100 protein-coding genes and 1 pseudogene (1 of these 101 only partly in view) are annotated in these 114,145 nt (G+C 62.7%); 51 read left to right on the top strand and 50 right to left on the bottom strand.

Annotated elements, in window-relative coordinates; translation table 11 throughout:
- Positions 1 to 2 precede the first annotated feature (2 nt).
- Positions 3 to 2,276 carry a DNA methyltransferase gene (locus V3587_RS25980; RefSeq protein ID WP_317829922.1) on the bottom strand — a complete coding sequence of 758 codons (2,274 nt, stop codon included), beginning with the start codon at positions 2,274 to 2,276 and terminating at the stop codon, positions 3 to 5.
- 928 nt (positions 2,277 to 3,204) lie between these two features.
- Positions 3,205 to 4,149, bottom strand: a complete 945-nt coding sequence (locus tag V3587_RS25975) for a hypothetical protein (RefSeq protein ID WP_193594687.1) — start codon at positions 4,147 to 4,149, stop codon at positions 3,205 to 3,207.
- A 412-nt stretch (positions 4,150 to 4,561) separates the two neighbouring features.
- On the opposite strand from V3587_RS25975, the pseudogene V3587_RS30725 reads away from it, so the two are divergent.
- From V3587_RS30725 to V3587_RS30720, 3 genes and pseudogenes are all read left to right on the top strand, one after another.
- Positions 4,562 to 4,801, top strand: a pseudogene (locus V3587_RS30725) (DUF4429 domain-containing protein); the annotation flags it as partial.
- A gap of 1,489 nt (positions 4,802 to 6,290) precedes the next feature.
- Positions 6,291 to 6,677, top strand: a complete 387-nt coding sequence (locus V3587_RS25970) for a hypothetical protein (protein WP_064443455.1) — start codon at positions 6,291 to 6,293, stop codon at positions 6,675 to 6,677.
- Between the two features lie 1,198 nt (positions 6,678 to 7,875).
- A complete protein-coding gene (locus V3587_RS30720) occupies positions 7,876 to 8,142 on the top strand; it encodes a WhiB family transcriptional regulator (RefSeq protein WP_411742258.1) in 267 nt (88 codons plus the stop codon).
- Positions 8,143 to 8,243: 101 nt separating this feature from the next.
- Here the strand turns inward: V3587_RS30720 and V3587_RS25965 are convergent, their stop codons facing one another.
- Positions 8,244 to 8,663, bottom strand: coding sequence for a hypothetical protein (locus V3587_RS25965; RefSeq protein ID WP_283377712.1), 420 nt, complete (start codon positions 8,661 to 8,663; stop codon positions 8,244 to 8,246).
- Between the two features lie 456 nt (positions 8,664 to 9,119).
- On the opposite strand from V3587_RS25965, the gene V3587_RS25960 reads away from it, so the two are divergent.
- Positions 9,120 to 10,319 carry an IS110 family transposase gene (locus V3587_RS25960; RefSeq protein ID WP_152965794.1) on the top strand — a complete coding sequence of 400 codons (1,200 nt, stop codon included), beginning with the start codon at positions 9,120 to 9,122 and terminating at the stop codon, positions 10,317 to 10,319.
- Between the two features lie 36 nt (positions 10,320 to 10,355).
- On the opposite strand, the gene V3587_RS25955 is transcribed toward V3587_RS25960, so the two are convergent.
- Positions 10,356 to 10,808, bottom strand: a complete 453-nt coding sequence (locus V3587_RS25955; protein WP_050655164.1) for an HIT family protein — start codon at positions 10,806 to 10,808, stop codon at positions 10,356 to 10,358.
- 182 nt (positions 10,809 to 10,990) lie between these two features.
- Between V3587_RS25955 and V3587_RS25950 the strand changes: the two genes are divergently transcribed.
- Entirely contained in the window at positions 10,991 to 11,329 is a 339-nt protein-coding gene (locus V3587_RS25950) for a DUF4192 family protein (RefSeq protein ID WP_331703001.1), read from the top strand.
- Here V3587_RS25950 and V3587_RS25945 read toward each other — a convergent pair.
- Both V3587_RS25945 and V3587_RS25940 read right to left on the bottom strand, forming a co-directional pair.
- On the bottom strand, positions 11,250 to 11,525 hold the full coding sequence (locus V3587_RS25945; protein ID WP_283377363.1) for a hypothetical protein: 276 nt from the start codon (positions 11,523 to 11,525) through the stop codon (positions 11,250 to 11,252). The two genes, V3587_RS25950 and V3587_RS25945, sit on opposite strands and share 80 nt — an antisense overlap.
- 150 nt (positions 11,526 to 11,675) lie before the next feature.
- Positions 11,676 to 13,115: a phytoene desaturase family protein gene (locus V3587_RS25940; protein WP_283377362.1), complete on the bottom strand. Its 1,440-nt coding sequence runs from the start codon at positions 13,113 to 13,115 to the stop codon at positions 11,676 to 11,678.
- Between the two features lie 556 nt (positions 13,116 to 13,671).
- Between V3587_RS25940 and gltB the strand changes: the two genes are divergently transcribed.
- The 3 genes from gltB to V3587_RS25925 all read left to right on the top strand — a co-directional run bounded on the left by gltB (position 13,672) and on the right by V3587_RS25925 (position 20,795).
- Positions 13,672 to 18,270, top strand: coding sequence for a glutamate synthase large subunit (gltB, locus tag V3587_RS25935; RefSeq protein ID WP_042453347.1), 4,599 nt, complete (start codon positions 13,672 to 13,674; stop codon positions 18,268 to 18,270).
- Complete coding sequence (locus V3587_RS25930; RefSeq protein WP_003943594.1) at positions 18,263 to 19,714, top strand: glutamate synthase subunit beta; 1,452 nt, start codon at positions 18,263 to 18,265, stop codon at positions 19,712 to 19,714. Before gltB ends, V3587_RS25930 begins: the two co-directional genes overlap by 8 nt.
- Positions 19,715 to 19,898: 184 nt before the next feature.
- The gene (locus V3587_RS25925) at positions 19,899 to 20,795 is read left to right on the top strand and encodes a cutinase family protein (RefSeq protein WP_007735797.1); all 897 of its coding nucleotides are present in this window, start codon (positions 19,899 to 19,901) and stop codon (positions 20,793 to 20,795) included.
- Here the strand turns inward: V3587_RS25925 and V3587_RS25920 are convergent, their stop codons facing one another.
- A complete protein-coding gene (locus V3587_RS25920; protein WP_037130956.1) occupies positions 20,796 to 21,347 on the bottom strand; it encodes a DUF732 domain-containing protein in 552 nt (183 codons plus the stop codon). It lies immediately after the preceding gene.
- 212 nt (positions 21,348 to 21,559) lie between these two features.
- On the opposite strand from V3587_RS25920, the gene V3587_RS25915 reads away from it, so the two are divergent.
- A complete protein-coding gene (locus tag V3587_RS25915; RefSeq protein WP_063315315.1) occupies positions 21,560 to 22,432 on the top strand; it encodes a hypothetical protein in 873 nt (290 codons plus the stop codon).
- A gap of 149 nt (positions 22,433 to 22,581) precedes the next feature.
- Positions 22,582 to 23,307 carry a hypothetical protein gene (locus V3587_RS25910; RefSeq protein ID WP_283377361.1) on the top strand — a complete coding sequence of 242 codons (726 nt, stop codon included), beginning with the start codon at positions 22,582 to 22,584 and terminating at the stop codon, positions 23,305 to 23,307.
- A 1-nt stretch (position 23,308) separates the two neighbouring features.
- Here V3587_RS25910 and V3587_RS25905 read toward each other — a convergent pair whose 3' ends face one another.
- Entirely contained in the window at positions 23,309 to 24,211 is a 903-nt protein-coding gene (locus V3587_RS25905; RefSeq protein WP_003943614.1) for an SDR family NAD(P)-dependent oxidoreductase, read from the bottom strand.
- A 71-nt stretch (positions 24,212 to 24,282) separates the two neighbouring features.
- Between V3587_RS25905 and V3587_RS25900 the strand changes: the two genes are divergently transcribed.
- Positions 24,283 to 24,573: a putative quinol monooxygenase gene (locus V3587_RS25900; RefSeq protein ID WP_003943546.1), complete on the top strand. Its 291-nt coding sequence runs from the start codon at positions 24,283 to 24,285 to the stop codon at positions 24,571 to 24,573.
- A gap of 173 nt (positions 24,574 to 24,746) precedes the next feature.
- On the top strand, positions 24,747 to 26,366 hold the full coding sequence (locus V3587_RS25895) for an ABC transporter substrate-binding protein (protein WP_230359332.1): 1,620 nt from the start codon (positions 24,747 to 24,749) through the stop codon (positions 26,364 to 26,366).
- A gap of 73 nt (positions 26,367 to 26,439) precedes the next feature.
- Here V3587_RS25895 and V3587_RS25890 read toward each other — a convergent pair whose 3' ends face one another.
- Positions 26,440 to 28,752, bottom strand: coding sequence for a transketolase-like TK C-terminal-containing protein (locus V3587_RS25890; protein WP_283377360.1), 2,313 nt, complete (start codon positions 28,750 to 28,752; stop codon positions 26,440 to 26,442).
- A 292-nt stretch (positions 28,753 to 29,044) separates the two neighbouring features.
- Positions 29,045 to 29,365 carry a UBP-type zinc finger domain-containing protein gene (locus V3587_RS25885; protein ID WP_003943615.1) on the bottom strand — a complete coding sequence of 107 codons (321 nt, stop codon included), beginning with the start codon at positions 29,363 to 29,365 and terminating at the stop codon, positions 29,045 to 29,047.
- A 26-nt stretch (positions 29,366 to 29,391) separates the two neighbouring features.
- On the opposite strand from V3587_RS25885, the gene V3587_RS25880 reads away from it, so the two are divergent.
- From V3587_RS25880 to V3587_RS25855, 6 genes are all read left to right on the top strand, one after another.
- Positions 29,392 to 30,987, top strand: coding sequence for a Na+/H+ antiporter (locus V3587_RS25880; RefSeq protein WP_030536674.1), 1,596 nt, complete (start codon positions 29,392 to 29,394; stop codon positions 30,985 to 30,987).
- 182 nt (positions 30,988 to 31,169) lie between these two features.
- Complete coding sequence (locus tag V3587_RS25875; protein WP_003943605.1) at positions 31,170 to 32,789, top strand: ABC transporter substrate-binding protein; 1,620 nt, start codon at positions 31,170 to 31,172, stop codon at positions 32,787 to 32,789.
- Between the two features lie 127 nt (positions 32,790 to 32,916).
- Positions 32,917 to 33,873: an ABC transporter permease gene (locus tag V3587_RS25870; protein WP_003943571.1), complete on the top strand. Its 957-nt coding sequence runs from the start codon at positions 32,917 to 32,919 to the stop codon at positions 33,871 to 33,873.
- A complete protein-coding gene (locus V3587_RS25865; protein WP_283377365.1) occupies positions 33,866 to 34,960 on the top strand; it encodes an ABC transporter permease in 1,095 nt (364 codons plus the stop codon). Before V3587_RS25870 ends, V3587_RS25865 begins: the two co-directional genes overlap by 8 nt.
- The gene (locus V3587_RS25860; RefSeq protein ID WP_283377359.1) at positions 34,957 to 36,054 is read left to right on the top strand and encodes an ABC transporter ATP-binding protein; all 1,098 of its coding nucleotides are present in this window, start codon (positions 34,957 to 34,959) and stop codon (positions 36,052 to 36,054) included. Before V3587_RS25865 ends, V3587_RS25860 begins: the two co-directional genes overlap by 4 nt.
- Positions 36,054 to 37,043, top strand: a complete 990-nt coding sequence (locus tag V3587_RS25855) for an ABC transporter ATP-binding protein (protein WP_283377358.1) — start codon at positions 36,054 to 36,056, stop codon at positions 37,041 to 37,043. The genes V3587_RS25860 and V3587_RS25855 overlap by 1 nt, the downstream gene beginning before the upstream one ends.
- On the opposite strand, the gene V3587_RS25850 is transcribed toward V3587_RS25855, so the two are convergent.
- The 4 genes from V3587_RS25850 to lysX form a co-directional block, all read right to left on the bottom strand.
- On the bottom strand, positions 37,044 to 37,643 hold the full coding sequence (locus V3587_RS25850) for a histidine phosphatase family protein (RefSeq protein WP_283377357.1): 600 nt from the start codon (positions 37,641 to 37,643) through the stop codon (positions 37,044 to 37,046). It abuts the gene before it with no gap.
- 5 nt (positions 37,644 to 37,648) lie between these two features.
- Positions 37,649 to 39,058: a GGDEF domain-containing protein gene (locus V3587_RS25845; protein ID WP_283377356.1), complete on the bottom strand. Its 1,410-nt coding sequence runs from the start codon at positions 39,056 to 39,058 to the stop codon at positions 37,649 to 37,651.
- Between the two features lie 78 nt (positions 39,059 to 39,136).
- Complete coding sequence (locus V3587_RS25840) at positions 39,137 to 40,027, bottom strand: alpha/beta fold hydrolase (protein ID WP_151097454.1); 891 nt, start codon at positions 40,025 to 40,027, stop codon at positions 39,137 to 39,139.
- Between the two features lie 13 nt (positions 40,028 to 40,040).
- Positions 40,041 to 43,397: a bifunctional lysylphosphatidylglycerol synthetase/lysine--tRNA ligase LysX gene (gene lysX / locus V3587_RS25835; protein ID WP_003943575.1), complete on the bottom strand. Its 3,357-nt coding sequence runs from the start codon at positions 43,395 to 43,397 to the stop codon at positions 40,041 to 40,043.
- An 88-nt stretch (positions 43,398 to 43,485) separates the two neighbouring features.
- On the opposite strand from lysX, the gene V3587_RS25830 reads away from it, so the two are divergent.
- Positions 43,486 to 43,713 carry an RNA-binding S4 domain-containing protein gene (locus V3587_RS25830; protein ID WP_003943569.1) on the top strand — a complete coding sequence of 76 codons (228 nt, stop codon included), beginning with the start codon at positions 43,486 to 43,488 and terminating at the stop codon, positions 43,711 to 43,713.
- A 15-nt stretch (positions 43,714 to 43,728) separates the two neighbouring features.
- Here the strand turns inward: V3587_RS25830 and rraA are convergent, their stop codons facing one another.
- A complete protein-coding gene (gene rraA, locus V3587_RS25825; protein ID WP_003943552.1) occupies positions 43,729 to 44,205 on the bottom strand; it encodes a ribonuclease E activity regulator RraA in 477 nt (158 codons plus the stop codon).
- A gap of 30 nt (positions 44,206 to 44,235) precedes the next feature.
- Positions 44,236 to 44,859, bottom strand: coding sequence for a TetR/AcrR family transcriptional regulator (locus V3587_RS25820; RefSeq protein WP_042453334.1), 624 nt, complete (start codon positions 44,857 to 44,859; stop codon positions 44,236 to 44,238).
- 124 nt (positions 44,860 to 44,983) lie between these two features.
- Between V3587_RS25820 and V3587_RS25815 the strand changes: the two genes are divergently transcribed.
- Genes V3587_RS25815 through V3587_RS25805 form a run of 3 tightly spaced genes read left to right on the top strand, consistent with a single transcriptional unit; the run spans position 44,984 to position 48,348 of the window.
- On the top strand, positions 44,984 to 46,192 hold the full coding sequence (locus V3587_RS25815) for a phosphotransferase family protein (RefSeq protein ID WP_283377355.1): 1,209 nt from the start codon (positions 44,984 to 44,986) through the stop codon (positions 46,190 to 46,192).
- Positions 46,189 to 47,352, top strand: coding sequence for a hypothetical protein (locus V3587_RS25810; RefSeq protein ID WP_007735837.1), 1,164 nt, complete (start codon positions 46,189 to 46,191; stop codon positions 47,350 to 47,352). The genes V3587_RS25815 and V3587_RS25810 overlap by 4 nt, the downstream gene beginning before the upstream one ends.
- Before the next feature lie 51 nt (positions 47,353 to 47,403).
- Positions 47,404 to 48,348 (top strand): tyrosine-protein phosphatase, encoded by a 945-nt coding sequence (locus tag V3587_RS25805; protein ID WP_283383824.1) that lies wholly within the window; start codon positions 47,404 to 47,406, stop codon positions 48,346 to 48,348.
- A 10-nt stretch (positions 48,349 to 48,358) separates the two neighbouring features.
- On the opposite strand, the gene V3587_RS25800 is transcribed toward V3587_RS25805, so the two are convergent.
- Positions 48,359 to 48,934: a hypothetical protein gene (locus tag V3587_RS25800; RefSeq protein ID WP_202427322.1), complete on the bottom strand. Its 576-nt coding sequence runs from the start codon at positions 48,932 to 48,934 to the stop codon at positions 48,359 to 48,361.
- A 150-nt stretch (positions 48,935 to 49,084) separates the two neighbouring features.
- Between V3587_RS25800 and V3587_RS25795 the strand changes: the two genes are divergently transcribed.
- Complete coding sequence (locus tag V3587_RS25795; protein WP_193595747.1) at positions 49,085 to 49,543, top strand: GNAT family N-acetyltransferase; 459 nt, start codon at positions 49,085 to 49,087, stop codon at positions 49,541 to 49,543.
- A gap of 62 nt (positions 49,544 to 49,605) precedes the next feature.
- Here V3587_RS25795 and V3587_RS25790 read toward each other — a convergent pair whose 3' ends face one another.
- Entirely contained in the window at positions 49,606 to 50,502 is an 897-nt protein-coding gene (locus V3587_RS25790; RefSeq protein WP_003943533.1) for an oxygenase MpaB family protein, read from the bottom strand.
- Positions 50,503 to 50,673: 171 nt separating this feature from the next.
- Here V3587_RS25790 and V3587_RS25785 point away from each other — a divergent pair, with 171 nt between their 5' ends.
- Together V3587_RS25785 and V3587_RS25780 are read left to right on the top strand one after the other, a co-directional pair.
- Positions 50,674 to 51,132 carry a hypothetical protein gene (locus V3587_RS25785; RefSeq protein WP_003943607.1) on the top strand — a complete coding sequence of 153 codons (459 nt, stop codon included), beginning with the start codon at positions 50,674 to 50,676 and terminating at the stop codon, positions 51,130 to 51,132.
- 154 nt (positions 51,133 to 51,286) lie between these two features.
- Positions 51,287 to 51,670, top strand: a complete 384-nt coding sequence (locus V3587_RS25780) for a helix-turn-helix domain-containing protein (protein WP_058227381.1) — start codon at positions 51,287 to 51,289, stop codon at positions 51,668 to 51,670.
- On the opposite strand, the gene V3587_RS25775 is transcribed toward V3587_RS25780, so the two are convergent.
- The 3 genes from V3587_RS25775 to V3587_RS25765 all read right to left on the bottom strand — a co-directional run bounded on the left by V3587_RS25775 (position 51,616) and on the right by V3587_RS25765 (position 56,042).
- A complete protein-coding gene (locus V3587_RS25775; RefSeq protein WP_283377353.1) occupies positions 51,616 to 53,064 on the bottom strand; it encodes a histidine-type phosphatase in 1,449 nt (482 codons plus the stop codon). The two genes, V3587_RS25780 and V3587_RS25775, sit on opposite strands and share 55 nt — an antisense overlap.
- A 378-nt stretch (positions 53,065 to 53,442) precedes the next feature.
- The gene (locus V3587_RS25770) at positions 53,443 to 55,092 is read right to left on the bottom strand and encodes a class I adenylate-forming enzyme family protein (protein WP_081557165.1); all 1,650 of its coding nucleotides are present in this window, start codon (positions 55,090 to 55,092) and stop codon (positions 53,443 to 53,445) included.
- Positions 55,089 to 56,042: a cyclase family protein gene (locus V3587_RS25765; RefSeq protein ID WP_007735859.1), complete on the bottom strand. Its 954-nt coding sequence runs from the start codon at positions 56,040 to 56,042 to the stop codon at positions 55,089 to 55,091. The genes V3587_RS25770 and V3587_RS25765 overlap by 4 nt, the downstream gene beginning before the upstream one ends.
- A gap of 163 nt (positions 56,043 to 56,205) precedes the next feature.
- Between V3587_RS25765 and V3587_RS25760 the strand changes: the two genes are divergently transcribed.
- Both V3587_RS25760 and V3587_RS25755 read left to right on the top strand, forming a co-directional pair.
- On the top strand, positions 56,206 to 57,084 hold the full coding sequence (locus V3587_RS25760) for a TetR family transcriptional regulator (RefSeq protein ID WP_230359344.1): 879 nt from the start codon (positions 56,206 to 56,208) through the stop codon (positions 57,082 to 57,084).
- A gap of 22 nt (positions 57,085 to 57,106) precedes the next feature.
- Positions 57,107 to 58,858 (top strand): oleate hydratase, encoded by a 1,752-nt coding sequence (locus tag V3587_RS25755; RefSeq protein ID WP_308112959.1) that lies wholly within the window; start codon positions 57,107 to 57,109, stop codon positions 58,856 to 58,858.
- Positions 58,859 to 58,865: 7 nt separating this feature from the next.
- Here V3587_RS25755 and V3587_RS25750 read toward each other — a convergent pair whose 3' ends face one another.
- Together V3587_RS25750 and V3587_RS25745 are read right to left on the bottom strand one after the other, a co-directional pair.
- Entirely contained in the window at positions 58,866 to 59,243 is a 378-nt protein-coding gene (locus V3587_RS25750) for a DUF5313 family protein (protein ID WP_003943558.1), read from the bottom strand.
- Positions 59,244 to 59,273: 30 nt separating this feature from the next.
- Entirely contained in the window at positions 59,274 to 60,245 is a 972-nt protein-coding gene (locus V3587_RS25745) for a GlxA family transcriptional regulator (RefSeq protein ID WP_007735863.1), read from the bottom strand.
- 71 nt (positions 60,246 to 60,316) lie between these two features.
- Here V3587_RS25745 and V3587_RS25740 point away from each other — a divergent pair, with 71 nt between their 5' ends.
- The 3 genes from V3587_RS25740 to V3587_RS25730 all read left to right on the top strand — a co-directional run bounded on the left by V3587_RS25740 (position 60,317) and on the right by V3587_RS25730 (position 63,712).
- Entirely contained in the window at positions 60,317 to 61,633 is a 1,317-nt protein-coding gene (locus V3587_RS25740; protein WP_283377352.1) for an MFS transporter, read from the top strand.
- A gap of 78 nt (positions 61,634 to 61,711) precedes the next feature.
- A complete protein-coding gene (locus V3587_RS25735; RefSeq protein WP_003943578.1) occupies positions 61,712 to 63,265 on the top strand; it encodes a succinic semialdehyde dehydrogenase in 1,554 nt (517 codons plus the stop codon).
- A gap of 3 nt (positions 63,266 to 63,268) precedes the next feature.
- On the top strand, positions 63,269 to 63,712 hold the full coding sequence (locus V3587_RS25730) for an SRPBCC family protein (RefSeq protein WP_003943564.1): 444 nt from the start codon (positions 63,269 to 63,271) through the stop codon (positions 63,710 to 63,712).
- A gap of 61 nt (positions 63,713 to 63,773) precedes the next feature.
- On the opposite strand, the gene V3587_RS25725 is transcribed toward V3587_RS25730, so the two are convergent.
- On the bottom strand, positions 63,774 to 64,730 hold the full coding sequence (locus V3587_RS25725) for a proline dehydrogenase family protein (protein ID WP_063315300.1): 957 nt from the start codon (positions 64,728 to 64,730) through the stop codon (positions 63,774 to 63,776).
- A gap of 115 nt (positions 64,731 to 64,845) precedes the next feature.
- On the opposite strand from V3587_RS25725, the gene V3587_RS25720 reads away from it, so the two are divergent.
- Complete coding sequence (locus tag V3587_RS25720) at positions 64,846 to 65,250, top strand: hypothetical protein (protein ID WP_283377351.1); 405 nt, start codon at positions 64,846 to 64,848, stop codon at positions 65,248 to 65,250.
- A gap of 9 nt (positions 65,251 to 65,259) precedes the next feature.
- Here V3587_RS25720 and V3587_RS25715 read toward each other — a convergent pair whose 3' ends face one another.
- The 4 genes from V3587_RS25715 to V3587_RS25700 form a co-directional block, all read right to left on the bottom strand.
- The gene (locus V3587_RS25715; RefSeq protein WP_283377350.1) at positions 65,260 to 66,075 is read right to left on the bottom strand and encodes a siderophore-interacting protein; all 816 of its coding nucleotides are present in this window, start codon (positions 66,073 to 66,075) and stop codon (positions 65,260 to 65,262) included.
- Positions 66,076 to 66,219: 144 nt separating this feature from the next.
- Positions 66,220 to 67,458, bottom strand: coding sequence for an HNH endonuclease signature motif containing protein (locus V3587_RS25710; protein WP_283377349.1), 1,239 nt, complete (start codon positions 67,456 to 67,458; stop codon positions 66,220 to 66,222).
- 92 nt (positions 67,459 to 67,550) lie between these two features.
- Complete coding sequence (locus tag V3587_RS25705) at positions 67,551 to 68,168, bottom strand: response regulator (RefSeq protein WP_003943536.1); 618 nt, start codon at positions 68,166 to 68,168, stop codon at positions 67,551 to 67,553.
- Entirely contained in the window at positions 68,165 to 69,367 is a 1,203-nt protein-coding gene (locus V3587_RS25700; protein WP_283377348.1) for a sensor histidine kinase, read from the bottom strand. Before V3587_RS25700 ends, V3587_RS25705 begins: the two co-directional genes overlap by 4 nt.
- A gap of 114 nt (positions 69,368 to 69,481) precedes the next feature.
- On the opposite strand from V3587_RS25700, the gene V3587_RS25695 reads away from it, so the two are divergent.
- From V3587_RS25695 to V3587_RS25685, 3 genes are all read left to right on the top strand, one after another.
- On the top strand, positions 69,482 to 70,528 hold the full coding sequence (locus V3587_RS25695; RefSeq protein ID WP_030535886.1) for an ABC transporter permease: 1,047 nt from the start codon (positions 69,482 to 69,484) through the stop codon (positions 70,526 to 70,528).
- Positions 70,525 to 71,265: an ABC transporter ATP-binding protein gene (locus tag V3587_RS25690; protein WP_283377347.1), complete on the top strand. Its 741-nt coding sequence runs from the start codon at positions 70,525 to 70,527 to the stop codon at positions 71,263 to 71,265. Before V3587_RS25695 ends, V3587_RS25690 begins: the two co-directional genes overlap by 4 nt.
- 111 nt (positions 71,266 to 71,376) lie before the next feature.
- Positions 71,377 to 71,817 (top strand): PAS domain S-box protein, encoded by a 441-nt coding sequence (locus V3587_RS25685; protein ID WP_003943598.1) that lies wholly within the window; start codon positions 71,377 to 71,379, stop codon positions 71,815 to 71,817.
- Between the two features lie 6 nt (positions 71,818 to 71,823).
- Here V3587_RS25685 and V3587_RS25680 read toward each other — a convergent pair whose 3' ends face one another.
- A complete protein-coding gene (locus tag V3587_RS25680; protein ID WP_003943606.1) occupies positions 71,824 to 72,450 on the bottom strand; it encodes a TetR/AcrR family transcriptional regulator in 627 nt (208 codons plus the stop codon).
- Between the two features lie 51 nt (positions 72,451 to 72,501).
- On the opposite strand from V3587_RS25680, the gene V3587_RS25675 reads away from it, so the two are divergent.
- Positions 72,502 to 73,473 (top strand): hypothetical protein, encoded by a 972-nt coding sequence (locus tag V3587_RS25675; RefSeq protein WP_073513178.1) that lies wholly within the window; start codon positions 72,502 to 72,504, stop codon positions 73,471 to 73,473.
- Here V3587_RS25675 and V3587_RS25670 read toward each other — a convergent pair.
- From V3587_RS25670 to V3587_RS25650, 5 genes are all read right to left on the bottom strand, one after another.
- Positions 73,420 to 74,712 carry a YcaO-like family protein gene (locus V3587_RS25670; RefSeq protein ID WP_283377346.1) on the bottom strand — a complete coding sequence of 431 codons (1,293 nt, stop codon included), beginning with the start codon at positions 74,710 to 74,712 and terminating at the stop codon, positions 73,420 to 73,422. The two genes, V3587_RS25675 and V3587_RS25670, sit on opposite strands and share 54 nt — an antisense overlap.
- On the bottom strand, positions 74,709 to 76,049 hold the full coding sequence (locus V3587_RS25665) for a YcaO-like family protein (protein WP_283377345.1): 1,341 nt from the start codon (positions 76,047 to 76,049) through the stop codon (positions 74,709 to 74,711). The genes V3587_RS25670 and V3587_RS25665 overlap by 4 nt, the downstream gene beginning before the upstream one ends.
- Positions 76,042 to 77,472 (bottom strand): CocE/NonD family hydrolase, encoded by a 1,431-nt coding sequence (locus tag V3587_RS25660; RefSeq protein ID WP_042453282.1) that lies wholly within the window; start codon positions 77,470 to 77,472, stop codon positions 76,042 to 76,044. The genes V3587_RS25665 and V3587_RS25660 overlap by 8 nt, the downstream gene beginning before the upstream one ends.
- Positions 77,469 to 78,281: a hypothetical protein gene (locus V3587_RS25655; protein ID WP_042453280.1), complete on the bottom strand. Its 813-nt coding sequence runs from the start codon at positions 78,279 to 78,281 to the stop codon at positions 77,469 to 77,471. Before V3587_RS25655 ends, V3587_RS25660 begins: the two co-directional genes overlap by 4 nt.
- A gap of 94 nt (positions 78,282 to 78,375) precedes the next feature.
- On the bottom strand, positions 78,376 to 78,564 hold the full coding sequence (locus V3587_RS25650) for a streptamidine-related RiPP repeat protein (RefSeq protein WP_283377344.1): 189 nt from the start codon (positions 78,562 to 78,564) through the stop codon (positions 78,376 to 78,378).
- Positions 78,565 to 78,656: 92 nt separating this feature from the next.
- Between V3587_RS25650 and V3587_RS25645 the strand changes: the two genes are divergently transcribed.
- From V3587_RS25645 to V3587_RS25625, 5 genes are all read left to right on the top strand, one after another.
- Positions 78,657 to 79,916, top strand: a complete 1,260-nt coding sequence (locus V3587_RS25645) for an MFS transporter (protein WP_118604977.1) — start codon at positions 78,657 to 78,659, stop codon at positions 79,914 to 79,916.
- Positions 79,917 to 80,000: 84 nt separating this feature from the next.
- Positions 80,001 to 81,068, top strand: coding sequence for a FecCD family ABC transporter permease (locus tag V3587_RS25640; protein ID WP_042453275.1), 1,068 nt, complete (start codon positions 80,001 to 80,003; stop codon positions 81,066 to 81,068).
- The gene (locus V3587_RS25635) at positions 81,065 to 81,859 is read left to right on the top strand and encodes an ABC transporter ATP-binding protein (protein WP_042453274.1); all 795 of its coding nucleotides are present in this window, start codon (positions 81,065 to 81,067) and stop codon (positions 81,857 to 81,859) included. The genes V3587_RS25640 and V3587_RS25635 overlap by 4 nt, the downstream gene beginning before the upstream one ends.
- Positions 81,856 to 82,836 (top strand): ABC transporter substrate-binding protein, encoded by a 981-nt coding sequence (locus V3587_RS25630; protein WP_042453272.1) that lies wholly within the window; start codon positions 81,856 to 81,858, stop codon positions 82,834 to 82,836. Before V3587_RS25635 ends, V3587_RS25630 begins: the two co-directional genes overlap by 4 nt.
- Positions 82,833 to 83,516 (top strand): SagB family peptide dehydrogenase, encoded by a 684-nt coding sequence (locus V3587_RS25625; RefSeq protein ID WP_283377343.1) that lies wholly within the window; start codon positions 82,833 to 82,835, stop codon positions 83,514 to 83,516. The genes V3587_RS25630 and V3587_RS25625 overlap by 4 nt, the downstream gene beginning before the upstream one ends.
- Before the next feature lies 1 nt (position 83,517).
- Here the strand turns inward: V3587_RS25625 and V3587_RS25620 are convergent, their stop codons facing one another.
- The 4 genes from V3587_RS25620 to V3587_RS25605 all read right to left on the bottom strand — a co-directional run bounded on the left by V3587_RS25620 (position 83,518) and on the right by V3587_RS25605 (position 87,226).
- On the bottom strand, positions 83,518 to 83,811 hold the full coding sequence (locus V3587_RS25620) for an SHOCT domain-containing protein (RefSeq protein WP_283377342.1): 294 nt from the start codon (positions 83,809 to 83,811) through the stop codon (positions 83,518 to 83,520).
- Complete coding sequence (locus tag V3587_RS25615; RefSeq protein ID WP_007735911.1) at positions 83,808 to 84,260, bottom strand: DUF6325 family protein; 453 nt, start codon at positions 84,258 to 84,260, stop codon at positions 83,808 to 83,810. The genes V3587_RS25620 and V3587_RS25615 overlap by 4 nt, the downstream gene beginning before the upstream one ends.
- A 3-nt stretch (positions 84,261 to 84,263) precedes the next feature.
- Positions 84,264 to 85,910 (bottom strand): MFS transporter, encoded by a 1,647-nt coding sequence (locus V3587_RS25610; protein ID WP_050657053.1) that lies wholly within the window; start codon positions 85,908 to 85,910, stop codon positions 84,264 to 84,266.
- Between the two features lie 68 nt (positions 85,911 to 85,978).
- Entirely contained in the window at positions 85,979 to 87,226 is a 1,248-nt protein-coding gene (locus V3587_RS25605; protein WP_047272724.1) for a hypothetical protein, read from the bottom strand.
- Positions 87,227 to 87,244: 18 nt separating this feature from the next.
- On the opposite strand from V3587_RS25605, the gene V3587_RS25600 reads away from it, so the two are divergent.
- Positions 87,245 to 87,832 (top strand): DinB family protein, encoded by a 588-nt coding sequence (locus V3587_RS25600; RefSeq protein WP_047272725.1) that lies wholly within the window; start codon positions 87,245 to 87,247, stop codon positions 87,830 to 87,832.
- A 1-nt stretch (position 87,833) separates the two neighbouring features.
- On the opposite strand, the gene V3587_RS25595 is transcribed toward V3587_RS25600, so the two are convergent.
- Both V3587_RS25595 and V3587_RS25590 read right to left on the bottom strand, forming a co-directional pair.
- Positions 87,834 to 89,396 carry a YfcC family protein gene (locus V3587_RS25595; protein ID WP_063315289.1) on the bottom strand — a complete coding sequence of 521 codons (1,563 nt, stop codon included), beginning with the start codon at positions 89,394 to 89,396 and terminating at the stop codon, positions 87,834 to 87,836.
- Positions 89,393 to 90,769 (bottom strand): M20/M25/M40 family metallo-hydrolase, encoded by a 1,377-nt coding sequence (locus V3587_RS25590; RefSeq protein WP_030535870.1) that lies wholly within the window; start codon positions 90,767 to 90,769, stop codon positions 89,393 to 89,395. The genes V3587_RS25595 and V3587_RS25590 overlap by 4 nt, the downstream gene beginning before the upstream one ends.
- Positions 90,770 to 90,919: 150 nt before the next feature.
- On the opposite strand from V3587_RS25590, the gene V3587_RS25585 reads away from it, so the two are divergent.
- The 4 genes from V3587_RS25585 to V3587_RS25570 are packed head-to-tail and all read left to right on the top strand — an operon-like array spanning position 90,920 to position 97,899.
- Complete coding sequence (locus tag V3587_RS25585) at positions 90,920 to 91,555, top strand: TetR/AcrR family transcriptional regulator (protein WP_019746323.1); 636 nt, start codon at positions 90,920 to 90,922, stop codon at positions 91,553 to 91,555.
- Positions 91,556 to 91,580: 25 nt separating this feature from the next.
- Positions 91,581 to 93,278, top strand: a complete 1,698-nt coding sequence (locus V3587_RS25580) for an AMP-binding protein (protein ID WP_054188689.1) — start codon at positions 91,581 to 91,583, stop codon at positions 93,276 to 93,278.
- Positions 93,275 to 96,472, top strand: a complete 3,198-nt coding sequence (locus V3587_RS25575) for a carboxyl transferase domain-containing protein (protein ID WP_283377341.1) — start codon at positions 93,275 to 93,277, stop codon at positions 96,470 to 96,472. Before V3587_RS25580 ends, V3587_RS25575 begins: the two co-directional genes overlap by 4 nt.
- Before the next feature lie 56 nt (positions 96,473 to 96,528).
- Positions 96,529 to 97,899, top strand: coding sequence for a sulfatase family protein (locus tag V3587_RS25570; RefSeq protein ID WP_283377340.1), 1,371 nt, complete (start codon positions 96,529 to 96,531; stop codon positions 97,897 to 97,899).
- Here the strand turns inward: V3587_RS25570 and cysC are convergent.
- From cysC to V3587_RS25530, 8 genes are all read right to left on the bottom strand, one after another.
- Positions 97,896 to 99,776: an adenylyl-sulfate kinase gene (cysC, locus tag V3587_RS25565; protein WP_283377339.1), complete on the bottom strand. Its 1,881-nt coding sequence runs from the start codon at positions 99,774 to 99,776 to the stop codon at positions 97,896 to 97,898. The genes V3587_RS25570 and cysC overlap by 4 nt on opposite strands.
- The gene (cysD, locus tag V3587_RS25560; protein ID WP_047272728.1) at positions 99,776 to 100,690 is read right to left on the bottom strand and encodes a sulfate adenylyltransferase subunit CysD; all 915 of its coding nucleotides are present in this window, start codon (positions 100,688 to 100,690) and stop codon (positions 99,776 to 99,778) included. The genes cysC and cysD overlap by 1 nt, the downstream gene beginning before the upstream one ends.
- The gene (gene stf0, locus V3587_RS25555; protein WP_007735934.1) at positions 100,687 to 101,496 is read right to left on the bottom strand and encodes a trehalose 2-sulfotransferase; all 810 of its coding nucleotides are present in this window, start codon (positions 101,494 to 101,496) and stop codon (positions 100,687 to 100,689) included. The genes cysD and stf0 overlap by 4 nt, the downstream gene beginning before the upstream one ends.
- 121 nt (positions 101,497 to 101,617) lie before the next feature.
- Positions 101,618 to 102,559, bottom strand: coding sequence for a copper resistance D family protein (locus V3587_RS25550; RefSeq protein WP_007735936.1), 942 nt, complete (start codon positions 102,557 to 102,559; stop codon positions 101,618 to 101,620).
- 4 nt (positions 102,560 to 102,563) lie between these two features.
- Positions 102,564 to 103,082 (bottom strand): copper resistance CopC family protein, encoded by a 519-nt coding sequence (locus V3587_RS25545; RefSeq protein WP_003944137.1) that lies wholly within the window; start codon positions 103,080 to 103,082, stop codon positions 102,564 to 102,566.
- On the bottom strand, positions 103,082 to 103,750 hold the full coding sequence (locus V3587_RS25540) for a YcnI family copper-binding membrane protein (protein ID WP_042453253.1): 669 nt from the start codon (positions 103,748 to 103,750) through the stop codon (positions 103,082 to 103,084). Before V3587_RS25540 ends, V3587_RS25545 begins: the two co-directional genes overlap by 1 nt.
- A gap of 49 nt (positions 103,751 to 103,799) precedes the next feature.
- Entirely contained in the window at positions 103,800 to 104,315 is a 516-nt protein-coding gene (locus tag V3587_RS25535; protein WP_003944165.1) for a hypothetical protein, read from the bottom strand.
- 14 nt (positions 104,316 to 104,329) lie between these two features.
- Entirely contained in the window at positions 104,330 to 104,983 is a 654-nt protein-coding gene (locus V3587_RS25530) for a DUF6474 family protein (RefSeq protein ID WP_003944178.1), read from the bottom strand.
- Positions 104,984 to 105,107: 124 nt separating this feature from the next.
- On the opposite strand from V3587_RS25530, the gene V3587_RS25525 reads away from it, so the two are divergent.
- Positions 105,108 to 106,664: a TM0106 family RecB-like putative nuclease gene (locus V3587_RS25525; RefSeq protein ID WP_283377364.1), complete on the top strand. Its 1,557-nt coding sequence runs from the start codon at positions 105,108 to 105,110 to the stop codon at positions 106,662 to 106,664.
- Between the two features lie 138 nt (positions 106,665 to 106,802).
- Positions 106,803 to 109,130: a putative bifunctional diguanylate cyclase/phosphodiesterase gene (locus tag V3587_RS25520; RefSeq protein WP_283377338.1), complete on the top strand. Its 2,328-nt coding sequence runs from the start codon at positions 106,803 to 106,805 to the stop codon at positions 109,128 to 109,130.
- 55 nt (positions 109,131 to 109,185) lie between these two features.
- On the opposite strand, the gene V3587_RS25515 is transcribed toward V3587_RS25520, so the two are convergent.
- Positions 109,186 to 109,953, bottom strand: coding sequence for an SDR family NAD(P)-dependent oxidoreductase (locus V3587_RS25515; RefSeq protein ID WP_003944195.1), 768 nt, complete (start codon positions 109,951 to 109,953; stop codon positions 109,186 to 109,188).
- 158 nt (positions 109,954 to 110,111) lie between these two features.
- Between V3587_RS25515 and V3587_RS25510 the strand changes: the two genes are divergently transcribed.
- Genes V3587_RS25510 through V3587_RS25495 form a run of 4 tightly spaced genes read left to right on the top strand, consistent with a single transcriptional unit; the run spans position 110,112 to position 113,831 of the window.
- Complete coding sequence (locus V3587_RS25510) at positions 110,112 to 110,702, top strand: hypothetical protein (RefSeq protein WP_042453246.1); 591 nt, start codon at positions 110,112 to 110,114, stop codon at positions 110,700 to 110,702.
- A complete protein-coding gene (locus V3587_RS25505) occupies positions 110,695 to 111,345 on the top strand; it encodes a DUF6308 family protein (RefSeq protein WP_283377337.1) in 651 nt (216 codons plus the stop codon). Before V3587_RS25510 ends, V3587_RS25505 begins: the two co-directional genes overlap by 8 nt.
- Before the next feature lie 35 nt (positions 111,346 to 111,380).
- Positions 111,381 to 112,838, top strand: coding sequence for an HNH endonuclease signature motif containing protein (locus tag V3587_RS25500; protein WP_283377336.1), 1,458 nt, complete (start codon positions 111,381 to 111,383; stop codon positions 112,836 to 112,838).
- A 3-nt stretch (positions 112,839 to 112,841) separates the two neighbouring features.
- On the top strand, positions 112,842 to 113,831 hold the full coding sequence (locus V3587_RS25495; RefSeq protein ID WP_283377335.1) for an FAD-dependent monooxygenase: 990 nt from the start codon (positions 112,842 to 112,844) through the stop codon (positions 113,829 to 113,831).
- On the opposite strand, the gene V3587_RS25490 is transcribed toward V3587_RS25495, so the two are convergent.
- Positions 113,794 to 114,145: the 3' portion of a GNAT family N-acetyltransferase gene (locus V3587_RS25490; protein WP_283377334.1), read on the bottom strand. Its footprint extends 215 nt past the window's final position; 352 of the gene's 567 nt are visible here — the last part of the coding sequence; its start codon lies beyond the right edge, outside the window; the stop codon is at positions 113,794 to 113,796. The two genes, V3587_RS25495 and V3587_RS25490, sit on opposite strands and share 38 nt — an antisense overlap.

Below are 114,145 nucleotides of genomic sequence, written 5' to 3'. Positions count from 1 at the left end.
ATTCATCTGGACGAAAACCGCCGAGCAGATACTCGCGAAAGCCGACCGTCGAAAAACTTCAAGAACACCGCACTAGGGAAGATGATCGACTCAGTCGGCTTGTACCGAATTTCAGCGAAGCGGTGTGGAACCGATGCGAGCTTCTTCGTAGCCGGGCGACTACTCTCTTCTCGGTGAGCGCGAACTCTATCGAGCCTGGCCGAAATGCTGGAGATCGCTAATGCCTCGTTGACCTCGTCATCTTTGATCCACAGTGCGTATCTTTCGATGCCGTTAATGAATTCTTTAGCGCCGAGATATGGCTTGATGAATTTCGCGGTCCGCGGATCGAGCTGAGTGAACGACTCTTTTTGCTCGCCTTTGACTATAAGATGTCCGTTGTCGTTCGGCATGCTGCCGAACGACATCTTTGGGACTGCTGCGATTGGCTCGGGGCGGGATTCAATGAATATATTGTGAGCGTCCGCTAGATACCCATTGATATTTGTGGCCTCGATCCGCAGATCATCGGCGTACAGGTACTTCGGCCCAGATCGTGGGTTACGCAGGTTGATAACGGCAACACTGACGTGAGCGCCTCCTTTCGCGTTGTTGTCCCACCAGAAGGACGGGTAGGCGAATCCGATCTCAAGGCCTTTGTCGAAGAGCATGGGAAACATGAGTCGGACGTGCTCACCTTGTGCGACTGAGTTTGTCGTCACGAACGCCAGCTCGGCCTTTGTGCCAGCGATGAAGTCAGCGCCCTTCGCAAACCATAGTGCGATGTAGTTCAGATTCTTGGAGTAGGGCCGCGATCCGAACACGAACGGATAATCGGCCTTCTGCTGTGGAGATTGCTTTTTCGCTCCGTAGTATGGTGGATTTCCGATCAGATAAATTTCGTCGCTGGCGTTGTTAAAGCAGATGTCGTTCCAGTTCACCCGCGCGGCGTTGCCATGCCGAATGCGGCCGGTTTCCTGCAGAGGAATGAGTGGAAGGTCGACACCAAACTTGTCGAGGAATTCCACGTTCATCTGATGTTTGGCTATCCAGAGCGATAGGATCGCTACTTCTGATGCGAAGTCATCGAGTTCGATGCCGAAGAAGTTTTCGATGCTGATGCTTGAGCCGAGCATGTGACCTTGGTGTCTACCCTGGATTTCGGCAAGGCGTTCGAGAATCGCGTGTTCGAGTTTACGCAGTTCTTTGTATGCGATGACCAGGAAATTTCCGGAGCCGCAGGCAGGGTCGAACACCTTGATGTGGCTGATTCGGTCCAGCAGTTTGTTCAGTTTGCCGAGATTGTTGAATCCTGCATTGAACTCCTCCTTGAGTTCATCGAGGAACAACGGCTCGATGGTTTTCAAGATGTTTGGTACTGACGTGTAGTGCTGCCCAAGGTTGGCTCGTTGCCCAGGAGTAACGACTGCTTGGAACATTGACCCGAAGATGTCGGGGTTGATCTCGTTCCAGAGTAGCCGTCCGCTCTCGATCAGCAGGTCACGGGCCTTCTTGTTGAACTTCGGGACCGTGTGGTGTGCTTCGACCGTAAAAAGGCGGCCATTCACATATGGGAAGGCGGCAAGATGAGCCGGCTTCGGGGACCCATCAGGCGTATCGAGGGCGTTGAAGAGGTCGGTCAAGAACTGGTCGACGTCGGAACCGTCGGGCTGGGTGAGATTTCCGACTGACCCGGTGAATTGGTCCGACTTGAATATCCCGGTGTCCTCGGCGAAGAAGCAGAATAGCAACCTCGTGAAGAACACGTTCAGTGCGTGGCGGGCCTGAGACGATCCATGAATCCCCGGGTTGACCGTGACCAGTTCGTCGAACAGCTTCGCCATGCGCTCGGCCGCCTTGAGGTCCGCGTGCGCCTCGCCGACGTACTGGGCCTTTTCCATGCCCGACCATGGCAGAAAGAAAGTGAAGTGCTTGTCAATGTCGGCGATTGGTGTAGCGAGGGTCTCATTGGTCTTCGTATCGACAGCGAGAAGTTCCTCGAAGTCCGTCACGATTACGAACCTGCAACTGTATCTGACCACCGTCGGTGAGGACCGCAAGCCGTCGATAACGCCGTACAGATCATCGGTCGTTGGCTTGAAGTAGACGATGTTCTTCTGGCCGACCTCAGTAGCCGGATCATCCGCAATATTCAGAGTGCCGTTGCGCAACCGCGTGATGTTGCTTGCCGACCGCCCGTAGGCAGCGAGCAGATCGAAGATGAAGGTACGGTCGTATTTGGCTCGTCCACCGAGCGGTCGGACCCGCTCCTCGACGGACTGCAGGTTCAATTTCACGCGACGACTCCTGAAACTCTTACGTTTGGGCCGATCAGCTGAAAGGCCCTCTGTCTCATCCAAGCACTGCCACCCAGACCAGCGATGCGAACACCGCGCAACGCTATCGGCTGGCTTGGACGGATGGTGTGTCGGAGTCATAGGGAATCATCGGTTCATGACGGGCGACCCGGATACGAGCGACGATCACTGGCGCGAAGAAGCACTTAATCGGATGAACAAAGCAAGCGTTGTGCTTGACCGTATCGAAGCCGACGAGCCGTACCGGTCAAGCCAGATTGCGACCTAGCAGGAGACCGGGAGCAGGTTCCCGACTTGTGGGTCGACACGCCGCGCAGCTCTACGACTCGGGGGAGAAGACGGTCGCGCAGATCGCGGCGATGTTGAACATTCCCCGCACTACTGTCTACGGACACCCGAACAAGCGCGCGCCGGCGACGAGTGTGTCGACTGATTTGGTGAGCACCGTGGCGTGGTCCCTGTTGCGGCGGTGCGAACATTCGCACGGAGTGGCACCCTGCCGGATCCGGTGCAGCAGTGGCTCACCGCGAGCTGGTGGACCGTACTGCCTGAGCTGCGATGCCCCGACTACACCTGACAGGGTTGCATACGGGATCACGTCGGCAGGCTGCGGCACACGCCTGACAGGCTGCCGGATTCACAATCGGGGCAACGCTCGGGAACCAACAACATCCACCATCACTGTGAGACCTAGCAGCTAGCGTCGATACCGCGACGAGCAACAGGTCGCCACACTGACCCCGGCCGCGCGGCCCCATCGACGGCCCCGACCGGCAAGAACCCAATCCCCTTGCCGATCGGTCGCACGTGGCGACCTGTTTCCCATTTTCTCGCGTCGTCGGTGTTGGACCACCCAGTCGCCGGAATATCGAATGAGATCCGTGTGACTGACCGCCGGCCGACATCCTCATTCGTGGATGTACTCCACGTTCGATTCCTTGTTCTTCTTCTCCAGATAGGCGCCGAGCATCCAGATGAGGTTATCGGCGCGTGAGTAGTTGCCGTCCGGCGTGATCGCAACTCCGACCAATGAGTACCTCAGGAAGTACTTGAGTGATCGGTTCTTGCTGCCGATCAACGCACAGAGACGATCAACGTCCCCTTCTACCGTTTCCCTGATTTCGGGAACCCACAGCTCGAGAAGTCTGGTGATGTGGCGGTCGGGTTTGAAACCATTCCAATGCAGGTTGCGAAGAAATTCGCTGGCGAGCGGATACCCCATACCCGGTAGGTCCCGTTCGCGGTGAGTCATCTGAACGAGGCCGCTGTCGAGATGCTTTTCGCCGGGCCACCGGCGTGGGGGTGAGATCAGGTAGCCGGCGAGGACCATCATCAGATGCTGGTTGCCGAGCTGGTAGCCGGCATCCTCTGCGAGGGCGACGAAGGCGCGCGCGATTCCGAGGATCTGGTCGTAGTAATTGGGATGATCGGTCAGCAGCTTCGCCCAGCGGATGATCGCTTTTGCATCGCCGGCGCCGCCCTGCCCGCTCAAATGCTCGCGGAGATCGGCGAGCGTCAACGTCCCGTCGAGGATGGCGGTGTGCGTTTTTTCGGGGTCGAAGCCGTAGAGAAGTCCTTCGAGGTGCTGGTCACGGACCTTGACGAAACTTGCCCAGTTCCGGGAGTTGCTGCCGAGGGCGTTGACTGCAGCTTTGAAGACCTGCTGGTTGCTGTATGTCTGGGCGAGAGGAGTGTCCATCGCTTCCTGATCGAGATAGCGCACCGCGTAGTCGAGGAACTGCGACGAGGTGGCGGCGTCTGTCGGGAGGCTGTAACCCCTCTCGATCCTCGCCCTGACCTTGTAGTTCGAGAACAACCGTTCACCGACCAGGTCGTAGTCCAACTTCTTCACCATTAGCTCCTCATCGCACGGACCGGATTGCGCTAGAGAGTCGCTTTGGCTTGCCGACGTCCCGTCCACTGTGGATCGGTCGGTGCGGCGGATTGGTTACCACCCTGATCTTCAAAGCCTTCATCGAGGCGTCCGACTGCCCGATCTGATCCTATTTCCAACGTTTGTCAACAGCTGACGCAGCGACCGAAGCATCTGAGTGTTCTTCGGGCAGATCAGGCGCAGAGCGGTAACACTTTCCACTGGTGGACGTAACGAAAGTTCGTCTTGATTCGAACAATATTCAGAAGATTCTGGAGTTTTCGAGATCAGATGCGCCAATGGATCGAGGTCCGGCCAGCGGCGCTGCACAAAGGAGCACGTGATGGAAGAGTTAAGAACTGCGGAGGGATTTATTTAGTTCGACGATGACGCGGTTACGCTCGTCTTCAAAGGGTGGCGTGTTCCGTTCAAAAAGAAAGCCGCGAGCCCGCGACGAATTCCGTACTCCACAATAGTTGAGGTAGAAGAATATAGTCATAAAAAATCTTCATCGTACATTAAAATTGTCATCTCAGGAAAAGCGAACTATAAATTAAAGCCGGAATCGGACATCGACTGTGTAATTTTTCGGGCGAATGATAGTAATTCGGTGATAATACGTCGAACCTGATAAAGAGCAGAATGGCAGGAGCTTTAGCGCAGCCAGTACCCTCCTTGCTGCCTCCGCGGCCGATTGACTCTCCAGTAACGAATTCCACGGATGTATTCCTCGGGCCGCAGGAGGTACTTTTCATCGAGTGGAAAGGAAATAAGCGGCTCACCAACTCTCCGGTGAAATGCTTATGCAAAGCTTGTCTGCATCGGTGGACGGTCCCCGCATCTGCTGCAAATGCCTTGGCTCAACAACAAGGGTTGTCGGCGCGACTCATGAGAAAAGGGAACAAGGACATGCACGAAGGCGCCCAGGGGTTGATATTGCAAGTTCACTCCAGACTGCGAAGGGCCTCGAATACGACCGCTCCGAAAAGGCTTATTCTAATGCACTCACCCCCTTCTGGTGTCCCAATTGTTCAGAGTTGGCCAAAACGTATCTATTAACCAAATAGGTTCGGTTACTCGTGCTGAAGCGGAGCTGTCGATCAGTGCCGGGCGCGACCGTCGACGGTGACGCCGGCACTCCGACCGGCGCCGTCCCCCATTGTTGACCGACGCCGTGAGTGGTGATCGCATCGTCAAGTGTCGTTCGTCTGGGTCAGATCGGCTGCAGCTCGAAGGTCGCAGCCCGGCAATCTTTTCTGCCGATAACATAGATTATGTCAGATGAACTGCGAGAGATGCTGCACAGCAATGGTTTACGCTGTCGCGGGGATCTCGATCGCTACCAAGTCGAGTCCCGTAGCCGCCGCTGAGTGATGCGCTGGTCGATGTCCTCTTTCTCGGTCGAACGCGGTTCGGGCAACATTGGCGTGATTCTGCACGCCGGGGACGCCGGTGAGTGGACTGGCGAACTTGCAGAACCTGCGCAGTGCCGTTCATACAGAGCGAGTGCACTGTACGTCTCACAGACGGCCGGTGGGCGGACCGGGATCACAGTAGGAGGTGTGCCCTGCGGGACTGTCAGCCGTTTGTTTATCGGCGTTTACTCGTTCCGGGCAGACCGCCGGAAACGACGGAGCTGATCCCTCCGGCCGGGGCCGGCCTTCCGCAATGCGGAACTTCCTTCGCAACAGGAAGAGGCTTCGGACCTAGCCGCACGTACAACTGCCGGCGCAGTCGACGAGCTTCGGCAACCAGTTCGCGCTCACGCTCGGAGAGTGGACGAGCAGATGCGACGTCGGTCGCCGTTCGTAAGAACTGCTCCACCTGCTTCAACTCGGCACGTGCAACCCTCTGGCGTTTGCTTTCACTTGGCGGCTCTACCGAATTTTGCTTCTTCCGTCGTCGGCCCATATCGGATGCTCTCATACCTCTCTGACACCTTGGGCCAGCTTGCATTGCGTATAGCTGCGCCGGCATCGCGAGAAGTATCAAATCAATTCGCCAATGCCGCAGGCGTATCGCGAAGGACGTTGACTTGCCAGCAGAAATGATGAAGGTGCGGCAAGGTAAGTTTTCGGCGAACCCAGTGGACCACTGATCAGAACGAGGAAGTGACGTACGTGGCTAAAGATGGTTGGGAATTTTGGCGGGTCAGCAATGCGTCGAGCGGCGCACTGGAATGGCTCGCCGTCACGCGACCGGGCGCACGCGCTGCGATCGACCGCGAAAAAGTATGGACGCTGCTGCCGAAAAGCCGCATGTTCATCGCAAACTGGTTCCTGACCGCCGACTTCGGACGAGAAGACGACGCGAACGAATGGGTGTACGAGAACATCGACTCCACCGAAGCACGGGAGGTCGCACTGGAGGTACCGGAGCCATCGACCGCGATCGTGACCCGATTGACTCACCCCGAGTCGTCCCTAACACTGAATCAGATCGATCGGCACCCCGTGGACAAACTCCTAGGCAAGCGAGTAGCAGACAAACTCGAGAACCGTAACTGACCTACCGGCGAACCGTCCGCCGCGGACGAACCCCGGTCATTTACCGCCCATCACACCAAAATTCAGGAAGAGTGCGGTACCTCGTTGAAACATTCGACTTCCAGACCCGTACTGCCCCTCGGTCTCGTGATATCAGTGCAACTCTTGATATCAGTGCAAACCAACTGATGGTTTGATATCTGAAATATTCCACGCTGACAATTCGGCTGTATCGAGGGCGGGATTGGTGGCGATTAAGCGAAGTCAGAACTGACTCCACCATGTGGCAAATGCGTTCCAGGCTGTGCTGACCCACCCCCAGACGGGAGGCATGACAAACAGGTCAGGTAAGTATCCGATCATCGTTGGTCTCCTCAGAGTGGATTCCACCAGGCGGCCAGTGGCAGCAAGAATGCGTACCAGAACAGCACTTCTTCGGGAAAATCAGGTAGGCGTCCGATCATGCATCTCTCCTCCCCCCGACTTACTTCGTTCATCGCGCCTGATAGTGGTGCGTTACAGTGCCGGTTCTGGACAAGGGAAGTCTTCCGGCCAAAGAACACGCCACAGCGAAACCACCGCCCTACTCGGCGACAGGCGCACCTAGAGGTTCGGCCGTCAGGAGCTAGGGACATCATCACTGTCGGACCCTGAACTATTCTTGGAACCGCGACGAGCAGCAGGTCGCCACTCTGACCTGACCGCAGCGAAAGCTGAAGTCCTGACCTGCACAAACCGTGCAGATCGGTCTACGTGGCGACCTAATCCTCATGACGACTGCTGGGCAGATCTGCCGCGGAACACGGTGGCGAGAACCCGCCAGTGCTTTGTTGTGAGGAGTGCCTCGCACGTCGTTGTCGGGGCACATCGCACCGTCGCCGCCCGCTCACTCCACCTGGTTTCGGCTGGAACAGCGGCGCATTCGAGATCGACGAGCACCGAAGAAGGTCTCGTGCTGTGCCCGCCGAGTACGAATGGGAGAGCACTCGACGGGTTCTAGCGGCTCGATTCAGCACAGAACCGGACCACTTCCGAGTGTCCTCTCTTTGCGGTGACCGCGGTGTGCCGGTTTCTTCGAGCGCTTCTCAGCCGAGTGAAACCATGAGGTCCGGCCTTGTGCAGGTTCTCACTGTGGACATGGGTAAGGAGTCCTTCCGCAACGATGTGAACCTTCTTGTTCATGTCAGGATGACGGCCGCGTTCACGTCAGGATGACGGCATGGACAGTGCAGAGGTTCCGTGTCGATCCTACGACCCGGATTTGTGGTTCTCGTCGGTCCGCAGCGAACTGTCGACTGCAATAGCGTTGTGCCGCAAATGCTCTCACCTTCATCAGTGTTTGGCGGGTGCGCTCGACCGGCAGGAAGCGGCTGGGATCTGGGGTGGCCGACATATCGTCGAGGGGAAAATTGCGACCCTTCCGGGGACGACACGCCGCTACTTCGCCGGACGGCTCCGGTTCCATGCCCCTTCGAAAGCGCCTTAGAGACCTCCGGACCAAGGGCAGCGTCCTTGTGAAGCACTAAGTCTGGCAACGCCACGAAGGTTGTCCCAGCAGTTGCCGGTGAACGCGCTCTACCGGTTCGGTCAGGGGACCGTCCAGGCACCACCACCGGGCTGAATCATCACTGCCGGATAATTCGGCGGCCCGGTCGGCACTGTGACGGCGGCGACCACGATGCCCGCCCCTGTCTGGGCCTCGACGCTCGGATATCCGAGGTACGCGATGCCCGCCGCTCCGGTGGAGATGTTTCGCCAGTGAATGAAGACGCAGCAGTAGCGGTCTGCGATGAATCGGGTGACGCCCGGCGCCGCCGGATCGGTACTGGCGGTGACGTACATGGCGCCCACAGAAGGGAGGCCGGTCGCAGTGACCGATGCCCTTACGACAGGAACGGGGAAGACGGTGTCGGTCGGTGCGGCAGCGGCAGGTTGTGCGCCGAAGAGCAGCGCGACCCCGATGCCGGCGACGATCGATGTTCGCCGTAAGCCATGGTGTGATCTCATCGCGTACCCCTGTCTTTGGGATGGGATACCCGGCTTCAGCGCAGTTAACAGAGACGACGACCGGTAGAGGCTGCCACCGAAGTGGCGAGCGACGCAGAGCTGCCAAACTCACGATCTGGATCCACCTGACCGGCGACCGGCCACCTTCGGTGTCCCCTGAAATGAAATCCGCTGCGCTCCGTCCTGTGAAAAGCATTGATTTGTTTTCCTTAACGTCTTTGAGGGGCGGTTTCCGGTTGCTGCTCGTAGGTTCGGAGCTGCCTGGGGACGCTGCGGTATGGCTTATTTGTTTTCGCTGTTCGTATGGCCGGAAGTGAGTGGCCGCCGCGGTGTTCTCGACGACTCGACTGCTTATTGAGAGATGCGACTGGATCGCTGTTTAAGGACACGACAGAGAGGTCGTCCACCCAGGTGAAAGCCCGATTCATGGGGAAACGAGGGTGAAGGGGAGCGCGTGTGAGGCAATTGTGGGCAGGTATCGATGCAGGTAAAACCCATCATCACTGTGTGGTGATCGACGGCGACGGAACGCGATTGCTCTCACGACGGGTCGCCAACGACGAAGCCGAGCTGAGTGTCTTGATCGACGACGTGCTGGGTCTGTCGGAGGGTGGTGTGGTGACGTGGGCGGTGGATCTCAACGACGGTGGGGCTGCGTTGCTGATAGCGCTGATGGCCGACCGGAACCAACGGTTGCACTACATCCCGGGCCGGGTGGTCCATCACGCCGCTGGTGGCTATCGCGGTGACAGCAAGACCGATGCGAAAGACGCCGCGATCATCGCTGATCAGGCGCGGATGCGCCGAGACCTGCACCCGGTGCGGGCCGGCGACGAGATCAGTATCGAACTGGGCATTCTGACCTCGAGGCGGACGGATCTGATGCGAGATCGAACCCGAACCATCAATCGACTCCGTGCACTACTGAGTACATATTTTCCGGCCCTCGAGCGGGCGTTGGACATCAGTAACGTCAAAGCGACGTTGATCTTGCTGTCGGGCTATCAGACGCCGGACGGGATCCGCAGACTTGGAGAGGCACGGTTGCAGGCGTGGCTACGGAAGCGTAAGGCCTACAACGCTGCCCAGATTGCGGCGAAGGCGATCAACGCGGCGCAGTCGCAACATGTGCGGGTGGCGGGTCAGGACGTGGCAGCGAGCACGGTCGCGAAATTTGCCGTTCAGGTCATGAACATCGATGCGGAGATGGCCGAGCTCGATCGTGATATCGAGGAACGGTTCCGCAGTCATCATCATGCGGAGGTGATCGAGTCGATGCCCGGTTTCGGGCCGATACTCGGGGCTGAAGTGCTCGCCGCCACCGGTGGTGATTTCACCGCGTTCGGGACCGCTGATCGGTTGGCCGGGATCGCGGGTTTGGCTCCGGTACCACGTGATTCGGGTCGGGTGAGCGGAAACCTCCGCCGCCCAAGAAGATACGATCGCCGCCTACTGCGGACCTTCTATCTCTCCGCGCAGCTGAGTCTTCGAAGTTGTGCTGCATCGCAGACCTATTACGCACGTAAGCGTGTGGAAGGAAAGCGCCATACGCAGGCAGTTCTTGCGTTGGCGAGACGACGATTGAACGTGTTGTGGGCGATGCTCCGCGACAACGCGGTCTATCGGCCGGAGCCGACTGTTGCATCGGCCGCTTGAGTAACCGGTCTATGCGAAGACAGTGCAAAGTCCGAGTCAATCCAGGGCGGCGGAAAGTTGCCCGTCCGGGGTGGTGAGGAGTCGACTGCCCAGAGTGGCGATCGCCTCCATGTCGCCTGGGGTTCCAGGTTGCCAGGGCAGCACCAGTCGGTCCTTGGTCTTGTCTACGTATCGCGGAATCACGTGCAGGTGGAAGTGGAACACTGTCTGCCATGCGTCGGCGCCGCAGCAGTTGAGCAGGTTCACTCCGTCTGCACCGAACTCCGCGACGGCTGCCTTGGCGATTCGTTGCGCTGCCAGGGTGACTGCGGTCAGGTCATCGGTCGGGATCTCGAACAGATCCTTGCTGTGCCGTTTCGGAATAACCAGTATGTGACCGTCAGAGCCCGGATTGATGTCCATGAAGGCGTACGTCGTATCGTCTTCGGCCACTTTCACGTTCGGGACGTCGCCGGCCACGATGCCGCAGAACAGGCACTGATCGCTCATGGCCACGGAGTTTAGCTCTAAGCTGCCCGGCTCGACCCTCGGACCTGCGTAGCCTTCGGCTCCGCCCCGATTGGAACGGCCTGCGGCCGTGCTTGACAAAAGCTATTGAGATTCACTTCTGGCCTTTTGATTCTCGTCGGCGGTGACCTGCGCGCAACCCCTGGCGGCGCAAGCGCCGGCCGATGGCTCCGAGAAAGTTTTCGTCACTCGCACGCTCCCGCCAAAATTTTCTCGGCCCAGGGGGGCACTCCGGCCCCTCATACCGACGCGATTCTCCTTTGCTAGAAGGCGGAAAATATTGGCGGGGCACGAGGCCCGGTCACTTTCACAGCAAGGGGAACGACATGCAGAACATCCGTTTGAGGACCGCCACCGATGTCTTGGCCGCAATCCCGGCATTGCTCGGATTCGTCCCCGCCAATTCCGTCGTGATGATCGCTCTCACCGGCCACCCTCGCGTTTGTCGCGCGCACCGATGTCATCGGTGCCGATGCGGCAGCCGACTACAGCACCGCACTTGAGCAAGCCGCCGTCACGTCCGTTATCTGGGTTGTCGTCGGCACCGGTCCGGTGGCAGCCGCCGGACTCGATCAGATTGAGGCAGCTCAGCGCGAGCTCGACAGCATGGGAATCCGCAGCATCCGCACCCTTGCCGCGGAATCCCTCGCGGTCGGAGCGGGGTGGTTCGACACCAACGGCGAGGTGCCTGACCAGCAATGTATGTTCTGCGTCTCATGCCATTAGTTGCTCTGTCGCGGGTTCGCTTTGGCCACTGGGCCGGGCATCTGCGTTTCGTCCGTGTTGGCCGGCTGGGTCATGGACTCCTCCGAAGGCGTTGTCTGAAAAGTCGTCCCCATCGGGGACGCCTCAACCCCGAGCCTTCAGCGCCGCCCGGGCAGCATTGAACCCACCCATCCCGTGGACCCCGCCGCCCGGGGGCGTCGCGGACGAGCAGAGGTAGACGCCCGGGGCCCCGGTGGCATAGGGGTCCAGTCCGAACCTGGGGCGCGCGATGATCTGCCGCGCCGTGTTCGCACCCGCGGAGATGTCGCCGCCCACGTAGTTGGGGTTGTACGCCTGCATCTGCGGCACATTGCGCACGTGGACGCCCACGATCCGGTCCCGGAACCCCGGCGCGAACCGCTCGATCTGACGGGTGATCGCTTCGGTCGCGTCACTCGGATAGCCGTGCGGCACATGCGCATACGCCCAAACGGGATGGATGTCTCCGACGGAACGGGAGGGGTCGGCCAAGAATTGCTGGCCCAACAGAATGAAGGGCTTGTCCGGCATCTGACCCCGGACGGTCTGGCGTTCGACAGCAGCAGTTTCCGAAATCGTCCCGGACAGATGCAGGGTGCCGGCCTTGCGGGCATGCGGATTCGTCCACGGCACGACGCTTCCGTCAGAGTCACTACGCACGGCGTAGTCGACCTTGTACGCGGCGGTGCCGTAGCGGAATTTGCGGTAGGCCCGGGCAATGCGATCAGGCTGCCGACCATCGAGCAGACGACCGGCCGCGTCGGGGGCGATGTCGAGCATGACGATGTCGTAACCGGCGATCTGGGAGTAGTTGGTGACCCAGTTCCCGGTTTCGATGGTGCCACCGAGGCTTCGCAGGATCGACGCGAGGGCGGCTGCAATTGACCCCGAACCACCTTGTGCCACAGGCCAACCGTGAGCATGAGCGGCCGCAGTGAGCATCAACGCGACCGCGCTGGACATGGGAAGGTCCAACCGCCCGAACATGTGCGCCGCGACGCCGCCGAACAGCGCCCGCCCCTGTGGAGTCTTGAACATCCGCGCGAAACCCGTCGCGGGAAGCAGAGCGCCCGTCCCGAAACGGGCGAGCATCAGCGGGTGCTTCGGGACGTGGACGATCGGCTTGAAGACGTCCTGCACCAACTCGTCGAAGTTCTCGGCGAGGTATCCGAAGACGTCGAGCCACCTCTTACCGTCGGCACCCAATTCGTCAGCGGTCCGGTTGATGTCACGCCACAGAACCCCGGCGGTGCCGTCGTCGAGTGGATGGACCAGATCGATCTCGGGCCACAGCCACGTCAGGCCATGCTTGGCGAGCCCGAATTCGCGATCGAGTTCCTTGAAGTAGGGAGAAGCCAAGGCCGTGGGATGGAAGGCGGAGCAATCGTCGTGGACGAGTCCGTCGACTATGTATTCGCTACTGCGGGTGCCACCGCCGATCTTGTCCGCACCCTCGATGACATGGACGTCGATTCCGGCGCGGGCGAGTTCGATCGCCGCCGCGAGACCGTTGGGACCACTGCCTACCACTACTGCTGTTGTCATTTGCTCTTCGCCACCCGTCTTCTCAAGGGTGAGCCTACGGAAATTACAGCGATGGCATTCTGCGAGCAAACAATTCAGGCCTAGACCTTGGTTGATCGATCAACTTTTGTTACAGTTCGAGGCGCACTGGCCGCAGCTGATTTTTATCGCTGCGGCCAGTTGTTGCATTCATCGCCCATCGCGCCTGTTTCCTGCGGATTCGGTATCCTGTGAATCGGAACTTCTCTGCACAGACGCAGCTCCGAAATCTGTCGAGGGGCCTTCTGGCTCCCTGCATCGCCGCAGTTCAGAGCAATTATAGGGCTACCTTAGTTGCGCCCGTGCCGGGGTTCTGAATTATCGTTTTCGTTACACGGTTGACTCACAAAAGTTTCAACCGACCGAAGACTCACGTCGCCGGGTGCCAGAACGCACACCATCGCGTCTGCGCAGGGCGGCTACTTCGGTGGTACCGAACACATCGTCGTGTCGGTGCTTTGAAGGACTTGCATTGCAAGTTGATGGCCATCAGCGCTGCTGGTCGTCGGTGCATCTTTATGGCATACGAAGGCTGGGTATGAAGCAACTTCCAGGCCCCCAGGGCCTCTATCACCCGTCCAATGAGCACGACTCCTGTGGAGTCGCATTTGTTGTCGACATGCATGGTCGCCGCAGCAGGGACATCGTCGAAAAGGCGATCACCGCTCTGGTCAACCTCGAGCATCGCGGCGCTGCCGGATCAGAACCCAACACGGGTGACGGTGCGGGCATTCTGCTGCAGGTTCCCGACAAGTTCTTCCGAGCTGTCGTGGACTTCGCGCTGCCCGCCGAAGGCGCGTACGCAACCGGTATCGCATTCCTCCCGCAGGGCGATGCCGATGCACACGAGGCTGCTGCTGCAGTCGAGAAGATCGTCGTCGAAGAGGGCCTGAAGGTTCTCGGCTGGCGCGAGGTCGGAACCGACGACTCCTCGCTGGGCGCACTGGCGCGCGACGCGATGCCGACGTTCCGTCAGATCTTCATCGGCTCCGAGGGTGACAAGTACACCGGCATGGATCTCGAGCGTCGTGCATACGTGGTGCGTAAGCGCACCGAGCACGAACTCGGCTCCGAAGGCGCCGGCAAGGGTGGCCCGGGTAGCGAGACCGTGTACTTCCCCAGCCTGTCCGGTCAGACGTTCGTCTACAAGGGCATGCTCACCACCCCGCAGCTCAAGGGTTTCTACCTCGATCTGCAGGACGATCGTGTCGAGAGCGCACTGGGCCTGGTCCACTCGCGCTTTTCCACCAACACGTTCCCGTCGTGGCCGCTGGCGCACCCGTTCCGCCGGGTCGCTCACAACGGTGAGATCAACACCGTCACCGGCAACGAGAACTGGATGCGCGCTCGCGAGTCCCTGATCGACAGCGACGTCTTCGGTGGCCGCGAGAACCTGGACAAGATCTTCCCGATCTGCACCCAGGGCGCCAGTGACACCGCTCGTTTCGACGAGGTGCTCGAGATGCTGCACCTCGCCGGCCGCAGCCTCCCGCACGCAGTTCTCATGATGATCCCGGAAGCCTGGGAGAAGCACGAGAGCATGGACCCCGCTCGTCGGGCGTTCTACGAGTACCACTCGGCTCTCATGGAGCCCTGGGACGGACCGGCGTCGGTATGCTTCACCGACGGCACCGTCATCGGCGCCGTGCTGGACCGCAACGGTCTGCGTCCGTCGCGTCTGTGGATCACCGAAGACGGCCTCGTTGTCATGGCGTCGGAGGTCGGCGTTCTGCCGATCGATCCGTCCACGGTTGTCCGCAAGGTCCGCCTCCAGCCCGGTCGCATGTTCCTCGTGGACACCGCGCAGGGCCGGGTCATCAGCGACGAGGAACTGAAGAACGAACTCGCTGCCGAGCACCCGTACCAGCAGTGGATCGACGAAGGTCTGATCCACATGGACGACCTGCCGGACCGTCCGTACACGTACATGTCGCACGAGCGCGTCGTCCTGCGCCAGCAGCTCTTCGGTTTCACCAACGAAGAGGTCAACCTGCTGGTCAAGCCGATGGCTCTCTCCGGTGCCGAGGCACTGGGCTCGATGGGTACCGACACTCCGATCGCCGTGCTCTCGTCACGTCCCCGGATGCTGTTCGACTACTTCTCGCAGCTCTTCGCTCAGGTCACCAACCCGCCTCTCGACGCGATCCGTGAAGAGGTCGTCACCAGCCTCGGCGCGACCATCGGCCCCGAGGGCGACCTGCTGCACCCGAATGCGGACTCCTGCAAGCAGATTGCGCTCCCGCAGCCGATCCTGCACAACGACGACCTGTCGAAGCTCGTTCACGTCAACGACGACGGCGAATTCCCGGGCTTCCGCAGCGTCGTGATCCGCGGCCTGTACCCCGTCAAGGAAGGCGGCGACGGTATCCGTCGTGCGCTCGAGGGCATCAAGTACCAGGTCTCGCAGGCAATCGAGGGTGGCGCGCGCATCGTCGTGCTCTCGGACCGTGAGTCCACCGAGGACTACGCACCGATCCCGTCGCTGCTCCTCACCTCGGCTGTGCACCACCACCTGGTTCGTGAGAAGTCGCGCACCAAGGTCGGCCTCATCGTCGAGGCCGGCGACGCCCGCGAGGTGCACCACATGGCGCTCCTCATCGGCTTCGGTGCCGCAGCGGTCAACCCGTACATGGCTTTCGAGACCATCGACGAGTTCCTGCAGAACGGCGAGCTCGAGGGTCTGACCCTCGAGAAGGGCATCGCGAACTACATCAAGGCAGCCGGCAAGGGTGTCCTGAAGGTGATGTCCAAGATGGGCATCTCGACGCTCGCGTCGTACACCGGTGCTCAGCTGTTCCAGGTCATCGGCCTCTCGCAGGAGCTGACGGACGAGTACTTCACCGGTCTGCAGTCGCAGCTCGGTGGCATCGGCCTCGACCAGATCGCAGCCGACGTCCAGGCACGTCACGCCGTCGCATACCTCGATCGCCCCGAAGAGCGCGCTCACCGCGAGCTCGAGGTCGGCGGCGAGTACCAGTGGCGTCGTGAAGGCGAGTACCACCTGTTCAACCCGGACACGGTCTTCAAGCTCCAGCACGCAACTCGCACAGGTCAGTACGAGGTGTTCAAGGAGTACACGACCATGGTCAACGACCAGTCGGAGCGCCTTGCCGCTCTGCGTGGTCTGTTCGACTTCAACATCGGCAAGCGGCCGTCGATCTCGATCGACGAGGTCGAGCCGGCCAGCGAGATCGTCAAGCGTTTCTCGACGGGTGCGATGAGCTACGGCTCCATCTCCGCCGAGGCTCACGAGACTCTCGCCATCGCGATGAACCGTCTGGGCGCCCGCTCCAACTCCGGTGAGGGCGGCGAACATCCGTCGCGCTTCACGCCGGACGAGAACGGCGATCTGCGACGCAGTGCCATCAAGCAGGTCGCGTCGGGACGCTTCGGTGTCACCTCGCACTACCTGAGCAACTGCACCGACATCCAGATCAAGATGGCGCAGGGAGCCAAGCCCGGTGAGGGCGGCCAGCTTCCGGCTCACAAGGTGTACCCGTGGGTGGCCGAGGTTCGGCACTCCACGCCTGGCGTCGGCCTGATTTCGCCGCCGCCGCACCACGACATCTACTCGATCGAGGATCTCGCTCAGCTGATCCACGACCTGAAGAACGCCAACCCGCAGGCCCGCATCCACGTGAAGCTGGTCTCCGAGGTCGGCGTCGGAACCGTCGCGGCCGGTGTCTCCAAGGCACATGCCGACGTCGTTCTGATCTCCGGTCACGACGGTGGCACCGGTGCCACCCCGCTGACCTCCGTCAAGCACGCGGGCGCACCGTGGGAACTCGGCCTCGCCGAGACCCAGCAGACGTTGCTGCTCAACGGTCTCCGAGACCGCATCGTCGTGCAGGTCGACGGCCAGCTCAAGACGGGTCGCGACGTCGTCGTCGCTGCCCTGCTCGGCGGCGAGGAGTTCGGTTTCGCCACCGCACCGCTGGTGGTCTCGGGCTGCATCATGATGCGCGTCTGCCACCTCGACACCTGCCCCGTCGGTGTCGCGACGCAGAACCCGTTGCTGCGTCAGCGTTTCAGCGGCAAGCCGGAATTCGTCGAGAACTTCTTCATGTTCATCGCCGAAGAGGTTCGCGAGCTTCTCGCGGAACTCGGTTTCCGCACGCTGCTCGAAGCCGTCGGCCAGGTCGACATGCTGGACACCACGCGCGCTCTCGATCACTGGAAGGGAAGCAAGGCAGGCAATCTCGATCTGTCGCCGATCCTCACCCAGGTCGAGTCCGCGTTCATGGACCAGGACGTCCACTGCACCGGCACGCAGGATCACGGTCTCGACAAGGCACTCGATCAGCAGTTGATCGTTTCGGCCCGCAACGCACTCGACAAGGGCGAGGCGGTCTCCTTCGAGTCCGCGATCACCAACGTCAACCGCACGGTCGGCACCATGCTCGGCCACGAGGTCACCAAGGCGTTCGGTGGAGAGGGCTTGCCCGAGGGCACCATCGACATCACGTTCACCGGTTCCGCCGGTAACAGCTTCGGTGCTTTCGTGCCCAGCGGTATGACCCTGCGCCTGCACGGCGACGCCAACGACTTCGTCGGCAAGGGCCTCTCGGGTGGACGCATCGTCGTACGCCCGCCGCTCGATGCAGCGGAAGGCTTTGTCGCCGAGGACAACATCATCGGTGGCAACGTCATCCTGTTCGGCGCCACCAGCGGCGAGGCTCTGCTTCGCGGTGTCGTCGGCGAACGCTTCGCAGTCCGTAACTCCGGCGCCACTGCCGTCGTCGAGGGTGTGGGCGATCATGGTTGCGAGTACATGACGGGTGGAAAGGTGGTCATCCTCGGAGCCACCGGACGTAACTTCGGCGCCGGCATGTCCGGTGGCGTCGCGTACATCTACAACCCCGACAAGGCATTCGAGAAGAACCTCAACACCGAACTGGTGGACCTCGAGGATCTTTCGGGCGACGACTTCACCTGGTTGAAGGGCGCCATCGAACGTCATCGCGACGAAACCGGCTCCGAGGTTGCCACGCGCATCCTCGCTGACTGGTCGCAGCAGGTGGGTCACTTCGCAAAGGTGATGCCCCGCGACTACAAGAAGGTTCTTTTGGCCATCGCGGCCGCAGAGAAGGATGGCAAGAACGTGGACGAGGCAGTTATGGAGGCAGCTCGTGGGTGATCCAAGCGGCTTCCTGAAGCACACGTCGCGCGAACTTCCGGTTCGCCGGCCGGTGCCGTTGCGCCTGCTCGACTGGAAAGAGGTCTACGAGGAGTTCCCGAAGGAAACCCTCAAGACCCAGGCCAGCCGTTGCATGGACTGCGGAATTCCTTTCTGCCACAACGGTTGCCCTCTCGGAAACTTGATTCCCGAGTGGAACGACCTGGTCTACAAGGACCACTGGCACGACGCCATCGAGCGTCTGCACGCGACCAACAACTTCCCGGAGTTCACCGGTCGTCTGTGCCCCGCACCCTGTGAGGCGTCCTGTGTCCTGGGCATCAACCAGGATCCGGTCACCATCAAGCAGGTCGAGGTCGAGATCATCGACAAGGCCTTCGACGAAGGGTGGGTCAAGCCGGTTCGCGCCGCGCACGCCACCAACAAGAAGGTTGCGGTTGTCGGCAGTGGTCCGGCCGGTCTGGCTGCAGCGCAGCAGCTGACCCGCGCCGGTCACGCAGTGACGGTCTTCGAGCGGGCAGACCGCATCGGCGGCCTGCTGCGCTACGGCATCCCCGAGTTCAAGATGGAGAAGCGGCACATCGACCGCCGTCTCGAGCAGATGGAAGCCGAAGGCACCGTCTTCAAGACCAACGTCAATGTCGGCGTGGACATCACCGCGGACGAGCTGCGTGAGCAGTTCGACGCAGTGGTTCTGGCCGGCGGCGCCACCGCAGCTCGCGATCTTCCGATCCCGGGCCGCGAACTGGACGGCATCCACCAGGCGATGGAGTTCCTGCCGATCGCCAACCGCGTGCAGTTGGGTGACCTCGACGCTCCCACCATCACCGCTGAGGGCAAGAAGGTTGTCATCATCGGCGGCGGCGACACCGGAGCGGACTGCCTCGGCACCTCGCACCGTCAGGGTGCGGCCAGCGTCCACCAGTTCGAGATCATGCCGCGTCCGCCGGAGACTCGCGCCGAGCAGACTCCGTGGCCGACGTACCCGCTCATGTTCCGCGTGGCTTCGGCTCACGAGGAGGGCGGCGAGCGTCTGTTCTCCGTCAACACCGAGAACTTCGTCGGTGAAAACGGCAAGGTCACCGGACTCAAGGCTCACGAGGTCGAGATGAAGTCGGGTCGCTTCGAGAAGGTCGAGGGCTCGGACTTCGAGCTCGAAGCCGATCTCGTGCTCCTGGCCATGGGCTTCGTCGGTCCCGAGAAGCCGGGTCTGCTCACCGATCTCGGTGTCGACTTGAACGAGCGTGGCAACGTCGCCCGCACGTCGAAGTGGAACACCAACGTCGACGGCGTGTTCGTGGCCGGCGACATGGGCCGCGGCCAGTCCCTGATCGTCTGGGCCATCGCCGAGGGACGTTCCGCAGCAGCCGCTGTGGACACCTACCTCGAGGGTGTCACGGCCCTTCCGTCACCGATCCACCCGACAGCGGCTCCGCAGCGCTAGAGGCTCTCACAAAGCCGCACCCCACCGCATTCGGTGGGGTGCGGCTTTGTTTCTGCAAGCAATTCGCACGATCTGTAACAAACCTTCATCAATCGTGCATCGGACAGACACAACGCCCAGACAGTATGATTCCGGAGCACCGATAGTGGTGTATGGGTTGCTGAAGGTAAAACAGGGGAGTTTCATGCGTGCGAGGCGTCTCGTTGCGGTGTTGTCGGCACTTGCTGCGGCAGTAGTGGTACCGGTTGTCAGTGCTCCCGTGGCGTCGGCTGATCCCTGCCCCAGCCTGTACGTCGTGGCCATCCCGGGAACGTGGGAGCCCTCGGGCACCAGGCCCGGCGCCGGCATGCTCGCCCCGGTGACCAACGGGCTTCCGGGCTCCGTTCGCACCGATTACGTCACCTACTCGGCGACGGCCTTCCCGTGGGAGTCCAACGTCTACGCCAAGTCGAAGCAGCAGGCTGTCGACAATGCCCGCGGCATGATCGGTGCCATGGCTGCCTCGTGCGGAGACACTCGCTTCGCGATCGTCGGATACAGCCAGGGTGCCGACGCGGCAGGCGATCTCGCCGCCGAGATCGGAACCGGCATCGGCGTTGTTCCCCCGACTCGCGTCGAGGGCGTCGGTTTGCTGTCCGATCCCCGTCGTTCCGAGTCCGACGTCCTGATCGGCCCCGCTGTCGGCGGTAACGGTGCCAGTGGCCCGCGCATCGGTGGATTCGGTTGGCTGTCAGGCAAAACGGTGACGCTGTGCGCGGTCGGTGACCTGTACTGCTCGACGCCGAAGGACGATTTCGTGATGCGTCTGGCCGGATTCATGGCTCAGGCGTCCGATCCCACTCCGGCCAGTGCGCTCGCGCTGCGCGACGAGGCCGCCGTGATCGTCAATGATCTGATCACCGCAGGCGGTCTCCCCGCTTTGATGGCCCAGCTCGATCCGGGCGCGAACTCGCGGCGCATCGATCAGTTGGTCGACTTCTACGGCTCGCAGGTCCACACCGACTACACGCGTTACGTCGTTGACGGCGCAGGCAATTCGGCTACATCCTGGCTGCACGGCTGGTTGGCCGGCAAGGCCTGATCAGCAGTACGTCTGCTCGGCCGTGTCGACGTAGATCTCGGCAATGCGCTGCGAGGACATCGGCGTGATCTGTGAGTACACCTCGCCGACGGAGTTGAACTCCGCCAGCACTTCGGACCGAGGCATACCGTCAGCGAGCGCCTTGCAGGTGCCGTCGGCGTAGAGGATCTCTGCGGAATCCATTCCGGCGGGCGGGATCCCGGCCAGACGCAGCGCGGCGATGTACCGCTGCCCCTTCTCTCCGGCGTTCGCGACGATCTCTTCCGGTGACCGGGCGTCGATCGGCGCATTGGCCGCTGGCGCTACTGGTAGCGATACCGGCGGGGGCGTCGATTCGACGACGCTCGGCGCGGCTTCCGGAGTTGTTGCGGCGAGCGGGCTGGTCGGCAGCTCGGAAAGCGTACTGGGGGCAGTCGAACTCGACGTCGCCGCAACCGACGTGCTGGTGGCCGCAGAAGTGGATTCCGATGCGTCGCTGTCGGATTGGCTGCTGCAGCCGCTGAGGAGTAGGCCCGCTGCCGCGACGCAGAGGACCAGTCTGTTCGTGTTCATCACCCGTGAGTGTTACACACCGTACCGCTTATTTTGTCCGTTTTAAGGAAACTCCCTTTTGCCCTGTTTTTAAGTCGAAGTCCTGTGATATACATCTGTTCAGTTGTTACTTGTGAGTAGGAGCACACCGCAAGACCTTGTCGGCGGCGGTCGAAACACAAGCAATGACTGCGAGTTTCGTCCCCCATCACATAAACGGCAGGGAGAAATCAGTGCAGAAATCTCACAAGAACGGCAACAGACGTCTCAGCACGCGCGTGGCCGTCATTGCAGGTACCGCAGGTGCGGTCCTCGCGTTCGCGGCGCCGATGGCCTCGGCTCAGGATCCGGTCGACAATTCGATACCCGGTGCCGCAGTGTGTCCGGCTACTGCCGAATCCTGTGTGTCGGTTGTGGTTCAGAGCGGAACCTTCGACAACAACGGCTTCAACCTCCCGATCGGAAAAGGCGACATGATCATCGCCGCCGAGGCCGGCTCCGGTGAAGGTGAGTCCACCGTTCTTCTCCCGCGCGACGACGGACACCACGGTGTCTACTCCAAGCCGTTGACCGTTCCGGGTGGAGTCCTCGGAATCGACCTGCCGTTCGGCAATCTGTTCGGCCTCGCCGCAGTCACCGCCGAGGTGGAGGCGACCGCTGCCCCGACCCTCAACGGCATCATCACCGACATGGATCTGAGCATCCCGGTGCGGATGAAGATCAACAACGCGTTCCTCGGCGACAACTGCTACCTGGGCTCCGCGGCTGCGCCGGTGAATCTTCGTCTCGCGCCTGACCCGTCGGTGGTACCGACCTACACGGTGCTCCCGGACAATGCACTGAAGGTGAGCCCGGTCGGGAACCAGGCCACCGGCTTCGCGCTGCCCGCCGCCAGTGGTTGCGGACCGTTCGGAGTGCTGAACCCGATCGTCAACTGGCGAGCAAAGGTACCGGCCACGTCCGGAACCTCGCTCAGCACGATCTCCGACGCCTACCTGTACCCGGGCGGCCTCACCGGTAGCGATCCTCTCGACGATCTCGGTGGCGGAACAGGATCCAGCGGTTCCAGTGGCTCGAGCGGTTCGTCCGGAAGCTCCGGTTCCTGAAAACTCGGATGCCTTGAAGCAGCGGTGGTGGCGGAATGTCACCACCGCTGCGGCGTCCGACCTGTAATAACCTGTGCCTCAGGGTGGGCGAAGGCGGACTCCATCAGGAGCACCTGCGCGGCCACGAAATCACAGGGGAGTCCTCAAACATGTTTCGAGACAGCGTTCTTGCGAGTCCGGTCCTGCGCCGGGGTGTGACGGCACTGGCAGTTGCGGCTGCAGCCACCATGTTTGTCGGTACTGCAGCGACGGCGGAGCCGGCAGCAGTTGTCGGTGAGGTGTCCGCGGACTCCATCGCGGCAGCCCGTGCGCAGGCCATCGGAACGACGGTCACCGTCGTGGGAACCGCGACTACGCCGTCTGGAGTGTTCGAATCCAGCTTCTACGACAAGGGCTTTGGTCTCCAGAGCGGCAATTCGGGCATTTACATCAGCGATCCGAACAATTCCGGGGTTGTTCTCGGCGATCGGGTTCAGGTCACCGGAGTCCTCGCGGATCAGGAAGGCCTGCTCGTCGTCCGCCCGACTGCCGTCGAGGTAATCGGCACGACTACCCAGATCAGCCCGGCGCGACTGCCCCTCAATGCAATCGGTGAGGGCAGTGAAGGTCGTCTCGTGACGGTGTCCGGAATCGTGAACGGACCCGTCGTCGACGATCTGCCGTACGGCCACAAGATCCTGGTCTCGGGCGCCGAGGGAAACACCGTCATCTTCGTCAACACACAGACCGGAATCGACCTCGATGCCGTCGCCGTCGGACGCCCGATCACCGTCACCGGTTTCAGTGGCCAGTACGCCAGCACCTACGAGGTTCTTTCCCGCTCGGAAGCCGATGTGCAGCAGGGTTTCACGGGCAGCCTGAGTTTCGGAAGCTGACCTAGATCTCGAACCGAGCTCCGACGCGCATCGACCCGGGAGACAACCGGCTGATCGTGCGTCCGAGCTTGGCTTCGACGGTCACGGGTACGACGGCCTTGTTTGTGCGAACCGCTTTCACGATGGCACTGGCGACTCGGTCAGGCGTGAAGTTGCGCTTGCGGTAGAAGTTGTCGACCTTGGTCTGGTTCTCGAGCTGCTCCTCGGCGGTGGTCCCGGCGAACTCGGTGGTCTTGAGGATGTTCGTGTGAACGAGGCCGGGGCAGATGGTGCTGACGCCGATGCCGTGTGGAAGCAGCTCTGCCCGTAGGCAATCCGAGAGCATGAATACCGCTGCTTTGCTTGTCGAATACGCGGTGAGGGCCTTCTGTGGTGTGTACGCGGCGGCCGAGGACAGATTGACGACGTGCCCTCCTGTTCCCCGGTCGATCATCATCGGGGTAAATGCCCGGCAGCCGTAGACAACTCCCCAGAAGTTGATGTCCATGACGCGCTCGAACTGGCGCTGCTCGGTGTCGGCGAACGTTCCCGAGAACCCGATTCCGGCGTTGTTGACGACGATGTCCGGTACGCCGTGATGTGCCGCGACGGTCTCCGCGAACCGAATCACGGCCTGTTCGTCGGACACGTCCACCTGATAGGCGTGGGCACCGCCACCGAACACTGCTTCGGCGCCGCCGGCTTGCGAAGGGATGTTTACAAGTGCCGCAGTGTCCTGCGCGCTTTCGAGATTGATGTCGGAGACCACGACGATAGCTCCCTGGGCGGCGAAGGCGAGGGCCGTTTCACGCCCGATGCCGCTGCCCGCACCGGTGATCACCACCAGCGTGCCGGTGAGATCGCGCAGTCGACGCTGCAACTTCGTTCCGCGTCGCCAGCCGGTGACGTCCTTCAGTAGCCCCATTGGTTGCCCTTTTCGTGTGTACGTTTGTTGCGTGTGTCTCTAGCTGACTTCCCCTCTGCGAAAGGTATCCGATGAGCGAGCTTCGTGTAGTTGCAACCATCCCGGCCAAGTCCGGTTCCGAGGACGACGTCCGATCGGCTCTGACAACTCTCGCGGAGGCGAGTCGGTCGGAGGACGGCTGTGTGTCGTACGAGTTGTTCGAGTCAGCGGCTGCGCCCGGCACGTTCGTCACGATCGAAACTTGGCGCGGGCAGGAGGAGTTGGACGCGCACATGCAGTCCCCGCATCTACAGGCCGCGCTGGCCGCCGCCGGCCCACTTCTCGACGGCGCTCCGGCGATCCATCCGTTGAAAGGCGCCTGAATCAGAATGAATTCCTGACCTTCGCTAAGGGTCTGACCTGCGAATGTCGCTCGAAACTGACGAATCGTCGCGCTTCATTCCACTGAGCGGGACCTGCGACTAATACCTGTGCCTTAAGTCACAAACTGTCTCGACAATGCTTCACATCACAGTTTCTGACCTGGAGGTTTTGAATGAGTCGCAGTTCTCGGCGCGGTCACCGCAAGGTTGCCGCCGTCGCGCTGGCAGTCTCCGCCGGCCTGTTCGTCTCGTCGTGCGCTGACAGCGGGAACGGGGGTGGGAGCGGCGACGCACCGGACTCCGGTTCGGGATTGTCCATCGGCCCGGTCAACGAGCAGTCCGGCGAGGGCGATCCGGTCAAGGGCGGCACCCTCACGTTCAGCGGGTACTCCGCCGTCACCAATCTCGATCCGGCGAAGACTCAGATCGCCGGTTCGGTCGCCGGTTCGGAGTTGGGCGCGATCTACGACACGCTCCTGCGGTACGACCCGGCGTCCAAGGAATTCGTTCCGAAGCTCGCAGAGTCGATGGAGCCGAGTTCCGACTTCAAGACGTGGACCCTCGAACTGCGTGACGGTGTGAAGTTCAGCGACGGGACGCCGGTGGATTCGGCGGCCGTCTCGGCGAGCCTCAATCGCTACGTCACCAACAAGGGACCGCAGTCGAGTCTGTACGCGTCGAAGGTCGCGTCGGTAGACACTCCGGATCCGTCGACGGTCGTCTTCAATCTCGTCGACCCGTGGACCGGTATCGAGTCACTGCTCTCCACCGGCCCCGGCATGATCGTCGCGCCGAGCGCCCAGCAAGGTGATCAGTTCACCCCGATCGGCGCGGGTGCCTTCACCCTCGAGAAGTTCGCTCCCAACGAGGAATTGATCCTCGACGCTCGGGAGGACTACTTCGACGGTGCCCCGAACGTGGACAAGCTGCGGTTGATCAGCATTGTCGGTTCGCAGTCCACCACCGAATCGCTCAAGAGCGGCGGCACGGACGTCGCATACATGCGTTCGCTACCGAACGTGCTGGATCTGATCGACTCCGGCTACCCGGGCTTCGTCGACATTCCGTCGCTGTCCTACCTGTCGCTGGTCAACACGGCACCCGGTCGTCCCGGTGCCGACGTGCGCATCCGCCAGGCATTGGCGCTCGCAACCGATCCCGTCGCACTCGACAACCGACTCAACGAGGGCAAGGGTCTGCCCGGACAGGTCATCTTCCAGGACACCTCCCGCTGGCACAACGACGTCGCTCCGATCGGCGTCGACACCGCCAAGGCGAAGCAGCTTCTCGACGAGGCCAAGGCCGACGGTTACGACGGCAAGATCACATACCTGACGCTGCAGGAGAATTCGGCGCAGGCGATGGCTCTCGCACTGCAGTCGATGGCCAACGCCGTCGGATTCGATTTCCAGATCGAGTACGTCAACTCGGTCGCCGACGTCGTCAAGCGTTTGTACGCCGACCGCGACTTCGACATGGCAACAGGTTCCGCCAACCTCGCGGAAGCCGATCCTTTCGAGCGTCTGTACTCCAATCTCAAGTCGGGTGGACGGAACAACGCCACGAGCTTCTCCGACCCCGAGATCGATTCGCTTCTCGACCAGTTGGGTGTCGCGACGTCGACCGACGCGAAGATCGAGGTGCTCGCCAAGATTCAGGAGCGCGCCAACGAGGTTGTGCCGTGGCAGGTTTACGGCAACACCCCGTGGCTCGGTGTGTGGGGACAGGACGTCCACGGCATTCAGCAGAGCCTGGACGGAATCATGTTCTTCGACAAGGCCTGGAAGAACTAGACAGCTGAAGAACTGACTGGACCCGAGAAGCGTCCCTGCGGGGACGCTTCTCGGCATCAGAGAGTGTGATCGATCAAGAAGTGAGATCGAGGGCGGCGCGGACGATGCTGTCGGAGTCGAGGCCGTGGTACCGGTAGACGTCCTCGAGTGAACCGACCTGACCGAACCGGCTCACTCCGAGCGCAGCACCCGGAACATTGTTGATTCCCGTCAGGAACGCGAGGGTGTGCGGGTGTCCGTCGAGAACAGTCACCATCGGCGCGGACCGGCTGCTCGGAAAGACCTGATCCAGGATCCACGACGGGCCGTCCGCGAGACCGCGCCGCGATTGGAGCGCTTCGAAGAGCAAGCCGGGGCTGGTCACGCACACGACGTCGGCGGAAATACCTTGCTCGCCCAGTCTTTCGGCTGCGACCAGTGTTTCGGTGACGGTGGCACCCATGCCGACCAGGGTGACGGCCGGATCAGGGTTGTGCCGCAGTGTGTATGCCCCGGCCACCACCTGACGTCGACGGCGTTCTCGCGCAGCCGGATCGGTCGGTACCGCGGCCAGGGCCTGATCGACCGGACGGGTCGACAGGCGCAGGTACGACGAGCTGCCGTCTGGTCGGCCCAGGCGTCCGATGCTGTCGAGGAGCGTCCACTCCACGTCGACGGCGAATGCCGGTTCGAAACTGGTGCAACCCGGCTGTTCCAGTCCGATGGACGGGGTCTTGATCGACTGGTGCGCACCACCTTCGGCGGCCAAGGTGACGCCCGACGGAGTGCCGACCATGATCGACTGTCCACCGGCGTAGATGCCGTACGACCACGGTTCGAGAGCCCGCTCGATGAAGGGGTCGTACATCACGCCGATAGGGAAGAGTGGCTGTCCCCAACGACTCCACGTTGCGCCGAGTTCGCCCATCAGTCCGACCAGGTTGGTCTCGGCGATACCGAGTTCCATGTGCTGACCGGTGGGCTTCTCACGCCAGTGCATGATCGTTTCGGCGTCGTCGGCAAACCAGTTGTGCCGCTCGTCGGGGGACCACACGCCGACCTTGTTCAGCCAGCCTGCGAGGTTGGTGGTGGAACTGACGTCCGGGCTCAGTGTGACAACACGTTTCGCGGCGTCCGGCGCTTCGCGGCTCAGGTCGAGTAGTACCCGGCCCAGAGCTGCCTGAGTGGTGGACGTGCCGGAGGGCGTACGGCCGATGTCTTTCGGAACTGCCGGGGGCACCAGATGCTCCACCTTCGGGCGAGTCAGGCGCCCAGCGGTTTCGGCGCAGATGCGGCCGGACGGGCTGTCGGTCTCGAACCGTTCCCAGGGCTTCGACGGATCCATGCCGAGTTCCGACGCCAGGTGCTCGAACTGCTCGGTGGTGAGCAGCGACGAGTGGTTCTGCGGATGACCCTGCGTCGGCAGACCCCGACCCTTGATCGTGTACGCGATGATCACGGTGGGACGGGTGTCGTCGATCTGTGCGTACGCCTCTCGCAGAGCGTCGAGGTCGTGGCCACCGAGATTGCGGATGGCCTCGAGCACCGTGGCGTCGTCGAGGTCGTCGATCAGCGCCGTGATCGCGTCGGCGTCCGCCGCGTCGCCGGGCAGTCTCAGACGTACCTCGTCGGCCGTGCATCGCAGCAGACGCTGATACTCCGGATTCGGCATGTCCAGGATTCGTTCGCGCAACGCGGTGCCGCCCGGCCGGGTGAACAGTGATTCCAGCAGCGCACCGAACTTCACGGTGATGACCTGCCAACCGGCACCCGAGAACATGCGCTCCAGGCGGGTTGCCGCGATGTTCGGCACCACCCGGTCGAGTGATTGGCGGTTGAGGTCGACTATCCACACGATCTCACCCAGTTCGGCAACCGAATGATCGAGAACTGCTTCCCACACAGCGCCCTCGTCGAGTTCGGCGTCACCGACCAGGGAGTACTGACGCCCGGTTCCGGCGCCGCCGAGGGAGGCGTCGACGTATCGGCGAGCGATGGCGCCCCAGATGGGAGCCGTCGCGCCGATGCCCACCGAACCGGTCGAATAATCCACCGGATCAGGATCTTTCGATCGACTCGGGTAGCTCTGCAGGCCCCCGAATTCGCGCAGAGTCGTCAGGTAGGACTCGTCGAGTTCACCGAGCAGATAATTGATGCCGTGGAGCACCGGCGCCGCATGCGGCTTGACGGAAACCCGGTCGCCGGAACGAAGTTGGCCGAACCACAGCGACGTCATGATCGAGACCATCGACGCGCACGAGGCCTGATGGCCGCCGACCTTGAGCCCGCTGGGATTCGGACGGACACGGTTGGCGTGATGGATCATCGCGGTCGACAACCACAGAACGCGCTTCTCGATCTCCGCCAGTGACTCGGGAGCGTTCTGGTCGATGTTGGGGCTGTTCACGGCCGGTCCTGCCTTCAGTAGTGGACATCGATCACCGCACCGCCTGTACCCCAGATCGTGGGGCCGACGATGTGGTTGTGATGTTTGGCAGGACTTCCTGAGGCCGAACCGTTCGGTGCGGCAAAGTCCAGCCGCACCTGTCGATCTGTTGTGCAGATTCTGCGTCAAAGTCCATCATCGGCATACAGATTGAGCAATAGCTACCCGGTGGATTGAGCAATGTGCGCAACACCGAGGGCTGTGCGCCGTGACAGGTGGGCACTATGCGCAGTGCACCGCCAGTCGCGCGCGGTCAGTCCATCAGGTCGTGGACGTAGCACCAGCGCCAGGATTCGCCGGGCTCGTGTGAGCGCATGACCGGGTGCCCGGTTTCGCGGTAGTGGTTGGTGGCGTGCTGATGAGGGCTGGAATCGCAGCATCCGACGTGGCCGCAGGACAGGCACATGCGCAGGTGAGACCAGTTATCCTCGCCCAACTCGGCGCACTCCTGGCAGACGCCGGGCGTAAGCGCCGCCGGGTCCGTTTCGGGCGCATTGGTTAGTTCCTCGCAACCGGTGGGAGCGGGTGCGGGCTGCTGTGTGCGAGCTGCTGCTCGCTTCAGGATTTTCTTCATCGCCTTCCATACTGCATGCTGCCAGGGTGAACGGCATATTACTGGGGGTTGTAGTAGCGGCGTTGCTGGTGGCGGCGGTCGCGCGAAGGTTCGGGCTGTCTTCGCCGCTGATCCTCGTCCTGGTCGGTTTGATCGCCTGTCAGATACCGGGTGTTCCGGAATTGGAACTCGATCCCGACCTCGTCCTGTTCGTCGTGTTGCCTCCACTTCTGTACTCGGCAGCACTGGACAGTTCATACCTGGCTTTGCGCTCGAATCTGCGTCCGATCGGATTTCTCGCGGTGGGGCTTCCCCTGGCGACGACGGCTGCGGTGGGCTTTGTCGCCTACCTGATCGTGCCGGAGTTCTCGATAGCGGCTGCTCTGGTTCTCGGCGCCATCGTGGCGCCGCCGGACGCGGTGTCCGCGAGCGCAATCGGACGCAAGCTCGGCCTGCCGCGCCGAATCATGACCCTGCTGGGCGGGGAGAGCCTGCTCAACGACGCCACCGCTCTGACGGCGTACAAGGTCGCTCTCGCGGCTGCCGTCGGTACGGGTGCGACGCTGATCGGCGGCTTCGAGACCTTCCTCGTCGCGGCGGTCGGTGGAACGGTGATCGGCCTCGCGGTGGGGTTCGTCATCTCGAAGGTTCGCGGCAAGCTCCAGGATCCGGTGATGGAGAGCGGAATCGGATTGGTGGTGCCGTTCTTCACCTACCTGGCTGCGGAAGAGGTCCACGCGTCGGGCGTCATCGCGGTCGTCGTAGCCGGATTGTTCCTCGGCCAGCGCTCCACCCGTGCGAGTTATGCGACGCGTTTGCAGGACACGGCAGTGTGGAGGGCCGTCGACCTGATCCTGGAGTCGTTCGTCTTCCTGTTGATCGGTCTCCAATTGCCCAGCGTCGTCAACGGATTGCAGGGGTACAGCACTTCGATCGTCGTCTGGGCGTCGGTTGCCGTTCTCGTGACCGTCGTGGTGGTCCGAATCGCCTGGGTGTTCCCGTTCACGTACGTACCGCGCTGGCTGTCGCCGCGTATTCGAGCGAGGGAGCCGGAGATTTCGGCGCGGGCGGTGTTCGTCGTGTCGTGGGCCGGTATGCGAGGGGTCGTGTCGCTGGCAGCTGCCTTCGCCATTCCGCTGACGGTCAACAGTGGGGAGGACTTCCCGGGGCGGTCGCTGATCCTCTTCCTGACGTTTGTCGTCGTGGTCGGCACGCTGTTGCTGCACGGCCTGACGTTGCCGTGGGTGATCCGTGTCCTCGGCGTGCAGGGGGACGAAGAGCAGTCCGACGCCCGCGCCGAGGCGGCAGCCCAGGACAAGGCTGCACGGGCCGCTGCGGCGCGGCTGGACGAATTGGTCGGAGCCGACGCCGACGACGTCCCTCAGGTCCGCAATCGTGCCGCGGACATCTTGCGAAGCTGGAACACCCACCGCGCGAACTCGGCGTGGGAGCGACTGGGACGCAGCGACGAGGATCTGGGGGAGAGCCCGTCGAACGCCTTCCGCTCGCTGCGCCTCGAGATGATCGATGCCGAGCGAGGCGTCTTCATCGCCGAACGCGATGCCGGCCGGATCGACGACGAGGTCCTCCGGAAGGTACTTCGCGAGCTCGATCTCGAGGAAGCGACGCTCGACCGGGACTAGACCGGCTGGTCTGCTGTCCACGAAGGTAACCGCTGGCCAGGGTCGGTTTACCTGACTGTTGAGGCCTGCAACTTAACCGATTCCACTGAGCGAGACTCGATCCAATTTTCTGTGCCTCCCATCACAGACTGTTTCGTGTTCAACATCACGTCACGGTCTTACCCCGCCTTGGAGGCATTCGAATGAGTCGTAGTTCCCGCCGCGGAAGTCGCAGATTGGCTGCGGCTGCGCTGGCGATCACCGCAAGTATGTTCCTGGCGTCGTGCGCCGACAACGGCTCGAGCAATGGCGGCGGCGAATCCGCTGATTCCGGTTCCTCGCTGAAGATCGGCATGGTCAACGAGCAGGCTGATCCCGGCACTCCCACCAAGGGCGGCACGCTGACGTTCAGCGGTTACTCGGCGGTCACGACTCTCGATCCCGCGAAGGCTCAGGTTGCCGGCGCCACCGGTGGCAGCGAGCTCAGCGCCATCTACGACGTGCTCATGCGTTACGACCCCATCGGGCAGAAGTTCGAGCCCAAGCTCGCTCAGTCGCTCGAAGCGAGTTCGGACAGCAAGACCTGGACGCTGAAGCTCCGCGACGGTGTGAAGTTCAGCGATGGTACAGCTCTCGACTCGAAGGCCGTCGCCGACAGCATCAACCGCTACGTCACCAACAAGGGACCTCAGTCGAGCCTGTGGGCTTCCAAGGTTGCCTCGATCGACACCCCCGACGCGACGACCGTGGTCTTCAACCTCGTTGATCCGTGGACAGGCATCCAGTCGATGCTCGCCACCGGACCCGGCATGATCGTCGCCCCGAGCGCCCAGCAGGGTGACCAGTTCACCCCGATCGGCGCCGGCGCCTTCACCCTCGAGAAGTTCGCTCCCAACGAGGAACTGCTGTTGGCTGCTCGCCCCGACTACTACGACGGCGCACCGAACATCGACAAGCTCAAGCTGATCAGCATCGTCGGAGCTCAGCCCACCGCCGAAGCACTCAAGACGGGCGGCATCGACGCCGCGTACATGCGTACGCTCACCCCGATCCTGGATCTGATCGAGTCGGGTTACCCCGGCTTCGTCGACATCCCGTCGCTCGGTTACATCGCCAACGTGAACATGGCCCCGGGCCGCCCGGGCTCGGATGTCCGTGTCCGCCAGGCGATGGCGCTGGCCGTCGATCCGGAGACGCTCAACACCCGCGTCAACAACGGCAAGGGACTGCCCGGCCAGGAGATCTTCCAGGACACCTCGCGCTGGCACAACGACGTCGCACCGATCGGCGTCGATCCCGCCAAGGCGAAGGAACTGCTCGATCAGGCCAAGGCCGACGGCTACGACGGAAAGATCACCTTCCTCTCCATCCAGGAACCGTCCGCACAGGCAACGGCTCTGGCCATCCAGGCGATGCTCAACGCAGTCGGCTTCGACGCTCAGATCGAATACGTCACCGGTGCAGGTGATCTGGTCAAGCGGATGTACGCCGATCACGACTACGACATGAGCACCGCAGCACTGAGCCTCGCCGAGGCCGATCCCTACGAGCGTCTGTACACGGGCATCAAGTCCGGTGGTCGTAACAACGCGACCGGCTACTCCGACGCCGAAATGGATGCTCTCTTGGACAAGTTGGGCGTCGCAACCACCGACGAGGACAAGAAGGCAGTCCTGGCCCAGATCCAGGAACGCGCCAACGAGACCGTCCCGTGGCAGGTGTGGGGCAACGTCGCCGCACTCGACGTGTGGAACCAGAACGTTCACGGACTCGAGCAGAGCCTCGACGGAATCGTGCTCTTCGACGGAGCTTGGAAGTCCTAGAGAGCCTGAAGTTCACAGCCGGCCCCGCGCCCGTATTGCAGCGGATCGGGGCCGGCTGCGAACAAAGAAATGAAATCAGAGGAACTGCTGTGTATTGCGAGCTCGCTGTCCGAAGGAGACGAAATCGATGAACATCGGCGCAATAGGTAAGAAATTGGGCCAGCTCGTCATTGTGATCCTGATCGTCAGCTTCGGAACCTTCGTGCTGGCATCACTGATCCCCGGCGATCCCGCTGTCTCCGTTCTCGGTGAAGGCCGAACGCCTGCCGAGTACGAGGAAGTTCGGCAGCAGCTCGGACTCAACGATCCACTCCTGGTTCGCTATTGGGACTGGCTGACCAGCGCTCTCCAGGGCGACCTCGGCAACTCGCTCGTTCCCCCGCAGCAGGACGTCCTCACCGCGATCAGTTCCGCTCTCCCCGTCAGCGTTCAGTTGGCAGTGATGGGTCTGGTCATCGCACTCGTCGTCGCAGTTCCGCTCGCACTCTGGTCGGCGCACCACGAAGGCGGCGTCATCGACCGCGTCATCAGCGCCGCGACATTCGGTGTTCTTTCCGTCCCGAGCTTCCTCGCCGGTCTGTTGCTGATCATGGTCACCGTCAACTGGCTCGGCTGGTTCCCGCGATCACAGTGGGTGCGCATCGGCGACAGCCTCTCCGGAAACCTCTCACACGCAATACTTCCCGCGATCACCATCAGCCTCCTCGAGATGGCGATGTTCACTCGCGTTCTCCGATCCGACCTGGTGACGACGCTCCGTGAGGATTACATCCTCGCGTCGAAGGCCAAGGGAATGCCCACGCTGCGAGTGCTTTTCAGCGACGCGCTCCGCCCGTCGTCGTTCTCGCTCATCACGATGATGGGTCTGGCTCTCGGCGGCATGATCGGCAGCACCGTGATCGTCGAGACGCTGTTCTCACTGCCCGGAATGGGCACGCTCATCGTCCGCGCAGCGCAGCAGGGTGATTCGCCGATGCTGCTGGGCGCGGTGGTCGTGATCGCGGTCATCTACGTCCTCGTCAACAGTGCGATCGATGTTCTGTACACCTATCTTGACCCGAGGAGTCGTCGTGTCCATGTCTGAAGTGACGCCAGACGGAGCGGCCCCGTCGCCGGCCCCGTCCGAGGTGATGACATACCGGCAGCAGACAGTCCTGCTGGCTCCCAGTCCCGTCGAGACGCTGGAACAGCCCAAGAATCTGGTCCTGATCGGATCGATTCTCACAGTGGTCGGCGTTGCGCTGCTCGGCACCGCACTCTTCGGTTCAGCGATCATGATGACCGTCCGCATCGTGCTCGCGCTCGTTGCCCTGGTTTTCCTCTTCAAGGGTCTCGGCAAACTCGGTACGTCCAAGTGGGGCAGTCAGTTCGATCTCTCGTACTGGTTGGCGTGCATCTGGCTGGGCGCGCTGATCCTGGCCGCGATCTTCGCGCCGCTGCTGCCACTCGGTGAGTACAAGGACACGGTCAAGACCTTGGCCGAGCCGGGCTTCGCCTCGCCGAGCCTGCTCTCCGATCATCCGTTGGGTACCAACAACTTCGGTCTCGACCTCCTCGCCCGCGCCCTGTTCGGTGCTCGCGCCTCCTTGACTGTCGCCATCTGCGCCGTGCTGATCGGCATGATCATCGGTGGCACCATCGGCGTCATGGCCGGCTATTTCCGTGGCAAGGTCGACGCCGTGGTCGGAATCCTGACCAACTCGCTGCTGGCCATTCCTTCTCTGGTGCTGCTCATCGCACTGGCCGCGGTGCTCACGTCGAACCTGCGCAACATCACCCTCGCACTGTCGATTCTCTGCATTCCCAGCATGGTTCGAATCGCCAGGGCAAACACCATCGTCGTCGCCCAACGGGAGTTCGTGCTTGCCGCGAGAGCCATGGGCGCCACCAAATGGCGCGTCATCTGGCGCGAGTTGGTTCCCAACGTCCTCGTTCCCGTCGCCGCGCTCGGACTGGTGGCCGTTTCCGGCCTGATCGTCGCGGAAGCATCACTGAGCTTCCTCGGACTCGGTATCGCACAACCTGATCCGACCTGGGGCAACATGATTGCGGAAGGTCAGGGCGGGATCGTGGAGAAGCATCCGTTCATCGTCCTGGTACCAGGCGTCTTCCTCTTCCTTACGGTGTTCTCCTTCAACCTCATCGGCGAGAAGTATCGGAGTAAGCTGTGACCACTTCAGCTCAGAACGGCGTTCCGCTGCTGCAGGCGGACAACATCAGAACCGTATTCGCCACTCCCCGTGGCCAGTTGCGAGCAGTCGACGGTGTCTCGATCCACGTCTCCGCCGGCGAAACTCTCGGCATCGTGGGTGAATCCGGTTCCGGCAAGTCGGTTCTCGGGCGCACTATCATGGGACTGCTCCAGAAGGGCCCGGCTCTCGACATCAGCGGGACGGTGACGTTTGCCGGCCGCGACATGTCGACGATGAAGAAGTCGGAGATGAAGCACTTCTGGGGACCCGAGATCGCCATGGTCTTCCAGGATCCGATGACCTCGCTCAATCCGTTCAAGCGCATCGGTACCCACATCACCGAATCCTTGAAGTTCCACCTGGGTCTGAAGAAGGACGCGGCCCGCGATCGCGCAGCGGAACTCCTGTTGATGGTGGGTATCCCCGAGCCCAAGCGTCGGCTCGACCAGTACCCCCACGAACTTTCGGGAGGTATGCGACAGCGCGTGGTCATCGCGATGGCGCTGGCTTGCGAGCCGAAACTGCTGATCGCCGACGAGCCGACCACCGCTCTCGACGTGACGGTGCAGAAGCAGATTCTCGATCTGCTCGCCTCACTCAACGACAAGCTCAACATGGCCGTCATTCTGATCAGCCACGACCTCGGTGTGGTCTCGGGTCGATCGGACCGTGTTGCGGTCATGTACGCCGGTTCCGTCGTGGAAACGTCGGCGACCGAAGAGTTGTTCACTCGTCCTCGCCACCCGTACACCGAAGCGCTGATGGCCGCGATTCCGCGACTCGAGTCACCGACGCACACAGTGCTGCAGACAATTCCGGGCGGTCTCCCGGACATGACGAAGCCGATCACCGGCTGCCGCTTCGCCGCCCGCTGCCGTTACGCCCAGGACGACTGCCTGACCGGCGACCCGGCCCTGGCTCCCGGCGGACCGGGGGACAACACAACCGAAAGCCACACGTTCGCGTGCCACTACCCGGTCGACACCCCTGAAGGCACAACGGCATTGGTCACCAACGAGAAGGCCGGCACTACCGCAGCGGGCCTCTCGCTCGCGGTGAAGGAGATGGTCTGATGACTGCAGCAACCGAAACCAGAAAGCCCGAGACGGTGGACGCGGCCCTGACGGTCGAGGACCTGGTCGTCGAATTCAACGTCGGCAAGGGGCAGACCGTTCATGCCGTGTCCGGGATCAGCTTCACCGTCGCTCCGGGTGAAACATTGGGCGTTGTCGGTGAATCCGGCTGTGGCAAGTCCACGGCGGGCCGGGCGATCATGCAGTTGCCCTCACCGACGTCGGGCTCCATTCGCCTCGGAGAGACCGAAATGACGGCACTGGGCGCGGAAGAATTGCGTCGCAGCCGCACTCAGTTGCAGATGATCTTCCAAGATCCGATCTCCTCCCTGAACCCGCGTCGCAAGGTCAAGGCTCTCATCACCGAGGGTCCGTCGATCTGGGGCGGAAAAGACAAGGCCGCCATCGAAGCTCGGGCACGCGAGGTTCTTGCCGAGGTCGGGCTGGACCCGGACATGGTGTGGGATCGAACCCCACGCGAACTCTCGGGTGGTCAGTGCCAGCGCGTGTGCATCGCCCGCGCATTGATGCTCGACCCCAAGGTCCTGATCTGTGACGAGCCGGTCTCGAGTCTCGACGTGTCCGTGCAGGCGCAGATTCTGAACCTGCTCGAGGACGCGAAGAAGCGTCACGGGCTGTCGCTGCTGTTCATCGCGCACAACATGGCCGTCGTGAAGAACATCAGCGACCGCGTGATGATCATGTACTTGGGCCGCGTCTGCGAAATCGTTCCCGCAGAAGACATGCAGAACCGCGCGCTTCACCCGTACACGCAGCTACTGCTGGCGTCGATTCCCGATCCCGACGCCACCGTCACCGCGGCGCAGAACGTCGAGCAGAAGGTCATCGAACTGCCCTCGCCGCTCAATCCGCCCAGTGGCTGCCGCTTCCGCACGCGGTGCCCGCTGGCTACTGATCTCTGCGCCGAGGTAGTTCCCGAGCTGCGTCTCGTCGAGGCCGGCCATCAGGTGGCGTGCCACCACGTGTGACTACACGCGAAGCATGTTGCGTACGTGACCGGTTTCGTTGATCGACCCGACCCTGCGGCTTCCGTTACGCGACACGAGAATGCGCGTGACGGACACGTACTCGATCGGGAAGGTCAACGGGCGCTCCAGTCCGAGCAGTTCCTGCAGAACGATGTTGACGACGCCGCCGTGGCAGAAGATCGCCACGGTGGCGTCGTTGTCCGTTGCCGCGACTATCTCGTCGATCGCACCGAGGACTCGCGCACGAAAGGCGTCGCCGTCCACCGACTCGGGGAGCCAGCCGGCTTTGATTCGCGCATAGGTTTCCGGCGCCCGCTCCAGGACCTCGTGCATCGGGATGTAGTGCGACTGCTCGTAGTCGTATTCCGCCAGACCCTCGCGCTGGGTGACCGGAAGGCCCAATATCTGCGCTACCGGGGCTGCGGTCTCCAGTGCGCGCTTCTGCGGGCTGCTGAAGAGCCCGGTGATCCGGTACGGCGCCAGTGCTGCGGGCAGCCGTAGTGCCTGGGCACGACCTTCGTCGGTCAGCGAGGGATCTGCGCGGCCTTCGGTGACCTCGGCCAGTTCGGGGAGCGCGTGTCGGATCAGGAGTAGTTGCACCTACGTCACCTTGCCATGTAGAGATCGAACGCCACCACGAGGTTTCGGCCGTCGCGTTTTGCCTGGTACATCGCGTTGTCGGCGATATCGAGCAGAGTCTCCATGCCCGGCATCGCGCGATCGGCCCAGGCGACGCCGATACTGACCGTTCCCGCGAAACCGCGAATGGATCGCGCGGGGGCCTCTTGCGCCTCTCTGATGCGCTCCGCGAGCTGGATGGCTTCCTCGAAGGTGCAGTCGGCGGCGGCGACGGCAAATTCCTCACCACCCAGTCGGCCGGAGAGTCCCAGCCCTTCGGTAGCGGCGAGGAGGGTGTTTCCGAACTGTTCGAGGACCGAATCGCCGGTGAGGTGGCCGAGGTTGTCGTTGATCGATTTGAAGTGGTCGAGATCGAGCATCATGACGGCGATCGGTCGTTGCGCCGCGTGCTGGGCGTCGAGGAGTTCCTGCGATTGGGTCCAGAACGCGTGGCGACTCAGCGTTCCGGTGAGGGCGTCGCATTCGGCGATGCGTTGGAGTTCTCGCTCAGCGCGCCGCTGTGCGCCAGTGGCGACGGCTACGGCGATGGGGGAGAGTGCCATCAAGATGACGGAGATCCGGGTGGTCACCCCCTCACTGAGTAGGTGCACCGGATCTGCCAGTGCCAGACGTCCCTTACCCGCCATGACCAGTGCCCACGCGCTCCATCCGGCTGCCAGGAGCGAAGTGCTGAACAGTGAGACACGCATTGCGCACCACAGGAGCGCCGGCATCGGCAGCAGCAGCGCAAGGGCTCCCTGGACCTCCAGGGCGAGTGGCAGACAGGCCAGGAGAGCGGCCAGAGGTGCCAGGATCTGTGCGAGCCGCCTCAAGCGCAGACTCTGCCGCACGGACGGCCCGCAGGTTCTTCGAATGTGTTCGAGCGTCGGTGCCGACAGAACGATCGGCAGCACGATCAGATACGTACACAGGTCGGCGAAGAACCACCCCACCAATTCCGTTGCCGCACCGCTTCCTTCGTGGAGTTGAGTGCGTAGTGCGCTGGCGGACCCGGCCGTGAACGACGCCAGAACCGAGATGAGGAAGATTCTGGCCGTGTACTTCGTCTCGGAGATTCGCCGCGGAAAGCAGCCGAGCAAGTTCGCGGCGATCAATCCTGTCGTGACGCCGACCAGATTGATCGCATTCAGTTCGAAGGCCCTCTGCACGGGGCTTCCGGTCGCAAGATCCGCCGTCAGCAGCGCGGCGCCGCCGACAGCGAGTCCGATCGGCGCAAACGAGCGCGGGTTACGGAGGAGAATGCCCAGAAGGATTGCGTTGGCGGGCCAGAAGGTCGACAGAAAACCGGGCGGACGGGCGGCGATGCCCGCCAGGGCGACAACGAGGATCGCCACGAAAATCAGGCACGAGCGCACCCGACGTGTCGAACGGTCCATGGTCAGCCTGTCGTAGAAAGCAGAAGCTGTCCGAGACTAGCAATGATCCGGCTACTGTCCGAGTTGTAACTTTAAGTGTCATCCCCGACGGTTCGGCTGCGTGAGGCGCCGAATCAAGTTCGCCAACTCCTCGGGTTGGTCGATCATCGCGTGGTGATGCGCCGGGCGCAGGACGTGAAAACTCCCACCGAGGTAGGTGGCGAGTTTCTGCTGCTTTGCCATCCAGGCGATGGACCAGGGAGTGGTGTGGCCAGTGTGTGCGGCAACGACGCTGAGGTCGATGTCGGGCAGTGGATGCTTGCTCGAGCGTCGTAAAGCGGTGAGCTCCAGCGCCATATCGGTGTACGCGACGTATTCGATCATCGCCGCTTCCAGATAGTGAGGCTCGCGGTAGACCTTCCGGACCCATTCGAGAGTGGCTTCGGACGACCCGCTCGGCGGCACGGACTGGTTGAGGATCTTGCGCGTCGTCGTGCCGAGGAGTCGTTGGAGCCCGGTGGTGCTGAACGAAGCGGCGGCGGCTCGGGAGGCGATCAGCAGCAGGTCGCGGGGGAAAAGACGTTTCGGCTCCTTCTCGGCACTGGAATCGAGGAGGAGCATCCCCGCCGCCCGATCGGGGAACAGGCGCGCGAAACCTTCGACGTAGAAACCGGCGATGGAGTGGCCGACCACCACGGCCGGACCAGTCAGTCCCAGTGTGTCGAGGACGTCGCGGATCCGCTGAGCTTCGCCGCGGACGGTCGGAACTTCGGAAGTAGGCTCGCTGAGCCCGAAGCCCGGGCGATCGAAGCGGACGACGGTGTGGTCCGACTGAAGATGACGCGCGCAGTCATCCCAGTCGAACCAATTGCCCGCCAGCCCGCCGCACAAGACGACGACGGGGCCGTCGCCCTCGGCAAGAACATGCAGTCGGCTCTCGCCGACCTGCAATATCTCGCCCGGTGGTTTCACGTGGAACAATTCCGGCACGCGAGAATCCGGACTACTGACGCGGTTTCGCGAGGGGGAAGGCCAGCGTCTCGCGGATGCTGCCACCCGTGATCAGCATGACGATTCGGTCGACGCCCATCCCGAGACCACCCGTCGGCGGCATCGCGTGTTCGAGGGCTTGGAGGAAGTCCTCGTCCAATTCCATCGCTTCTGGATCACCGCCGGCCGCGAGCATCGACTGCTCGGTGAGCCGGTTGCGCTGATCCACAGGGTCGGTCAGCTCGCTGTATGCGGTTCCGAGTTCGACGCCCCACGCCACCAGGTCCCACTTCTCGGCGACGCCGGGGATGCTGCGGTGCGGCCGGGTGAGCGGCGACATCGAGGTGGGGAAGTTGGTGTAGAACGTCGGGAACTCCGTGTAGTCCTCGACCAGATGCTCGTACATTTCCTGCGCGATGGCGCCGGTATCCCAGCTGGACTGGTACGGGATCTCGTTGGCGTCGCACAACTTCTGCAGGTCTTCGAGACTTGTCTCGGGGGAGACGTCGACACCAAGTTTTTCGGCGACGGCGCCGTGCATCGTCTTCACCGGCCACTCACCGGAGATGTCGACCTCGACCAGTTCGCCGTCCGGGCCGGGACGCATGATGATCTCGCGACCGAATGCTGCGACGGCCGCCGCCTGGATCAGCTCGCGGCACATCCGCATCATGCCCTCGTAGTCGCTGTGGGCTTCGTATGCCTCGAGGATCGTGAACTCGGGATTGTGTTTGAAGTCGACGCCCTCGTTGCGGAACACGCGGCCGATCTCGAACACCTTCTCCATACCGGCGACGCACAACCGCTTCAGGTACAGCTCGGGTGCGATGCGGAGATAGAGGTCGAGGTTGTACGCGTTGATGTGTGTCAGGAACGGAGCGGCATTCGCGCCGCCATGCACCTGCTGCAGAATCGGGGTCTCGACTTCGAGGTATCCGCGACCACCGAGTGAATCGCGCAGCGACTTCACGACGGCGCTTCGGGCCTCGAGCAGTTCGCGGGCCTTCGGGTTGAGGGCGATGTCGAGGTACCGCTGGCGGACGCGGGTCTCGGGATCCGAGAGGCCCTTCCACTTGTCCGGCAGCGGGTGCAGGCACTTGCCGTTCATGCGCCACTCGACGGCGATGAGCGACAGCTCGCCCTTGCGGCTGCGCCCGATGGTTCCGCTGACTTCGATCAGGTCACCGAGATCGAACTCGGCAGCGAACTCCGCCAACTTCTCGCGGCCGACGTTGTCCTGGTCGACCAGAACCTGGATGTCGCCGGACCAGTCGCGCACGTCCGTGAACACCACTCCGCCGTAGTCGCGGACCCGCAGGAGGCGTCCCGCGATTCGCACGCGGGTGCCCTCCGGTGACTTCGCTGCGGCCGCGATCGTGTGCGTCGGTGGATAGGCGACGGGGTAGGCGGCGATCCCTTCGTCGGCCAGTTGCGCGAGCTTGTTCATGCGCACGCGGACCTGCTCGGGTCGACGCGGACCGTTGGTCGTGAACGTCGGAGCCGAGTCCGGCGGGCTGCCGTCGGCATGCAGTCCTTCGGAAGTCACCAGAGCTGCCGGCACCGCCGCATGCGTGCCGGTGTGCTTGACGACCTGGCTGGACTTGCGCCCGAAACTGGGCAGCACCACAAAGCCTTCGGCGATGGCCGACGCGAATCCGACGCGCGGCAGTTCGCGGTTGTCCTCGAAGCAGAGGAAGCGCGGCGCCCAATCCGGCTGGTATTTCACGTTCGAGCGGTACAGCGCTTCGAGCTGCCACCAGCGGGAGAAGAAGACGAGCACCGAGCGCCAGATGCGGAGGATCGGGCCCGCGCCGATGCGCGAACCTTCCTCGAACACCGAGCGGAACACGGCGAAGTTGAGCGAAACTCGCACGACGCCGATCTCGTCCGAACGTGTGGCCAACTCCGAGACCATCAATTCGACGACACCGTTGGGCGCCGTCGGCTTACGGCGCATCAGGTCGAGCGAAACACCGTTCGGTCCCCACGGCACGAGCGAGAGCATGCCGACGACGCTTTCGTCCTCGGTGCCTTCACCCATGACGGCTTCGACGAGGAGGCAATCGCCGTCGAGGTGATCGCCCAGTCGGCCGAGCGCCATGGAGAAGCCGCGCTCGGTGTCGGTGTCGCGCCAGTCGTCGGCGCGGATGATGACGGCTGCCATGTCCTCGGGCGGGATGTCGCGATGGCGTCGCATCCGCACGGTGACGCCGTGACGCCTCACGCGAGTGACGGCCTGGCGCACCGGGCGCATGTCGCGTCCGTTGAGATTGAATTCGCGGGTGCGCAGGATCGCTTCGTCGCCGAGCTGCAGGACGCTCAGGCCCGCCTTCTTGTATGCCGTCGCCCCGGTTTCGCTGGCGCCCATGACGGCCGTCGCCCAGCCGTACTGCGATGCGAGCCCCTGCCACGCTTCGATGGCGTGCGGCCACGCTTCAGGATCACCGATGGGATCACCACTGGCGAGGCAGACGCCGATCTCGACGCGGTACGTGATCGCGGCCTTGCCGCTCGGTGCGAAGATGACGGCCTTGTCGCGGCGGGTGGCGAAGTAGGCGAGCGAATCGTCGGCGCCGAAGTTCTGGATCAACCCGCGGATCGCGGACTCGTCGTTTCCGGTGAGCGCGTTGTTGGAGCGTTGCGCGCGGAAGAGCGTCATGACGGCTGCGAGTAGCGCGATGGCACCGAGGAGACCGAGGACCGTGTTGACGAAGACACGCGGGTGGCCGTCGAACACCTCGTTGTCGACCGAAGCTGCAGCGGTGACGCGGTTCAGGGCCCAGAGGAATCGCTGGTTCTGCGGTAGGTCACCTGGGAAGAGTTCGACAAGGCCCCAACCGATCACGGTCGCTACAGCCATGCCGCCGATCAGTACGCCGAGTGCTTTCCAGCCGGCGCCGCGCCGTACGCGTGTGTAGAACTCGGGCCTCGCCGCGATGAGGATTCCGATCACGACAAGCAGAACGACAACCGCCACGGCGTTGTTCGGGTTCTTGTCGACGATCGCGGAGGCGATGTTGGTGAGGGTGATCAGTGACAGGTAGATCGTCAACAGCCACCAGGCGATGCGCTTGCGGCTCGCGAGGGCGGCGGCGAGCAGGGCGACGACGAGCGCCCACGACAGGCTCGTATCCGGTGCGTCGAAGTAGTAGCTGTCGATGTATTCGCGTGGGACGCGGAGGATGTGCCGCAGTACCGGCGAGATGCTCCACAGGAACACCAGTACGGAGAAGACTCCGAGGATCAGTCCCGAGATATGGGGAACCTGGCTGAACCGCCCTTTGCGGAATCGACGCGCCTGGCGCGGATTTTCGGGTGGCGATTCCACCAACTCTGCAGTGGTGTCCGATACCTCGGTCAATGGTGCCATCGAGCTTCCTCTCCTACCGGTCGATCAGATCCTCACGCTAAGTGTGGTCTGTCGTGTCCAGTTTTGTGGGAGGAGGAAGATGATTGACATGACCGACAACATTCCAGCAGTACCCATCCGCGACGAAATGATTCGGCTCGGTCAGTTTCTCAAGCTCGCGAACCTCATCGAATCGGGCGCGGAGGCGAAGGAAGTGATCGCCGACGGCATGGTTTCGGTCAACGGTGAGGTCGAAGATCGTCGGGGCCGCCAGCTTCGTGACGGCGATGTCGTCGAGATCGGCGGGATGGCCGCCAAAGTGGAAGCCCCCGCCTGATCCCGCGACTTCTGACTAGCTCTCGCGAACGACGACGCCGTCCTGGTCGCTGTAGACGATCTCGCCGGGGTTGAAGGTGACTCCGCCGATTTCGATCGGCACGTTCTTCTCGCCCGAACCGGTTTGCGTGCTCTTGCGCGGGTTGGTGCCCAAAGCCTTGACGCCGATGTCGAGGGTGCGCAGGATCGCGGAGTCGCGGACGGCTCCGTTGACGATGACGCCGGCCCAGCCGTTGTCGACGCCGCGGCCGGCAATGATGTCGCCGACCAGCGCGGTGTGGATGCTCGCGTCACCGTCGACGACGAGGACTCCGCCGTTGCCGGGTTCGCTGAGGGTCTGCTTCACGAGCAGGTTGTCCTGGAAGCACTTGATGGTGGTGATGGGGCCGGCAAAGACTTCACGTCCACCGAATTGGGTGAACTGCGTGTCGCAGCTACGGATGTCGGGTCCGATCTCGTCGGCAAGGTCAGCGGTCGCTACAGGCTCGGTCATGCCCCACAGGATAGTCGGCGGGGCTCGGGCCTAGTTGTCGTCGGGGAGTATGCCGTTCAGCACTATGTCGGCAAGAGAATCGGCAAACGGTCCCGGGTCCGAGACGTCGCGAACCGACATCGCAAAGATGGCCGCGCCCGCCATGATGTCGAGAAGAGCGTCGGCGTCGACGCCGCTTCGGATGTCGCCGCGCTCTCTCGCCGCCTCGAGTCGACGGTTCAGCTCGACGCGGACTCCAGCCAGTTGCCGCACCACGAGAACGTCGCGTAATTCCGCGTTTGTTCGCACTTCGCTCATCAATCCGGGAGCAGCGGCTCGTGTGGCGGGAGCTGCGAACAGAGCAACCGCGCCGTGCACCAGCGCGCGGATCTGATCCGTGATCGTGCCCTCGGTGCCGAGTTCGGTGTCGATGTCCGCGCCCTGTTCGACGTCGAGTACGGGATAGATCGCGTCGTTGACGATGTGTGCCTTCGACGGCCACCGACGGTAGATGGCTGGACGTCCTACTCCCGCACGCGTGGCTATGGCGTCGATGGACGTGCCCGCGTACCCCTTTTCTTCCAACAGTTGCCTGGTCGCGTCCAGTACTGCGTCGTCGATTGCAGGGTTTCGCTGCGGGCCCAGGCGGTGCTGAGTTTCGGAATCTTTGGACATTTTGGGCAAATCCCTTGCGGTATCGCTGTGATGGCCGTTACATTCTGTCACGGCTTTAGTCGATACAGATTGTATCGACAATCGGCACGTGCGCATCGGCGCCACCGAACCACGAGGAGTGGTGATGAACCTTCGAACCGAAACAGAAAACTCCGGCGAAGATCCCGACTACGCCGAATTTGCCAGGCCCGGCGAATCCCGCAACGACCCGGCGGAGATGCGGCGCAGCCTCGAAGGCTGGCTCGCGACCGTGCTGTGGCGAGGCTCGAAACCTTCCGTGACCTCGGTCGAGGTGCCGGCCGCGAACGGCATGTCCAACGAGACTGTGCTTTTCGATGCGACGTGGATCGAGGACGGGATTCGAGCCGAGCATCGCTTGGTCGCCCGTATCGCCCCGCGGGACAGTGCGGTACCGATCTTTCCGTCTTACAACCTGGACCAGCAGTTTCGGGTCATGAGCGCCGTCGCCGCTCACACGTCGGTGCCGATCCCGCGGGTGTACTGGTCCGAGAGCAACCCGGACGCGCTCGGCGGCGAGTTCTTCGTGATGGAACGGCGTGAGGGCGAAATCCCGCCCGATGTCATGCCGTACACGTTCGGATCCTGGCTCTCGGAAGCTTCGGCCGACGACTGTTCTCGACTCCAGCAGTCATCGGTCCGGGTGCTCGCCGAGCTACACGCTATGGCCGATCCGCACCTCGCACTCCCCGAGTTGTGCCGCGATGGTGCCGAACCGACTGGGGCAGAAGCACTTCGCGCGCACCTCGAGGACCAGCGGCGCTATTACGAGTGGGCAACAGCCGACGGACCAGGATCTCCTTTGATCGAGCGCGGTTTCGACTGGATCGAAGCGAACCTTCCCGTCGATGCCGGTTGCGCAGTGCTCTGCTGGGGTGACTCGCGGATCGGAAATGTCATCTACCGCGACTTCGAGCCGGCGGCGGTCCTCGATTGGGAGATGGCCACACTGGGGCCGCGTGAGCTGGACCTCGGCTGGATGATCTTCCAGCACAGGTTCTTCGAGGATCTCGCTGCCATGGCCGGACTCCCCGGAATGCCGGACTTCCTTCGTCGCGAGGACGTGGCAGATGCCTACGGCTCGCTTTCCGGCCACCAGGTTGCGGATCTAGATTTCTACATCCTTTACGCCGCGTTGCGGCATGCGGTGATCATGTTCCGAGTCCAAAGTCGCGCAGTGGCTTTCGGTCAGGCCGAATTCCCCGACAACCCGGACGAGATGATCCTGCACCACAAGACACTCGAAGCCATGCTCGACGGCACCTACTGGGAGTCGCTCGCAACATCCCCGCTCACAACAGGAGATGCACGATGACACTGTCCCCGCTCGACGACTACCCGGTACATCAGATCGCCGAGACCATCCGCCACGTGGGCACCTCGGATCGAAACTTCTACGACCGCTACTACTTCAACTGCCATGCCGGCGTCGACGGCGACACCGAGCCGCTGTTTCTCATCATCGGTCTCGGTCAGTACCCCAATCTTGGTGTATGCGACGGCTTTGCGGTTCTTCGGCGCGGCGAAGACCATATTGTCTTCCGGGCATCCCGAGCCTTGGGTGACGATCGTATGGACCTGTCAGTAGGCCCGCTGCGAATCGAAATCATCGAGGGCCTGCACCGCCTACGTGTGGTGTTGGACCCGAGTCCCGAAGCGCCGGACCTGAGCTTCGACCTCACCTTCGAGTCCGACGGCCCCGCCAATCTCGAGGCCAGACATTTCCATCGCCAGCTCGAACGAGTCACCTTCGATACTCAACGATTCGTGCAGACCGGAGCATGGTCCGGATCCTTGACCGTCGACGGCGACGCCATCCCGGTTACCCCGGAGACGTGGCGGGGTAATCGCGATCGGTCCTGGGGTGTGCGACCGGTCGGCGAAGCGGAACCGCCTGGACGCAAGGCAGATCCGGCGATAGCCGGCAGTCAGAACTTCTTCTGGATTTACTCGATCATGCAATTCGGCGACTTCACCATCGTCACGATCGTTCAAGAAGATCAGCAGGGACGCCGAATCCTCGAAGATGCGACTCGCGTCTGGGCAGACCGCTCGCGCGAGCCGGAGTGGTTGGGTCGACCGGACCACCAGCTCACCTTCATTTCCGGTACTCGCGAGGTGAAGAGCGGAACTCTGTATTTCCGGCGCCCCGGTGCACCCGGCGAATCCGACCACATCCTGGAGATCACCTGCGAACCGATACTGCCCAACTACATCGGTGTCGGCACGGGCTACGGACTCGAGCAGGATTGGCGCCACGGGATGTGGCAGGGCGAACTGGTGGTTCAAGGCCTGCGGGAAAAGGTTTCGGACATCGAACCGTGGAAGAAGATGCTGTGCCCGGTCGACAACTTGGCTCGGTTCACCCTCGTCGAGGACGGCGTAACCCGCACCGGGACAGGCCTGTTCGAGGTAGCAGTCATCGGACCTCACCAGCGATACGGATTTACCGGCATCGGTGATGTCGCTCCGTAACTCCAGATCACCACACCACAAATCCCAAACTGCAGAGAGAGGCACTGCCACATGTCCACACGCACACGAATGTTGTTCGCTCGCACTGCAAAGGCCGCCGCATTAGTCGTTACAGGTGGTCTGATGTTTGCTGCTCCCGCCACGGCAATCCCGCTCGACCTGGGCTCTCTCAACACAGGCTCGCTTGGAGCGGTCGATCTCGGCTCGCTCGATCCTGTCCTCGCGCCGACACCGAATTTGGCCTCCGTGGCCAACTTTCGCGACGTCGCCGGCAACGACGGTAGGGGATACGCCACCGTCGACGGCTCACACCTCAAGCGCGGCGTCATCTACCGGTCCAATGCGCTGACCGCTACCACCGACGCAGACAAGACGACACTCACCGGCCTCGGACTTGCCGACGCCTATGACCTGCGCGGCGCAACCGAGATCTCCAACCCGTTCATCGGTGGCGCGGACAAACTCCCGGACGGTGTGACGTACACGAACATCCCCGTCGAGTTCAAGGATCTCACCCAGCTCGCGACGACGATCAAGTCGCCGGAGGAGGCCAAGCAGTTCTTGGTCGACACCAACCGCAGTTTTGTCACCGATCCCGTTCGCCGTGCCGGCTTCAAGCAGGTCCTCTCGGACATCGCTGCGAGTGACGGGGTGCAGTTGTTCCATTGCACCTCAGGCAAGGACCGCACGGGTTGGACCGCGATGTTGCTGCAGTCCATCGCCGGTGTCCCCGCCCAGACGATCATGGACGACTATCTGTTGAGCAACACCTACCTTCAGGCGACCAACGAGAAGATCCTTGCGCAGATCTCTCAGGCCCTGAGCCCGCAGGTGGCGACCAATCTCGAGCCGGCCCTCGGTGTCGACGCTTCGTACCTGGAAGCTGGACTCGCGCAGGTAGCCAGCGATTACGGAACCGTCGACGGTTATCTCACCGAAGGTCTCGGACTCACTCCGGATACGATCGCGCTTCTGAAGGCCAAGCTGGTCGGCTAGTTTCTCGCTGCTAAAACGCTTGAACGAACGAGTACCAGTCGCCGTCGAACTCCTGGTATCCGATCTCGCCGTCGCGGCGGGGCTTGCCGAGATATGGTGCGCCGTCAGGTAAGTACGCCAATCCGATCGAATCGATCAGACCGCCCTCGATGTGGAAGCGGCACCCGTTGCCGACGGGCCAGACCTGCAGGACCCGGTAGACGCCAATTGTTCGGTTTTCCAACGACTTCTGGCAATCCGCGGCCACTGCTTCGAGCGAATCTTTCGACAATGCAAACGCAACATGCGAAGGGACGGACAAGGTCACGAGCGCACCGGTGACGAGCACGATCACCGGCGCGATCGTGCTCAAACGCAGAGTTTTGTACTTCATCCAGCCAATCAGGCTGAGTATCAACCACACTCCACCCAATCCGAGTAATACCGAGGCGGCGAGCGCAAAGAATGGAAAGTACACAACCGGCGGCATGAAGGACCACACGATGACGCCGCATGTGAGAGCGACAAGCACTGCGATGACAACTGCCATCACCTTCCACCAGGATGCCGGACCTCCGCGCTTAGTTATCGGATCACCGTCAGTCATCGGACAACCCTTGCACAAGGCAGTAATTGTGGGGTGGCAACGAATGGAATTGTTGCCACTGGTTTACGTCGAGGCCGTCGTGCGTGGATCCGAGAGTTGGTCACTTTCAGCGCCGGCTATCTCTCTGATGCCGGAGGGTATGGTCGGATTGTGAATCAGGATCTGATCATTCGCCGCTACCTACCCTCGGATGAGGATGTGGTCGTCGACCTGTGGTCGCGCGCTGCCCGTGAAGCCCACCCGTTCCTTGCGGGTGAGGGGACGGGCGAACGCGAGCAGAAGATGCGAGAGGTCTATCTGATTCAGGCCGATAATTGGGTGGCTGAGCACAACTCCGAAGTTGTCGGCCTGTTGGGAATGATCGGTTCCGAAATCGGGGGACTGTTCGTCGCGCCGGCGTCACAAGGGTTGGGCGTCGGGCGGGCGTTGGTCGAACACGCCACAACCATGCACGGCGAGGTGACACTTGAGGTCTACACCCTCAACGATCGCGCCCGCAGGTTCTATGCGCTGATGGAGTTCGAAGAAGAGGGGCGTCGACACGACGCCGAGACGAACCATGAATTGATCACCCTGCGTCGTACTGGTCGCGACTCCTCTCTCATCTAGGCATGAGAAACGCGAATCAGCCCGGGTGCCAGGAGTTCCACCACTCCACGATGGGAACCTGCTTACGCTTGGGCCTGCTGGTCTGCCTGCAGGTGCTTGACCGGGCATCCCGTGGGGAAGGTGCCGAGGTCTTCGACCTTGTAACCGTTCGGGTAGCTGCGGATGTTGGGCAGCTCGCGGGCGAATTTCCGCTTCGTACGCACGGGGAAGAACCGCAGCAGGCGCGCGCGGACCTTCAGCGCACCGCGTGAGACGACGCGCATCGCAGTGCTCGGGTGCCTGTAGTGGAAGGCGTCGAGTAGGTGATCGTCCATGAGCGCGAAGGCGAATCCCTTGACCAGAGCCTTCGGTGCCAGGTTGTTGGGCGGGAAGGTGCACATCAGGTCGAGGGTGGAATCAGCGACGGCTCGGGCGCCGGGATCGAATGAAAAGTGTTCGCGCTCATAGTCGTCGAGAAGTTTGACGAAGCCCTCGTAGGTGTCAGGAGTGTCTTTGATGTTCATGTACCGACCCAGGTGGCGGTAATAATTCGTCGACCCGACGATCTCGTTGTCGGTCATCTTCCGCCAGCCGTACTCGTCGAGCCATCTGACCGGCGTGACGACGAAGGTGGCCAGGACATAGAGCATGTCGTCGTTGGAGATGTCGTACGAGCCGTGCATCTGATTCATTCGACGCACGCTCTTGCGGCCTTCGGTGCTGCTGAGGCCGTGCTCGAGGATGGCGTCGAGGATCAGGCTGGTGTCGTCGTAGCGCTTCTGAACCTTGTCGGTGAACTCGCCCGTGGAGAAGAGGAGCTTGCCGATCGAGGGGACAGCGTATGTGCGGAACAGTGCGAAGCTGAGCGCCTGATTGATGTCCCAGGGAAACTCTTGCGCCGCGAGAATGCGCGACATCTCTTCGTAATCGGTTTCGGGATCGAGTTGATCCGTGCGACTGCGGAGGTCGTAGCGCTTCATCTGAACACTCCCTGGGACTGGTCTGCGCGCGGCAGAGATAGGTGTGAGCTGCACCACCGACTGTAGTTCTGACAACACGCGTTGTCTAGGGGGTGTGAATAGTCGTCTTTCCTTCGTTTCGGGCGTTGTACCAGGGGTATCCGGAAAGTGTTGTCGACCCGAGGAGCAGCTATGAGCGTCACACGCACGGCCGGGGTTTTTGCGGCCATCGGACTACCGATTGCCGCGAGCGTCATGTTCGCCGGAGTCGCCTCGGCTGATCCGCCCCACCCTTTCGGCGGCGCCGCCGTCACTATCGGGTGTCCGAATCAGGGGTCGCTGGCCTCGTTGACCGGACTCACCGGCCAGTCCGGGCCAGAATCCAATCCGCCCATCGCCAAGGGTGACATTCGCTTCGATTCGTTCCCGGCCGCTGCACCCATCCCGGCGGCGGGTCAGGTGACTGTTGCGTGGGTCAACACCGACACGGGCAAGTCCGGAATCGTCGACCTGGTCGGTACCTATCCGTACCTGTCCGCGACGGTGAACACCGGCGTCGGCAATGTCGTTGCGACGGCGTTCGGTTCGATCAACTGGGGCAGTAGTCCCATTTGCCAGTCGAATCCGACGATCGGCAGGTTCATAGCCTGATCTTTGAAGCCTCATCGTCACAGCCTGGACGGGCACAGGGTTGGCGGTATCGCGTGATTATCTGTCATCTCGGAGATACCGCCGCGTCCGTCCCATCCCATATTCTGAAACATGTTAGGTGAAAGCATATTTCAGGGATGGAAAAGGTGGCGACGTGAACGGGTCGAGCGCGCGTCAGTTGATGAGCCAGATGCTCGTCGAAAAACGAAACAGTCTTGCGCCCGAAAAGGTCGGCATGCGCTGCGAGGGTGCTCGCCGAATGCACGGCCTCAGTCGGCGCGATGTCGCGCAGATTGCCGACATCAGTTTCAATCACTATCAGCGGCTGGAACAGGGTACGTCCGTTGGTGTTTCGGCTCCGGTTATCGTGAGGATCTGCGACGCCTTGTTGATGGAAGACGACGAGAAGGCGCGCATGCTGGCATTGCACCAGGTATGGGCGCGCCCCCGTCGACCGCTGGCTGGATCCCGAGTTGCCGGATCTCAGGCTGCCGGTGAAATCTCCGGCAGGCAGCGGGCCAGTTCGTCCGGCGTGTAGAAGAAACTCCCGGCGCTCACCGGAGCGCACGGGGCAGCAAATGCTGTCTCGCGCTCGTTGTAGAGCATTCGGACCAGACGCTTACCCTCCGGTCCGGCGTACACGTCCCACTGCACGTTGGCAGCCATCGGGCTGACCTGCGATCCGCGCCAGGGGTTGTTCGCATAGGTGTAGAGGTCGCCCTCCGCCTGCGAGACGGTGCTCCCAGGCAGTTTCAAGAGTGCCGCGAAGGGGATGATCGTTTCTGCGTGTGCAAATCGGAAATCCGCTCCCGGGACGGCGTCGTCGCCGGTATGTTTCTGCAGGCCGCGCAGGAACTCGTCGCGCAGGACAGTTGCCATCCGGTAGGTGACGTCTTCACCGGTGAAGCCCGGGCCCTTGGCGTAGAAGTCCTCGGCATCGTTCGTGTATGCGAGCCACTGCGCGTCAGCAGGTTCGATGAAGCGCTCGAAATTCCACTTGCCTTCTTCGGCCATGCCCGGAGTGATGATGTACGTGTTGTACAGCATGTACGCGGCGTCGACTTCGTTGTCGATCGTGCTGGAACCCTTGCCGCGGTCGACGAGTGAGAACTCGCCCGCGCTCAGGCGGTTGACGAAGTCCTCCGAGTAGAGCCTGAGCATTATGTGCCGCGAGACCTCGCGGGTGCGGAGAAGATCGGCGATCTGGTCGTCGACGGCTTTCAGTCGAGGATCGGACTCTTCGTAGTCCTTGTAGTCGGAGTTTGCATCCGAGTCGTGGAAATAGAGAAGGTCGGCATCCGTGGTCACCGGCGCAACATCGCCGGCGACGGCTGGAAACGCACCGGTCAGCCCTTGCGCGAAGTTCTCGGCGCTGTCCACGGCACGGTCCACACCCGACGAGGTCAAGGTGATGGTGCCCTGCTGCGCTGCGATGGCGTCGAACAGTTGGGGGAGGCGTTCGGTGACCCGCGCGCCGAGCTGTCTGTGTTCGGTGATCCCGAGTCCGCTGAGGTTGCCGTACCCCAGCTTCTTGTTGGCGGCCATGAGATCACGGAGGGCCGGGCCGAATTCCTTGCCGACGGGGGTCAATGCGTTCTCGGCTTCGGCGATTTCCCACAGCTGCAGGCTCAGGTCGTCGTACTTCAGGCTCGACAGTGCTCTGGAACCATGGCGCGCAACACTTTCCGTGTACACGGGGGAGTATCCCGTCGGCGGCGCCTGATAGTCGGCGATGCGCTGGCCGGGAGTGTAGGGCGTCTTGGACGTGAAGCGGCCGTCGCTGACGGTTGGTATCTCTGTCGAACCGGAGCTCGAACCGGCGTCGAGCGAACCGAACGGTGACGCCGTGGCGATGGACTGGACGCTGCTGGTGACAAGCACTAGTCCGACAGCGCCGGCAGCGGCCAGCACGCCGAAGCGTGAGCTTCGCATGGTGAGTTGATCCTCTCCGTCGGTGCCGAGGTGACACGACGGAAGGAAAGTTAGAACAGCTAAGCGTCCGAATTGCTCCTATTTGCCCATGTGGAGATGGACGCGGGGTTACAAGTTTCGGATTCGCGGAGCTCAGGAGGGTTTGGCGGCAATCCCGATCGACACGGAGAGCGACAAAGCGATGAGGGTCATGGCCAGCCACTGGTAGCTCTTGGGCGTGGGCTGCTTCTTACGTCCGAACTTGCTCACTGATGTCTCCCGTTTGTCCGTGGGTACTCAGCACATATTACTGTTCCATTACCCCAATGGCGCGGTCGACCGGAAACTGTGCGCGATCAGACAGCAGGCGGACCGCGAAGTCCGCCCGCTGCCCCGCGATCAGGAGATCGTGCGCAGTTCCCGTCGCAGTATCTTGCCGGTGACGGTCTTGGGCAGTTCCTCCACCAGCACCACGGAGCGTGGGTACTTGTACGCCGCCATCCGCTGCTTGCAGTGATCGATCAGATCTTCCGGGGTGACGGACGCCCCCGCGACGAGGCTGACAAACGCCTTCACCGTCTCACCGCGGTATTCGTCGGCGATCCCGACGACTGCCGCCTCACGGACTGCGGGGTGCTCGGCAAGAACGTCCTCGACCTCGCGTGGCCACACCTTGTAGCCGGACGCGATGATCATGTCCTTCTTACGGTCGACGACGTAGAACCAGCCGGCTTCGTCCATGAACCCCACGTCGCCGGTGTGGAACCACCCGTCGCGAATGGCCGACGCACTCTCCTCCGGCTTGTTCCAGTAACCGCGCACCACCTGTGGACCTCGGACGACCAGTTCGCCGATCTCTCCGATCGGCAGGACCGCACCGCCCTCGTCTTCGATGCGGACCACGGTGTTGGGTACGGGAACGCCGACAGACAGTGCTCCGGATGTGGGGTCGACCGGCGTATCCGCACCAACGGGAACGGCATGGGTCGGCGACGTGGTCTCGGTCAGCCCGTAGATGTTGTGCAGCGCAGCACCGGTCATGGCGCGGACGGCCTCGGCGGCAGTCGGCGAGATGGGTGCGCCGCCGGAATACAGCAACCGCATGGAGGAGAAGTCTTCCGGCGCGCAACCCGGAGTGTTGAGCAGTGCCGTAAAAGCAGTGATGGCGCCGACTGTGAATGTCGGTTGGTGCTCACGAATCGCGTCGAGCATCACCTCGGGCTGGAAGCGATAGGCAAGCACCAGCGGCATTCTCGCCAGGACGGACACCGCGATGTGACCGATCAACCCCGTGATGTGGAAGAGCGGTGCAACTCCGAGAACCGTGTCTTTCGGGGTGAGCCCCAACCAGTCCCGGTACACCTGGGCGTTGAAGGTCATGTTCGCGTGAGAGGTCATCGCTCCCTTCGGCGGACCTGTGGTTCCCGACGTATAGGTCAGTACCGCAATGTCTTCCGGTGCAGCGTCGGTAGTGATCGGATCGCCGAGACGATGCTGGTCGATCAGCGTCGCGAGATCGTCGGTACCGAGGTCCTTCTTCACGATTCCGTCGAAAATCCTCGGATCGTTGCGGCTTTGGTACTCGAGTTCCGAGGTGGTGATGACTCGCCTGACCGGCGAGTCGGAGACGACGTTGCGGCCGACGGACTCGTAGAGCCCCTCGAGAGCGATCAGAACCGCTGCTCCGGAATCTTCGAGTTGGTATCCCAGTTCTCGTTCACGGCTCATCGGATTGATCGAGACTGCGACGCCGCCGGCTTTCCAGATTCCGGCGAGGGCGAGCACGAATTGCGGAACGTTCTGCAGGAAGAGTGCGACACGGTCTCCCTTCGCCAGACCACCTGCTCGTAGTGCGCGGGCCAGGGCGTCACTCTGCTGATCCACTTCAGCGAAACTGAGTTGACCGTCGAAGTACTTCACAGCCGTGGCGTCCGGATCAGAGCGGACCGCCGCTGCCAACATTTCGAGCATTGTGGGCTGTTCGACGTCGATGTCGGGGGGAACGTCGTTGCGGTACAACGCCAACCAAGGGCGATCTTCGTATGTCATTTGATGGCAACCGGATTCACGGGAGAGCCGCTGGCCTTGGCAACCTTGAGTGGTGCGGCGACGTACAGGAACGTGTACTGGCCGTCGGCCGCGCAGTCCGCGGCCAACTTCTCCAGATCGCAGATCTCGGTGAATACCACTCCGAGGTTGCGCATCAATGCGTTGTGGAGAACCAGTGCCACACCGTTTTCGGGGTCGGTGGTGACCTCGTTGGCAATGGTGTCAGTGACAAGGTTGGGGATCTCCATGTCCTGGAACCACTGCACGAGTTCGGGGCTGTAGATCAGGCCGGGCTCGCAGAAGCCCTCGTAGAAGGCTTCGCCCTGGTCGAAGAACAGCTTGAGGAAGTTGGTGCGGATGACGAGAATGTCACGCTTCTCGATGGTGACGCCCTGCGCTTCGGCACAGGCCAAAAGATCATGGTGCGTGAAGGTTTCGGCCTTGTCGAGGTTTTCCTTGCCGCGGAACTTCGCCATGTCGAGAAGTACTGCGCGTCCGACGACGCCGCGGTCGGCAATCGGTTCGACGCTGGCCTTCTCCAGGCCGCCGACAGTGGTATCAGCGGAGTATCCGTTCCACAGGGCGCCGTCGTACCAGACGTGGCCGAGTGCGTCGTACTGCGTCGAGCCCTGCAGGAACGCGTCGATCTTGTCGTCCGCGTAATGCAGGCCGCCGGGGAAGTTGGGTGCGTCGTCGCCGTCCCAGCTGCTCTCGTCGAAGATCTGTGTGCGCTCGGCGGGGCTGCGTCCCGGCCAGACCGGATCACCCTTGGGGTCGCCGATGAGCCGTTGAAGCGTGAACACGGAACCCTGCTTGATGGTTCCGACGCCACGAAGCACCTGTCCGGCGTCGAGGTAGTTCAGTGAACCGACCTCGTCGGACTCTCCCCACTTGCCCCAGTTGCTGGGTGCGTCGCGCAGGAGTTCTCCAAGATATGGCGCCTCGGTCATGGTGATTCGATCCTCTCGCTACCGACACCGAACGATCGCTCGGGCGGACCTGGGTCTTTGTGATCCACATCATGTTCAGGCCGATAATCAGTAGTCAACAGGTTCACCGATTGCCGTGGTCATCGCATTGTTGGAAATCCAATGTTCGGGAATACTGAACACTGTGACCGAATTCGAGAATGCCGTCCTGATCGGAGCGTCGATCCGGCAAGCGCGGCGTCACAGCGGGCTCTCGCTGCGTGAATTGGCCAGGCGTCTCGATGTCAGCCCGGCTACCCTCAGCGCTGTCGAGACCGGAAAGACCAGAGTCAGCGTCGACCGGTTGGCGGCAATCGGCGGGATTCTCGGAGTGCGTTTCGACGCTCTGCTCCCGGCTGCGATAGTGCGTCCGCCGGAACAGCCGCGATGGGGAGGCGACGACGCCGACCAGGACGCACATTCTCGGCCGAACGAGTGGCGAAGGTTCGGCCCGAGTCCGTTCGATCCGGTGTTGGCGGCCGCGCTCGCGGAGATGGTGAAGACCGGATATCACGGCGCTGCGATGCGTGAGATCGCCAAACGTGCGCAGATGAGTGTTCCAGGTCTGTACCACCACTATTCCAGCAAGCAGCAGATGTTGGCCGAAATTCTCGACCTCACCATGGATGAACTCAACACGAGATCGTTGGCGGCAATCGACGAGGGCGAAAGTCCCTCCGAAAGGCTGGCTTTCCTCGTCGAATGTGTGACCTTGTTCCATATCTATCGGCGTGATCAAGGATTTCTCGGTGCCAGCGAAATGCGCAGTCTCACAGCCGAGAACAGGTTGCGCATCACGGAATCACGCAACTACCAGCAATGGTTGATGACGAAGCAGGTCGACGACGGAATCGCTGCCGGTGTGTTCGGGACGGATCGGCCGCGACAGGCCGCGCGTGCAATAGTCGTGATGTGTGTCTCTGTCGCGCAATGGTATCGGCCGAGCGGACCACAAACGCCCGAGGAAATTGCACGCGACTACGCGCGTTTTGCACTGGATCTGGTGCGCCTTCAGCGACCGTGACGGACGTCATCCGGTTCGGGTGATGCGCCAGCGGGCAAAGGGGTCCATGCTTGGAAGGTATCCGTACCGCGACTCGAGTAAGGAACGAAACCCAATGTCTTCCAAGCTGTCTCACAAGGCCTACATGATCGGTGCCGGCATCGGAAACCTCTCGGCTGCCGTCTATTTGATTCGAGACGGTGAGTGGAGCGGTGAGGACATCACCATCATGGGGCTGGACATGCATGGAGCGAACGACGGCGAATCTGCCGCTACCTTCCAGCACCAGTACGGTCATCGCGAGCTGGGCAACGACGCGGGCTTCATCAATCGTGGCGGTCGCATGCTCAACGAGGAGACCTATGAGAACCTCTGGGACGTGCTGAGTGTGGTTCCGTCGCTGGACAACCCGGGAAAATCGGTGACGGATGACATTCTCGATTTCGACCACGCGCATCCAACGCACGACGTCGCACGATTGATCGATCGCGACGGCATTCGCAACAAGGGTGAAAACGACTACAAGCACATGCAATTCGACAACAAGGATCGGTACTTGTTGACGAAGCTGATGACGATGCCGGAGTCGGACGAGGCAAAACTCGACGACATCAGTATCGAGCAGTGGTTCGAGGACACTCCGCACTTCTTCACCACCAACTTCTGGTACATGTGGGAGACCACATTTGCTTTCAAGCGGGTGAGTTCGGCGATGGAGCTGCGCCGGTACATGAACCGAATGATTCTCGAGTTCAGTCGCATTCAAACTCTTGCCGGTGTCACCAGATCCCCGTACAACCAGTACGAGAGCATCATCTTGCCGATGCGGGCCTTCCTCGAAGGCAAGGGCGTGAAGTTCGTCAACGAACTGAAGATCACGGAGTTCGTGTTCAAGGACACCCCGCTACGAGACGAGATCATCGTGACGGGACTCGATTACGAAAACGTCCGCACCGGTGAGAAGGGCCGAATCGACGTGGCGGAGGGCGATTTCGTCTTCGACACCAACGGCAGCATCACCGACAGTTCTTCGATCGGCGATCTGGATACCCCGATCGTCGAAGACATGAGATACGCACCGAGTGCGCTGCTGTGGAAGCAGGCCACCGAGCATTTCTACGATCTCGGGAATCCCGACAAGTTCTTCGGGGACCGGGCGCAGAGTGAGTGGACCAGCTTCACCGTCACCACTTCGTCACACGAGCTCATCAACGAGATTTCCCGAATCACCAAGCAGCTCCCCGGAAATGCGCTCAACACATTCGTGGACTCGAACGTGCTTCTCTCGATCGTGGTCCACCATCAGCCGCACTACCACGCGCAGAAGGAGAACGAAGGAGTCTTCTGGGGTTACTGTCTGTTCCCGCGCAAGGACGGCGACTACGTGAAGAAGCCGTTCATCGAGATGACCGGGCGGGAAATGCTGGAAGAGACGCTCGGACACCTCGAGGCGCTCGACGAGAGCGGTGCGCTCGCCGCGCGTCGACAAGAGATTATGGACAGCGTCGTGAATTCGATTCCCAGCCATATGCCTTACGCCAGTGCGCTGTTCAATCGGCGCGCCGTCGGCGACCGGCCGCTGGTGGTGCCGAAGCACTCCAAGAACCTGGCGTTCATCAGTCAGTTCGCGGAGCTGCCGTTCGACATGGTGTTCACCGAGCAGTACTCGGTGCGCTGCGCTCAGGTAGCCGTCTACAAGTTCCTGGGGATTCCAGAAGACAAGCTCACCAAGATGCATCACTACGAGAAGGATCCGAAGGTCCTCGCCAAGGCCGCAGTGACGATGTTCCGCTGAGGGGTGCTCAGCGACCGTGCCGCTTCTCGTAGTCCTCGCGAGTGCGATCGGCACGGCGCTGGGCCTTCTCGTCGAGCAGTTCGGGATCGAGTCCGTGGCTCAGCAGGCGGTGACGGCGGTAGATCGTCCCGAGCGCCACGACGAAGTACGCGAGCGGGATGAGCAACAAGGCCATCATGGCCAAGGGAATCCAGATCGGTCCCGGGATCAAGAGGAACAGCAGAAGGATCAGCGTCGCCGGCACGGTGAAGCGGATGATGTAGCGGGCCTGGGCGCCCGGGCCGACGAGATCGTTCCGTACCCAGTCCTGATACCGGTCGGGGAGCGTCTTCCCCAGGAGGTATCCGCAGTACTGAGGAAAGTTCGGGCGAGTCTGTTCGGCCATGGCATCCAGGATAGTGCCTGGTACTGCCGCTTACACCGGTGCCTTGAACGTGCGTCGGTAGGCGCTCGGTGAAACGCCGAGGGCCTCGTTCATGTGTTGACGCATGGATGTCGCAGTCCCGAAGCCGGTTCGAGCAGCAATCGCATCGATCGACAGATCGGATTCCTCCAGTAGTTCCCGCGCCCGATCGACGCGTCTGCTGGTCAACCAGCGGTTCGGTGTGGTTCCGACTTCGTCGCGGAATCGACGGCTGAACGTGCGGACGCTCATGTTGGCGCGCGTCGCCAGGTCCGCCAGGGTGATCGGGTCGTCGAGATGTTCGAGGGCCCAGTGCCGAGCGTCGGCAGTCGATTCCGAAGGCTTGTCGGCCAGGGGGCGTCGGATGTACTGAGCTTGGCCACCGTCGCGCCACGGCGGTACGACGCAACGCCTCGCGACGGTGTTCGCCACTTCCATGCCGTGGTCACGCCTGACGATATGCAGGCAGAGGTCGACTCCCGACGCCACCCCGGCCGAGGTCAGGATGTGGCCTTCGTCGACGAACAGCACGTCCGGATCCACGTTCACCTTGGGATAGACACGCTGGAAATGGTCGGTGTTGCGCCAGTGCGTCGTGGCGCGGAGTCCGTCGAGCAGACCCGCCGCGGCGAGGATGTACGACCCGGTGCAGATCGAGACCAGCCGAGTGCCCGGCCGGATGTGTTGGAAAGCTGCGGCCAACTCGGGGGAGAGGTAGCCGTCTTCGTAGGCCGGACCCAACTCGTACGACGCGGGGATGACGACGGTGTCGGCGGTGGCGAGCAACTCGCTCCCGTGGTCGACCGAGATGCTGAAGTCTGCGTCGGTCTGCACGGGATTGCCGTCGACGGTGCACGTCAGGATCTCGTACAGCGGCCGATCCTCGACGTCGAGGGCACGTCCGAAGATGCGCGCCGGGATGCCGAGTTCGAAGGGGATGACTCCATTCAGAGCCAGTACGACGACGCGATGCGGACCAGACATGGCTTGATTCTTTCATATATTGGCAATCTGGCCACTGTTCTCGATCGAATCCGAACTGCAGAATTCTCTCTGTGACTTCTGAGACCGCTCTCCCCGAATCAGGCCAACAGCAGGTGAGCCCGCCGCGCTTTCACCGCGCCTGGTCCGTCGCGATCGTGGCATTCCTGGCGTTGGTCGGTGCGGCGAGCTTCCGCGCTGCCCCATCGGTGCTGATCGATCCGCTGCACGAAGATTTCGGGTGGTCGCGCGCCAGCATCTCGGCGGCCGTCTCGGTCAACCTGATTCTGTACGGGTTGACCTCGCCGTTCGCTGCTGCCTTGATGGAGAGGTTCGGTATCCGGGCGGTCGTCACCTCGGCGTTGGCGCTCATCTCGCTCGGCAGTGGTCTCACCATCGTCATGACCTCGAGTTGGCAGCTCATTCTGCTGTGGGGTGTCTTCGTCGGTCTCGGTACCGGTTCGATGGCGCTGGCGTTTGTCGCCACCGTCGTCGATCGCTGGTTCGTCGAGAAGCGTGGTCTCGTGACCGGCATCCTGACGGCCGGTGGTGCTGCCGGTCAGCTGGTGTTCCTTCCGGTCCTGGCGAAGATCGCGGAAACGTACGACTGGAAGAGCGTCGCCTTCACAGTTTCGTTTGCTGCACTGGCCGTTGTGCCGTTCGTTCTGCTGTTCCTGCGTAACTATCCGTCAGACGTGGGTACGACGCCTTACGGAGCGCCCGCCGATTACGCCCCAGCAGCCAAGCCTGTCTACCAGCGCGGCGGTGCCGGAGGCCGGGCGATCTCGGTGCTGGTGATGGCGTCGAAGACCAAGGTGTTCTGGCTTCTCGCCGGTACCTTCGCGATCTGCGGCGCGAGCACCAACGGCCTGATCGGCACGCACTTCGTCCCGGCGTCGCACGACCACGGAATGCCGATCACGACTGCCGCGTCCCTGTTGGCGTTGATCGGAATCCTCGACATGGTCGGCACCATTGCTTCGGGTTGGTTCACCGACCGGATGGACTCGCGAAAACTTCTCGGCATCTATTACCTGTTCCGCGGAATCTCGCTGCTCTTCCTGCCGCTGCTGCTCGCCAACACCGTGAATCCGCCGATGATCGCGTTTGTCATCTTCTACGGGCTCGACTGGGTGGCGACGGTTCCGCCGACCGTCGCGCTGTGCCGTCAACACTTCGGCGCCGACGCCCCCATCGTGTTCGGTTGGGTGCTGGCATCGCACCAGATCGGTGCGGGTCTGGTGGCCTTCTTGGCCGGTCTCGTTCGTGATCAGATCGGCTCGTACGACGCTGCCTTCTTGGTGGCCGGCGCGCTCTGCGCGATCGCTGCAGTCATGTCGTTGTTGATCGCAAAACGTCCGAAAGAGGCAGTATTGGTTGACTCTGTCTGATTCGGCACTGTGATCGGTACCACCGACGGGGTAAGTTGTGTGTAACTCCAAGAACTACTCACCAGTAGGGGTACTGAAATGCCAGCTCCGTCCGCTGCGACCTTCTCGCGGCTCGCCGATCTGATCGCCATCGACAATGTTGCCGATCGCCCGACGAAGTCCATCACCGAGGTGTTCACCGGCAAGGAGCTGGCGACCATCCCCGTCGGCACCGCCGACGACGCACTTGCGGCCATCGCCCGTGCCCGCGTCGCCCAGAAGGAATGGGCCAAGCGCTCCGTCCTCGATCGCGCCGCCGTCTTCCACCGCTACCGCGATCTCATCCTCGAGAACCGCGACGCCCTCATGGACATGGCTCAGGCCGAGACCGGAAAGTCGCGTACCGCAGCTCAGGAAGAAGTCCTCGACATCTCGATGACGTCGCGGCACTACGCACGTGTGGCTCCGAAGCTGCTGCGTCCGCGTCGCGTCTCCGGCATGCTCCCGGGCCTGACGAAGACCGTCGTCCGCTACCAGCCCAAGGGTGTCGTCGGCGTCATCTCGCCGTGGAACTACCCGATGACGCTGGCCGTGTCCGACGCCATCGCCGCGCTGCTCGCCGGTAACGCCGTTGTCCTCAAGCCGGACAGCCAGACACCGTACTGCGCGCTCGCCTGCGTCGAACTGCTCTACAAGGCGGGTCTGCCTCGCGACCTCTTCGCCGTGGTTCCCGGGCCGGGCTCCGTCGTCGGCACCGCCCTGGTTGAGAACACCGACTACCTCATGTTCACCGGTTCCACCGCGACCGGTCAGCTCCTCGCCGAGCAGGCCGGCCGTCGACTGATCGGCTTCTCCGCCGAACTCGGTGGCAAGAACCCGATGATCGTCGCGGCCGGCGCAGACCTGCGCGAGGTCACCGACGCCGCTGTGCGTGCGTGCTTCTCCAACTCCGGTCAGCTGTGCATCTCCATCGAGCGCATCTACGTCGAAGAGTCCATCGCACCCGAGTTCATCCGCATGTTCGGTGACCGCGTCAAGAAGATGAACCTCGCCGCCGGATACGAATTCGGAATCGAGATGGGCAGCCTCGTCTCCGAGGCGCAGGTCAAGGCAATCTCCGCTCATGTCGATGACGCAGTGGTCAAGGGCGCCACCGTCATTGCCGGTGGCAAGGCTCGGCCGGACATCGGACCGCTGTTCTACGAGCCCACCCTGCTCACCGGGGTTCCCGAAGACGCCGAGTGCTACCGCGACGAGACCTTCGGGCCGCTCGTCTCGATCTACCCCGTCAAGGACGTCGAAGAGGCCATCGCTGCGGCCAACGACACCGAGTACGGCCTCAACGCCAGTGTGTGGGCGGGAAGCAAGGCTGCCGGTGAAGCCATCGCAGCGCGCATCCACGCCGGCACCGTCAACGTCGACGAGGGTTACGCACCGACCTGGGGCAGCACCGCAGCACCGATGGGCGGTATGGGTGTCTCGGGCGTCGGTCGTCGTCACGGCGCCGAGGGGCTGATCAAGTACACCGAACCGCAGACCGTTGCCACCACTCGCGTCATGAATCTCGGTGGACCGCGCGGACTTCCGGCCAAGGTGTGGGCAAAGCTCATGCCTCACGCCATCAAGATCATGTCCTGGGTTCCGGGCCGGTAACGGGTGGAAACCGCCAGCGCGTACATCGAGGCAACGCCAGTATCGGTGTGGAAGGTTGTCAGCGACATCGAAGGTATGGGTCGCTTCAGTCCTGAAAATACCGGTGGAACATGGACTTCCGGAACTCCGGGCACTGTGGGTGCAAAGTTCAAGGGCACCAACAAGCATGGTCTGATTCGGTGGAGCACGCACTGCACGGTGGTCGACGTGGTCGACTGCCGGAGGTTCTCCTTCGAATCGGACGAGCCGAAAGCGCGGTGGACCTTTGTGCTCGAGCCTTCGGGAACGGGCACCGTGCTTACCGAGACTCGTGAGATCTATGCGACGCCTGCGCTTTACGTGCGCATGATGTCGGGTAGCGGCCTACTCGGTCGGGGTCGAGATCAGCTGATGCAGACCGGAATGGAAACTACTCTGGCGCGCATCAAGGCGTTTCTGGAGAGCTAGAAACTGACACAAGTGGGGCTGCACTCGATTCGAGTGCGGCCCCACTTCTGTTGTTGGAGATCTAGTTTGCAGTGCTGATGAGCGCAGCGTCGATGAGCGCGGTGTAGACACGCTCCGGTTCTTCGGCGATGCGATTGAGTACGTACAGCCACCACTGTGTTCCGAAGATGACGTATTCGCGTGTGGTGAAGCCTGCTCCTCGGAGTGCGTCCAGTTGCTCGGTGCCGAGGCCGAGCAGCATCTCGAACTCGACGTGCTCGCCTCTGAGCTTCGAATCATGCTCGGCGCGTAGTGCTTCGAGGATGTCGCGGTCATGTGTCGCGATGGAGACCTGGTGACCCGAGTCGACGATCCGGGCTGCGTAGTCGAGATACGCGCTGCGCAGTTCGGCACTACCGCGTGGGTAGGCGACGGACTCGGCTTCGAGGAAGGCGCCCTTCACGAGACGGATGCGACCGGGTCGGTTCAGCAGAGCGGCGAGATCCTTTGCCGTGCGGTGCAGTCGGGCCTGAACGGTGATCCCCACGTGAGTGAACCGCTCGGCCAGTCGCGCGTGCATGTCGAGGACCAGGTCGGTGCGGTCGGACGCCTCGGCAGAGATGATCAGCTCGGCACCTGCGCGTTCCGTGGTCTCGGCCAGGCGCACGACATTGCGAAAGCACTGCTCCGGATCGATGACCAAGCCGATGTGCGAGAGGTCGAACGACACGGTGCTGTCGACGCCCGACGTTCCGATCCGTTCCGCCAATTCCACGAACACATCGGTTTCGGCGTTCGCGAGTTCGGGATCCCGGACGCTTTCCCCGGTGTATTCGATGCTCGCCTTGTGTCCTCGCGCGAAGATCGAGGGGAGTCGGTCGAAAGCGTCGTCGATGGTTTCGCCGCCGATGTAGCGAGCGGCGACTTTCCGTGCGAGTGCTGCCGTCGCAGCGTCCGCCATGGTGCGTTCTTTCAGGGATTCGTCGAGTGCGAGGCGGCGTAGGGCGTCCGCGGCCTGGGCTTGTAGATCCGTGTTCACGGCTTCAGCGTATCCGGACGAGGGTGCGGGAATTATTCTACGAACTCTTGCGTTCGATCTATTGTCGATATATCGTCGATACGTCAAACAAACACAGACAGTCCAGGAGGACAACATGTACGCCCCACACAACAACCCAGAAATGCAAGAACGTCGCGAGCATGGCCGCCGAGGCCCGCATCGTGGACACGGTTTCCGTCGAGGATTCGAGGGCGAGCGACCCGAGGGTCGCTTCGAAGACCGAGCAGAAGGACGCCCCGAAGGCCGGCGCGGTCGATTTGACCAGCGCGGACACGGTCGGCCTCACTTCGGTGAAGCAGGCGCAGCGCTCCGTCCCGCGATGGGCCTACTCCGAGGTGCCGCTGTTGCGGTAGCCGCAGGTGGGACCGCTGAGCAGGTAGCCAAGGCCGAGGCAATTCTCGCCGAGGCACGCCGAGCACTGTTCGAGATGCTGGCGGAAAAGTCGGCTGACGCGCAGCAGGCTCACACAGAATCTACCGACACGCTGCCGGCAGAGTGATCACGGCGCTCAGGCGCCGACGGTGACTTCCTCGCTGTTCATGCCGGAAACGTGGCCGTCGGCGCCCTCTCGCCAGTACCCGACAACATTGTGCTTGTCGCGAGCAATTCCTCGAACATCCCTTAGATGCTTACGAATACGACGGCTGGTTGCGCTTTCGCACGCCACCCACGCGTAGACGTCGGCCGTTTCGGATTCGGGAAACTCGACCTTCTCCACAGCCTCGAACAGCGCGCTCGGCGCCTTTCCGAGGCCACTCCCCACGAGCCACGTGTATGTGACGTCGCCGCGAGTGACAAATTCCTGTCGATCCTCCTCGGTTTCGACCTCGATGATCGCTTGTGCGACATCGCCCTCTCGAAGTTCTTCGACAATCCTGCCCAGTCCGGGGAGACCCGTGGCGTCTGCGACCAGCAGCTGCCAGCGAGGACCCGCCGGTGCTTGGTAGTGGGACCGCGAACTGTCCGACCAGAAGACGCCTAGTAGGTGACCTGGTTCGGCCCGCAGGGCCCAATCCGCTGCAATACCGCCAGGGTGCACGACGAAGTCGATGTCCAGACGTCGGCCGCCGTCGTGCACCTTGCGCACGGTGTAGTGCCGCCACGGTGGCTCGGTTCCGAGATCGGCCTTGCCGTAGTCGGGATTGTTGAAGTAGTCGTATTCTGCTTCTGTTTCACCGGGTTTCGGAAACGCGAGGTCGATGCGCTCGTCGCCTTGTCCGCCGGTCGGCCAGTGCCAGTCGCCTTCTGCCTCGATGCTGATTCGCCGCATGTGCGGGGTCAGGGACGTGACGGTGACAACGCGGGCGGGTTCGCAGAAAGACATGCCTCGACCCTATGGGTCCGGCGTGTCGAAGTGGAGACAGATGCTGTCGCAAGACGGACATCGAGCGCAGCCGAAAAGGCCAGCGTATGCCCCGGGGCATGATTCTTCCCCGGTGCACACGCTGGCCTTTTCAGTTATGTCGGTTCACGCCGCTGTCGGTGGGCTGTTCCCGCCGATCGGCTGTTGATACGGATCGATCGACATGGGTGGGTAGAACACTGTTTTTCGGTCGGGACCGATCTCCACCCGCCACTCCGTGTGGTGCAGCGTCCGGTGGTGATGACCGCACAACAAGATCAGATTGTCGAGATCTGTTGGGCCGCCGTCGTTCCAGTGAACAATATGGTGGGCATCGCACCACCCGGATGGTGTTCCGCACCCTGGGAACGCGCAACCGCCATCGCGAACTGCCAACGCCCGCCGCTGCGGCACCGTTGCTGTTCTCGCTTCCTTACCGCAGTCGAGCGGAACACCATTCTCGTCCAACAAGATCCGCGTCACGGTGCAGTCGCAGGCGAGCATCCGTGCGGTGTCGATACTGATCGGGCCCACCCAGTCCGTCCATGCGAACCCGAGTTCCTCCGTGGACGGCAGGAGGTCTTTCAAGGCTCTAAGGTCCGTCATGTCTTTCGCGGACGCGGTCACCGTGATGTGCGGTTTCACCCCGCCCTCGATCGGACCCAACCCCGCCCGCTCATACCGGCGCAACAATTCGCAGAACCCGTCCGCCCGCCGCAGCGCCGGAGTACGCGTGTCCTTCACGCCGTCCTTCTCCGGCGTCGGAGCCGACAGACTCGACAACAACGTGAGCAGACGCGCCCCGTTCACCGCATCCAAATCACCCTTCACCGACACCCGCCCGTACAAGCCTTTCGAGGCGTAGAACTCGTTACGCTCCGAATCCTCACCCACCGGAACGCCGTCCTCACGCTTGCCGTACTGCTTCTCGATCCGCCGGATCGCTGCCCGCACCGCATCACAATCGGCGATGTTCTTCGACGCCAACCCCAACAGAATCCCGCGGGCCTTGTCCACATCCGCCAGGGTCATGTTCTTCGGCGGATGCTGACAAAACGACGCCACCTGCCGCGCCTTCAACGCATCCACGTCACCGCGATGGAATGCATCCGCGACAACAGGTTCGAGCATCAACAACCGCGCCAACCCGACCAGCAGGCTGCACTCACCGATCTCCAGATTCGTCGAACCATGCAACCACTGCGCGATCGCCCGAAAACCCTTCCCGCCGAGAACCTCACGGGAAAACATCTCCACGATCAACAACACCATCCGTGACTGCAACTCGTGCCGGGCGCGCGCCAGATCCAGAACCTCACTCTTGAGGTCCTCGCCATCCAGCTGCCACGCTTCCCGACTGTCCATGCTCAAAGTTTAATCGAACAAAGTTTCGAACACAAGAGAATCGTAGGCGAAAATTGCTGCTGTCCAGCTACTTTCGACAATTCGGGCAAATGTCAGATCGAACCCAGCTCCCGCGCACGAGCTACCGCCGACGTCCGCGACTTCACTCCCAACTTGCCGAAGATGTGAACCAGGTGCGACTTGACCGTGGTCTCACTCAGGAACAGTTCTTTGCCGATCTCTCGGTTGGAGCGACCCGCCGCCACCAACTTCAGAACTTCGATTTCCCTTGGGCTGAGGCTGGTTTCGGGTTTGCGTACCCGAGTCATGAGCTTCGACGCGATGGCGGGGGAGAGAACGCTGTCCCCGCTCGCAGCGGCACGGACGGCTGACAGCAACTCGACCGGTGGTGTGTCCTTGAGTAAGTACCCGCTGGCCCCGGCCTCGACAGCGCTCAAGATGTCTGCATCCGTGTCGTAGTTGGTCACGACGAGTACGTGCGGCGGATTCGGCAGCGCGCACACCGCGCGGGTGGCGTCGACGCCCGTCTTCCCGGGGCCGAATCGCAGGTCCATGAGCACGAGGTCGACCGGCGTGGTGGCGCAGAAGGCTATGGCTTCCTCGGCGGTGCCCGCTTCGCCGACTACCTCGATGTCGGCTTCGCTTTCGAGCAGCGCTCGTAACCCGGCGCGCACGATCGCGTGATCGTCGGCGAGCAGCAGGCGGATCACGGTTCGCCGACTTCGAGAGGAAACGTCACTGCGACGGCCGTGTGTCCCGGCTCGGACTCGATGGAGAAAGTCCCGCCCTGCAGTTCGACGCGCCGGCGAATTGCGTTGAGGCCAAAAGATTCCGCCGGGCCACGTTCGAGAACTGCCACGTCGAAACCGCGACCGTTGTCGACCACGTCGAGGCTGACGGTGTCATCGGAATAGGTCAGTGTCACAGCCATTCTGGTTGCATCGGCATGGCGGAGAACATTGGACACCGCGCCCTGAGCGATGCGTACCAATGTTGCTTCGAGGGGCATCGGCAGCCGCACTGCCTCGCCTTCGACCACGGAGCGCGCTTCCAGTTCAGGACTGCTCGCGCGTTCGCAGATTCGACGAAGCGCGTCGGCGAGCGACTGACCGTCCAAGGCCGCGGGCGTCAATTCGGCTATGAGTTGGCGGGTTTCGGCAAGACTGTCCGCGGCAGTTTCCCGTGCGAGGCTGATCTGACGGATGGCCGGGCTGTCCGGATCGGCGCGTTCGGCAGCGTGAAGGAGCATCTGGATGCTCGAAAGTCCCTGGGCCACGGTGTCGTGAATCTCGGCGGCGAGTCTTTCACGTTCCGCGAATTTTCCGGCATCGCGAGACGTCGACGCCAATTCTTGACGAGTATTCATCAACTCGTCGATGAGACGACCGCGCTCGGCTGCCTCGCGGTACAGCGCTTGATATCCGAGGCCGATTGCAACCGCTACGGCAGCGCCGATGATCGGGCCGACGGCGCCGGCAATCGTCCATCCACGATGCAGGCCGGTGCCGACCACGGCGACAGCCGTTGCCGCGGTGACGGCGAGAAGACTCCAGGGGCGTCGCAGAATATGGAGATAGAGGAAGAAGAGTCCGAACGCGAGGTAGGCGGCGTCGGCGGATACCGCCATCGTCGCGATCCAGACGAGGGTCAGCACGGCCAGCCACCAGCGGGCAGCGTTGCCGCGCAGCCTTTTGGCGACCCCGAAAAGATAGACGGCAACGAAGATCACGGCCAACGCGATGATTGTTGCGGTCAGGTCGGATTCGTCGATCAGCGCTCGAAGAAACACCACACCGGCCAGCGCCATGACAAGGACATGCAGGCCCAGTTGTAGGCCGGCGAAGACAGGCGTGAGCGGAGATCGGTGCATCTCGCCCAGCTTAGCGAGGTTCGGGCCTGGTTCATCCATCAAAAGTTGTAAACCGGGATGGTTCTTTCGAGCGCTGGAATGTCGATCCGAGGTGCGATGGAAAGAGTCTGCATCTGCGAGAGCGTAGAGGCAAGCACAGGAAAGGAATTCACAGTGTTTGTCGCAATGAGGGACTTACGGGCAGCGCGAGGTCGTTTCGCGCTGATCTCCGTCGTGGTTCTGTTGGTTGCACTTCTGGTCAGTTTTCTCAGCGGGTTGACTGCAGGACTTCGCCATCAGAACGTGTCGGCCATCGAGGCCATGAATGCCGACACGGTGGTGTTCGCCGACACCGGAGCCGGGGCGTCGTTCGACGAGTCGGCGCTCACGCAGGACCAGGTCAACGCTTGGACCTCCACGTCGAAGGACGTCGATCCCATCGGAATCGGTCGCGGGAAAGCGGGATTGGCCGACGGAAATCAGAAGTCGGTGGCCCTGTTCGGCGCTGATGGCGGTTTCGGTGACGTGACGCCGTCGGCGTCAGGCACGGTGGTGTTGAGCGAAGGTGCCGCCCGCGATCTGGGGGCGGGCGCCGGCGATCAGGTGAGTGTCGGTACGAAGCAGTTCACCGTCAGCGCCGTTCGCGGTGACGACTGGTACAGCCATTCGCCCGTCGTCTGGATGACGCTCGACGACTGGCAGGCGGCCAATCCGCGCGGCGGAGTTGCGACAGTACTGGCTGTCACCGGAGCCTCCGACGCTTCCGCAACGGACAAGGCGGCTGCGACGACGTCGACGACGGTCAGCGGTTCGCTCGACGCGATCGGTTCGTACAAGTCGGAGAACGGGTCGTTGACGTTGATGACGCTCATGTTGTTCGCGATCTCAGCCCTGGTGATCGGTGCGTTCTTCACGGTGTGGACGATCCAGCGAACTCCGGACATCGCGACGCTGAAAGCGCTCGGTGCGACTACCGGTTCGCTGGTGCGCGACGCACTGGGTCAGGCGCTCATCGTTCTGATTGCCGGTGTCACCGTCGGAATCGGGCTGACGGCCGTGGCCGGATCGCTGATCGGTGACGCCATGCCGTTTGTCCTGGACGCATCCACGACCGTCGTACCTGCCGTGGCATTGATCGGACTCGGCCTGCTCGGCGCGGCCTTTGCACTTCGATTCCTCTCGACCACCGATCCACTCACAGCATTGGGGAGCGCACGATGACCATGACAACCGGCACCACAGTTCTCGACATCCAGAACGTCGATCTGACGTTTCCCGATGGGCAATCGCGGGTGACGGCGCTGGACGACGTGTCTCTGCGACTGCACCGCGGCGAGATCGCCGCGATCACCGGGCCCTCGGGTTCGGGCAAGTCCAGCCTGTTGGCGGTGGCGTCGACGCTGATCCGTCCGGATTCCGGGCACGTCTATCTCCGGACGCCGGAAGGCAGCATTGACATCGCTGCGCTGAGTCGGCGGGCGGCGTCGGAGCTGCGACGCTCGTCGATCGGCATCGTCTTCCAACAGTCGAACCTGGTGTCTTCGCTGACTGCACTGGAGCAGCTCGAGGTGATGGCGCATCTGGGGCAGTCCGTGTTCACGTCACGGGCCCGTCGCAAGGCCGTGAAATCAAAAGCGATGGATTTGCTGGACGCTGTCGGGCTCGCGGATCAGAGCGGAAAACGGCCGTCCCAGCTGTCGGGCGGGCAGCGACAGCGCGTCAATCTCGCGCGAGCATTGATGAACGATCCGCAGCTTCTCGTGGTCGACGAGCCCACGAGTGCGCTCGATCAGGAGCGCGGTGCCGCTGTCATGGATCTGATCATCGGGGTGGTGCGGGAACGCGAGGCGGCAACCCTTCTCGTGACACACGACCGAAGTCACCTGTCTCGGATGGATACTGTCTATCGTGTTGTTGACGGTTCCTTGGCGGAGGATCAGGAGGCGCTCGCGGCGTGACTCAGGCGGGCACGATTCGGGCATTCGTCACTGCATCCGGGCGGGAAGTCAACCCGCGATTTGCTGGGCAGTTAGACTGTTGTCGACTCGGGCAACTTGAGAGGACGTGTTATGGAACGCCGCCGCAACGTTGCGCAGCCGCCACAATCGCCGATTGCGGATCTGGAGCAGATGCCTGCCCTGATTCTCCTCGACAGGCTTCCGGTGCCGGTCATGGCCGTTCACCGCGACGGCAGCATCGTTTTTGCCAATCCGTCCTTCGCTGACATGCTGGGATATCCCAAGAAGGCCGTCTCGGCGTTGCGTTTGCAGGACATCCTCTACGACAAGGATGCCGACGACGTCAGTGCAGAGCAGGCCCATCGTGAACTGAGTTCCGAGCCGGGCTCGGTCAAGGAGTTCGTGCACTCCGACTCCACGTTGGTGCGCGCGACGGTCAGTCAGTCTCTGCTCCGACGGGACGACGACACGATCACCCTTGCCGTCCTCCACGATCTGACGGAGCGCCTGTGGAACAACCCACGGCACATCGACGACAAGCCCACCAAGTAATCCCAGCTACTTCCGGGATTTGACGGTTCGGTCCAGGCCGAGGGTGGCGGCAAGGGTGTTGACCACCCATTCTTCGTACTGTTGGCCGGTCCAACCCGCGCCGACCACGAGGTCTGTATAGGTCTCGGGACTGAGCAGCGTGAGTGCGACGTTCACGGCTGTTTCGAGGTCGACGGTTGGCGCTTTTTCGACGATGCCGACCATCAGATGTTCCTGCACCGTGCGTCTCTGAGTGCGGTTGATTTGCCACAGACGGGCGGCGTCCTCGTCGGCGGAAGCGGCGGCCCGCAGTGCCAGCAGGATGTCTGCGGTGCGTTCCAGAATGAGCCGTCCGTGGTGAACCTGAATCCGGAGTTGTCCGAGTGGATGTGGGGCGCCGAGTGCTGCCGCCACCCACGGACGGTCGAGAGTTGCCGTCTTTTCCTCGTCGCCCGCAACGGCCACGTCGAGTAGTGCTGACAGCACGCTCGGCTTGTTGCCGAACACGAAATAGACACTCTGCACCGACACGCCCGCCGCCGCGGCAAGCTGCTTGATCGTGGCGGCCGCGTAGCCGGGATCGACAAAAACCTCACGCGCTGCCTCGATGATCTTGCGCCGCGCCGACGTGTCTTCCCGAAGAACCTCAGTCATGATTAGAGTTTAACTCTAGAGTCGAACTCTAGCGACTCGGGAGGCGAAATAATGACGAAGGTTCTTGTACTCGGTGGCTACGGTGCCGTCGGGATTCCCCTGATGAAACAACTCGCGAAGGTCCCCGAAATCTCCGCGTACTCCGCCGGCCGTGATCCTGCCCGCGCGGACGTCGTCGTTGATCTTAAAGAACCAGGCGCGTATTCGACTGTGGTTCGAGACTTCGATGTGGTGGTGAATGCGTCGGGTTTCGAGGACGTTGGCCTGGCAGACGAAGCGGTACGCGGTGGGGCGGCATTCGTCGACATCACGGCGACCTCGAGCTACTGCGAAGAATTGGAAGCGGTCGACGGACCAGTTCTGATGGGCGTCGGGTTGGCGCCGGGATTGACCAGTGTCCTTGCAACCGAGGCGCATCGACTCGGCGACGGACCCGTGGACATCCTGATCGGCCTCGGCGGTGGAGAACTACACGGGCCGGCCGCAACGGCGTGGACGTACGGGATGTTGGGCACGAGGTTTCCTGATCCCGACGGACGATCGGTCCGCAACTACACCGGGATGAAGACGTTTCGAATACCGCCCGATGTGACCGGCTACCGCACCGGTCCTGCTGTGCGGGCCGACTTTTCGGACCAGCATGCGTTGACGCGAGACCTCGGTGTTCCGGTCAGGACGTACCTGCGATTGGACACGTCCACCGCGACGCTCGGACTTGCGGCCATGACGTGGGCACCCGCGCTACAGAAGGTCGTGCCGAAGAAGCTGTGGGGCTCGGATCGTTGGGTAGCGATGGCCCGAGCGGATGCCGGCCCGGCGCTGTGGGTTTCGGGGCGTAGCCAGTCGGTCGCGACGGCAGCTATCGCCGCGCGCGCCGTGCAGGTGATTCGGGATGCCGCGATCTCGAAGCCGACGTGGTTCCACGCGGTGGAAACCACCGAGTCGTTGCAAGCGGCGGTTCCCGAACTGTCAGTGCGGCAATGGGATGGTGCGAGCCGATCGTCCGGCAAGACTGTCCACTAGTCGGGGCGAGCCGAGAAACGGCAATCCGGCGGCCGCATTGGTGAGACAACCGGGTACGACGACGCGGACGACGTGCAGGCCGGCGTGGAGAACATCAGTTGTGGTGAGATCGACCCATGCCGGCCGGAAACCGGCTGCCGTCAGAGCGCTTTCGGTGCCGGCGGCTGATGTCAGAGAGTCGAGTCCCACCTCGCCGACGACGGCACCGACCAGCTCACTCTCGAATCGTGCTTGGATCTCCGGGTCCAGGTGGAGCTGCAGGTGGCATCCGTAGTCCATCACGTCGGCAAAATCCGATCGGTAGGCGCCTGCATAGCTTCGGTCAGCTCGCCAAGGCGCAAGCGGACTGGTCGGGGAGGCCGCGGCTCGACCGATGCCGCTCTCCGGGTTGTCGTAGTCGGCGGAAAGCAGCTGCAGCTGAAGCGCTTCGCCGAGTGACTTGAACGCAGCCGTCTGCGCGTCTTCGTGGCAGGCGGTACCGATGGTCGAGTATCCGGTGAGTCCGTCGTGGACGAGGGCGCCGAGCACCGGGATCTCGAAATCGCTGTCGAATGACAACCACCTGGTCGAGAGGGTGCCGTGATTCCCCAGTCGCCGAAGCACCTCGGGAATGCCGGTGACGATCCGAACGCCGCGTCTTCCGTTCCAGGACAACGTTATCGCGTCTCGTTCGACTATCTCGCGCAAGGCATTGTCGATTGCGAACTTCACCGAGGGTCCGGCGGCGAGACCCGCCTGAGCCACCGGAGAGATCGCCGGACCCGTCCGGGCGACGAAATGAGGATACGAACCCCAGACGAGTTCGGCCGGTACCCAGATATCCGAACCCGTGATCAGGTCGGCTCCGCGAGTCCAGTCCATCTCCAGATCGTCGGTTGGTTCGACGAACGGGAACTGTGGCCGCGCGTACTGGGCAGCGTCGAAACGCGCGAGTTGTGACAGCTCGATGCTTGCTCCGATCAAGGCATCGGCCGACCCGCGGACGATCGGTTTGGCGACGATGTTGCCGCAATACCGTTCCACCGCTTCGCCTATCGCAGCTGCGGTAGGCCGCGCACGGTCACCCAGATCGAAGCAATATCCGGCGCCCGCCGAGTCGCTGGACCAGGGTGTAAAGCGTGCTGAATCACTGACATACGAGTGAATCAGCTTGAACTCGGGCGGAAAGTGCTGGGGAACAACGGCGTCGACCAGCTCTCGAATGATCCCAGTTCGGCGGTCGACGAGCAAAGATCTCATGCGAGAGGTACCGGCAGATGCAGATGGGTGGTTGATGCGCTGGTCAATCTGCTACCTCCAAGAAGGGGAAAGGCTGCCGGAGCGTTGTTGTACAGGCCCGGAGTCAGGACGCGGACGACGTGCAACCCGGCAATCGAGATGTCGCCGGTGGTGAGATCGACGGAAATCGGCTGGTGTCCCCGTGAGGTCAGAAGCGCTACGAGAGAAGCCAGATCCACCGGCGCTTCGACGGGAATCTCTGATACCGAGAGTGTTTCGGTGTAGTCGAAGAGATGTTCCTCCGCGGCCAGGGCCATCGTGGGATCAAGATAAAGTTGGGCAACGGTCGGCAGATCGACGACGTCTTTCCATTGCGGATCGAACTCGTCCCGGTAACGACGGTCGGCCCGAAAGGGTTTGTACAGGTGCACCGGCAGCGTTCCGTCCGCCACGCTGCGCCAGGTCGGCCCGTCGGGGTCGGCGAGGTCGATCGTGATGGCAAGTACGGCATACGCCTCGACAAGCGCCTTCGAGACTGCCGCCTCCACCGTCGGTCGACAAGCTGTGCCCAGCGCGACCAGTCCACGTCGGTCATCGCGGATCCACGCTGTGGCGACGGGAATGCCGAAGGGGGAGGGAAGCAGAAGCACTCGAACGCTCCGGGTCTGGCTCTCCAGATCCCCGAGTTGGCGGTGCGCAGGCAACCGCTCCCAGTCGGAAAGCTCGATCGCCGGCTGTGACCGGTCCCCGCACCACCACAGCGCGGTGGCATCGCGTTCGAGAAGTTCAAGCAGAGCTGACATCTCGGCCTCGTCGCGTGAGCGTCCCGCTGCGATTCCGGCGTACTGCAACGACGCGATCGGTGGCTCGCAGCGACGGGTGCCTGTGTAGTACCCGAGATAAGTCAGGGCCGCAGGCACGTAGGTGGGCACCTTTTCGTCCATGGTGTGACCCAATGCCCAGCGAATGTTCAGATCAGAGGTGAAGGGAACAAAGGGGAATCCGGGAAGGCGGTACTGATCCTCGCTGTACAACGCAAATTCAGCGGGATCGACGACCCGTGAGCCGGCCAGTTCCAGCGCTGATGCACTGCTGCGGACCAGATCCTCGGGGACCACGTTGCCGCAATATCTTTCGACGGCCTCACCGGTCGCCGCCCCGCGAGCTGCTGCATCGTCGCGTATAGAAGCCCCGAATCCGTAAGGGTCCGCGCGAAACAGTGAACCGCTGCCGCCGAAGTTTCTGGTGTCGGCCACCCTCGCGGCCCAACCGACCCAGCCTGTCGGCATGTCCGAGCGAATGTGTGGTTCCAGTGAGGTCAGCACGCCGCTCCGGGCGTCGACCAGCAAGTCATCCACCGGCAGTTCCTCCGAGTATCGGCAGGGTCAACGACCCGGAAAATGATTGGTGCAGTGCGGTACTGCGTGTTCCTCGATAGCGATCACCGTCTCCGAGATTGCGTGCGAGTCGTGGGAAGTCCGAGCCGGCGATCCGCAGCGTCAAGACATCACCCGCGCGCACAGTGTGCAACACGGGATCCAGATCGATGGTCACCATCGTCGGCTGCAGGCTGACACCCGCGCCCCGTGCGATCGATCTGGTAACTCCAGCGGGATCGACGACGCTCAGTTCGGCGATCCAATCGGCTTCGCCCTCGGGTGAATACACTTTCAGCTCCACCGATGGTGTTCCGGAGAGTACGGAGTCGTGCTTGATATCGAAAGTCAAGACAACACAGTTGTTTCGGTCCCGTGAGGCGTCATACAGGAAGCTGTAGGCCGCATCCTTCCGATCTGGTTCGAGATGAACGCGATTCGCACCCGTGACAAACGGTTCGGTCGACCATTCGCCGACACCCCGGTCGAATACCCGATTGATGGTCAGGGGCCGCGCAGCGAATACCGATTCCATCCACTCGACCTGAAGGCGGCCGAAACTTGTCTCGCCGACCATTCCAGGGCGGAGGTCGTGCGCCCAGGGGCCCACGATCAAACTCTGCGGCCCGCGCCCCACGGACGTGAAGTGCCGCAGTGTCTCCCGAATCATCGCATCGTCCCAACCGCCGATGTGCAGCCCGGCGATGTCGAGTTCGGAGAGTTCGTCCGCGGACACCAGATCATCGCCACCGAAGTCTTCGCGTTTACGAGCGCGAAGGATCGGCGTCAACCAGCCCGGTGAATCGGAGGTCAGACCGACTTTCTCGATCATCGACTGCACCGGGAGATGTTCCAGCAAAGCTGAATCCGAACGCATCAGTTCAGGGATGAAACCCTCACGGGAGGAAGACGAATCTCCGTGCTCGCCCCACCACGCCAGATGCTCGGCGAGGAGAAGTATCCCCGAGGGATCACGTTTGACGCGGTCGCTTCCGATGGTCGGCACCTTGGAGACGACGCCGTCTACACGAAATGACCGATCGGCGCTGTTGGTCTCGGCAGCAAATGCCCAGGCGGTTCCGGCCGCATACGAAGCCCCGCTCGCGATGACGCACTCCGGTGTCCACGGCTGATCCTGCAGCCACTCGGCCAGGGCGGCGGCGTCCTCGCGCTCGTGGACGTACGGTACCCAAGAGCCGGTGGAATCGTGCCGTCCGCGTACGTCCTGCGAGATGAATGCAATTCCTCGTGATCGCCATTCGATCCCCTCCGCCAGATGCCATCCACGCCCGTACGGGGTGCGGATCACGATCAGTCCCCGCGGTGAAGAATCCGGTGGGAGAAGCACATCCGTAGCCAACGAAGAACCGTCTGCTGCCGGGATCTTCACGCCGAGTGAGATCACCGGAGCGTCGGCGCGGGTTCGAGAACGCCGCCGGGCAGTGGTAGCACGGGATGGCGAGTCATCATGAGGGTTCGCGGATTCATCCGGATCTGGTGGTGAAGGTGTGATGGCGGTGCGCCATGCACACCAGCCACGACGTCCGAACATGCAAGCGCACTGGCCATTGCGGCTGCGGTGGGTGAAAGTTCGAGCGGGCGAGGTTCGCTGCCGGCGAGGTGATTCCACAGTGCCTGCAGATGATCCGGGACGCGCGACGCAGCAAGCCGTCGACCGCAGACGTCCCGGTAGCTTGCGCTGTCGATGCCGTCGAAGAAGGGACCGATGCAGATCTCACCCAGCTCCGTGTGGACGCGTTGCCACGGAGTTCGGCTGTGGCGGCACCAGGTATCGAGTTCCGACCACGCGTCGTGAGGAGGAGCGTCGGCAACCGACAGTACGAGGTCCGACGACGCAACATCGTCTTCGATTGGCGCAGTGGTGGATACGACCTCGAGATGCGGAAGAGCCTTGGAGAGCAGGGCGATGCAAGCATCGGCAACGGGCCCGATCCCGTCCATCAGCACACGCTGTGGGCGCGGAATCTCTGGCACTTGACCTGGAACAGCCAGCACGCCGCGAGAGACGAGGGCGTCGGCGATCTCGATAGCTCCCGGGCCGAGCACCGAACCAGAGCGCCTGAGAAAGTTGTCGAGTTCCGCGAGGTCTTCGGCCGGCGCGCCGATCGTGACCGCGTTCTCGTCCGGTGTCAGGTAATGCCAAACACCGTCCGGGGTCGGATACAGCTGGTGTCCGTCGGCGAGGGCGTACACGGATCTCCTTGTCGGTGCCCGCACCCGACGAGTCGGATGCGGGCGGGGTCATCGGCAGATCAGACTGTCGAAACAGTCTGGATCAGGGGAGGTTTCAGTTCTGGAAGCTGAACGGGTTGTCGACGAGGGCGTTGGTGCCCACACCCTGCAGGGCGTGTGCGGACGTTGCCTCGGCAACCGGCTCGAAGGTGAACGGGTTGTCGACGAGAGCGTTGGTGCCGACGCCCTGGAGTGCATTGGCCGGAGCCGAGTTGGAGATGCTGTCGAACGAAATGTTGCTCATTGTCATCCCTTCCGTAATGGAAACCATTTCCATTACGATGCCACCGTACGAAAGATCGCCACGGAGAGCAACAGGTACAAGAGAGTGCATACATGAGCGAGACCCCGACGACGGGATCCGTCGAAGCGCAACCACATGTCTTTCGGGACAGATCGTTTCGATTGTTCTTCACGGCTCGTACGATTGCCGTAGCCGGTGCGGCGGTCACCGGAGTGGCCATGCCGATCCTGGTGTTCGACATCAGCCGGTCTCCGTTTCTCACCTCGCTCGCGGCTGCGGGGACGGTTCTGCCGTATCTCGTGTTCGGCTTGTTCGCCGGCGCCGTGGCAGACCGAGTCAACCGGCGGACGGTCATCCTGTGTGCGCAGGCCGTAGCTGCACTTGCTTTGGCGAGTATTCCGGCAGCGCAGGCACTCGGCGTATTGACGGCGTGGCATGCCGTCGGCGTATCGATGTGCATCGGAACGTGTTTCGTGTGGTTCGACGCCGCTGCTTTCGGAGCACTGCCTGCTCTGGTCGGTCGGCAGAGGATACCGGCGGCCAACAGCGCGCTGTGGACGTCCAGCACGCTGATCGATGTTGTCTTTCCGGCGATAGCCGGCGTGCTTGTGGCCTCGATCGGCCCGGCCTACGCATTGGGTGCTGATGCACTGGCTTACGTACTGGCCGGGCTGGCCATGGCCTCGATCGGAGCCTCGTTTTCGATTACTCCTGCGGCGCCGAAGAAGTCGGGAACCGGAATTGCGCGTGACATACGCGAGGGCCTCAGCTTCCTCTGGCGGTCGCCGCTTCTGCGAGCCTTGACCGGCGTCGGCTTCGTCAATTCCCTGACGCAGGGTGCGGTTACGGCGCTCCTGGTGGTGTACGCATCCGAGAGGCTTGGGATTTCGACGTCGAGTCCGATGATCGGCGCCGTGTGGACGGCCGTCTCCGTGGGTGGAGTGGTCGGGGCGCTCGTGCTTCCACGCCTACCGGCGCAGTGGCCGGTCGGGGCGATCACTGTCGGGGCGCTGACCATCGCCCCGGTGGTGCTGTTCGTCGTTGCGACAACCGGCAACACCGGCGCCGCGATCACGGCGCTCGTCGTCTACTCCGGCTGTGCGACCGTCACCATCCTCAATGGCATCGGTGCACGTCAGCGCCTGACTCCGGATCGTCTGCAGGGGCGCGTGAACACCACGGCGAGGATGGTCGCCTGGGGTGGTTCGCCGGTCGGCGCCTTGATTGCCGGGGCAATCGCAGGACGCTGGGACATCGGCACCGCCTACCTCGTTGCGTGCATCTTTGCGCTGGTCGGGGCGCTCTTCGCGTGGGCGAGCGCGCTGCGGACCGACCCTTACCCGCACAGATGAGCATGTGACTATTAATGAAAACGACTGTCGTTATGGTTAGATCCACCTGTTCATGACTGCGAACCCCACCGACTCAGGAGTGCGATGACGCTGACCAGCGAGGCAGCACCACGAGTGCCGTCGCGTCCACATCCCGTCGGCGAGCGCGGGTACGTCCCGTTTCTGTTGGCCACGGCGGTTGTGCTTGTCGCGGTCTCCACCGTCGCGGTGTGGTCGGGTGCCGCGTCGGTGTCCTTTGCCGACGTGTTCGCGGTGTTGTACGCACACGTCGGCGGTCCGCCGGTCGACCCGCTGCTCGATCGGATCGTGTGGGGATTGCGGGTACCGCGCATTCTGATTGCGGCATTGGCGGGCGCCGGATTGTCGTTGGCCGGCGCCGTGCTGCAAGCGTTGGTGCGCAACCCGATTGCCGATCCGTACATTCTGGGCGTGGGTTCCGGAGCATCCTTCGGTGCAGTACTGATCATGACGACCGGCATCGGCACCGGCCTGTCGATCGGTGTCCCGGTGGCAGCCTTCCTGGGGGCCATGATCTCCCTGATCGCGGTTCTCGTACTGGGTCGGCGAGAGGGAATGCTCGTCCCGCTGCGCATGGTCCTGGCCGGAGTTGCCATCGGCTATCTGCTCTCGGCTGCAACAAGTTTTGTGCAGTTGCGCGCCGATCCGAGTCAGCTTTCGGGAGTGCTCTTCTGGTTGCTGGGCTCGGTGAGCGGGGCCAGTTGGTCGGATCTCGGTGTGCCCGCCGCGGTGATCACCGTCTGTGCGGCAATTCTGTTGACACAATCGCGCCAACTCAACGCGTTGGCCATGGGAGACGAGAGCGCGCAATCGGTCGGCGTGGACGTGCGCCGTACCAGGTTGCTACTACTGGTGATCGCGTCGTTGCTGACCGCGGTTGTCGTATCCGTCGCCGGGGGAATCGGTTTCGTGGGGCTGCTCGTGCCGCACGCCGTACGACTTCTGGTCGGTTCCGATCACGGCAAGCTGCTCCCCGCGACCGCGTTGGTTGGTGCCACCTTCCTGGTGATTGTCGATCTTGCGGCTCGGATGTTGGATGCGCCCAACGAATTACCGCTCGGGATCATCACCGCCGGATTGGGTGCACCGTTCTTCCTCTGGTTGCTTCGACGGGACGGCGGTGCGCAGTCATGAGATTGTCGGCCAGCGGAATTCACGTCGTTCGGGGCGGACGCCTCGTGGTTTCGGGTGTAGACCTCGAAGCGCCCGAGGGAAGCGTGGTCGGACTCGTCGGACCGAACGGCAGTGGAAAGTCCTCCCTCCTTCGCGCGTTGTATCGCTCGATGAAGCCGCGAAGCGGAATCGTGAAGGTGGACGAGGTGAATGTTTGGGACGATCTCTCGCCTCGATCGGCAGCACGCATCATCGGTGTTGTGGGGCAGGAGCATTCATCCGATTTCTCGTTCAGCGTCCGCGAGGTGGTTGCAACGGGTCGGACGCCGCATCACAGCGCGTTCTCTCGACTCGGCGAGATCGACCGAGACATCGTCAGCGCCGCACTGGTGCGAACCGGCATGCAGGGCTTTGGATCACGTCTCTTCGCCGAACTGTCCGGCGGAGAAAAACAGCGTGTGATGTTGGCCCGGGCAATCGCTCAACAACCGTCGGTGCTGGTCCTGGACGAGCCCACCAACCACCTCGACATCCGTGCTCAACTCGAATTGATGGAATTGGTCGCCGAACTCGGTACCACGACGATTGTCGCGATCCATGAACTCGCCTTGGCCGCAGCGTATTGCGACTACGTCTGTCTGCTCTCCGGCGGGGTAGTTGTCGCGACAGGACCAACGGCCGAGGTCCTCACCGAGGACCTGCTGTCCGAAGTATTCGGGGTTCAGGTGCATCTCGGCACTCATCCGTTGACCGGGCGCCCCCTGCTCTCGTTCGCCCCTCCGCTCCTACACACGAAAGAAGCAGTGTCTTGAAATCCTCGATACGTACTGCCGCGCTGTTGTGCTCGGCCGTTACCGCCACTGCAGTACTGACCGCATGCGGAAACTCCACGGCGGATTCGGCGGCGTCGGCGTCCGAGAAGATCACCGTCACCAATTGTGATCGCGAGGTCACGGTGCCCAAGACGGCGGAGCGGATTGTCTCGCTGTATCCGTCGATGACGGAACTTCTCATTCAGCTCGGCGCCGCCGACCGCATTGTCGGACAATCGAATACCGACCTCTCTCCTCCCAGCCCCGAACTCGCTGATCAGTTCGCGGCCGTGCCGGTACTGAGCACCGGAGTTCCCGCGAAAGAAGCATTGCTCGACGCCCGTCCGGATCTGATCGTCTCCGACGGGGAATACTGGTTCGACGGTGACCGGTTGCAGACCATGGACGAATTGCGTGACCTCGGCATCCCGATCTTCGTGAACAGCGGCTACTGCCACAAGGCCGTCACCGAGGGGCGGATCGACGACGTCTGGTCCGACCTCGACGGTCTCGGCGCCTTGACCGGAACAAGTGACGCGGCAGCAACCCTCCTGGCCGACGGCAAGAAGTCCCTCGCAGCAACCGAGGCATCTGTCGCCGGGCAGGAGCCGGTTCCCACTGTGATGGTTCAGGTTTCGGAGGGACAGTCCTATGCTCTGGCCAGGGGCCTCTACAGCAGTGTGCTCGAGGCCTCCGGGGGAAGCAATCTTTTCGAGAACGACCTTCCCGACGGAAAGTACTTCGGCCAGGTAGCCACGGAATCGGTGCTCGCGAAGTCGCCGAAGGCTATCCTCGTCGTCTACTCCACCGAGTCGGCTCGGGAATCCACCCTGGATGCTGCGCGGACGGCATTTGCCGGAACCCCCGCCGCGACATCGAATGCGATCTTTGCCGTTCCGGAGGCGTGGTTCGCCGGCGAGTTGGTCTCGATCGACGGGGCCGGCGAGGTGTCTCGCCTGCTGCACCCGGGTTCGTGACCGCACTCGAGCGAATCGAGGCCGTCGTATCGCTGCATGCAGCGTTGGACCGGACGGTGAGTCCGTCGGAGCTACCGTTCGACGAGCACGCACTGCCGCCGGTGACGTGTGAATCCGTGGAACTGCCGGCCGCGACGCCACTGCCGGCCTGCGGGTTCGCGGACGTCTTGCAGGCACGACGGAGCCGCTACGACCCCGCACAGACGGCACTCCGAGCAGGCGAGCTGTCAAACGTGTTGCACCACAGCCTTGTCAGCAGCCCGACGGCGGGCGGGATGCGCGAACTGACGCTGTCGTTTGTTCTCAGCCGACCCGGAGACGAGCTCGGAGCCGGGGTATACCGATATGCCCGAGGCCGTGCCGAAGCTGTCCGGCCAGGCGACGTGCGAGAGCACCTTCGAGCGAGCCTGCTCCAACCCGAGTTCGTCGACGTGTTCCCGGTTCTTTTGTTTGTGGTCGCCGACGTGGAAGCGCCGCTCGAGAAGTACGCGATGCGGCACTACCGCACGATGCACGTGGATGCCGGTGTGCTGGTTCAGAATCTGTACCTCGTGACCGAGGCGATGGGACTTGTGGGCTGCGCCATCGCAGGATTCACGGATGCGCGAGTGGCATCTCTATTGAATCTCGCGACGACGCAGCTTCCCGTCATGGCTTTTGCCCTGGGGAGGCGCAGCTAGGTCAGGCGAGGATGCGCGCCTTCTGGGTCTCGAACTCGGCCTCGGTCAATACTCCCGCATTCTTGAGTTCGCCCAGCTTGGTGAGCTGTTCGAGCTTCAAGTCCATCGATGCTGCCGGAGCTGCCTGCGGTGGCAGGGGTGGCAGGGGTGGTAGATCGGGAATCGGGGGCACCGGCTGGGCCTGCGCTGCGCGAGCCTGATCTTCGGCGGCCCAACGGGTCCGCTGACGGCGCTGAACATTGCCGTGAATGGAGCTTGCGACGGCTACCCTGCCGGCTCGCCTCAAGAAACTCATGCGTCCTTCTCCGTATTGCCTGGTGCGGTGTTGTCGAGTGCGGTGGCAAGTTCGTCCAAGCTCAGGTGACCTTCGGTGACAATCTTTGCGCCGCTGCGTGTCCACGCGTCGATCACCGGCAGTATGGCCAGTTCCTCGTAAACGAGCACGGCGGCAACACTACCGGTGGCCAACTCGTCACCAACGGCGGCGATGTCGCCGGCGTCGAGCAGTCCGGAGGCTGCGCCGTCGAACTGCGCCAGATCGAAATCTGCGAGTTCGAAGGTCGATGCCGGTACGACGGCCACTGATCCATCGGCGGCTTTGGTGACGAACTCGAGGTCGAGGATGCGGATCACGCCGGAGTCGACGAGAGTGAGCAGCTGCTCGAATCCTGCGGAGGTCGGTGCACCGCCGGGAAACTCGACGGCTACGTATTCGATCGGACCGAATTGGTCTTGGTTGGACATCGGTTACTTCTTGCCCTTCGTGGGTTGCGGTTCTTCCAGAGCAGGTACTTCGTCGGGCATGCGGCCGGCCGGAATGATGGCGAGCAGGGAGAGTCCGGCGAGGACGAGTAGCGAGGTTCGCAGGGCGCGCAAGCGCGCTTCGGTGTTGATCCGGATGGCTTCGTCGATCTGTGCTTGTGTCGCCGAGGTGTTTTCGAGCGTCACGACGAGTTGATCGTTGGGGACGAAGTTGACCTGGTCGAGATTGATCCCGGACTCGACCTTGAGTGATGCCGGGATGGTGGGGTTGTCGATCAGCTGCGAGCTGACGAGGGAACCGAGGATTCCGACGGCGAAGACGCTGGCCACCGCGATGCCGACGCTGCCGGACATGTTGTGTACCAGTCCTCGCCAGGCACCGACGTCGCCGGCCAGTTCCTTGGGGGCTGCGGTGAGGAGGGTGTTGAAGACCAGCGCAACGATGGCGCCCTGCCCGAGGCCGAGGGTGATCAGTCCGATGACGACAAAGATCTGATGCCAGTCGCCACGAATGGTGAAGGCCAACAAGATGAGTCCAGCGGCAACGACGACGAACCCGGCTCGTGCGATCAGACGCGGGGAGTACGTCTTGTACAGACGCGCGACGACGGTGCTCGCGATGAAGATCGAAAGTGTGTACGGGATGATCGAGAACGACGTCTGCAAGCTGCTGCGGCCCTGGATGATCTGCATGTACAGCGGAATGAGGAAGTTGGCCGCGGTTCCCACGAACATCATCGTCGCCATGCAGATCGTGGTGGCGCGCTCGGCGCCGGTCTTGAGGACGTCGAGGTTGAAGAGCTGAGGCTTGTTCTGCGCCTTGCGGCTTCGCGTCCACTGGAAGAATCCCTGCGCGCAGATGGTGCCGAGGACGATCAGGATGGCCGCGGGTGAAACACCGATGACCGAGAACGGCGCAGCGTCGGTGGCCAGGATGACGCCCCACGAGTTCAGGCCGCTGAAACCGAAGCTGAGCAGGATGACGGCAACGGCAGCAATGGCGGCGCCGGCCCAGTCGATGGTGATGTCCTTCTGCGGGGGAACAGGTTTGACCCGGAAGCTCAGGATCAGGTTGACCACCGCGAGAGCCACGACGAGGGCGAACGAGTATCGCCACCCGATCGTCGTCGCGAAGGAACCGGCGATGAGCAGCGCCAGCACACCGGCCGCCGGGATTGCTGCTGCCAGGTAACCGATGGCCTTTGCCTGCTGATCGCCACTGAAGTTCGTGGCGATGAAGACCGTCAACGCGGGAGCGATGAGGGCGATCACGGCGCCGGATGCAGCTTGCGCCACGAACAGCATTGCCGGGCTCTGACTCAGGGCGACCGCGGCCATTGCGAGGCCGTGAATCGCGACGGCAATCTGGAAGACCAGACGCGTTCCGTAACGGGCGCCGATCTTGGCCCCCAACAGAATGAAGGCAGCCATGGCGAAGGTGCCCGCGGTGATCGCGGTGCCGACACTTGTTGCGGGCGTGTCGAGATCGGTGGTGATGCCGGCCATCGAGACGGTCAGGGCGTTGACGGCGAACGACGCCTGAATCTGGGTGAGGACCACCACGATGAGTGGTAGCCAGGAGGCGGTGCTCACGGCGGCCGTTGTGGCGGCCGCGCCAGGCTTTACGGACATGATGGGTCACGCCTTCCTCGACACTGCGTGTACTCGCGACGTGCCCGGATCAGCCACGCACGGCTACATTAGCCGGAATTGTGCTGAATGGTCGCCTGCAAGTGGTTGGTTTCTTCGCGGTAGACCACCATCTCCCGGTGCAAGGCGCGACGGAAGCGCGGTTGCTCGGCCAGGAGTACGGCCAGCACGGTCAGCAACAGCCACGTCGCGGCCGCGCTCGCGAGGAGCAGCAGGACCGGAATCCACGGACCGCCCATCTGCTCGAGCAGCGTCGTCTTTGCCCAGACGCGCCAGTAGAGCATCAGATTGACGATCAGTCCGACACCGTACGAGATGACGAAGGACAGCAGGAACTGCTTCCACGTGCCGTCGTGGCGCCGCGCCGTCATCGGTTCTGCCCGCAGCGGCAAGCTCACCGACATCACGTTCGCGACCCCCAACCAGAGCAGGATCATGGTCAGCACCTGGCCGCACGCCTTCACCAGTTCGGCACTGCTTCCGGAGCGCCACGCGAGGACGGCGCTGAGCAGGAACCCGGCGCTGCCGACGAGAAGCAGCATCACCGCGTTCTTCGCGACCAGTACGTGCCAGAGCCTGGTTCCACCGGACAACGCAGCACGGACGCGGCCGGCGTCGAAGCTGAGCGCATTGGTGCACACGACGCTTCCGACCACACCCGAGAGTGCGTACAGCGCAAGATAAGGCAGTCGATCTTCCTTGGCGTCCCACTGGAAGAGGCGAATGAATGCCAGGTACGCCAAGCCCATTCCGAGGCTCAGCCCCAGCCGAAACGCGATCGACCGAGGCTTACCACTCACCACGTGCCGTGCTTCCTCACGGATCCGGGAGCCGAGATCCTGCACGTGCCGGACGACGGGGTTGCCCGAGTTCAGCGGGACGTAACCGCGGATCGCGGCGGCGACGGTATCGGTGTCACCGGCATCGAGCGCGGCGACGCGTGCTTCGAGAACCGCAAGGTGGGCGGCGCGCAAGGCTATCCGTGCGGTGGTCACCGCGGCGACGGCGTCGGCCTCGGCCTGCGCGGCGGTGCCGATGCCGGCGTCGGCGGGCAGTGGCGGCTGCAACGTCGTGATCAGTTCGAGTTGGCGCGCCATGTGCGGCGACGGTGACAACCCGCTGTACGACGGTCGGCTCAGCGCTGATCGTTCGTCGTCGAGCGAATCACGGACGGCCGCGGCAGCCTTGCGGACGGCTGCCGGGTTGTGCCAGCGCACCGACCGGGCGTCACGCTCGGCGGCGACGGCCCGGGAGGCAACCTCGGTCAGATCCTCGACCGCTGTCAATGTCTGCTCCACTCGGTTTAGGTTGGTTTCATGACCACCAACTCGGAAAAGGAAGATCTCCAGCGGTACCTGCAGGCAGCACGTGATGCGCTCGTCTGGAAGCTCGACGGGCTGTCGGAGTATGACATTCGGCGCCCGATGACCCGGACAGGGACCAACTTGTTGGGTCTGGTCAAACACATGATCGGCGTCGAGCTCGGGTATTTCGGTCCTACGTTCGGCCGTCGGGTTCCCGATCTCCCCGCGTGGTTGCGTTCGGAGGAACTCAACGTCGACATGTGGGCCCGCGCCGACGAGTCCACTGCCGACATCGTCGAAACCTATCGCCGCACCTGGGCTTTCGCCGACGCCACGATCGAGGAGCACGATCTGGACGCCCCCGGCTTCGTGAAGCACTGGCCGGAGGATCGTCGCGACGTCACATTGCACCGGATACTCGTTCACGTTGTCACCGAGATCCATCGGCACGCCGGCCACGCGGACATCGTGCGGGAGCTGATCGACGGCGCCGCTGGGATGAAGCCGGGCGACAACAATCTGGCTCCCGGTGATGAGGCGTGGTGGGCCGAGTACACCGACCGTCTGGAGACGGCGGCACGCGAGGCCCACCACGCCTGAACTACTCGAATACCGCTGCTGCGCCGATCACCACGACAACGATCACGAAGTTGATCAGTAGCAGTGGCCAGACGAAGCGCAGGAACTTGTCGTAGCCGACCTTCGCCATGGCCAACCCGCCGACAACGACGACGTTGGTCGGGGCAACCATCAGCATCAGGCCGTGGCCCATCTGGAAGGCGGTGATGACGAGTGCTCGGCTGACTCCGGCAAAGTCGCCCAGCGGTGCGAGCAGCGGCATCGCCAGGGTGGCGTGACCGGAACTGGACGGGATCAGGAACGCCAGCGGGATGTTGACGAGCATCACCAGGATCGCGAAGACCCCCGCCGAAGCGCCGCTGACCAATTGCTCCATCGCGTTGAGGATGGTGTCGAGGGTTTCGGTGTTGGTCATGATCACCGAGACGCCGCGAGCGAGCAGGATGACGATCGCCGGTCCGACCATGTCGCCGGCTCCACGCGTGATCAGGGAGACGATTTTCTTCTCACCCATCTTCGCGACTATGCCGACGAGAACGGCGGCGAGGATGAACAGCATCGCCAATTGCGGGAACCACCAGTTCAACTCGAACCAGTAGGGCTCGGTTGCCGTGACGTGATACGCGTCGTACTCGGCCGGACCGGTGGTGGCGCCGAAGATGCTCGACCACGGGATGACGGAGAAGATCATCAGTCCGAAGGTGAGTCCGGTGATGAGCAGTACCAGCTTCTGAGTTCCGGTGAGCTTGCCGTCGATGTCCACCGGCTCGGCCGGCTCTTCGTCTTCGTCGTCCGCGATGTCGAAACCGACAAGCGACTTGGACGGATCCTTCTTCACCTTTGCGGCGTAGCGGAGAACGAATGCCACTGCCACAGCGGTCAATACGATCCACAGGATCACGCGCAGTACGATGCCGTCACCGATGGAGACGCCTGCCTCACCGGAGGCGACGCCGATCGAGAACGGATTGACGGTCGACGCCATGTTTCCGACCAGAGCGCCGAGGATGATCATGGTGGCCGCGACCATGCGGTCGTAGCCCAGTGCCGTCATCAGCGGGATGAGCAGGGCGTAGAAGCCGAACGTCTCGACCGAGAAGCCCATTGTCGAACCGAGCAGCGAGAACAGCACCATGATGACGGTGATGAGCAACCAGCCCTTGTCGCTGAGCTTGGTAGCCAGCTGGGAGACAGCGGTTTCCAGGCTGCGGGTGGCAAAGCTGACCGAGATGAACGCACCGAGCGCCATGATGAAGAGGACTACGCCGACCGAACCGAAGAGCCGTCCGATGTTGTCGGTGTCGACGAACCCGGTGATCGAATCCTGTACGCCGTACAGGCCGTTCACGGGGGAGAGGATCAGTTGCTGGATTCGTTCCCAGAACGAGAGCGGAGACGTGACGGTCTCGAAGCTGCCGGGAACGGGTGAGCCGTCCACGTCGACGCCGAAGCGTCCGGCCGGAATGAACAGTGCCGCAACCCAGACCAGAATGGTGACGATCGCGAGCATCGTGACCGCACCGGGAAACTCGAACTTCTTCTTGGCGGGCGTTTGCGCGGATCCCGTATCGGTCTCGGTGCTCATTTCTTCCCCTCGAAGGTGTGTGCGTACTCCTGGAAGAACAGTGCTTTGGCGACGACGGCCTTCTCGAGCTCGTCGAGCAGGACGCGTTCGTTGGGGCCGTGGATGTTCGCGTAACCGTCGGTGGCGCCGAACAACAGCTTCTCGGCGGTGGGCACTGCTGTATCCAAGGCCATCACGAGGGGGATCGAGCCGCCGCCTGCCATCAGCCCGGCCGGCTCACCCCACGACTGCGATAATGCAGACAATGCCGCGTCGAAGGCCGGTCCACCTTCGGCTGCCGCAAACCCGTCGCCGGTTTCTCCCGCGGTGACAGTCAGTTGTAAACCGAAGGGGCGCAGGGCTTCCAGGTGCCGGACCAGAGCAGCCTGCGCCTCGATGGCAGGTTGGCGCGGGTGTACGCGCAGATTGATCACGGCGCGGGCAGTGCTTGCGACGGCGTTGACCGCACCGTCCACAGGGGGAGCGTCGATTCCCGTCACGGTGATGGCCGGGCCCGACCAGATGCGTTCGCCGATGCCGCCGGTTCCGAGCAGCGGAAGCCCGTCTTGGATCTCGGCGAGGGTGCGGAACTCGTCCTCGGTGTATGAACTGCCGGTCCACGGTTCGCGCAGGAGGCCGTCGATCGCCACGTCACCGTTGTCGTCGTGCAGCGACGCCAGTGCGCGGATGAGCGCGAGGCGGGCGTCCGGTGCGGCGCCGCCGTAGAGGCCGTTGTGCTTGTCGGCTCCGAGAGTGGTGAGTTCGACGATCACCTGGGCCGATCCGCGCAGTGCGACGGTCAGGGTCGGTGATCCGGGCCGAACGCTCCCGACGTCGGCGATGACCATTGCGTCGGCCGCAAACAATTCGGGGGCTTCCGGCGGATAGTTGTCGAAGGGGCTGCCGAATTCTTCCTGGCCTTCGATGACGAGCTTGACCGTCACCGGCGGCTTTCCGTCGAAGACGCGAAGCGCGCCGATCATGCCGATGACGTTTGCCTTCGAATCTGCCGTACCGCGGCCGTAAATCGCGCCGTCACGCTTGCTCGGTTCGAAAGGCGGTGAATCCCAGAGTTCGACGTCGTCGGCGGGAACGACGTCGTAATGCGAATACATCAATACGGTCGGGGCTCCCTCTGGACCGGGAACTGTTGCAATGATGACCGGCGCAGTTTTACCTGTTATTTCGAGTTTCTCTATCTTCGTGACTCCGGACTTCTCCAATAGAGAAACGATCAGGTCGTGAGCCTCGAACAGGGGCTCGCTGGGGAAACCTTCTGTTGCTATCGACGGAATACGAACAAGTTCGACGAGTTCCGACTCCAGTGCCGGCATCAAAGCTGCAACTGTTTCCTTGATTGTGGAATAGGAGGGCGAGGCGGATTCTTCCGGCACGGAATTGACTCCTTCTGGGAAAGGCGAAAAACATTAGAGGCAGAGTCTTACACCCGATATGCGGGGTGTGAAAGGGTGACCCGAACAAAAAGCCGAAGTGGGGCGCCGGGCTCGCGATTCTTGACATTGACGTCAACGTCAACACACACTGTGACGGTGACCACCAGTGAAACGCAGGAGCGAGCGCGGACAGCCCGCAAACTCGGCGACGGTCCACGCCGTGCCGGACTGCTCGACACCGCTGCCCTCTGCTTCGGCGAACTCGGATACGACGCCGTGACGGTCGAGACGATCACGACCAGGGCTGATGTGTCCCGGGCGACCTTCTACGCGTACTTCTCGTCGAAGGACGAGGTCTTCCGCGCCGTCGCCGAAATGATGTGCCGACGCTTCCTCGACGCTCAGCACATGGAGGGCCCGGCGGCCGAGGATCTACGCGAAGTTCTCCGAACGACCACGTCGGCGTTCATCACGGCCGTGTACACCTACGGTGACCTGCTCGCGGTGATCGAGCATCGGGCGCGGGTGGATTCCGAGGTCGAGCGCAGTTGGTCGGCGGTTCGCGAAAAGCTCGTGAGCCGCTACGTCCGCTTTGTCGAACGGATTCGACAGGTTCACGACGTAGATCCCTGTGTTTCGCCCCCGGTGCTCGTTCAGATGATCTCGGACGCACAGATGGCCGGTGGAGCACGACTGAGTAAGGCGAGTGTCGAAGAGCAGAACCAGTTCATTGCAGATATGACGACGATGTCCGAGCGGTTGATCGGGTTCGAAGAGTCGAAATAGATTTCTTTTACGAATGGAGTGATCGGTGGCAGAACAAGACGTGCTCGAAGCGGCTCTGGCGGAGATCTCTGCGCTGCAACAAGCGCATTGGCCCGCCGGCATTCCCCGCGCCGTCGAGTATCCGCTCGAAGGTGGGGGACTTGTCGATTACTTGCGGCATTGGGCGATCGAGCGGCCGGATACTCCTGCCATCGTCTTCTACGGCCGGGTCATCACGTATTCCGAATACGACGAGCTTTCGGATCGTTTTGCCGGATGGCTGCTGTCACTCGGAGTCGAACGCGGCGATCGCGTCGGCGTTCACCTGGTCAATTGCCCTCAGTTCCATATCGCGATGCTCGGCATTCTCAAGGTCGGTGCGGTTCACGTGCCGATCAATCCACTCTTCCGTGAACATGAATTGATTCACGAACTCAACGATGCCGGCGTCAAGGTCCTACTGACGCAGAACACCTTCTCGAAGTTGGTGAAGAAGGTTCGCTCACAGACTCCACTCGAACACGTCGCGAAGACTGCAGTGTCGGACATGCTGACGGCGATCCCGACCGTCGAACTGCCCTTCGAGGTCGACGATCCGCGCCTGAGCGACTGGCAGTCGATCATCACCAGTGAGCGGGCGACTCCTGTCGCCACCGAACTCGATTCCCTCGCCGCCCTGAACTACACGGGCGGAACGACGGGAATGCCCAAGGGCTGTGAGCACACTCAGCGCCACATGGTTTACACCGCGGCCACCGCGACGCTTGCGGGCGGTGACCAGGTGGGTGCCAATCCGCCGGTGTCCCTGGTGTTTCTGCCGATCTTCTGGATCGCAGGTGAGGACTTCGGCATCCTGGTTCCGCTCGTCAACGGCGGAACCGTGGTCCTGCTGAATCGTTGGGATGCGGAGACCACGCTCGACGCTGTCGAGGCTTACGGCGTGACCTCGCTGGTCGGAACTGTCGACAATTACGTCGAACTGATGGACACGCCAGGATTCGCGGAGCGAAATCTCTCGACACTCCAGAACGTCATGGCAGTTTCGTTCGTTCTCAAACTCGATCCGGCCACGCGCCAGCGGTGGCGCGAGGCTACCGGCGGCGTTCTGCGCGAAGCGAGCTACGGCATGACCGAAACCCACACCGCGGACACGATCACCCTCGGCTTCCAGGACGGCGACTACGACCTGAAAAGCGAGCCGGTGTTCTGCGGAATTCCGGTGCCCGGCACCGACGTTCTGATCGTCGATCACGACGGCAGGCCGGTTCCCGTCGGCGAGCACGGGCAGATCATCGTGCGCAGCCCGTCCATCCTTTCCGCGTACTACCGCAACGAGGCGGCCACCGCCGACGCCATCCGTGACGGCTGGCTGCAGACCGGTGACGTCGGAAAGTTCAGTGAGCGTGGCGGTTTGCACTATTTGGCGCGGAACAAGGAAATGATCAAGACCAACGGCATGAGTGTCTTTCCCTCCGAGGTGGAAGCGCTGCTCATGCTGCACCCGGCGATCGAAAAGGCTGCGGTGGTGCCGAAACCGGACCCGGACAAGGGGCAGGTGGCTTTTGCGTTTGTCCAACTGGTCGAGGGTTCCGACACTGTGGCCGACGAGATCGTCTCGTGGGCGAAGGAGAACATGGCCACGTACAAGGTGCCCGAAGTGGAAGTGCTCGAGGCGCTTCCGATGACAGCGACAGGAAAGGTGCGCAAGGGCGATCTGTTCGAGCGCACTCAGGGGGACAAGTGAGACTGCTGATTGCGAACCGCGGCGAAATTGCGCTGCGGATCATTCGAACTGCCCGTGAACTCGGGATCGAGACGGTGTCGGTGTACGCCGAGGACGACGCGTCCAGTCCGCACGTCGCGGCGGCCACGGAGTCGGTGCCGCTCGGAGCGTCGGGCGCATCCGCGTACCTGGATCAGAGCGCACTGCTGAAGATCGCGGCCGAAACGGGCGCCACGCACGTGCACCCGGGCTACGGATTCCTCAGTGAGAATGCCGAATTCGCGCAGGCGTGCACAGAGGCGGGCATCGTCTTCGTCGGCCCGGACGCCCAGGTTCTCCGGACTTTCGGCGACAAGGCCAGTGCCCGCACCGCGGCGGTCGACTCAGGAGTGCCGGTCCTGCCGTCGACATCGGCGAACGCCGACCTCGACGAGGTGCGTGAATTCTTCGAGCGCAACTCCCGCGGCATCATGATCAAGGCGCTCAGCGGCGGCGGTGGCCGCGGCATGCGCGCGGTGCGTGACCCGAAAGCACTCGACGACGCGTACCGTGTGTGTGCGGCCGAAGCCCAGTCGGGATTCGGCAGTTCGGCACTGTTCGCCGAGGTACTCAGTGAGCACGCTCGGCACATCGAAGTGCAGATCGTGGCGGCACCGGGGCAAGGTGGAACCCACGCGCTCGCTCTGGGTGACCGCGATTGCAGCGTCCAACGTCGCCATCAGAAGTTGATCGAGGTTGCGCCCGCGCAGGGGCTGTCGGGGGCCCTGCGCGAGCGTCTTCACGCTGCGGCGGCGAGGCTGTGCGCCGAGGTCGGCTACCGCGGCATCGCGACGGTCGAGTTCCTCGTCGAGGAACGCGGCTTCGTCTTCCTCGAGGTCAATCCCCGAATTCAGGTGGAGCACACGGTGACCGAGGAGGTCACCGGAGTCGACCTCGTCGCCGTGCAGCTCGCGATCGCGGACGGAGTTCCGTTCGAGAACCTGGACCTGCCAACAGGGATCATCGCTGTCGAGAAGGGCTTGGAGACAGTCGGATCCGTGGCAAACGCTTCGGGAATCGCGATCCAGACCCGCGTCAACATGGAAACCATGACGCCGGACGGCAATGCGTTGCCCTCGTCGGGCACGCTCGACAACTTCACTCCTCCGGGCGGGCCCGGCGTGCGAGTGGACACCTTCGGTACGGTCGGACTCTCGCCGAGTGCGCGTTACGATTCGCTCTTGGCAAAGGTGATCACCCACACGCGTCGATCGGATTTCCCTGCCGCGGTGCGCAAGTCGATTGCCGCTTTGAGTGAGTTCGCCATCGACGGCGTAGCGACCAACATCGAGTTCCTGCAGGCAATACTGTCGGACAAGGACTTCCGCGACGGCCTGGTCGACGTCGACTGGTTGGGTTCTCGATTGGCGGACCTCGTCCCCGACGTTGGCCCACAAACGCCCTCCTCGTCTGTGGACGTGGCACCGGACGAGGATGTGGTCCGTGCACAGATGGCGGGCATCGTCGTCGAACTCGCGGCAGTCGGTGACGGAGTCCATGCGGGTGGCCAGGTTGCCGTCCTCGAGGCGATGAAGATGCAGCATGTTCTCTCGGCGCCCGGTGATCTCGAAGTGGTCCGGGTCCTGTCGTCACCGGGGAGGTCGGTGGGTGCGGGCGAACCGTTGCTCGTCGTCCGTAGTGCAAGCGCGGGATCGAAGCTCGCCGAGGTCGACGAGGTGGACCTCGACGACGTGCGTCCCGATCTCGCGGAGATCATCGCTCGCCACGAGGTGACCCTGGACCCGGCCCGGCCCGCAGCCGTGGCGAAGCGTCACAAGCTGGGACGCCGGACTGCTCGCGAGAACGTCTACGACCTGGTCGACGACGACAGCCTGGTCGAGTACGGCGCTCTCGCGCTGGCGGCGCAGCGGAGTCGGCGAAGCGAGGAAGACCTGATCGCCAACACTCCTGCCGACGGGTTGATCGGCGGAGTGGCGACCATCAGCGGCGGCGAGAGCGTCGTGATCTCGTACGACTACTCGGTGCTCGCCGGTACCCAGGGCATGCGCAATCACGCCAAGACCGACCGCCTGCTCGAGATCGCCGATCGCAAGCGAGTTCCGGTGGTGCTGTTCGCGGAAGGTGGCGGCGGTCGCCCCGGTGACACCGACGCCGGCGCCGGGGCGGGCCTCGAGCTGGGAACCTTCCGCGCCATGGCGGCGCTGAGCGGGCGGGTGCCCATGGTCGCCGTCGTGTCCGGGCGCTGTTTCGCAGGCAACGCGGCCCTGGCCGGCGCGTGCGACGTCCTGATCGCGACACCGGACGCCAACATCGGGATGGGTGGTCCTGCCATGGTCGAGGGCGGCGGGCTCGGAAACTTTCGCCCCGAGGACATCGGCCCCATCGACGTGCAGCGCCGCAACGGCGTCGTACACCTGGTCGCTGACGACGACGCTCATGCGGTGGCGCTGGCCAAGCAGTACCTCGGCTACTTCCAGGGTGCGAGCGGAGAGTGGACCGCTCCGGATCCGCGGCTCTCGCGGCATGTGGTGCCGGAGAATCGCCTGCGCTCGTACGACGTTCGTGGAGCGATCGACGCAATCGCGGACGTCGACAGCGTCCTGGAACTGCGTCGAGACTACGGACGCGGTGTAGTAACCGCACTCGTTCGTGTCGAAGGAGTTCCGTACGGTGTGCTGGCGAACAGCAGCGAGCATCTCGGCGGCGCGATCGACGCGGAAGCCTCGGACAAGGCTTCGGATTTCCTGGAACTGCTCGAAGCGCACCGCATCCCTCTGGTGACGCTGTGCGACACACCGGGATTCATGGTGGGCCCGGATTCGGAGGAGGAGGCGACGGTTCGAAGGTTCGGCAGGTTCTTCGTTGCCGGTGCTCGCCTCACCGTGCCGTTCGGAACGATCATCCTGCGCAAGGGTTACGGGTTGGGCGCCATGGCAATGGCCGGTGGTTCCTTCCACGCCCCCGAGTTCACAGTCGCGTGGCCGACGGGCGAGATCGGGCCGATGGGTCTGGAAGGTGCTGTGCGTCTCGGTTTCCGCAAGGAACTCGAGTCCGTCGAAGATCCGGTGGCTCGGGAAACGCTGTTCGGTCAGTTCGTGGAACTGGCCTACGCACAGGGCAAGGCGCTGATGGCGGCGACCACGTTCGAACTGGACGACGTCATCGATCCGGCCGATACCCGCGGATGGATCAGACAACTCTGCAGAAACAGTTGAGATCCTGCTGATTCGAGCTGTTGCCGCACGTGGGCGGGGCAACTAGCCTTGCCCACGTGTCGGCTGCGCGAGATAACGTCCTGATCATTCATTGGCACGACCTGGGGCGGCACCTCGCGAGTTACGGTGTCGCCGGGGTCAACAGCCCCCATCTCGACCGGCTGGCGGCAGAAGGCATCCGGTTCACCGACGCACACGCGACGGCGCCGCTGTGCTCGCCTTCGCGCGGATCGCTCTTCTCGGGCAGGTATCCGCACAACAACGGTCTGATCGGGTTGGCGCACCACGGCTGGGAGTACCACGCGGAGGTGCAGACGCTCCCGCAGATCCTCTCCGACAACGGTTGGTACACCTCGCTGTTCGGCATGCAGCACGAGACTGCGTATCCGAAGCGACTGGGCTATCACGAGTACGACGTCACCAACTCGTTCTGCGACTACGTGGTTCCGCGTGCCCAGAACTGGCTACGACGCTTCCCGCCCGAGCCGTTCCTGCTCACCACGGGATTCTTCGAAACGCATCGCCCGTACCCCGCCGATCGCTATACCCCGGCGGACACCGCAGCCCTGGAGGTCCCCGGATACCTTCCGGACGTGCCACAGGTGCGCGAGGATCTGGCCGAATTCCACGGCAGCGTAGAGGTGGCCGACGCCGCGGTGGGGGAACTGCTCGCGACCCTCGAGGAAGAGGGGCTCGACGAGAACACCTGGGTCTTCTTCCTCACTGATCACGGCGCGGCGTTCCCGCGCGCCAAGTCGACGCTCTACGCCCCGGGCACCGGTATTGCCTTGATCGCTCGGCCTCCCGCGCGGTATCGCAGTGGCGGAAAGGAATACGAGACACTGTTCAGCGGTGTGGACCTCGTTCCGACCATTCTCGATCTGCTCGGAATCGACGTCCCCCCCGAGGTGGAAGGGCGCTCGCACGCCGATGCCCTCGTCGACCGCGGAACTGAACCGTCCGAACCCGTTCGTACTTCCCTGTTCACGGAGAAGACCTTTCACGACAGCTTCGATCCCATTCGTGCGGTGCGAACCAAGGACTACAGCTACATCGAGAACTACGCCGTCCGCCCGGCTCTGGATCTACCGCTCGACATCGAGGACAGTCTTTCCGGAAAAGCGCTCGGCACCGAGCATCTTGCGGTACGCGCACCCCGGGAGCTGTACGACCTCCGTGCCGACCCGGACGAGAAGATCAATCTGATCGATCGACCGGAAGTCTCGGCAATACAGGCGGAATTGTCCTCGCAGCTTCACACGTGGCGCGCCGAAACCGACGATCGTCTCCCGGACGAGGCATTGGGAAGCGCGATGGCGGTGCACCGCATGGCGGCGTACCTCGAGAAGATCGGTGTCCGACCCAACGTGCGGTCCGCCTACAGTGCGGACCGCGGTTACCTCGAGTCGGACACCGAAAACCCCTAGGGCCTTGCGGCTTCGCGCTCCTCCAACAATGCGATGACCCGCTCGACCAGTTCGTTGATGTCAGCGCCGGTTGTGTCGAATGCCAGGTCCGGGTCCTCCGGCGTCTCGTAAGGCGCGTCGATTCCGGTGAGCCCCTTCAGTTCACCCGCCCGCGCACGTGCGTACAGGCCCTTGGGATCTCGACGTTCGCATTCTTCGACGGGAGTGGTGACGGCAACTTCGAGGAAGGTGAGTCCGGCAGCTTCGTTGAGAGCGCGCGCAATCGCTCGATCCGAACGCAGCGGCGAAACCATCGACGCGATCGCCACCACGCCGGCGTCGGCGAACAGTCGAGTGAGATGCCCGACGCGTCGGATGTTCTCGGCTCGGTCTCCCGGCGAGAACCCGAGATCGTCGGAGATACCGTGGCGGACGTTGTCACCGTCCAGGAGATACGCGGTGCGTCCCGCGTCGACGAGCGCACGTTCGACAGCGACTGCGACGGTGGATTTTCCGGAGGCAGGCAGGCCGGTCAGCCAGATCGTCGCGCCCTTCTGGGTGGTAGACGCCCACCGCCGTTGACGTTCGAGTGCGGACGGATGCCACTTGATGTCGTTGCGGGTCTGCTCGCCGGGAACGACGACGCGTGGTTCGAGAATGGTGCCTGCGCCGACGGTGTCGTTGCTCTGCTCGTCGATCAGGATGAAGGCGCCAGAGTCCCGATTGTGGTCGTAGGTGTCGGCGACCACCACGGAACTGGTTCGGAGCGTGACCGTTCCGATATCGTTGAGTCCCAGTTCGACAGGGCTGTCCTGCTCGTCGAGCGTTTCAGGATCGAGACGGGTGTGCAGTTCTTGGACGGTCGCTCGCACGGTCCGGGACGTGTGTTTGAGCGCTATCCGATCGCCCGCGCGCAACGGTGTGTTGGACAACCAGCAGATCGTGGCTTCGAGTTCTCGGGCCAGAACCGGCAAATGAGCCTGCGCACCGCCGCTGACCAGAACGTCGCCACGTCCGACGTCGATGTCGTCGGCCAGTTCCACCGAAACCGACAGTGGTGCAACGGCAGTACTGCGGTTGTCGTCGAGAGTGTCCAGACTGATCACGGTGCTCTTCGATCCGGACGGCAGGACCACTACCTCGTCTCCGACGCTCAGTGTGCCTGCCGAAATCCGGCCGGTGTACCGGCGACGATTCTGCGGATCGGGGCGCGAAACCCATTGCACGGGAAGCCGAAGCTCCTCGATGTGCGTCGCGGGCGCATGGAGTTCGACGCCTTCGAGGTACTCGAGGAGCGTCGGCCCCTCGTACCACGCGGTGTTCTCGGACCGCGTCACGACATTGTCGCCGGCTTTCGCGGAGACCGGTATGGCGAGTACGTCCTCGCGTCCGACTTGCCGTGCCAAGGCCCGCAATTCTTCCTGCACCTGAGCGAATCTCGCTTCGTCGAAGTCCACCAGATCGATCTTGTTCACCACGGCTACAAGGTTCGGAACACCGAGCAGTGCGGCGATTCTGGCGTGCCGGCGCGTCTGACGCAGCACGCCGGTCCTCGCGTCGACCAGCAGGACCGCTACGTGAGCATTGGATGCTCCGGTGAACATGTTGCGCGTGTAGCGTTCGTGCCCCGGGGTGTCGGCAAGTACGTAACTTCTGGTCGGAGTGGAGAAGAATCGGTACGCGACGTCGATCGTGATGCCCCGTTCACGCTCGGCACGTAGTCCGTCGGAGAGTGCAGCCAGGTCGGCGACACCGTGCTCGTCGGTCACGGAATCGAGGTGATCGGTTGGCAGACTGTCGGTGTCATGCAACAGTCGGCCGATCAGCGTGCTCTTGCCGTCGTCGACGCTACCCGCCGTTGCCAGCCGCAGGAGTTGGCGAGTGATGGTGGTCGTCATCAGAAGTAGCCCTCACGCTTTCGGTCTTCCATCGCGGCGACCGACGTTCGGTCGTCTGCGCGAGTCTCGCCTCGTTCGGAAACCGTCGCGGCCGAGATTTCGGTGACGACGTCGTCGATGGTGGTGGCGTGCGATCGAACGGCGCCGGTGATGGTCAGATCGCCGACGGTTCGATATCGCACCCACTCGGTCGTTGCCGCGGCGTTCTCGGCGTCGGTGCTGAATTCGGAAGCAGCGAGGAGCATTCCGTCACGCTCGAATACCCTCCGCTGGTGCGCGAAATAGATGGACGGCAGTTCCAGTTCCTCTTGGGCTATGTAGCGCCAGATGTCGAGTTCGGTCCAGTTGCTCAGCGGAAAGACACGAACGGACTCGCCGCGTCTGATCCGACCGTTGTAGAGCGACCACGGTTCGGCCCGTTGCGCTCGCGGGTCCCACTGGCCGAACTCGTCACGGAAGCTGAGGACTCTTTCCTTGGCGCGCGCACGTTCCTCGTCCCGGCGGGCGCCGCCGAACGCGGCGTCGAACCTTCCAGCTTCGAGAGCGTCGAGCAGGGTTCTGGTCTGCAGGCGGTTTCGCGATCCGCTGGTCTCGGTCGACTCCTGCACTCTGCCCTGGTCGATCGAATCCTGAACGGAAGCAACCAGAAGTGTGTGCCCGCCCTCCTTGATTCGGCGGTCGCGAAATTCGATGACCTCCTCGAAATTGTGACCGGTGTCGACGTGCAGGACCGGGAAAGGGAGTGGGGAGGGCCGAAACGCCTTCTCGGCCAGACGAAGCAGGACTATCGAGTCCTTGCCGGCCGAGAAGAGCAGTACCGGTCTCTCGAGTTCTGCCACCACCTCTCGAATGATGTGGACCGCTTCGGATTCGAGAACTCGGAGTTCGTCGACGACATCGGTGACGGTGCTCATGTGACGGGATATCCGTTCTGTTCGGCGTCGATGCGATAACGCTGCACCCATTCGCGGGATCGTCCGTCGCTCTGACGACGCAGCGGCGGTGGCGGGGCCAGTTGTCCGTCGAGGCCGAGGGAGATGAGGGTTTTTGCGACCACGGACTGCGGGTCTTCGGTGAGATCGCGGAACCCGACTTCGATGGGAGAGATGTCCTCTTCCTCGAACCAGCGCTTCCATTGGCGTTCCTGCTCACCGAGAATCGTCACCAGGTGCGCGATTCCGACTGCGTTGTACTGCGCACCGTCCGAGAGATTCGGTGGAGTCGCGTCGTCGCGCCAAACCTGTGTCTGCACGGCGCGCCACATCGACACAGCTTGAGCGACGACATCTTCTCGATAGACGTGGATGAACTGCAGGTCGTGATCGAGGGTGTCGTGGAGTGCAGAACGTAGGTCCGTCCCACTGCGCCAGGGCAATCCGGCCGCGCGATCGAGTAGGAGCGGCGTCTGGTTCCACATCAGCTTGCCACCCCAGACTCCGTTGGGGGTTCGGCCGAGTTCGAGAAGTTGTGTGCGCCACTGTTCGGAGGTGCGAGTGTCCGGCGTGCCCGGGTGGAACGGGGCTAGCAGACCCAGGACGGACTCGTCCGTGACGTCTTCGAACCACTGCCTCGGTTGCGGCGATCGCGAGGTCTCGGGGAGGTACTGGAAGAACTCTTCCGGCTCACCCGCGACCCCGGTTGCTCGCAGGGATTCGACCAGCAAAGTACTGCCGCTGCGCTGCGAAGCGCAGACGAGAAACGAGCGTTGGGCCTCCGTCATGCGAGCAACGCTAAGGGGGCCGGAAACCGCCGCAAGCTGGGAAAATAAACTCACGTAGAGGTTAAATCTCGACGTGAAACGTTAAATGTGCGGGTCACGAAATGTCGCGCTGAGGCACGTCTTACGCAGTTGTCGCAAGGGCCGCGGCAAGCCCGAATGCGATGGCCATGAAGACAACTTCACCGATGGCGCGACGCAGGGATCCGTCCGAACTCATGCGGTGTGCAGCGCTCGCGACCACCCATGTCCGGCGCCACCACCATCCCAGGGCGACGAGCAGTCCGATCGCCACGATCTTGGCGAGGATCACCCGGCCGTATGCGGTGTCGTAGAAGGCGGAGAGTGAGTCGAGTCGCACGACGGCGTTGACGATACCGGTGACGACCAGCGCGAGGACGCATCGCCAGGCGAGAGCGGAGTACTTGGGCAACCAGATCGCCCAGGCACCGCGCGACGGTACGGCAAGCGCGAGTGCGGCGAGCACGCCGAACCACAAGGCCGCAGCGAGGACGTGAACGGCGTCGAGGATCGATCCGAAGCTCTGCTGCGCCATGTGCCCGGTGATCGGGCGGGCAGCGAGCGCCAACGCGGAGACGACCAATGCCGGTGCGACGGGCACCGTCTCGGGATTGGTGAATCCGTAGATGCCGTAACAGACGACGGCAAACGCGCACGCGATGATCGCGACGCCGACGCGGCCGACGTTGACCTCGGAGACGAATGCGCCGAAGTGCCCGATGGTCAGCGAGGTGACCGGGGCGCCGTCGGCCGCTGCGGCATTGAGCACGAGGAGCGTGATCTCGGCGACGAGCCACACTGCTGCCACCGCGGTGAGCTGAGTCCACATGACGGCGGGGGATGTTGCCGGGCGGCGTTCACTGCGGCCCATCCAGGCGAGAGTCGCGATGCCGAGCGTCAACGAACCACATCCGATCGCGAGAACGCGGACCGTGCTCGACGATTCGGGTCCCGACGGGCTGGCGAGGCCCCAGGCGATCAGGACTCCCAGCAGAGCTGTGGGTACGGCAAACAGCAACCACCACCTGTTTGCCGTACCCGTCACGCGATCAGCTCGACTTCGGCTTACGGAGCACGAAGAACAGCGCACCGCCGAACACGACGACGCCGGCGACGATGAAGATCCACACCGGCATGCTGCCGGACTCCGACTCACCCGTACTCGACGCGGCGGCAGCGCCGGGAGTGCCCGACCCCGCCTCGGTGAGGGTGAACGTCAGGGTTCCGTTGACGGGGTGACCGTCAGCGGAGGTGACGCGGTACGCGATGGTGTAGACGCCGGTCGGCCCGAGATCGCCGAGGTCTGCACTGACAGTGGGTCCTTCGACGGACGGATCGCTCTTGGTCCAGAGGTTGCCGTCGGGACCGGTGACGGTCAGCGCCGCGAACTGTGCCTGCAGAGCCTCGTTGAACGTGACCGAAACCGTGTCAGGCGCAACCTGAATGGACGCACCGTTTTCCGGGTTGGAGCCGACCACCGCGGAGTGTGCACTGGCCGTGCCCATTCCGAGCATCGTGGCCAGCATCGCGAGCATGCCGACGGCGATGACCTTGATCCGGGTACTCATCAGCGCTTGCTCCTGACCAGTGCGCCGAGGCCGAGTGCAGCGCCCAACGCGCCGAGCACCAGGCCGACGCCGCCGAGCCAGCGCGCGGTGTTGTCTGACGAAGAAGATTCGGAAGCAGCGGACGTCTCGGCAGTGTTATCGGCAGAGGGGGCTCCGTGGGCATCGCCGGTGGATGCGGCGAGAGTCAGCGTCGGCGCGGGCTTGTCCGGCTCGCTGCCGTCGGCAAGCTCTTCCTGATCCCAGTTGACGACGTTGCCGTCGCTGTACGTCTGCACGGCCTTGAACTCGACCTCTTCCTGCTCGGGCAGCGGGCCGGCGGAAAGGACGAACTGCTGGAACTGGCCGGGGGCGATTCCGACGCCGGGGTCGGCGGTCCACGTCACGGACTTGGCGACCAACGAGGTGGGGTCCTTCTCCACGACGGCGGTCCAGCCGGGCATCGGTTCGGTGCGTGCCGACTTGAGGTCGGGGAGCGCCACCGTCAGTTTGGTGGTCGAAGCGGTGTCGGATTCGGTGGGCACGCGGAACGTGAGAACGGAGTATCCGCCCTGCGCAGCTCCTGGTGCGACGACGCTGACGTGTGCTGAAGCAATTCCGGCGGCCAGCAGCACGGCGCTGCCGGTAGCGACGGTCGTGACAACCGCGCGCGAAATCAGGGTGTTCTTCATGTCGGGAAGTGTCCTCTTGGTCTGGTGAAGGGGGGCATTCTACGAATCTTCAGACCAGGGCAGGAGGACCGCGCCGCGAGATGCTGGCGCGAAGTAGAGCGTCGACAGGTCCGTGATGGATTCCGGTCGAGACGGTGTGGCCGCGAGAAGTGACAGCGGCGGGAGCCAGAGACGCCAGGACGACGTGGAGAGCGTGGGTGACAACGCGGTAGAGGCGCTCGGCGGCCAGGACCGCCACCGCACAAGCGACGGTGGCACCGGCGTGAGCACCGAGCATCACCAATCCCGGAGCGGGCGAATGAGCGTGCTCGGAGAGCGTCATGGTGGTGTGCGCGGCGAGCTGACCCAGACCCAGAGCAACGATCAAGGCAGCGGGCCCCCGAGAGAGGGCGGGAAGGGTGGCCGTCACGGCGCCGACGGTTGCGCAGACGGCGAGCAACAGGGTCAGCGACGACGACTGTGGCAGCTCGCCTCCGCCGATCCCGTGCGCGGCGACAGCGAGAGCAGCCGAAGCGGAACCGACAGCTGTCCCCCGGAGGGTCGCGGTCTGCTCGGCTGCTCTCACTGGAGTTCTCAGGTCTAGCGCACGCCGAGACGTGCGAGCAGATCTGCTTCGACGCCGTCGAGTTCGGAAGAAATCGCCTGGTGAGCTGCTTTACGGCGAGCCTGCGGCATCTGCTCGGCAGCGCGAACTGCCGTGCTGAGGTCGCCGAGGCGCTCACGGATGGCGGCGGCGAAACGCTGCGTCTCCGCGTCGTCGGGCTTGCGGCTGAGGATCTCGGTGACCGAGCTCTCGGCGCCGGCGATACGAGCGCTCAACTTCGCGCCGTGACCGGTGTAGTCACCGAGCTGGTCGACGGCGATGCCCATCTTCTGTGCACGCGTGGTGTCGAGCTGGGCGCGCACCGCCGTGGCTGCGCGGTAAGCGATCGGCAGGAGAACGGGGGCAAGCAGACGTGCCACTCCCAGGTACTTACGCACCTTGGCGACGGTCAGGCCCTGATTCGCAGCGGCCTTCTCCTGCGCCTTCAGGGTCGCGATCTGCGCCTTTTCGATCTTGTGCTGTGACTCGATCTCGGCTTTCTCCAGCTTCTTGAGCGACTTGGTCTCGACCTTGTCGCGCTTACGCTGGCTCTTGGCGTTGAGCTTCGCCTCGACCTCAGCCTTGTGCTTGAGAGCCTTTGCCTCCGCCTTGCGGGTGGCACGAGACTTTCGCTTCTTGAACAACCCCATCGAAAAGGACCCCGTTTCCAGGTGTTTGTGTGTTGCCAGGTACCTGCGCTTCGGCTTCAGCCTAGGGGAGCACATAATCTTCGTCATCGTGTGTTCCGTTAACAACCCCGCGCCCCAGCTCCCGATCATCGATTCGGGGGCGTTGACCCGATGCCGTCATCGGGTGCGTCTGGACGGGTTGTTTCCCGGGAAATCGGCTTCGGAACCCGTCGACACCGGCGTCAAGCAGCGCCAGGACGCCGCGATCGCGAAGCGCGCGGAGATCGCCGAACTCGTGATCGGCGCTGCTCCCGAGCGTTGGGTGAAGATCAACCCTGATCAATCGGCGTCGGCTCAGGCTCGCGACACCTTGGCTGCCTGTGAGGCCGGCGCGGACCGGATCTGGGGCGCGGTCTTGCCGGTCGAGCGCGACACCGGACGCAAGGGCCGCTGCGAAATGCTCATCCGTGACGACGAGGGTGGTGGGTACATCCCCGTCATTGTCGTCAATCACAAGGTGACCGATCCCGGCCAGGGCGCGATCACCTCGGGGCTCTTCGAATGGGAGCCCGCGGCCGATCCCAAACGCAAGGTCCGCAGTCAGGTCCGCGATCAGATGCGCGTCGCGCAGGTCTATCGGATGCTCGAGCGTCGTGGGCTGGCGAGCCCGTCGCTGACGGCAGGCGCGATCGGATACAACGGAGACTGCATCCTCGTCCACGACCTCAGCGCGATTCTCGACGATTACGACGAGCGTTTCGCCGACCGTATCGCTGTGGCCCGCGGTGAGGTGCTGACGTCTCCGTCACAGGTGAGCGAGTGCAAGTCGTGCCCGTGGTGGACCGAATGCAAGCAGGAATTGGTCCGCAACCGCGACGTCAGCCTCGTCGCTGTCGGATCGCGGGCCGAGCTTCTGCGCGACGTGGGCTGCAACACGATCGATCAGCTGGCCGCCTGGGACGGTGAGCCGCTCGAGGATTGGCCGCACGGAAATTTCGACGACGCAGTAGTGATCGCCAAGGCGTGGTTGGCAGATGCTCCGTTGGTGCGGCGGTTCGAGAAGATCTCGGTGACTCGGGCGGACATCGAGATCGACGTCGACATGGAGAGCTATCAGGAGCACGGCGCGTACCTGTGGGGGACGTTGCTCAATGTCGGTGGCTTCTCGATGTATCGAGGATTTGCGACGTGGGATCCGCTGCCGACGCGTGACGAGGCGCGGTCGTTCGCAGAGTTCTGGGGCTGGCTGATGGCGGAGCGTGCCGCGGCCGCTGCTTCGGGTAAAACCTTTGCCGCATACTGTTATTCGCGTTCAGCCGAGGATAAGTGGTTGTTGGACTCGTCGCGCAGGTTTGCCGGTGAACCCGGGATTCCGAGTAAGGACGAGATTCGCGAGTTCATCGACAGTCCGCAGTGGGTCGACATTTATCAAGCAGTGAGTGATCAGTTCATCTGCCCGAACGGCAAGGGGCTCAAGAAGATTGCGCCCGTCGCCGGCTTCAACTGGCGTGACGCCGAGGCCGGTGGTGAAGCGTCGATGGCGTGGTACCGCGAGGCGGTCGGCTACGACGGTGAGCCGGACGAGACGCAGCGGACACGCATCCTGCAGTACAACGAGGACGACGTCATTGCCACCAAGGTCCTCCGTGAGTGGATGACGGACCGCGCGGAGAAGGAAATTCCGCTGGCTTCCGAGTTGTAGCGCTGATCCGTTCTGTCGCGATTGTCTGAAACATCCTATTGAACAGTATGTTTCAACTCGTAGTTTCTCGTCATCGTGTGTCCGGAACCCGCATCCGCGCTACCTTCATCTGGTCGGCTCCACGATGGGGGGTGTTGCATGCTGAGCAGGCTGACTTCGAGTGCGAGCGAGGCCGAACTGTCTGACGTCGAGCGGCGCGACCTCTTCGCACGCCAGATACTGCAGGTGACGACGGTCGCGCCACTGGCCAACATGGTCAATGTACTCAGCGTGTGCGCTTTGCTTGTGTATGTCATACCCCCCGGTCACAACGAGTTTCGGGTGATCTGGGGTTCTGCGGCCTTCTTGGTCGTCCTCAATTCGGTGCGCGTCTGGATACCGCGAGTCGTCCTGAAGGGCCGGTACACGCCCAAACATACGACGAGGTACGACTACTGGGCGCTCATGCTCGAGGTGATCCTGCTCGGGCTTCTGCTTGTCGTTCTCGCCGCCGCGATGCTTCCCGTGACGGACAACTCGCGAAAGCTTGTGCTTATAGCGACATTCGCCGGAGTCATGGGCGCCGGCGCCGTAGCATTGTCGACGGTTCGGTCGATAGCGGTAGCGTGGATTCTGGTGCACAGCATCGGATTGCTCGTCGTTATCCTGCCCAAGAGAACTACGGAATATGCTGTCCTCTCGTTCCAGTTGGTCGTGTACTCGGTGACACTGATTATCGGCGTCGTGTACCTCTGGGCGTCGTTCCGAAGTCGTTGTCTCGCCGAGTTCGAGGCTGCTGCCGAGCGCCAGACGGTCAGTTTGCTTCTCGACGATTTCGAGGGTGGGTCACGCGACTGGCTGTGGGAAGTCGACACCACCGGGACGTTGTCGCACACCTCCGCTCGGCTGTCGCAGATCTCGGGAGTTCCCGTCTCCGACCTGCGAACCCTGTCGCTGCGCGGATTGTTGGATCGGCTCGACGTGGGTTCGACGAAGAGTGGCCGAGCCGCGGTCCAGGTCATCGGAGATCACCTCGACCGCCTCATGCCGTTTCGAGAGGTCGTCATTCCCGTTCGTGTCGACGGCGTCGACCGATGGTGGTCTCTGTCGGGTCATCCCAGGCTATCCGAGGCCACGGAGTTCGTGGGTTGGCGAGGCGTGGGCTCGGACATCACCGAGAAGTACAACTACGAGCGGCGAATTCTGTGGCTTGCTGCAACCGACGGACTGACCGGGCTCCCGAATCGCCGGACGTTCGGCTCGGAGCTGTCCGACGCGCTCGGCACCGTCCGAACCGGCGAGGAAGTCCTTGTCGGAATCCTCGACCTGGACAATTTCAAGTCGGTGAACGACACGTTAGGGCACCCTGTCGGTGACAAATTGTTGATTTCCGTTGCTGCACGGCTCAATCGGGTGGTCGACGGCGCCATGTGTGCGCGAATCGGTGGTGACGAATTCGGCGTCGTCTTGCGGGGAACAGGGGACGGCGGAGAGGTGTTCGCTCGCTATCTGGATGCATTGCGTGAGCCGTTTTACGTGCGGGGGAATCGCATCGAGGTTCGTGCATCGATCGGCTATGCCGGCGCACCCGCAGATTCCGAAGACGCGGACACGCTTGTCATGTCCGCCGACCTGGCGCTGTATGCGGCAAAATCCGCCGGCAAGAACCGGGTAGGAAGATACTCACCGGTGCTGCGGGCGCGGGCCAGGGAGCGAGCATCGGCCCTGCAAGAACTTGGGCTTGCGATCGAGTCTCGGCAGTTCGAGTTGTACTACCAACCGCAGGTTCGTGCGGACACCGGCCGCGTCGAGGGTTTCGAGGCACTGCTTCGCTGGAATCACCCGGTGCGGGGCGTGCTTGCACCGCACATTTTCATCGATGTCGCGGAGGAGACCGGCCTGATAGTCCCTCTGGGGCTTCAAGTACTGAACATGGCGTGCGCCGAAGCCGCGACGTGGCCCGACGACACTTACGTGACGGTGAACGTCTCTCCGGTGCAACTGATGTCGTCCGGGTTCGGATCGGCCGTGAACGATGCGCTGGAGGCAAGCGGTCTTTCCGGCAAACGGCTTCAGCTGGAAATCACAGAGACGGGAGCAGTGGAGGAGCTTGCCGTCGCCGAGTTGGATCGCCTGCGTGCCACCGGAATTGCGATTGCCCTGGACGACTTCGGAACCGGCTATTCGTCTTTCGAGAGTTTGAAGAAACTGCCGTTGGACATTCTGAAAATCGACCGGTCGTTCATCACCGAACTGAGCGAGGGTGATTCGGCAGTTGTCACTTCGGTGGTCGAGGTGGCGAAGGCGCTCGGTATGCAGTCATTGGCGGAAGGCGTGGAGACGGCCGACCAGCTGAGGCTCTTGCTTACCGCCGGTTGCGAATTGGTTCAGGGTTACTACGTCAGCCGACCGATGCCGGCGAAGGAAGTAGCCGAGTACCTCAGCGCAACTGCCCACTCTAACGGTGGGTATTTTCATTCGTTCTGACAACTGTGCGCCTTTATTAACCGCGGGCGGTTAATAAAGGCGCACAGCAGGGAGGTTAGCGCGGCGCCATGCGCAGTGCGCCGTCCATGCGGATGGTCTCGCCGTTGAGGTAGTCGTGCTCGACGATCATCTGCGCGAGCTGCGCGTACTCGGACGGCTGGCCCAGGCGCGACGGGAACGGAACGCCGGCCTCGAGGCCCTTGCGGTACTCGTCGGTGACGCCTGCGAGCATCGGGGTGTCGATGATGCCGGGAGCGATCGTGTTGACGCGGATGCCGAACTGCGCAAGGTCACGGGCAGCCGGAACCGTCATGCCGTGCACGCCGCCCTTGGAGGCGGAGTACGCGATCTGGCCGATCTGGCCTTCGAAGGCAGCAACGGAAGCGGTGTTGATGACAACGCCGCGCTGGCCCGACTCGTCGACGGCCTCGGTCTTGGCGATGGCGTCGGCGGCCAGGCGCATGACGTTGAAGGTGCCGAGCAGGTTGACGGTGATGACCGTGCGGAACAGCTCGAGGTCGTGCGGACCCTTCTTGGACAGGATGCGTCCGGCCCAGCCGACACCGGCACAGTTGACGACGATGCGCAGCGGGGAGCCCGACTCGACGATCTGGTTGATCGCTGCTTCGACCTCTTCGCCGCTGGTCACGTCGGTGGGGATGAGGGTGACGCCGGCGGGGACGTTGTCGCCTGCGCGCTCGATCGACGCGGGCAGATCCAGGCCGAAGACGGTAGCGCCGGCGTCGGCGAGGCGCTTGGCTGTTGCGGCGCCGAGGCCTGATGCCGCTCCGGTGACCAGTGCTGCGGTTCCCTTGATTTCCACTTCGTGTGCTCCTCGAGTTAGCGATCGGTAAGGCGGTGGTACGTGTCGAGAACCATAACGCGAGGGTGTATGTGAGGGCGAACGCGCGAGACCCGCGTAGGGCTGGGTACCTTGGACGCGAGGTCTGAGAGCAAAGCACCGGACGAGAGGGGACCTGCGTGAGCAAGGCGCCTGTGCGTCCCGCCGCTTCTGTCGAGAATTTCGAGCGGTTGCAGCGCGACCCTCTCTTCGAAGATCTTGCCGAGCTGATTGCCGAGGTTCTCTCCTACGCGTTCGACGCTCCGGCCGCCGTCGAGATCGAACAGTGGACGATCAGTTGCCTGCCGTCGACCAACCGATCCGCGGAGCGCCATCGCTTGTTCACGCTCAATATCGGTCCGATGGAGATTCTGAGCGTCGAGTGCCATCTGGTCGGCGGTAAGCCGATCGAGCACGTCATGTCCGTGTACGTATCCAGTTCGGCACTGGAATCGCGAACCGGCTGCAGCATCGAAGAACTCGACGCCAAGCACGATCTGGTCGCCATCAGACGCACCGAGTTGGCGTCCGCCGACAGCGACGGGACCGTGATCGACTGCAGTCTCGAGGACTCGGATGCGTTGGAACAGTTTGCTCAACTGCCCGTCGACATGACGACGGTTCGTCCGCTCGCGGAGCATCTTGTTGCCAAGGGCAAGGGCCCATTTCGGCAGTATCACAACGCCGGGTTCGCCAAATATGTACTGGAAAGGTCGCTCGACCATGGTTGATCAGTTGCCCATCCGACTCCCGCGTGTGCTGCGAGACGGGGACGATGCCGGCGCGGTCGACGTGCTGCAGGAATATTTCACGAGGCCGCTCCGAAAGACCGGTTATCTCCGAACCGGTGCGTTGTGGGATTCCTGGGATCCCAGTGGCAATCGCGATCGTGATGCGAACATCTTCACCGCGGAAGATCTTGTTGCGGTGACGCTTCTGTCGGTTCAGGTTCCGGCGCAAGGAGCCTTCTTCCTGCTCGGGGAGAACAATGCCGAACTGAACCGACTCCTGGCGGACGTGGGCCCGGATCGCGATCTGTCGAACGAAGCCGATCCCTTCACTCCGGAATCTCCGGTGTGGCGGTTGGAGACGGCGCTTCGAGAGATTCACGGCGTCGGGCGAACCATGGCGTCCAAACTGATCGCGCGCAAGCGTCCGCGACTCTTCCCGATCTACGACGACGTCATCGGGCGGGAGTTGGGAACGAAGTCGGCCCACCTGGAACCCGTTCGCGTAGCCATGCGGGAAGACGAGTTGCAGAGTCGACTCCTCGATCTACGTGCACGAGCAGGTCTCGACGAATCCGTTCCGGTCATCAGGGTGTTGGACGTGCTGGCGTGGATGCAGGGTAAGGGATACAAACCGGCACTCTAGCTTTCTTGTCGGTGGGTGGGTCTATTATCGAATGTATGTTCGATGATGGATTGACGAGCGGTGTGGGGACATCCGTCGATGACGGCCGTCCTGTCGTCGACCCACTCGTGTTACCGGACATGCTCTTTGCGACGGCGCAGAGCGAGAACATGCTAGCCGCGCAAAAGGTGCTCGGTGCATCCATGTTGTCGGAGTCGAGATTCAACGCCGAACTCGACGTGTCCGGTGATGTCGACAAGGCGTGGCGGATCGCGTGCAACGAGATCGCGGTCATGCTCACGTGCTCGCGTCGTACTGCCGAAGTCCACATCGAGATCGGTGATGCCCTACGGGAGTTCCTTCCGCTCACCAAGGCCGCCTTCGCTGCCGGCGAGCTGGACTATGCGCGTGTGCGCAAGATTGTCGACGGACTCACCGGGGCCGACCCGGAGGCGATCGCAGCACTCGAGCGCCGGGTACTTGCCTCGGCGCACCGTCTTCCGCCCGGGCAACTGGAGCGCGACATCGAGCGCCAGCTCTTTGCCTACGATCCGGATGCTGCCGCCGAACGTCGCCGGAAGATGCTGGAACACCGCGATGTTCGCACGCGTGCAGACCGTCACGGACTCGCCCAGTTGCAGGCAACACTCAGCGCGACCGAGGCCGTCGAAGCGCTTGGCCTGATCAACGAGGCCGCCGGAAGCGTCTGCAACCACGATCCACGAAATGTCTCGACCCGTAGGGCCGACGCACTGGTCGCTCTGCTGCACGGCGAACAGGGGCTGACTTGTCAGTGTGGCAGCGAAACGTGCGAGGCAGCATTCACAGCAGCTCGATCGACTGCGCCCTCACGTCGGAAGCCGTTGTTGCACATCGTGTGTGATCTGGCGACGCTCCTCGGATTGATGTCAGATCCCGCGAGCATCGACGGATACGGGCCGATCGATCCTGATTTTGCTCGCGAGCTCGCCGCTGATTCCACCTGGCAGGCCTTGTTCGTCGATTTCCGCGCCCAGGCCGCGGGGAACCGACCGCGTCGGCAGCATGCTCCGACTATCCTGCCGCTTGTCACCCGACGTGATCGCCCAAGTCGCGAACCGAACGGCTGCGGGGATCGGATTCGGGCAATGCAACGGTTGGTCGCGCGATCACCGGACATCGTTCGAAGATCGGATGGGCATGGCACCCAACCCGATCCGCCTCCCGGCGCGCTGACCTATGCTCCGGGAGCGGCTCTGGCCGCATTGGTGCGGGCCGTCGACGGTCACTGCCGGTTCCCTGGTTGTTCGGTGCCCGCGAACAGGTGCCAACTCGACCACATCACCGAGTTCGATCCTTCCGATCCGAGACGCGGTGGGTGGACCATTGCGAGCAACCTCCAATGCCTGTGTCGTCATCACCATCAGGTGAAGACATACAGGTTGTGGACGCCGGTGATGCTGGAGGACCGTGCCATTCACTGGACCGATAAAACCAGCGGGTTGACGGCTGTCACGGTTCCGGAGAGGATCTGAACTGTGCCGGAAGGACAGTGCGCGGGAATCGTCGGCGGGGGAATTGGCGGGCTGACGGCTGCCATCGCGCTCCGCAAAGCAGGCTGGGATGTCACCGTGTACGAGCGTTCGTCCGAGTTCACGGAGGTAGGCGCCGCCGTCGTGTTGTTTCCCAACGCTCTGGCAGCGTTGGACGAAATCGGTGTAGGCGAACAGGTCAGGGTGAATTCCTTTCCGTACAGCTCCGGCGCGATCAGGAATCTGCGCGGGCAAAATCTGGTGACGCGCAAAATTGGTGACCTCGCCGGCGGTCGCGATCTGGTGACAATCCACCGCGCCGATCTGATCGACGTGTTGGTTCGCGCAATCCCCGCTGAGTGCCTACGCACCGGAACCAGGGTGACGGGTGTGGGCTGCGGAGATCATGGCCGCGGCGAGATCGTCACCGATGGTGATACCGCTCGATACGACCTTGTCGTTGCTGCGGACGGTGTGCACAGTGCTGTGCGACAGCAGATCTGGGCCGGCGAGGGAACCGTGGAACGGACTGGCGTGTCCGCTTGGCGCTGGATCGTCGATGGTCCACCGCCGGATTTTGTCGGACAGGTATGGGGGATTCGAGGGGAGTTCGGGATTCTCCCGTTGGCGGGCAACCGCACCTACGCTTTCGCGGGTGCGCAACGCGGCGAGAGTCTTGCGCATTTTGCGGACTGGCCCGAACCTGTGTCGCAGCTCGTCGCGAACGCTGACCCGGCCCGCATCATCGAGAACGAACTGCTCGAGATTCGGACCCCGAAGTTGTTGACACGCGGCAAAGTTGCGTTGATTGGCGACGCCGCTCATGCCATGCGCCCTCACCTCGGGCTAGGTGCGGCTTTGGCGATCGAGGACGCCGTTACTCGCCTGCTGGCGGCGGTGCATGATGTTGCCGTGCGGTTGACTCCCGACATCCTTGCCTTGTCGGTATTCGGTGTGATCAACCGTTGGCGGCCGAAGCCGATCGAGAGGCACTGACTTCGAAGATGGTTTCCAGACCGTCTTCTTCGTCCCACTGCTCACCGACTTCGCAAAAATTGTACTGGCTGATCAGGTTTCGAGATGCGGCATTGTCCGGACTGATGGTCGCGCGAACGATGTGTACTTCGGATTCGCGACTCGCGACGTCGAGAAGTATCTCGAGGGCGGTTCGTGCGTAGCCCTGACGCCGGAACGCCGGGTCGATGCGATATCCGACCTCCACCATCCCGCGCGCATCGGGGCGACCGTGGAATCCGGCCAACCCCACCGGCGTCGAGGTGCGGGCATCGACGGCGATGCGGGTGATCCAC

This window comes from Rhodococcus sp. IEGM 1306, assembly GCF_036541985.1.
GTDB lineage: Bacteria > Actinomycetota > Actinomycetes > Mycobacteriales > Mycobacteriaceae > Rhodococcus_F > Rhodococcus_F qingshengii.
Note: the sequence above shows the minus strand (reverse complement) of the source record. Positions and strands in the feature narration are given on the sequence as shown.

Excerpts from the sequence above, each read along its gene's own strand:
- V3587_RS30720 (WP_411742258.1), top strand. The coding sequence starts at position 7,876 with ATGGACAGTGCAGAGGTTCCGTGTCGATCCTACGACCCGGATTTGTGG.
- V3587_RS25965 (WP_283377712.1), bottom strand. The coding sequence starts at position 8,663 with ATGAGATCACACCATGGCTTACGGCGAACATCGATCGTCGCCGGCATC.
- V3587_RS25955 (WP_050655164.1), bottom strand. The coding sequence starts at position 10,808 with ATGAGCGATCAGTGCCTGTTCTGCGGCATCGTGGCCGGCGACGTCCCG.
- V3587_RS25950 (WP_331703001.1), top strand. The coding sequence starts at position 10,991 with ATGGCTCCGAGAAAGTTTTCGTCACTCGCACGCTCCCGCCAAAATTTT.
- V3587_RS25940 (WP_283377362.1), bottom strand. The coding sequence starts at position 13,115 with ATGACAACAGCAGTAGTGGTAGGCAGTGGTCCCAACGGTCTCGCGGCG.
- gltB (WP_042453347.1), top strand. The coding sequence starts at position 13,672 with ATGAAGCAACTTCCAGGCCCCCAGGGCCTCTATCACCCGTCCAATGAG.
- V3587_RS25925 (WP_007735797.1), top strand. The coding sequence starts at position 19,899 with ATGCGTGCGAGGCGTCTCGTTGCGGTGTTGTCGGCACTTGCTGCGGCA.
- V3587_RS25920 (WP_037130956.1), bottom strand. The coding sequence starts at position 21,347 with ATGAACACGAACAGACTGGTCCTCTGCGTCGCGGCAGCGGGCCTACTC.
- V3587_RS25910 (WP_283377361.1), top strand. The coding sequence starts at position 22,582 with ATGTTTCGAGACAGCGTTCTTGCGAGTCCGGTCCTGCGCCGGGGTGTG.
- V3587_RS25905 (WP_003943614.1), bottom strand. The coding sequence starts at position 24,211 with ATGGGGCTACTGAAGGACGTCACCGGCTGGCGACGCGGAACGAAGTTG.
- V3587_RS25900 (WP_003943546.1), top strand. The coding sequence starts at position 24,283 with ATGAGCGAGCTTCGTGTAGTTGCAACCATCCCGGCCAAGTCCGGTTCC.
- V3587_RS25895 (WP_230359332.1), top strand. The coding sequence starts at position 24,747 with ATGAGTCGCAGTTCTCGGCGCGGTCACCGCAAGGTTGCCGCCGTCGCG.
- V3587_RS25885 (WP_003943615.1), bottom strand. The coding sequence starts at position 29,365 with ATGAAGAAAATCCTGAAGCGAGCAGCAGCTCGCACACAGCAGCCCGCA.
- V3587_RS25875 (WP_003943605.1), top strand. The coding sequence starts at position 31,170 with ATGAGTCGTAGTTCCCGCCGCGGAAGTCGCAGATTGGCTGCGGCTGCG.
- V3587_RS25870 (WP_003943571.1), top strand. The coding sequence starts at position 32,917 with ATGAACATCGGCGCAATAGGTAAGAAATTGGGCCAGCTCGTCATTGTG.
- V3587_RS25865 (WP_283377365.1), top strand. The coding sequence starts at position 33,866 with ATGTCTGAAGTGACGCCAGACGGAGCGGCCCCGTCGCCGGCCCCGTCC.
- V3587_RS25855 (WP_283377358.1), top strand. The coding sequence starts at position 36,054 with ATGACTGCAGCAACCGAAACCAGAAAGCCCGAGACGGTGGACGCGGCC.
- V3587_RS25845 (WP_283377356.1), bottom strand. The coding sequence starts at position 39,058 with ATGGACCGTTCGACACGTCGGGTGCGCTCGTGCCTGATTTTCGTGGCG.
- lysX (WP_003943575.1), bottom strand. The coding sequence starts at position 43,397 with ATGGCACCATTGACCGAGGTATCGGACACCACTGCAGAGTTGGTGGAA.
- V3587_RS25830 (WP_003943569.1), top strand. The coding sequence starts at position 43,486 with ATGACCGACAACATTCCAGCAGTACCCATCCGCGACGAAATGATTCGG.
- rraA (WP_003943552.1), bottom strand. The coding sequence starts at position 44,205 with ATGACCGAGCCTGTAGCGACCGCTGACCTTGCCGACGAGATCGGACCC.
- V3587_RS25820 (WP_042453334.1), bottom strand. The coding sequence starts at position 44,859 with ATGTCCAAAGATTCCGAAACTCAGCACCGCCTGGGCCCGCAGCGAAAC.
- V3587_RS25815 (WP_283377355.1), top strand. The coding sequence starts at position 44,984 with ATGAACCTTCGAACCGAAACAGAAAACTCCGGCGAAGATCCCGACTAC.
- V3587_RS25810 (WP_007735837.1), top strand. The coding sequence starts at position 46,189 with ATGACACTGTCCCCGCTCGACGACTACCCGGTACATCAGATCGCCGAG.
- V3587_RS25805 (WP_283383824.1), top strand. The coding sequence starts at position 47,404 with ATGTCCACACGCACACGAATGTTGTTCGCTCGCACTGCAAAGGCCGCC.
- V3587_RS25800 (WP_202427322.1), bottom strand. The coding sequence starts at position 48,934 with ATGACTGACGGTGATCCGATAACTAAGCGCGGAGGTCCGGCATCCTGG.
- V3587_RS25790 (WP_003943533.1), bottom strand. The coding sequence starts at position 50,502 with ATGAAGCGCTACGACCTCCGCAGTCGCACGGATCAACTCGATCCCGAA.
- V3587_RS25785 (WP_003943607.1), top strand. The coding sequence starts at position 50,674 with ATGAGCGTCACACGCACGGCCGGGGTTTTTGCGGCCATCGGACTACCG.
- V3587_RS25775 (WP_283377353.1), bottom strand. The coding sequence starts at position 53,064 with ATGCGAAGCTCACGCTTCGGCGTGCTGGCCGCTGCCGGCGCTGTCGGA.
- V3587_RS25770 (WP_081557165.1), bottom strand. The coding sequence starts at position 55,092 with ATGACATACGAAGATCGCCCTTGGTTGGCGTTGTACCGCAACGACGTT.
- V3587_RS25765 (WP_007735859.1), bottom strand. The coding sequence starts at position 56,042 with ATGACCGAGGCGCCATATCTTGGAGAACTCCTGCGCGACGCACCCAGC.
- V3587_RS25755 (WP_308112959.1), top strand. The coding sequence starts at position 57,107 with ATGCGCCAGCGGGCAAAGGGGTCCATGCTTGGAAGGTATCCGTACCGC.
- V3587_RS25750 (WP_003943558.1), bottom strand. The coding sequence starts at position 59,243 with ATGGCCGAACAGACTCGCCCGAACTTTCCTCAGTACTGCGGATACCTC.
- V3587_RS25745 (WP_007735863.1), bottom strand. The coding sequence starts at position 60,245 with ATGTCTGGTCCGCATCGCGTCGTCGTACTGGCTCTGAATGGAGTCATC.
- V3587_RS25735 (WP_003943578.1), top strand. The coding sequence starts at position 61,712 with ATGCCAGCTCCGTCCGCTGCGACCTTCTCGCGGCTCGCCGATCTGATC.
- V3587_RS25720 (WP_283377351.1), top strand. The coding sequence starts at position 64,846 with ATGTACGCCCCACACAACAACCCAGAAATGCAAGAACGTCGCGAGCAT.
- V3587_RS25715 (WP_283377350.1), bottom strand. The coding sequence starts at position 66,075 with ATGTCTTTCTGCGAACCCGCCCGCGTTGTCACCGTCACGTCCCTGACC.
- V3587_RS25710 (WP_283377349.1), bottom strand. The coding sequence starts at position 67,458 with ATGGACAGTCGGGAAGCGTGGCAGCTGGATGGCGAGGACCTCAAGAGT.
- V3587_RS25700 (WP_283377348.1), bottom strand. The coding sequence starts at position 69,367 with ATGGATGAACCAGGCCCGAACCTCGCTAAGCTGGGCGAGATGCACCGA.
- V3587_RS25690 (WP_283377347.1), top strand. The coding sequence starts at position 70,525 with ATGACCATGACAACCGGCACCACAGTTCTCGACATCCAGAACGTCGAT.
- V3587_RS25685 (WP_003943598.1), top strand. The coding sequence starts at position 71,377 with ATGGAACGCCGCCGCAACGTTGCGCAGCCGCCACAATCGCCGATTGCG.
- V3587_RS25680 (WP_003943606.1), bottom strand. The coding sequence starts at position 72,450 with ATGACTGAGGTTCTTCGGGAAGACACGTCGGCGCGGCGCAAGATCATC.
- V3587_RS25675 (WP_073513178.1), top strand. The coding sequence starts at position 72,502 with ATGACGAAGGTTCTTGTACTCGGTGGCTACGGTGCCGTCGGGATTCCC.
- V3587_RS25670 (WP_283377346.1), bottom strand. The coding sequence starts at position 74,712 with ATGAGATCTTTGCTCGTCGACCGCCGAACTGGGATCATTCGAGAGCTG.
- V3587_RS25650 (WP_283377344.1), bottom strand. The coding sequence starts at position 78,564 with ATGAGCAACATTTCGTTCGACAGCATCTCCAACTCGGCTCCGGCCAAT.
- V3587_RS25645 (WP_118604977.1), top strand. The coding sequence starts at position 78,657 with ATGAGCGAGACCCCGACGACGGGATCCGTCGAAGCGCAACCACATGTC.
- V3587_RS25640 (WP_042453275.1), top strand. The coding sequence starts at position 80,001 with ATGACGCTGACCAGCGAGGCAGCACCACGAGTGCCGTCGCGTCCACAT.
- V3587_RS25635 (WP_042453274.1), top strand. The coding sequence starts at position 81,065 with ATGAGATTGTCGGCCAGCGGAATTCACGTCGTTCGGGGCGGACGCCTC.
- V3587_RS25620 (WP_283377342.1), bottom strand. The coding sequence starts at position 83,811 with ATGAGTTTCTTGAGGCGAGCCGGCAGGGTAGCCGTCGCAAGCTCCATT.
- V3587_RS25615 (WP_007735911.1), bottom strand. The coding sequence starts at position 84,260 with ATGTCCAACCAAGACCAATTCGGTCCGATCGAATACGTAGCCGTCGAG.
- V3587_RS25610 (WP_050657053.1), bottom strand. The coding sequence starts at position 85,910 with ATGTCCGTAAAGCCTGGCGCGGCCGCCACAACGGCCGCCGTGAGCACC.
- V3587_RS25600 (WP_047272725.1), top strand. The coding sequence starts at position 87,245 with ATGACCACCAACTCGGAAAAGGAAGATCTCCAGCGGTACCTGCAGGCA.
- V3587_RS25595 (WP_063315289.1), bottom strand. The coding sequence starts at position 89,396 with ATGAGCACCGAGACCGATACGGGATCCGCGCAAACGCCCGCCAAGAAG.
- cysC (WP_283377339.1), bottom strand. The coding sequence starts at position 99,776 with ATGACGACCACCATCACTCGCCAACTCCTGCGGCTGGCAACGGCGGGT.
- cysD (WP_047272728.1), bottom strand. The coding sequence starts at position 100,690 with ATGAGCACCGTCACCGATGTCGTCGACGAACTCCGAGTTCTCGAATCC.
- stf0 (WP_007735934.1), bottom strand. The coding sequence starts at position 101,496 with ATGACGGAGGCCCAACGCTCGTTTCTCGTCTGCGCTTCGCAGCGCAGC.
- V3587_RS25545 (WP_003944137.1), bottom strand. The coding sequence starts at position 103,082 with ATGAGTACCCGGATCAAGGTCATCGCCGTCGGCATGCTCGCGATGCTG.
- V3587_RS25540 (WP_042453253.1), bottom strand. The coding sequence starts at position 103,750 with ATGAAGAACACCCTGATTTCGCGCGCGGTTGTCACGACCGTCGCTACC.
- V3587_RS25530 (WP_003944178.1), bottom strand. The coding sequence starts at position 104,983 with ATGGGGTTGTTCAAGAAGCGAAAGTCTCGTGCCACCCGCAAGGCGGAG.
- V3587_RS25520 (WP_283377338.1), top strand. The coding sequence starts at position 106,803 with ATGCTGAGCAGGCTGACTTCGAGTGCGAGCGAGGCCGAACTGTCTGAC.
- V3587_RS25505 (WP_283377337.1), top strand. The coding sequence starts at position 110,695 with ATGGTTGATCAGTTGCCCATCCGACTCCCGCGTGTGCTGCGAGACGGG.
- V3587_RS25500 (WP_283377336.1), top strand. The coding sequence starts at position 111,381 with ATGTTCGATGATGGATTGACGAGCGGTGTGGGGACATCCGTCGATGAC.